Origin of the sequence: Aeromicrobium phoceense (genome assembly GCF_013868155.1) — a bacterium.
In the GTDB taxonomy this organism is placed as follows: domain Bacteria; phylum Actinomycetota; class Actinomycetes; order Propionibacteriales; family Nocardioidaceae; genus Aeromicrobium; species Aeromicrobium phoceense.
Genome location: NZ_JACEOG010000001.1, coordinates 1243690 through 1357204, shown reverse-complemented (window position 1 = coordinate 1357204; position 113515 = coordinate 1243690). Strand labels below are relative to the sequence as shown.

Genomic DNA, 113515 nt, shown 5'->3' with positions numbered 1-113515 from the left:
GTGGAACACCAGCGACCGCGGCGCCGCCGCGACGAGGGATCCCGAGGCCAGGACGCGCAGGCCGATGTCGATGTCCTCGTGGGTGGCGTACCCGACGCGCGAGCCGAGCGTGGGATCGAACCGCAGCTCGCGCAGGACCTCCGTGCGGAACGTCATCCGGTAGCCGCCGATGGTGGGCACGAGCGGGTGGTCCAGACCGTCCTGCTCCGCACCGGACCGCAGTGCCTTCGTGCGCTCGGCGCCGAAGAGCACGAACGGGGCGGGCACGAGCAGCCGCTCGACGCGGTTCCTGATCGCCATCACGACGGGGACGTTCGTCAGTCGCCGGGTGGGCGGGATCGGCACGTCGACGCCGGGCGGGGCCGCGGCCACCGGCGTGGCGGAGATCGCGCCGTAGCGGCGGTTGCGGTCGGCCTCGTAGACGTCCATGAGGTGCTCGGCCGTGTCGGGGAACCACAGCGAGTCGTCGTCGGGGTACATCGTGACCGGCTCGGTCACGAGATCGAGGCCCTGGTTGCGCTGGGCGGGGAGGTTGGCCTGGTCGCCGTACCGCACGATGAGCGGGATCTCGGTCTCTCGGGCCACGGACTCGCAGTAGGCGCGCACGGACTCGTGGTCGTCGCTGCGATCGACCACCACGATGCGGGCGGCAGGCCGGGTCTGCGCCACGAACAGCGGCAGCGAGACGCGCAGCATGTCGAGCCGGTTCCGGGTGGCCACCACGATGGCGTAGTCGAGCATCGCGCCGAGCCTACCCGCGGCCGGCCGTGCGCCGGACGCATTCGGCCGGACCCGGGGTCCCGCCGAAGCGGGCCTCGGTCCAGGCGAACAGGTCGGGGAACAGGGGCGAGTCCTCCAGCACGAGGCCGAGGTGGTCACGACCCTCGACCGTGACGTACTCCAGGACCTGGCCGCGCGCGCACGCCCGCGTCGCGAACTCGGCCTGCCGCTCGGGCAGCACCACGGTGTCGGTCGCGCCCTGGGCCATCAGCAGCGGCGCCTCGACCGGCAGCTCCGGCTCGTTCTCGGCCAGCCGCTTGCCCATCGCGCCGCTGGCGAAGTACTGGTCGAAGAGCGCGCCGTCCTGGAACGACATGACCTCCGTCGCCAGCTCGGAGTAGGCCTGCGGGTCGGGGAGGCACTCGGCGGCGACCTCCCGCCCGAAGGACTCGCCCTCCTCGGTCGCGTAGTCGCTCCAGCGCACGTCGTCGTAGGCCGCGTCGTACGAGGCCATCGTGTAGGCGGCGAAGATCCGGTCCTGCGCCGGCAGCCGGTCGAACGTCTCCTTCAGGAAGGTGGCCGGCGCGAGGGCGGCGACCCCGGCCAGCTCGGCGTCGGGGGCGTACGCCGGCTGGAGCCCGCCGGCCCACAGCGCCGCGTGACCGCCCTGGGAGAAGCCCCACACCACCGTCTCGGGCGCCGTGTCGAGGTCGTCGAGGTCGCGCGCCGCCTGCGCCGCGTCGAGCAGGGCCCGGCCGGCGCCCTCGCCGATCAGGTACGGCTGGTCGCCGTCGTCACCCACGCCGGGGAAGTCGGGCGAGACCAGCACCCAGCCCCGGTCGATCACCTCGTCGGCCACGTACATCGAGCCGGCGGCCATGGGGTCGGGCTGGAGGCTGGGCGAGCACGCCCGCGCGAAGCCGGACGTGCCGTGACCCCAGGCGACGACCGGCAGGTCGGTGAGGGACGTGTCCGCGGGCGCGTACACGCCGGCCGTCGCCTCGATCGTGGTGCCCTCGCGGTCGCTGGTCGTGTAGAGGATGCGCCAGGCGCGGCTGCCCTCGGGCGCTCCCTCGGCGACGGGCGTCGCCTCCAGGAGCTCGCCGGGCTCCTGCGGCAGCGGCGCGGTCGACCGTTGACCGTCGCCGGGGTCGCCCCGGGTGGCCAGGACGGCCACCGCCACGACCGCGACGAGCACGACCGTGAGCGCGATGGCCACGAGGACCACCGGACGCGACAGCCGCGACCGCAGGGAGCTCATCGTCCTACCCGAAGTAGCGGTAGCGGTGCCAGCGCTGCCACCGGGACTTGAGGGCGGCCGTCCGGGCCGCCGCCCGGGCGTGCGCCGGCAGGCCCTCGGCGGGGCGGCCGTCGCGCAGGGCCTCGAGATCCGACCACTGGGCCCGGCCGACGACCTCGGGGTCGATCCGGCGGGCGGTGTCGAAGGCCTCGTCCAACGCCTCGTCCGTCAGCGGGGACTCCGCGCCGAGGAGCAGTGCGGTCAGCAGGACCTCGTCGGCCAGCCGCCGGCGTACGTGCGGGTGCAGGCGCTCGGCACTGGCGCGATCCGGCCAGGAGGAGAGGAAGCGGTCGTAGGCGCGCCAGCGCTCCCAGGCGTCGCGCGCGAGGCCGACCTGCATCGACATGCTGCTCGGGTGGCGCCGGTAGTAGGCCTGGTCGACGCCGTTCACGTGGCCGACGTCGGCGACCGCGGCGATCTTGAGCCACATCAGCGCGTCGTGCGTGAACGGCAGGTCCTCGTCGTACGGACCGACCTCGTGCTGGACCGAGGTGCGCACGACGGCCTCGGGCGAGGCGATGTTGCTCCACGACCGGCGCAGCTGCATGCGGATCCAGTCGTCGCCGTCCCACGTGGTCCAGGTGACCGCCGGCCGCGTGGGCCGCGGCACCGGGTCGGTGAGGAACTTCTGCGTCTTGCCGTAGACCAGCCCGATGCTGGGGTGCGTCTCCATCAGCGCCGTGGCCCGGCCCAGCGCACCGGGCGCCAGCTGGTCGTCCGACGAGATCAGGACGACGTAGTCGGAGTCGGCCTGCGAGACGCCCTTGTTGAAGGTGGGGACGGCGCCCAGGTTCTGCTCGTTGCGGATGAGCCGCACGTTCGGGTGCTGCTCGGTCAGCCGCTCCGCGACCTCGGCGGAGTCGTCGGTGGACTTGTCGTCGAGGATCGTGACGGTGGTGGTGACCCCCGGCTGGCGCACGATCGCCTCGACGGCGCCGGGCAGGTAGTGGCCGTAGTTGTAGCAGGGCACGACGACCTCGACGTGGGGCAGTCGCCCGACCGTGGGCCGGCTCGGCCAGCGCACCTTCATGCGGCGCCCTCCCCCACGATGCGGGCGAGGGCGTCGACGACGCGGTCCTGGTCGGTGGCGCTCAGGTGCGGGTGCATGGGCAGCGACAGTATCCGGCCCGCGGCCTCCTCGGCGACCGGGAAGCTGCCCGGCCCGTAGCCGAGGTGCGCGTACGCATCGGTGAGGTGCACGGGCGTCGGGTAGTGGATGGCCGCCCCGATGCCCTCCTCGTGCAGGCGCGCGAGCACGCGGTCGCGGTCGTCGACCTGCACGACGTAGAGGTGCCATACGTCCTCGTTCCCCGGCCGCGTGCGCGGGGTGCGGACGCCGGGGACGTCGGCGAGAAGCTCGGTGTACCGCTGGGCGCTGGCGCGGCGGGCGTCGTTCCAGCGCTCCAGGCGGCGCAGCTTCGCGCTCAGGACGATCGCGTGCACGGCGTCGAGGCGCGAGTTGATGCCGACTCGGTCGTGCACGTACTTGACCGTGCTGCCGTGGTTGGCGGTGCTGCGCACCACCTCGGCCAGCACCGGATCGCGGGTGAGGACCGCGCCGGCGTCGCCGGCCGCGCCCAGGTTCTTGCCCGGGTAGAAGCTCGTGGAGGAGGCGTGGCCGAGTGCGCCGGCGGTGCCGGCCGCCGAGCGGGCGCCCTGGGCCTGCGCGGTGTCCTCCACGATGAAGATGCCCCGGTCCTGCACCATGGTCCGCAGCAGCTCGACGGGCGCGGTCTGGCCGAACAGGTGGACGGGGACGACGGCCCGCGTGCGGTCGGTGATCACGGGGTCCACGGCGGCCGGGTCGATGAGCAGGTGGTCGGGGTCCACGTCGACGAGGACGGGCACGGCCCCGATCCGGGCGACCGCGCCGGCGGTGGCCACGAACGTGTTCGCCGGGAGCACGACCTCGTCCTGGGCCACGACGCCCACGGCGCGCAGCGCCAGCTCGATCGCGTCGGTGCCGTTGGCGACGGCGATGCAGTGCTCGACGCCCACGTAGGCGGCGTACTCGCGCTCGAACGCCTCGACGTGGGGTCCGCCGACGAAGTCCGCGGACGCGAAGACCTCCTGCCACAGCGGCAGCACCTCGTCGGCGATCTCGGCCTGCTGGGCGGCGAGATCGAGGAAGGGGACGGTCATGCGGGCTCCGGCTTCTCGAGGACACGGTTGGTGCCCACCACGATGGCGCCTGCCGCGACGTCGCGCGAGACCACGGCGCCGGAGCCGATCACGGCGTCGTCGCCGATCGTGACGCCCGGCAGGATCGTGGCGTTGGAGCCGATCGAGACGCGGTCGCCCACGACCGGCGGCTCGCAGGTCCAGTCGGCCGCACCGGCCTGCGGGTAGCGGGAGTTGGCGGTCATCACCCCGTGGCCGATGAACACGTCGTCACCGATCCGCATCCCCTCGCAGACCAGCGTGTGGGACTGGATGCGCACGTTCGTGCCGCAGACGACGTCGTTCTGGACCTCGACGAACGGGCCCACGAAGCACCGGTCGCCGAAGGTGGCCTCGTAGACGTTGACGCACTCGGCCACGACGCAGTCGTCACCGAACGTGGAGTCGCGGATGCCGATCGACAGCCGCCGTGGCTCACTCACCGCATCTCTCGCAAGATGGCGTCGGAGGCCTCGAAGACGGCGTCGATCTTGCCGCAGAGCACCGAGAAGAGCCGGTCGTGGTGACGGACCTCGGTGACGCGGGAGTCGCCCATGTCGGTGGCGAGCTTGGTCTTCGCGGTGACCCACAGCTCCTTCTGGTCGTGCTCCACGTGCAGGTACTCCCCCACGTCCTGCGCGATCTTCGCCGCGACGTGCTCGCGCTCGGCGATCTCGTGGCGGTGGGGGTAGTCGGCCATCAGCTCGGCGTGGGTGTCGTAGCGCCGCATCGGCGTGTAGGCCACAGAGGAGAGCGTGTGCAGGCCGTCATACGCCGGGTAGACCGAGACGTAGTCGCCGTCCATGATCGTGACCGCCATGCTCGAGTGCAGCGAGGTCTTGGCCAGCACGAGCGCCGCCAGCTCCCACTTGATCCGGAAGTGCTTGTCGTCCGGCAGGCCCATGTTCGGGTCGGTGTAGCTGGCGTTGATGACGTAGTCGAACGGACCGAACTCGCGCGTGCCGCTGCGGATCGTGCCGGCCGCGGCGTCCACCTCGTCGACGGGCGTGTCCACGTGCAGGACGCCGTCGAACCTGCGGACGAGGCGCTCACGCAGGGCCTTCACGTCGATCGACTTCTCCAGGACCTTGATGAGCAGCCCGTAGTCGTCGGGGCGGCGCAGCAGCTCTCCGGTGATCGGCAGCACCTCGTACTTGAGGTGGAACGAGCTCATCACGGCGAGGTACTCCTCGACCGAGACCAGACCGTCGTGGTGCACGGCGTAGAGGTTCTCGTCGACGTCGCTGAGGAATTCGGAGTACTCGGCGGTGAAGCGGTCGAAGCCCATGATCGACTGGTAGATCGTGTAGCCCGACCGGGGGTAGTGGAACCCCATGTGCAGCCGGCACTGGTTGGTCGTGCCGGCGCCGATCAGCGGCGTGGGCTCACGCTCGAAGATCTCGACCCGGACGTCGCCGAAGCGCCGTTCGATCTGCTGGGCGATGTGGAAGCCGAAGAAGCCGCCCCCGATGATTCCGACGCGCATGGATCAGCTCGCACTCCGGCCGACGACGACCCGCTCGAACCGCGCCACGGGCGCGCCCGTAACGGCTCCGCCTGCGTTGAGTCCGATGCGCACGTTCGTCAGCGTACGGGTGACGCGACCGACTTCGCTCCAGTTTGAGCCACCGTCGGCCGAGAAGGCCGCGGTGATCACTTGGGTGGCCGGATCACGGGTGAACCGCAGTCTCAGGGACGTGGCGGTGGTGGGCACGCGCTGCACGATCGGACTGGCCGCGCGCTCGTCGATCAGGGCCACGCTGTGCCCGCCGGCACTGGAGTTGTACGCGCGGGTCAGCTCGATGTAGTTGTCGTCGTCGACGTAGAGCACGATGCCGCCGTGCTGGTAGTTCGCCGTCGGCGCGTAGGCCATCGTCGCGGTGACGCTGGTCCAGGTGCTGGGCAGGTCGCGGAACACCGTGTTCGCGGTGTTGTTCATCGCCTGCCACAGGTCGCCCGGGCCGGTCGCCAGGCCGAGCCCGTTGGCCGCGTACGTCGGGGCGAGCGTCGCGCTCTCGGTGCTGCGCGCCGCGCCGGCCGCCGTACGGGCGGCGAAGTCCCAGCCCGCTGCCAGCAGTGCCGTGCGCGAGGTCTGGTCGAGCACGTGCGTGTCCGTCGTCTCGGTCGGGACCGTGGGGGTCGGCGTGGTCGGGGTCGGCGTCGGGCTCGGCGTCGGCGTCGGCGTGGTGGGCGTCGGCGACGGGGTGGTCGGCGTCGGCGACGGGGTGGTGGGCGTCGGCGACGGGGTGGTCGGCGACGGCGCGGGCTCGGTCGGAGCCACCGTCGTGGGCACCTGCACCGTGGCCTCGCGGAACGTCGCAGTGACCTGCGCACCCGTGGCGCCGCCGGAGTTCAGCGCCAGTCGCGGCGCGGTGAACCCGCGGGTCGCCGTGCTGACCGTGCGCCACGTGGCGCCCGCGTCGGTGGAGAACGACGACACGACCTGGTTCGTCGCCGCGTTGCGCTCGAAGCGCAGCACCAGGTCGGTCGCCGTCACGCCCGCGACGGCCTGGGCCACCGGGGTGCCCGCGGTCTCGTTGATCGCCATGACGATCTGCCCGCCCGCGGTGGAGTGGTACGACCGCGCGAGCTCGAGGTAGTTGTCGTCGTTGTCGTACAGCACGATGCCGGCGTGCTGGTAGTTCGCACTCGGGGCGTGGGTGAGCCGGACGCGTACCGAGCTCCAGTTGCTCGGCAGGTCGCGCAGGACCGTGTTGTCGGAGTTGTTCGACGTCGACCACAGATCGCCTGAGGTGGTCGGCAGGCCCAGGCCCTGGGCCGAGTACGTCGCCGTACTGCCCGACGTGCGCTCGGTGTCGCGGGCCAGGCCGGCGCCGGTGCGGCCCCGGAAGTCCCAGCCGTCGGCCACGAGGGCGGCGCGGTTCGGGTAGCCCAGCGAGAACGTGCCCGCACTCGGCGCCGGAGGCGTCGGCGTGGGCGTCGTGGGCGTGGGCTCGGTCGTCGGCACCGTCGTGGGCGTCGTCGTCGGCTCGGTCGTCGGCACCGTGGTCGGCGTCGTGGTCGGCTGCGTCGTGGGCGTCGTCGTCGGCTCGGTCGACTCGCCCGCCGAGGCGACGACGACCTCGTCGTAGACGGCCGTCGGCTGCGACGTGGACTGCGCGTCCGCCCCGGTCAGCAGGACGAGGCGCGAGAACGCCCGCGTCGACGTGACCGACCCGGCGGGGGTCCACGTGGTTCCGCCGTTCGTCGACATCGCCGCCGTGATGGTGTTGCCCGAGCGGGTCAGGCGCAGCCGCAGGCTCGTCGCGGTCGAGGTCTGGGCCAGGACGATCTGGGCGTTGCCCGCGACCTCGTTGACCAGCGAGACCCGCTGGCCGACGTTGAAGCTGCGGGTCAGGAGCACGTAGTTGTCGTCGTCGTCATAGACGCCGATGCCGGCGGACTGGTAGTTCCGCGTCGGGGCGAACGACGGGACGTTCAGCTCGACGCGGTTCCACCCGGTCGGCAGGTCGCGCAGCAGCGAGTTGCGCGAGTTGTTCATGGACGACCAGATGTCGCCGGTGTCCACGGGCATCCGCAGCCCGGCGGCCGAGTAGGCCACGACGGAGCCGCTCGTGCGCTCGGTGTCGCGCACCGCGCCCGCGGCGGTCCTCGCCCGGAAGTCCCAGCCGTCGGCCAGCAGCGCCTGGCGGTCGGGATAGGTCAGCACGTACCTCGCCTCGCCGCGCGGCGTGACCTTGAGCGTCACGGGGATCGTGACGGGACTGCCGGCGGCACCCGCGGCGTGGACCTTGATCGAGCCCGTGTGCGATCCGGCGGCGAGCGTGCCGGGCGTGGCCCGCACGGTGAACGAGCCGTTGCCCGTGCCGGATGCCGGGGACACCGAGAGCCAGGACTCGCCCGAGAGGACCTCGGCGGTCCACTGCAGGGTGCCCTCGCCGGCGTTGCGGACGCCGAGCGCCTTCTCGACGGCGGCGCCGCCCTCGGCGGCCGTGAGGGTCAGCGGCGCGTCGTCGGCGTCGAGGATCGCGGGAACCGTCTCGGACTTGAGCACCTTCACCGACTGCTTGTCGGTGGTGACCGCCGAGGAGAAGTACAGCGTCGACGTGCCCCCGTCGGTGCGGATGCGGAACGGCACCGCGGCACCGGCGACACGAACGCCCGAGACGTGCGGCACGCCCGTGACGTCGACCGTGAAGGTCAGCTTGTCGCGGGACTTCACGAACGCCTCGGCATCGCGCTGCGGCACCTCGGGCAGGCCCAGGCGCCGGATCGTGAAGTCGAGCGCGTCCTCGCCCTCGACGACGTCGTCGATCACCGTGCGGTTGCGCTGGTGGATGTACTTCACGACGGTGCCGATGGGCGCGCTCCACACGTCCTTCGTCGCCGCGTAGGTGATCGCGCCGTCGTCATTCGTCGCCGCGTGCAGTACGAGATTGGCCCACTTGCCCTCACTCTGCGCTCGGTCGACGATCGCCTTCAGGTCGGCCGGTGGCACTGGCGTGTGCTCGTGGGAGTTGAAGCTCTTCATGTCCATGAAGTCGGTCGGTGTGGTGTCCTCCATTGCGTTCCAGTTGTAGCCGCGTGCCGAGAGGAAGTAGTCGGCGGCGATGACGCCGTACTCGGTGTTCCGGAGGCCACACGGCCACACGAGGCTAGAGACCTCGTCGGCCGAGCCGGTCGCCTGGGCGACGGCGCTGATGCTGCCGGTCATGTGCGAGATCAGGCTCGTGCGGCTGACCAGCGTGCACAGGTGGTAGAGCAGGTGCGAGCCGAGCTCCATCCCGTCGGCGTACATCTGGGGGTAGTCCGCGGGCGGCGTGCTGCCGTTCATCACGAACGTGCCCGTGATGCCGGCCGCCTTGAGCTCGGGGTAGCCCGAGGAGAAGCTGTCGTCGGTCGACGCGCTGAACGCGCCGCGGTGGCCGTCCTTCCACGTCGAGATGCCGACGGGGCCTGACGGGTTGACCACGACGCGCACGTCGACGCTCTGGCTCTGGTCGACCCCGGCCACGTCGTCACGGACCGTGACCCGGGCGGAGTGCACGCCCACCGGCAGGTCGTCGCAGTCGGCCGTGACCGTGAACTGGGCCGGGCTGGCTCCGGACGTGGCCGACAGGGTGATCCACGGCGCGTCGGCCGAGGCGACCCACGGCAGGTTGTCACCGCTCCACGTGACGACGGAGACGGTCTGGGCACCGTCGCACTGCACGGCGTGGCGGGTGCCGAAGGCGAGCTGGGACGGCGACGTGTCGAGCACGGAGCGGCTGTAGTCCGGGACGGCCGACGCGGAGGCGGACGGGGTCGGCGCGCTCGTGGGCGCCGCCGTCGGCGCCGGCGTCGGGGCGGGGGTCGGGGCCGTGGTGGGAGCCGCCGAGGTCGGCGTGCTGGTGGGCGCGGAGGTCGGTGCCGAGGTGGACGCCGTGCCCTCCGTCTCCGCCGCGGCGGGGCCCTGGAGCGCCGCCGTCAGGACGACCAGCGCGGCTGCGATGGCAGCCGTGCGTCGCCCGGGAGGGTTGAGATGGAGCATCGTGCCGTCCTTCACCGATGGCCTCTGCAACTCCCGCCCTGTGCGACGCATGAGACCCGAATCTTCACCGTTGCCACGCGGCGCGCCGTGAACGTGACCGACCGCGAGCACCCCCGTGACTGGGAGCCTAACGACTGGAACGACTGCGTTTTGGCCGCTTGGACAATGTTGTGACCAGTGCGACGGATGTGGTTCGAAACCTTGTTCCCGGCGAACCGACCTTGCTGCCCATGAGCGCTCCGGGGCCGGCGGTGATACGCCTTCGAAACGCTGCTTTACCACGAGTAACAATGCGTATCTGGCATATCAGTGGTCACGCGAGTCACATGTGCCCCATACTTCAGGGGTGAACACCAAGACGTGGGCGCTGGGATCGCTCGTGGCGACGATCGCGACCGCCGTGCTCGTGGCCGGTGCGATCACGTCCGCCAAGGCCAGCTCCCCGGCCCCGCGAACCGTCAGCGCCGCGACGAAGATGCCGAAGGGCAAGGTCAAGATCACCAACCCCACCCAGCGCGTGGTGGGCTGGTCGGGGTCGGTCCGCGTCACCCCGCTGGTGAAGAAGGGCTCCGGCGTCAAGGTCGTCTCCAAGCGAATCACCGTCTACCGCTCCGGCAAGCTGCGCCAGGCGAACCGCCGGGCCGTGAGCCTGCGCCCCGGCACCTACCGCCTCGTCGTCAAGGTCAAGTCGAAGACCAGGGGCCGCACCAGCACCACCCGCCGCTCCCTGCGGCTCGTCGTGCGCCAGAACGCCTGCGCGACGTCACCCGACGTGCGCGCCCTCAAGGTCGACGCGGCGTACTCCCCCTCCGTGAGGGGCACCACCCTGGCGCAGGCCCAGCGGCTCATGCGCTCGCCGGGCGTCCTCGAGCGGGTCGACGTGTCGCAGGTGCTCCAGCACTCGGCGCGCCTCTCCCAGCTGTACGCCGGCGACCCGAACGTGATGGCCCAAGCGAACGCCGAGCTGGCGCCGCTGCGCCGTCTCGCGACGAAGGGCGTGCGCTCGATCCAGGAGCGCGAGTTCGCGGCCTGCGGTGTCGCGACGCGCTACGTCGGCGTCTTCGCCGAGGGCGAGCTCGTCCAGCTCAAGCGCCTCTGACGCATCGCGCTCAGGAGTTGAAGGCGCTCTGCGTCTTCTCCAGGCCCACCGAGATCAGGCTCTCGACCGCGTCGGCGGCCTCCTGCGTGACGATGTCGGCCTCGGTGCGCTCGGTCTTGGCGAACGGCTTCAGCACGAAGTCGTGCACCGGCTGCTGTCCCGGCGGGCGGCCGATCCCGAACCGGACGCGCAGGAAGTCGCCCGTGCCGATCGACTGGCGGATCGACTTGAGGCCGTTGTGCCCGTTGTCGCCGCCGCCGGACTTGCAGCGCAGCGAGCCGAGTGGGAGGTCCAGCTCGTCGTGGATGACGATGAGGCGCTCGGGCGTGACGTCGTAGTACTTCATCAGTGACGAGACGGCGCCGCCGCTCTCGTTCATGTAGGCACGCGACCGGCCCAGGACCGTGCGCTCGCCGGCGAGCAGTCCGGAGACGATGTCGGCGCGGGCCGCCTTCAGAGACGAGAACCGGCCGCCCATGCGGGCGGCCAGCTCATCGGTCACGTGGTACCCGACGTTGTGCCGGGTGGCGGCATAGGACGGGCCGGGGTTGCCCAGCCCGATGACCAGCCAGGTCATCAGCCCTCGGAGGACTCCGGCTCGGGCGCGCCCTCGGTGGGCGTCTCGGGCTGGTCGTGCTCGATGCCGGCATCGGCCTCGGCGCTCTCGAGCTCGGCGTCGACCTCGGCCGCGGTGGGCGCGTGGGTCAGGTTGAGGATCAGCAGGTCCTCCTCGACCGCGAGGGACGCGCCCTCGGGCAGGGCGAGGTCGGAGGCGAGCACCTGGGCGCCGACCTCGAGGCCGGCGACGGGCACCTCGATGTCGGTGGGGATGTGCGTGGCCTCGACCTCGAGGGAGACGGTGGTGTTCTCGGTGACGAGCAGCACGCCCGGCTCGGGCTCGCCGACGACGGTGATCGCGACGTCGACGGTGACCTTCTCGCCCTTCTTGACGATCAGCAGGTCGACGTGCTCGATGAAGCCCTTGAGCGGGTCGCGCTGGACCTGCTTCGGGATGGCCAGGTGGTTGTCCGAGCCCAGGTCGATCGCGAGCAGCGCGTTAGCGGTCTTGAGCGCCAGCATCGTGTCGTGGCCGGGCAGCGTGACGTGGATGGGGTCGGAGCCGTGTCCGTAGAGGACGGCGGGAACCTTGTTCTCGCGACGGATGCGGCGGGCGGCACCCTTGCCGAACTCGGTGCGCTGCTCGGCGGAAAGCTTGATCTCGGCCACGGGGATTCTCTCCTTGGGAGGGGGTTCAGTCTGAAGTCTTTGGTCTCGGCGCTCGACACAGCACTCCTGTGGAGCGCCCTGTCGATCACGGTCAGGTGGACCCTCGCCGAGGCAACCCCACGAGTCTAACGCACCCTCGCGCGGGAGCCGAAATCGGCTGCGGACCCGGGATCAGGCCCAGCGGCGGGTCAGCACGAGATGCGTGGCCAGCGCCATCAGGGCGGAGACGGCCAGCGCGAGGACGCCGAGCGACTGCACGGTGAGCGCTCCGCTGAGCAGCACGACCGCGGAGGCGATCATGATCGCGCCGGCGACGGGATCGCGGACGCGTCCCTGCAGCCAGCCGGCGGCCAGCCGGGCGAGCACCACGATGAAGGCGGCGGCGACGAACAGCGCGACGGCCAGCACCACCAGCGGCAGCAGCAGGGACCCGCCGAGACCGCCGCCCACGAGCGCCAGCAGCAGCGTGGCGAGGACGCCGATCGCGGCGTAGAGCAGGCCCAGCTGCACGGCGGCGCGCAGCACCTGCCCCGTGGTCACGGCGTCCTCACTCCGAGAACAGGCTGGTGACAGAACCGTCCTCGAACACGGCCGAGACGGCCTGCGCGAGCAGCGGCGCGATCGACAGGACGGTGAGCTTGTCGAAGCGGTGCTCGTCGGCGAGCGGCAGCGTGTTGGTGACGATGACCTCGGTGGCGACGGAGTTCTTGAGCTTGTCGATCGCCTCGCCCGAGAACACGGCGTGCGTGGCCGCGATGACGACCTCGGCCGCCCCGTCGTTCATGAGCGCCTCGGCGGCCTGGCAGATCGTGCCGCCGGTGTCGATGAGGTCGTCGACCAGGATGCACGTGCGGCCGGCGACCTCGCCCACGACGCGGTTGGCCTTGGTGACGTTCGCCTTGGAGACGTCGCGGGTCTTGTGGATGAAGGCCAGCGGCGCGTTGTCGAACTGGCGCGCCCACTGCTCGGCCACCTTGATGCGACCGGCGTCCGGCGACACGACGGCGAGCGGCTTCTTGCCGTAGCGCTTGCGGACCTGACGGGTCAGGATCGGCATGGCCAGCAGGTGGTCGACCGGGCCGTCGAAGAAGCCCTGGATCTGCGCCGTGTGCAGGTCGACCGTCATGAGGCGGTCGGCGCCGGCGGCCAGGAAGAGGTCGGCCATGAGGCGCGCGCTGATCGGCTCGCGGCCCAGGTGCTTCTTGTCCTGGCGGGCGTAGCCGTAGAACGGCAGCACCACGGTGATGCGCTTGGCCGACGCGCGCTTGAGCGCGTCGATCATGATGAGCTGCTCCATGATCGACTCGTTGATCGGCGCCGCGTGGCTCTGGATCACGAAGGCGTCGCAGCCGCGGACCGACTCCTCGAAGCGGACGTAGATCTCGCCGTTCGCGAAGTCGTAGGCCGTGGTCGGAACGCAGTCGACCTCGAGCAGCTCGGCGACCTCCTTCGCCAGCGTGGGGTGCGCGCGGCCCGAGAACAACATGAGGTTGCTCGTGGGCGTGCGCTTACTGAGGCTCTTGTGAGTGGCCACCGCTGGTCTCCTGCGTGGTCTGGTCCGCGGCAAGCGCGGAAGGCGTACCCGGTCGCCGGCTCGCGACCCACCCCTCGATTGTCCTCTGTCCAGCGGCGGGGACGGCCAGCGCCCCCGGCGCCACGTCCTCGCGCACGACCGTTCCCGCGCCGGTGTGCGCTCCGTCACCGAGCTCGACGGGCGCCACGAACACGTTGTGGCAGCCGGTCTTCACGTGGGCACCGATGGTGGTCCGGTGCTTGTTCACCCCGTCGTAGTTCGCCGTGATCGCCCCGGCACCGAGGTTGCTGCCCTCCCCCACCTCGGCGTCGCCGACGTAGGACAGGTGCGGCACCTTCGCGCCGGCGCCGATGTGGCTGTTCTTGACCTCGACGAACGTGCCCACCTTGCCGCCCTCGTCGATGACCGTGCCCGGGCGCAGGTAGGCGAACGGACCGACGCTGGCGCGGGGCCCGACGACGGAGTCCGAGCCGTGCGTGCGCACCACCGAGGCGTCGTCGCCGATCTCGACGTTGCGCACCGTGGTGTCCGGTCCGATCGTGACGCCCTCGCCGATCGTGGTGGCGCCCAGCAGCTGCGTGCCGGGCAGGATCGTGGTGTCGCGGCCGATCGTCACACCGGTGTCGATCCACGTGGTCCCGGGGTCGAGGATCGTGACGCCCTCGGCGAGCCAGTGGTTCACGATCCGCGTGTTCAGCTCGCGGCCGAGGCGGACGAGCTGGCGACGGTCGTTGACGCCCTCGGTCTGCCAGACGTCCTCCAGGACGTGCGCGCCGACGGGCAGCCCCTCGGTGACGGCCTGACCGACGATGTCCGTGAGGTACAGCTCGGCCTGCGCGTTGTCGGTGCTGAGCGCGCGCACGGCGCGGTCGAGGAACGGTCCGTCGACGACGAGGATGCCGCTGTTGACCTCGCGGGTCGCGCGCTCGTCGTCGGTGGCGTCCTTGTGCTCGCGGATCGCCACGACGGCGCCGGTCCCGTCGCGCAGGATGCGGCCGTAGCCGGTGGGGTCCTCGGGCTCGGACGTCAGGATCGTGACCGCGCGGCCGTTCTCGCGGTGCTCGTCCACGAGCGCGCGCAGGGTCTCGGCCGAGAGCAGCGGCACGTCGGCGTAGGTGACGAGGTAGGTGGCGGCGTCGGCGCCCGCGGCGTCGAGCGCCACCCGGACGGCGTCGCCGGTGCCGCGCTGCTCGACCTGGACGGCGATCGTGGCGGAGGGGTCGAGCGCGGCCACGGCGGCCTCGACCTGCTCACGGTCGTGGCCCACGACGGTGATGACCCGGTCGACCCCGGCGGCCCGCACGGCGTCGAGCGCGTGGCCCAGCATGGGGCGCCCGGCGATCTCGTGCAGCACCTTTGCCCGGCGTGACTTCATGCGCGTCCCGGCCCCTGCGGCCAGGACGATCGCGGTGACCTGCTCGCTCACGGCACTCCTTCGTTGACGACCTTCCGAGTGTAGGTGCCTCCCGCGAGCACAGCGGGTCAGTCGTCGTCGAGGCGCCCCAGGAGGTCGACCGCGGCGCGGGCGTAGTCGCTGATCCAGCGGTCGTGGATGCGCTTGATGGGCAGCGGGGCGAGGGACAGGTGGCGCTCGCGACCGATCTTCCGACCCGTGACCAGTTCGGCACGCTCCAGCACTCGCAGGTGCTGCAGGACCGTGGTGCGGTCGAGGTCGTCGAATGCCGCGCAGAGCGCACCCGTCGTCAGGGGCTCCTCGCGGAGCGCGTCGAGCATCCGCCGGCGGACGGGATTGGCGAGGGCCTTGAAGACCAGGTCGTCGTCACTCCTGTTCGTGGCGGCATTCATGTTGTAAATTTACAACACATGAGCCCTTCCACACGTCTCGACACCCTGTCCTTCACCATTTCCGGCCGCATCGCCCGACCCTGCGTCGAGGTGTACGAGGCCATCGTCGACCCCGACCAGCTCTCCCGGTACTTCACGACGGGCGGGGCGCGCGGCCGCCTCGAGCCCGGCGCCGAGGTGACCTGGGACTTCCACGACTACCCCGGCCGCTTCCCGGTGACCGTCGTCGAGGCCGACCCGCCCCGCCGCCTCGTGATCGAGTGGGAGGGCAACGCGACGACGAGCGAGACCGGCACGACGCGGACGACGTTCGAGCTCGAGCCCGTCGAGGGCGACGAGGGCCGCACCCTGGTCACCATCTCCGAGCAGTCGTGGACGGTGACGCCCGAGGGCGCCACGAACGCGTTCGGCAACTGCGAGGGCTGGACGGGGATGCTCGCCGCCCTCAAGGTGTGGGTCGAGCACGGGATCAACCTGCGTGAGGGCTTCTACCGCTGAGACGGCTCCCCGGGTAGGAGTCGAACCTACGTCGCTAGTCCTGATTCAAAGTCAGGCGGGCCCTGCCGGCAGACCAACCGGGGATCGGTGGCCTCAGGCTACCGGAGCCGCACGATGCGCCGGCGCCCCGTGAAGCCCTCCGGGGAACTATCTCTACGTCAAGATTCTTGATGGTCTACCGTGGCGACATGGACGAGGTCGACGAGATCGTCGCGGCGTGGCGCCGCGAGCGCCCGGACGTCGAGGTCTCCCCGCTGGAGGTCTTCAGCCGGCTCATGCGCCTGGCCAAGCACCTCGAACGACTCCGCAAGCAGGCCTTCACCACGCACGAGCTCGACGTGTGGGAGTGGGACGTGCTCTCGGCCCTGCGCCGCTCGGGTGAGCCGTACGAGCTCTCCCCCGGCCACCTCGTCGCCGCCACGATGGTCACGAGCGGCACCATGACCAACCGCGTCGACCGGCTCGTACAGCGCGGCCTGGTGCAGCGACGCCCCGCACCCTCCGACCGGCGCGGCGTGCTGGTGCGGCTGACGCCGGAGGGCCGCCGTCGCGTCGACGGCGCGCTCGACACGCTGCTGGCCCTGGAGACCACGATCCTGGCGGACCTCCCGGAGTCCGAGCGCGACCACGTCGCCGACGCGCTGCGCACCCTGACGGCTCACTTCAACGGCTGACCCGCGGGTCAGGACTCGAGCTCGGCCGAGGCCTCGAGCCACGCCTCCTCGGTGGCCTCGAGCTCCTCGGCCAGCGGGCGGCGCTCGGCATCGAGCTCCATGAGCCGCGAGGGCTGGGTCGAGGCGTCGACCATCGCGCGGTCGAGGTCCGCGATCCGCTCGGTGAGCCGCTCGATCTGGCGCTCCATCCGGGCGACGTCCTTCTTCAGCTGGCGCTCGTTCTGGCCACCGCGCTGCGACGAGGACGCGGGCGCCGCCGGCTTCGCGGGGGCGCCGGAAGCGGCGACGGGCTGGGCTGCCCGGAGCCGGAGGTACTCGTCCACCCCGCCCGGCAGGTGGCGCAGGTGCGAGTCGAGGACGGCGAACTGGTGATCGGTGACGCGCTCGAGCAGGTAGCGGTCGTGCGACACCACCAGCAAGGTGCCGGGCCACGTGTCGAGGAGGTCCTCGATGGCCGCGAGCATGTCGGTGTCCATGTCGTTCGTCGGCTCGTCGAGGATCAGCACGTTCGGCTCGTCGAGCAGGATCAGCATGAGCTGCAGGCGTCGCTTCTGGCCGCCCGACAGGTCGCGCACCGGCGTGGAGAGCTGGGCGGAGGTGAAGCCGAGGCGCTCCAGCAGCTGGCCCGGGGTCATCTCCTTGCCCTCGGTCTCGTAGGACGTGCGCCTGCGGCCGACGACCTCGCTGACCCGGTCGTCCGCCACGGCGTCGAGATCGGCGAGGTGCTGCGTGAGGGCCGCGATCTTCACGGTCTTGCCACGCTTGACCCGGCCGGATGTGGCCGTCACCTCGCCCGTCACGAGGCCGAGCAGGGTGCTCTTGCCCGCGCCGTTCGGGCCCAGGATGCCGACGCGGTCGCCCGGACCGATCCGCCACTCCACGTCGCGCAAGACGGGCCGGTCGTCGTAGGAGACCGAGACGTCGAGGATGTCGACGACGTCCTTGCCCAGCCGCGCCGTGGCGAGCTTGGCCAGGGACACCGAGTCGCGCACGGGCGGCTCGCGCTCGATCAGCTCGTTCGCCGCGTCGATGCGGAACTTGGGCTTCGAAGTCCGGGCGGGCGCGCCGCGTCGCAGCCAGGCCAGCTCCTTGCGCATGAGGTTCTGGCGCCGCTCCTCGCTGGCGGCGGCCTGCCGGTCGCGCTCGACGCGCTGCAGCACGTAGGCCGCGTAGCCGCCCTCGTATGCGTCCACGCGCGCGTCGTGGACCTCCCACGTCAGCGTGCAGACCTCGTCGAGGAACCAACGGTCGTGGGTGACCACGAGCAGAGCCTCGGTCCGTCGCCGCACGTGGTCGGCGAGCCACGTGACGCCCTCGAGGTCGAGGTGGTTGGTGGGCTCGTCGAGGACCAGCAGGTCCCAGCGCCGCACCAGCGTGCGCGCCAGCGCGACGCGGCGCCGCTGCCCGCCGCTGAGGGTGCCGACCTCGGCGTGGTGGTCCACGTCGCCCATCAGCCCCGCGAGCACGTCGCGGACCGCTGGGTCGGACGCCCACTCGTGCTCGGGCCGGTCGCCGACGACGGAGCCGATGGCGGTGAGGCTCGGGTCGAGGACGTCGTCCTGCTCGACGACGCCGACGCGCAGGTCGCGGCGCCACGTGACGCGGCCGGAGTCGGGCTCGAGCCGCTTGGCCAGGATGCGCAGGAGGGTGGACTTGCCGTCGCCGTTGCGGCCGACGACGCCGATCCGGTCGCCGTCGCCGACGCCGATCGTGACGTCGGACAGGACGGTGCCGGACGGGAAGGACTGCGCGATGCGCTCGCCGACGACGAGGGGCGGCATCAGACGAGCCGCGCCCCGGACACGGGTCCACGGGACTGGATGACGTCGGCGGCCGACCCCGTGCTGGCGAGCGCCATCGCGAGGTCGAGCGCGTGCTCCTCGGAGGCGGCCAGGAAGGCCGTGGTGGGACCGGAGCCCGAGATCACGGCACCGAGTGCGCCGGCCTCGAGACCGACCTCGAGCGTGTCTGCCAGCTCGGGGCGCAGCGACAGCGAGGCATCGGTGAGGTCGTTGGACAGGGCCCGCCCCAGCGCGTGGGCATCGCCGGCGCGCAGCGCGTTGATCAGCTCGTCGGGCACCTCGGGCACCTCGGGCGCGCCCGGGTTGAGCCGGTCGAACTCGGCGTAGACCGCAGCGGTCGAGAGTCCTTCGGACGACGTGGCGAACACCCAGTGGTAACCGCCGCGGGCCAGGACGGGGCTGACGGTCTCGCCGCGGCCGCCACCGATCGCATTGCCGCCGTGCAGCAGGAACGGGACGTCGCTGCCCAGCTCGGCGGCCAGCGGCTCGAGGTCGGCGCGGCCCAGCCCACCGCCCCAGAGCTCGTTGCAGCCCACGAGGGCCGCGGCCGCGTCGGCGGACCCGCCGGCCATGCCACCGGCCACCGGGATCACCTTGCGGATCGCGATGTCCGCGCCGAGGTCCGGGTCGCCGAGCCGCTCGCGCAGCAGCTGCGCCGCGCGGACGGCGATGTTGTCGGGGCCCTCCGGCACGCTCATGCCCTCGGGCAGGTCGAACTCGGTGTGCACGGCGACGCTCAGCTCGCCGTCCTCGCGCGCGGTGATGCGCAGCTCGTCGTGGAGGTCCACGGCCTGGTAGACGGTGGCCAGCGGGTGGAACCCGTCAGGGCGCACGCGTCCGACGCCCAAGCACAGATTGATCTTGGCCGGCACGCGCACGGTCACCCTCGTCACCACGGGCACCAACCTAACGGGCGTCCCCATCGGCGCACCGCGCGCCGTGACCGGTGGCGAAACTCCGCCGGCTCAGCGCGGGGGCAGCGCGTCGGCGACGGCCGCGAACTGCTCGACGGTGAGCTGCTCACCGCGGGTGCGCGGGTCGATGCCCGCCGCCAGGAGGGCGCGCTCGGCGACGTCGCCGCCACCGGCGTAGCCCGACAGCGCGGCGCGGAGTGTCTTGCGGCGCTGCGCGAAGGCCGCGTCGACGACGCCGAACACCGTCTTGCGGTCGCCCGCCGGGGGCTCGCGGCGGGTGAGGGCGACGAGCGCGGAGTCCACGTTGGGCGCCGGCCAGAACACGTTGCGGCCGATGTTGCCGGCCAGGCGTACGTCGGCGTACCAGGCGGCCTTCACGCTGGGGATGCCGTACGTCCTGGAGCCGGGCCCGGCGGCCAGCCGGTGCGCGACCTCGGCCTGCACCATCACGAGTACGGTGCGCAGCGACGGGAACGTCTCGAGGAAGTGCAGCAGCACCGGCACCGACACGTTGTACGGCAGGTTCGCCACGAGAGCCGTGGGCGGCGGGCCCGGCAGCTCGCGGACGTGCATCGCGTCGGCGACCACGAGGTCGAAGCGGTCGGCCGTACCGGGCGCGAACTCCTCCACCGTGGCCGGCAGCAGACCCGCCAGCACGTCGTCGATCTCGACGGCCGTGACGTGGCTGGAGCGATCGAGCAGGGCCAGCGTCAGCGAGCCGAGACCGGGCCCGATCTCGACCACGACGTCGTCGGGGCCGACACCGGAGACGTCGACGATGCGGCGCACCGTGTTGCCGTCGATGACGAAGTTCTGCCCCTTCTGCTTCGTGGGGCGCACGCCGGCCTCGGCCGCCAGCCGACGGATGTCGGCGGCGCCGAGGAGGCGGACGGAGCGGTCGGCTCCGGACTCGCTCAGTTGACGCCGACCTTCGCCGCGCAGGACCACTGGCCCCACCCGGAGCGCGCCTGCAGGATCTTGGCGTACTTGATCTGTGTGGCCTTGCTGTGCTGGTGCGGGAGCCCGGGGCCGCCGACGCTGTGCCACGTGGCGGCCGAGAACTGCAGCCCGCCGTAGTAGCCGTTGCCGGTGTTGATGCTCCAGTTGCCACCCGACTCGCACTTCGCGATGCGGTCCCAGACGCCGCCGTCGACGGTGTCGGGGTTCTTCGTGCCGCGCTTCTGCACCTCGGCGATCGGCGGGCGGACCGTGCTGCGCGAGATGACGCGGCGCTTGCGGACCTCGCCGTCGGCCAGGATCAGCTCGACCTTCGCGCGGACGAGACCGTCGCGGCCCTCCTTGAGGACCTCGGTGTCGCCCTCGTACAGCGAGGAGTCGTCGGTGAACTCGACCTCGTGGTCGACCTCGATCTTCTCGGTGCGGGTGACCTTCTCGATCCGCACGACGCGCAGCGACTGGCGCGGCTTGAGGTACGACCCGAGTCCGGGCTTGACCTCGTCCATCTCGCCGACCTTCACGCCGCGCTGCTGGAGCAGCGACTGGACCGTGGGGGCGGCGGTGACGAGCTTCTGCTTCTTGCCGTCCACCTTGAGGATGACGGGCTTGGGGTTGCTCACGACGACGCTGTTGCCCTCGAGGCCGAGCCGCTCGTCGGGAGCCATCGAGAACGAGGCGCCCTCCTTCGGCTGGACGTTGAGGGTCTCCAGCGCGCCGGCGACGTCCACGTCGTTCACGGTGCGCTGACTGATCTTGCCGTCGACCACGAGGGTGACTGCCTTCGCGCGGCGGACCTTCACGACGTCGCCGTCGTCGAGGTCTGTGGCCGGCGCGGGGCTGACCTGGTCGGCGGGGTCGAGCGTGACGTTCTTCTCCGCGAGGAGCTCGCTGACGGTCTCGCTCTCGGTGCGGACCTCGGTGACGACGCCGTCGACGTCGAAACGGACGAGGTCGTCGTAGGTCGAGGCGTGGACGACGCCGCCGACGGCTACGGCCAGACCGACGGCCGCCAGGGCCATGGTGACGGTGTTCCGGGGGGTGACTTCAGGCAACAAACGGGGCACAAACTACCTCAGGGGTTGGAGATACAACCTTTCCACCATGCGTGTTGGTGGCGGCAATTTCAAATCCTGTGACTCATGTGACTGTAGCGACTCGCTCCGGCCAGTGTCCGCCGAACGCCCGATCGGTGTTCTCGTCGATGGCGTCGCACAGCTCGGCCACGTCGGTCTGGAGCACCTCGGCCATGAAGCGCACGGTGTGCGGGATGAGGAAGGAGGCGTTCGGCTCGCCCCGGTGCGGCATGGGCGTGAGGAAGGGCGCGTCGGTCTCCACGAGGATGCGATCGCGGGGCGTGACACGCAGTGCCTCACGCAGGTACTCGGCGTTCTTGAACGTGACGGTGCCGGCGAACGAGAGGTACGCGCCCCGGTCGACGCACCGCTGCGCGAACTCGGCGTCGCCGCTGAAGCAGTGCATGATCACGCGCTCCGGGACGCCCTCGTCGTCGAGGATCGCGAGCACGTCGTCGTGGGCGTCGCGGTCGTGGATCACCAGCGAGCGGTCGTGGCGCTTCGCGATGCGGATGTGCTGGCGGAAGCTGTGGTGCTGGAGCGGACGCAGCTCGGGGCCGGTGCGGAAGTAGTCCAGACCCGTCTCCCCCACGGCGCGCACCACGGGGTCGGCGGCGAGCCGGTCGATCTCGGCGAGGTCGGCCTCGAGGGTGTCGCTGCGGGCCGCGTCGTTGGGGTGCATCGCGACCGCGGCCACGATGCTCGGCTGCGTGCGGGCGACCTCGACCGCCCAGCGCGAGCCGGCCAGGTCGCAGCCGACCTGCACGGTGCGGGTGACCCCGACCGCGGCGGCACGGTCGAGCGCCTCGTCGACGGGGATGAGCGCGCCCCCGCGGATGCGGGTGTCGAGGTGGCAGTGGTTGTCCACGACCGGGCGCGGCAGCGCCTCGGGCGCGGCCGGCCAGCCCTCGGTGAGCGTCACCGGCTCAGGCCTCGGCGAGGTCGATGCGCGGGAACAGCGACGGCACCTTCGTGATGGTGGCCCCGGGCCGGAGGCGGCCCCACTGCGCGGCCTCGTCGATGCGCTGGTCGGCCAGCGCGCCCAGGCCGGGCTCGGCACCGAGCGACTCCCACAGCGAGGCGGTCGCCTTCGGCATCACCGGGTGCAGCGTGACGGCCAGGACCCGCAGGCCCTCGGCGGCGGTGTTGAGGATCGTGCCGAGGCGCTCGCGCTGGGACTCGTCCTTCGCGACGGCCCACGGCTCGGACTCGGTGATGTAGAGGTTCAGCGCGTCGACGATGCGCCAGATCGCGGCGAGCGCGTCCTGCGGCGCGATGCGCTCCATCGCCTCGTCGGCCTCGGTCACCGCGGCCGCGACCGTGTCGACGATGTGCTGCTCGGCGTCGCTCAGCGGGCCCGCCGGCGGCAGCTCGCCGTCGAAGTACTTGCCGATCATCGCGGCCACGCGCGAGGCGAGGTTGCCGAAGCCGTTGGCGAGCTCGGCGTGGTAGCGCGCGCCGATGTCCTCCCACGAGATCGAGCCGTCGCTGCCGAACGTGAGGGCGCGCGCGAAGTAGTAGCGGTAGGCGTCCGAGCCGAACGTGCCGACGATCTCGGTGGGGTGGATGCCGTTGGCCTTGCTCTTGCTCATCTTCTGGCCGCCGACCAGCAGCCAGCCGTGCGCGAAGACGCGGTGCGGCACGGGCAGCCCGGCGGCCATCAGCAGCGCGGGCCAGATCACCGCGTGGAAGCGGACGATGTCCTTGCCGACGAAGTGCACGTTGGCCGGCCACAGGTCCTCGAAGCGCTCGTCGTCGACGCCGTACCCGGCGGCCGTGACGTAGTTGAGCAGCGCCTCGATCCACACGTACATGACGTGCGAGTCGTCCCACGGCAGCGGGATGCCCCAGTCGAACGTGGAGCGCGAGATCGACAGGTCCTTGAGGCCGCCGCGCACGAACGCGATGACCTCGTTGCGGGCGGACTCGGGCTGGACGAAGTCGGGGCGCTCCTCGTAGAGCGCGAGCAGCCGCTCGGCGTACTTGCTCAGCGGGAAGAAGTAGTTCTCCTCGGTGACGTGCTCGACCCGGCTGCCGTCGAGGGTGGAGACCTTGAAGCCCTCGTCCTCCCCCTCGCCGTCGGCGACGTACTCGTCGGCCACGAACTCCTCGGAGCCGACGCTGTACCAGCCGGAGAACTCGCCCCGGTAGACCTCGCCGCGGTCGTTGAGGTCCTGCCAGAACGCCTGGGCGCCCTTCTCATGGCGCGGCTCGGTGGTGCGGATGAAGTCGTCGTTGGCCGCGTCGATCGTGCGCAGCATCGGCAGCCACTCGTTCTCCACGAGGCGGTCCACCCACTCCTGCGGCGAGACGCCGTTGGCGTCGGCCTTGCGCAGCACCTTCTGGCCGTGCTCGTCGACGCCGGTCAGGTAGTGGACCCGCTCGCCGCGCTGGCGGTGCCACCGCGTGATGACGTCGCCGATCGTGGTCGTGTAGCCGTGACCGATGTGCGGCGCGTCGTTGACGTAGTAGATCGGCGTCGTGGCGTAGAAGGTGGGTTCGGGCACGAGTCCGAGTCTAGTGATCGCGCCGACGGGGTCCGGACCGCCCGGCGCGGGTAACGGGAATCACCCGCCTCGCCTCTGGGGCAACCGCGGGTGACGCTGGAGACTGGAAGGTCGGGCCACCTCCCCGGCCCCGGGAGCGAGAATCATGAGAATCGAAGCGATCGCCACGTCGGTGGACGGCCCGCACTCCGCGGTGCTGGAGCCGACCTCGGCCACCATCGAGTCCGGAGGGGTGACCGTCGTCGACGGCCCGCCCGGCACCGGCCACACCGCGTTCAGCCTGCTGCTCGGCGGGCGGCTGGTCCCGTCCTCGGGACGGGTGCTCATCGACGGTGAGGCCGACGGGCAGCGCTTGCGCGACGAGGTGGCGCTCGTGGACGTTCCCGACGTCTCCGAGCCGGACGACGTCGTCTCGCTGGCCACCACGATGGGCGAGGAGCTGGCGATGGCACGCCGGCCCGCGGGTCGACGCGACGTCCGCGACTGGCTCGAGGAGCGCGGCGCGCAGGAGTGGCGGCGCACCCGCGTGGAGGACGTCCCACCCGACGTGCGGCTCGCGCTGCTGGCCGACGTCGCCGCCCGGCGGCCCGGTGTCACGGCTCTCGTCCTGTGCTGCCCCGACCGGTACGGCGCCGATCCCCACGCGGCGCTCGGCGTGGCGCACGAGCTGGCCGACCGCGGCCTCGCGGTGTGCCTGCAGCTGACCACCAACTCGCTGCGGAACGTCAGGACCTCGCACGCGACCCTCGGAGGTGCCCGGTGACCGCGCTGAGGCTCGCCCTGAGCGAGCTGCGCCGCCTCACCGCCGGACGGATGCCGCGGCTGGCCGTGCTGGCGATCGTGCTCATCCCGACGATGTACGCCTCCCTCTACCTGTGGGCCAACCACGACCCCTACGGAAAGCTCGCCTCCGTCCAGGCGGCGCTCGTCGTCGAGGACGTACCCGCCGACAGCGCCCAGAGCGGCACCGTGCACGCCGGGCGGGACGTGGCCCGCGACCTCGTCGAGGACGGCTCGTTCGACTGGCAGCAGGTCGGGTCCGACGAGGCCGCGGCCGGGGTCGAGGACGGCACCTACCTGTTCGCCCTCACGATCCCCCGCGGCTTCTCCACCGCCCTCGCGTCGACGGCGGACTTCGACCCGGCGCAGGGCACGCTGATCCTCACGACCAACGAGGCGAACAACTACCTCTCCTCGACCATCGCCGAGCAGGTGCTGACGAAGGTCAGCTCCTCCATCGCCGAGAACGTCAGCGAGCGGGCCGCCTCCTCCTTCCTGCTCGGCTTCTCGACGCTGCACGACCAGCTGAAGGAGGCCGGTGAGGGCGCCGAGACGCTCGCCGACGGCCTCGTCGACGCGCTCGACGGCGCCCAGCGGCTCAGCGCGGGCGCCACCGAGCTGTCCGCGGGCGAGGCCAGGTTGGTGGAGGGCCAGCGCGCCCTCGGCGCCGGCCTGGACGACGCCGCGACCGGAGCCGGCACGCTGTCCTCCGGCGCCGACACGCTGTCCGACGGCGCCGGCGAGCTCGCCTCGGGCGCCCGGCAGGTCGCGGACGGCAACGCCGAGCTGGCCGCCGTCGCCGACCGCATCGCCGAGGCGTCCGCGCAGGCCAACGGCGATCTCGACACGGCACGCGCCGACATCGCCGAGCGGCTGGCCGCCTCCGGCCTGGACCCGGCCGAGCAGGAGGCGATCCTCGCCTCGCTCGATGACCTGCGCCAGCCCCTGGACGACCTGGACGAGCGGGTGCAGACCACCACCGGTCAGATCGACGAGCTGGCCGACGGGGCGGACCGCGTGGCCTCGGGTGCGGACGAGCTTCGCGCGGGAGCCACCCGGCTCTCCGGCGGCGCCGGGACGCTCCGTGACGGCCTGCAGACCGCGCGCGACGGCAACGCCGAACTGCTCGCGGGACAGACCGATGCCCAGGACGGCGCCAACCAGCTGGCCGACGGCGCGGGCTCCCTCGCCAACGGGCTCGAGAGCGCCCGCGACGGCTCCCGAGAGCTGGCGGACGGGCTCGCCGACGGCGTGCGGTCGATCCCCGACCTCTCCGAGCAGCGCCGCGACGAGACGGCGCGCACGATCGCCTCGCCCATCCGGACCGAGGACGTCGCCCAGGCCTCCGCCGACAGCTACGGTGCCGGGCTGGCGCCGTTCTTCCTCGCGATCGGCGCATGGGTGGGCGGCTACGTCATGTTCCTGCTGGTGCGCCCCCTGTCGAACCGCGCGATCGCGGCGCGGCAGTCGCCGTGGCGCACGGCGCTGGGTGGCTGGCTCACGCCTGCCGCACTCGCCGCGGCACAGGTGCTGATCATGCTCGCGGTGGTGATGTCGGTCGTCGGCATCGACGTCCTGCGCGCGACGCAGGTGGCGTTCTTCCTGCTGCTCGTGGGAGCGGCCTTCGTGGCGATCGTGCACGCCCTGAACGCCTGGCTCGGTCCCGTGGGACAGCTGCTCGGGCTCGTTCTGCTGGTGCTCCAGCTGGCCAGTGCGGGCGGCACGTTCCCGTGGCAGACCCTGCCGCCCACGCTGCAGTCGATCCACCACGTCCTGCCGATGACCTACGCGATCGACGGGATCCGGCACCTGATGTACGGCGCGAACCTCGACTCGCTGCCGCGCGACATCGCGGTGCTGGCCGCCTACGTCGTCGGAGGCGTCGCCATCTCCGCGGGCGCCGCCTACCGCCGCCGGATCTGGCGCGTCTCGCAGATCAAGCCCGAGATCGCGCTCTGACCCGGCTCAGCGGTCGCGCAGGCGCGGGGCGAGGTCGCGCTCGAACAGCTCGAGGAAGCGCTCCTGGTCGTGGCCGGGGGCGTGGAACACGAGGTGGTTGAAGCCCCAGTCGACGTACTGGCCGATCATCGCGGCGACCTCGTCGGGGTCCGAGCCCACGATCCAGCGCTTCGCGATCTGCTCGATGGGCAGCGCGTCGGCGGCCTTCTCCATCTCGACCGGGTCGGTGATCGAGTGCTTCTGCTCGGGCGTGAGCGACAGCGGCGACCAGAACCGCGTGTTCTCCAGCGCCAGCTCGGGATCGGTGTCGTACGAGAGCTTGATCTCGATCATCCGGTCGGCGGCGTCGGGGTCGCGGTCGGCCTTCTCGGCGCCCTCGCGGAACGCCGGCAGCAGCTTCTCGGTGTAGAGCTCAGCGCCCTTGCCGGACGTGCAGATCGAGCCGTCACCGACGCGGCCGGCGTAGCGGGCCACCATGGGTCCGCCCGCCGCGATGTACACGGGGATGGGCTCGTCGGGCCGGTCGTAGATCGAGGCGTCGTGGGTCGAGTAGTACTCGCCCTCGAACGACACGCGCTCGTTCGACCAGAGCTCGCGCATGAGCCGCACCGACTCGCGCAGGCGGGCGAAGCGCTCCTTGAACTCGGGCCAGTCCTGCTCGCCCGCGCCGCGGAATCCGGTGGCGATCTCGTTGAGGGCCTCGCCGGTGCCGACGCCCAGGACGATCCGACCCGGGTACAGGCAGCCCATCGTCGCGAACGCCTGCGCGATCACGGCGGGGTTGTAGCGGAAGGTCGGCGTCATCACCGAGGTGCCGATGACGACCGACTCGGTCCGCTCCCCCACCGCGGTCATCCACGCGAGCGAGAACGGGGCGTGCCCGCCGACGTGGCGCCATGGCTGGAAGTGGTCGCTCGTCCAGACCGACTCCATCCCGTGCGCCTCGGCGGAGACGGCGAACTCCACCAGGTCGCGCGGACCGAACTGCTCGGCCGAGGCCTTGTATCCCAGCTTCAGCTCGTTCATGACGCCACCGCCTTCGAAACAGCACAGTCTGGCAGTGCCGTCATTCGTGACTTCATGCTCACTCGCTGGCGCTCGTTCATGACGACTCCTTCGGGGCGTGGGCGGCGGCATAGACCACCTTGCGGGAGATTCCGGTGCGCCGCGCGACGTCGGCGATCGCGTCCTTCGTGCTGAGACCCTCGGCGCGGACCTCGGCCACCATCGCGGCGAGGTCGGTCTCGGCGAGGTCGGCCGGCGCCTGCGGCTCCGCGCCGGAGACCACGATCGTGATCTCGCCCCGCACGCGCTCGCCGTCGGCGGCCCAGGCGGCCAGCTCCGACAGCGGGCCGCGCCTGACCTCCTCGTGGGTCTTGGTCAGCTCGCGGCACACGGCGGCACGGCGGTCGGGGCCGAAGGCCTCGGCCATCGCCTCGAGCGTGGGGGCCGTGCGGTGCGGGGACTCGAAGAACACCATCGTGCGCTCGTCGGCGGCGAGGGCGCCCAGGACGCGGGCCCGCTCGCCCGGCTTGCGCGGCGGGAATCCCTCGAAGCAGAACCGGTCGACCGGCAGTCCCGACACCGCCAGGGCCGTGAGGACGGCCGACGGACCGGGGATCGCCGTGACCGGCAGGTCCTCGGCCACCGCGGCGGCCACGATCCGGTAGCCGGGGTCGGAGACGCTGGGCATCCCGGCGTCGGTGACCAGCACCACCGTGGCACCGTCGCGCAGGTGCTCGAGCAGCTCGACGGTGCGCTGCTGCTCGTTCCCCTCGAAGTACGAGACCACCTTCCCGGGCACCTCGACCCCCAGGTCGGAGGCGAGCCGGCGGAAGCGCCGCGTGTCCTCGGCGGCCACCACGTCGGCCTCGGACAGCGCGACGGCGAGTCGCCCGGACGCGTCCGCCACGGTTCCGATGGGCGTCGCGGCGAGGATCAGCACCCCTCGATCCTGCCACGGCGGCCCTGCGCCGCAGGTCCGGCGGCGGGAGAGGAATGTAACTCGGAGTTCGCCAGCCTCTCCCACGGAGCGCCGCGTCTGGCTAGGGTGTGCGAGTGACTCTGCTGGACAGGATCAGCCTGCGCGCGTGGGAATGGATCGGACCGATCGCCATCGCCCTCGTGGCGTTCGCGCTGCGGATCTGGAAGGTCGGCAGCCCCAACGCGCTCACCTTCGACGAGACCTACTACGCCAAGGACGCCTGGGGGCTGATCCACGGCGGCTACGCACGGGACGCCACGGACGACGCCAACGGCCGCATCATCAACGGCGAGACCGACGTCTTCACGCAGGACCCGACGTGGATCGTCCACCCCGACGGCGGCAAGTGGCTGATCGCGATCGGCGAGAAGATCTACGGCCTGACGCCCCTGGGCTGGCGGTTCGCGGCGGTCGTCGTCGGCTCGCTCATGGTGCTCGTGCTGGCCCGGCTCGTGCTGCGCCTCACGGGGTCGCTCGCGCTGGGGTGCATCGCCGGGCTGCTGCTGGCGCTCGACGGGCTGCACTTCACGATGTCGAGGATCGCCCTGCTCGACATCTTCCTGGCGTTCTGGATCCTGTGTGCCGTCGCCTGCCTCGCGGTCGACCGCGACTGGCTCGGCGAGCGGCTGGCCGTCGACCGGCGCTACTACGCGTGGCGGCCGTGGCAGCTGGCCGCCGGCGCCTGCTTCGGCATGGCCGTGGCCACCAAGTGGAGCGGCCTCTACGTCCTCGCGGCGTTCGGTGTCACCGTCGTGATCTGGGAGGTCTGGGCCCGCGGCCGGGTCACCACCTGGCAGGAGGCCGCCACGCGCGTCCTGCGCGTCGGGCTGCCGGCGTTCGGCTGGCTCGTCGGCGTCGCGCTCGTCGTCTACCTGCTCACCTGGACCGGCTGGCTGCTGCACCACGACGTCTTCGAGGCCCGGTTCGGCCACGGCTACGGTGAGGAGCCCGTGTGGGGCAGCGTCTCCGATCCCACGCGTGGCCCGCTGGGCGGCGTGATCGACGCGTTCCGCTCGCTGTGGGCGTTCCACGTGATGACCCTGGACTTCCACACCGGCGACTACCTCGCCACCAAGACCCACCCCTACCAGTCCAACGCGTTCGGCTGGCTCATCCAGTGGCGGCCCACGAACGTCTCGTCGAACTTCGACATCGCCGCCGACGTCTGTGGGGCGGCGGCCGACTCCAAGTGCGTCCGCCAGGTGCTGACGCTCGGCAACCCCGCGCTCTGGTGGGTCGGCACGCTCGGCCTCGTCACCGCGCTGGTGGCCTGGATCCGCAACCCCACGTGGCGCTGGAGCCTGCCCCTCGTGGGCGTGCTCGCCACGTGGGCACCGTGGTGGATCACGTCGGGCCGCCCGATCTTCACCTTCTACGCCGTCGCGATCCTGCCGTTCATGATCATCGCGCTGTGCCTCGTGCTCAACGCCATCCGGCGCCGCGTCCCCGACCGGCTGTGGTGGCCGGCCGTGGGTGCCTACCTCGGCGTCGTCGTCATCGCGTTCTGGTACTTCTACCCGATCCTGGCCAACCGGATCATCACGTACGACCAGTGGCGCGAACGCATGTGGTGGGACCGCTGGATCTGAGACGATCACCGCATCCGCGACATGTGAGGTCGTGGAGGCAAGGATCGAGACGATGGCCGGACCGGCCGAGCCCGCGTCGAGCGACGCGCCGGTGAGCGACGCCGCGCTGCTGGCTCGCGCCCAGCGCGGCGACACGTGGGCGTTCGGCGCCCTCTTCGACCGGCACGTCGGTGCCGTCTACTGGCAGGCGCACCGCGTGGTCGGCGACGCCGACGAGGCCGAGGACGTCTGCCAGGACACCTTCGTCACGGCGTGGCGGCGGATCGACGACATCACGATCGTCGACCGCTCGATCCTGCCGTGGCTCATGGTCACCGCCCGCTACACGGCGCTCAACGCCGGCCGGAAGCGGGCGCGGCTGCGGGCCGTGGCGCTGGAGCACGAGCCGGCCGACTCGGCCGCCGACCCGGCCGGCCACGTGGAGGAGGCCGCCGTCGCGGCGGCCATCGAGGCGGCCGTGTCCCGCCTCTCGGCCGTCGACCGCCGGCTCTTCGAGCTGTGCGTCGACGGCGACCTGACCTACGAGCAGGCGGCCGCCGAGCTGGGCGTGACCCACGGCGCCGTCCGCAACCGCGTGTCGCGGCTGCGGACCCGCCTGCGCGGCGACCTGCGTGAGGAGCGTGCGTGATGACCGGGACGGAACTGCCGGTGCTGGAGCCGGAGCGGATCGAGCGGATGAGGGCGGGCGTCATGGACGCCGTCACCGAGCACGCGGCGCAGGCGCGACGCCGTCGCCGGCGGGTGCGCGGCGCTCTGGCCGGCGCGGCTGCCGCGGCCGTGGTCGTCGTGGGCGGCGTGGGCATCGGGCTGAGCGGTGGTCTCGTGGGAACCACGGGCGGCTCGGACTCGGGCACCAGTGAGGTGAGCGACCTCGAGGCACCGGCCGCCCGTGAGGACGCCGGAGCCGCCGAGGCCGAGGCCGACGACGCGGAGGCGCCGTTCGTCACCACGGTCGTCACCCGCGGATCGATGTCGGTCGAGGTCGACGCGGTCGACGACGCGGTCGCCTCGATCCGCGACTTCGTCGGCGGCACGGGCGGGCGGATCGACTCCGAGAGCCTCGAGCGCTCGAGCGCGAGCCTCGTGGTTCGGGTCCCGGCCGGCGACGTGGAGCCGTTGCGCCGCGAGCTCGACGAGCTCGGAGACATCTCCGGGGTCTTCCTCGAGCGCTCCGACCAGGCCACCGTGATCGCCGACGTCGACGCGCGGATCGAGTCGCTGGAGACCTCCATCCGGCGTCTGCGGGCGATCATCGCGGACTCCTCCTCCACCCGTGACCTCCTGGACGCGGAGGCGCAGCTGACCCAGCGCCAGGGCGAGCTGGAGTCGCTCCAGGCGCAGCGCCGGGCCCTGCGCGACGAGACCTCGCTGGCCACGATCGACGTGTCGGTCGTGGCGCGGGACTCCGCGCGGTCGGTCGATCCCGGCGACGGCTTCGTCGGCGGGCCCCCCCGCGGCTGGAACGCGCTGGTCGACACCGTCGACGCGCTCGTCACCGCCGTCGGCGTGGCCGTGCCGTGGCTGCTGCCGGTGGGGCTCGTGGCCGCCGTCGCGCTGGCGTTCCGGCGGTGGCGGGCACGGCGCGACGAAGGCTGATGCATTCCGCCCCGCTCCCGTACCCGAACGCATCATCGTTCGTCTGACCGGGCCCCGGGACGGGACGCCCCTCGATGTGGCAGCGTGAGCCTCGACGCGGGCGAGGGCCGCCCGGACCACGGAGGTGCACATGAAGCTCGGACTCAGCCTCGGCTACTGGGGCAAGGGACAGCCGCCGGGCCAGGCCGAACAGCTGGCCCTGGCCGAGGAGCTCGGCTACGACTCGGTGTGGACCGCGGAGGCCTACGGCTCGGACGCGCTGACCCCGCTCGCGTGGCTCGGTGCCTCCACCTCGCGCATCAAGCTGGGCACCGGCATCGTCCAGATGTCGGCCCGCACTCCCACCGCCACGGCCATGGCCGCGATGACCCTCGACCACCTCTCGGGCGGCCGCGTGCTGCTGGGCCTGGGCGTCTCCGGCCCGCAGGTCGTCGAGGGCTGGTACGGCCAGCCGTACCCGCGCCCGCTCGCCCGCACCCGTGAGTACTTCGAGGTGCTGCGCCAGACCATCGCCCGCGAGCGGGTCGAGCACGACGGCGCGCAGATCCAGATCCCCTACGTCGACAAGTACGGGATGAAGTCGACGGGCCTGGGCAAGGCGCTGCGCTCGACCCTGCACCCGGTCCGCGACCAGATCCCGCTGCTGCTCGCCGCTGAGGGCCCGAAGAACATCGCCCTGTCGGCCGAGATCGCCGACGGCTGGCTCCCGTTCTTCTACTCGCCCTGGGACGCCGACTTCGCGCACACCGCGCTGGAGGAGGGCTTCGCCCGGCGCGCGCCCGAGCGCCTCCCCCGCGACCAGTTCGAGATCGCCTGCCCCGTGCAGGTGATCGTCTCGGACGACCTCGAGGCCGCGGCCGACTGGATCCGCCCGTTCATCGCCCTCTACGTGGGCGGCATGGGCGCGAAGGGCGCGAACTTCCACTTCGACGCCGTCGCGCGCCTGGGCTACGAGGAGGTCTGCGCGAAGATCCAGGACCTCTACCTCGAGGGCCGCAAGGACGAGGCCACCGCGGCGGTCCCGCTCGACCTCGTCGAGAAGATCGCCCTGATCGGCCCGAAGGAGAAGATCCGCGACGACCTCGCCGCCTGGAGCGAGTCCGTCGTCACGACCCTCATGGTCGGCGGCGACGCCGACACCCTGCGGATGATGGCCGAGCTGGTCCTCTGAGGCTGTCGACTGTCACCCGGCCCAGAGCCCCAGCGCGGCCGCGGCGAGGCTGAGGGCGAGCATCGCGGCGGCGTGGAGCGCGGCGGCGGTGAGCGCGCGGGTCCCGCCGGCGCGGGCCAGCAGCACGGACTCGACGCTGGCGGCCGAGAAGGTGGTGTAGCCGCCGAGCAGGCCCGTGCCGACGACGGCGCGCACGTCGGAGCCGGCCGTCGTCGATGCCACCACGAGACCGAGCACGAAGGACCCGGTGACGTTTACGGCGAACGTGCCCAGCGGGACCGATCCGCGGACCCACCGCGCGACCACGCCGTCGACGACGAAGCGCAGCGCGGCGCCGAGCCCTCCGGCGAGGGCGACCAGCGCGATCATCGGCCGGCCTCCCCGGACCGCTGCGCCGGGACGCCGCCGCCCGCAAGCACTCCGAGCGCCGCGGCGAGGACTCCCCCGACGACGCTCACCCCGGCGTACGCGAGCCCCAGCCCCGCCGAGCCGCCGCCCAGCAGCCGGTCCACCTCGACCGCGAACGTGCTGTAGGTCGTGAAGCCGCCGAGCACCCCGGCGCCCAACGCGGGCCGAATGAAACGCCACGAGCCCGAACGACCACCACGCACCGCGAGCAGCGCGACGAGCAGCCCGAGCAGGAACGAGCCGGCCACGTTCACCCCGAAGGTCGCCCACGGCCAGTCCCCGTGGGCCACGGGGAGGGCGTCGGTGAGCAGGGCACGCGCGGCCGTGCCGATCGCGCCGCCGGCCAGGACGAGGGCGAGCACGGCGGGCTGCAGGAACAGCGGCCGCGCGGTGGCGTCGTCAGCGCGCACGGGAGTCCTCTCGGTGGTGACGGCACGGGTGCGCGCCGAGCCTACGCTCCCGGGAACGACAGCGCGGTGGACCGTGGCCGGAGCCACGATCCACCGCGCGTGAGTCGAAGGGACTACCGCTTCATCCTGAAGACGTAGACCTTCGTGACGGTGCGGGGCTTGCCGCCCGTCGGCGTGTACGTGGCCTTGACACGGATCTTCGTCGAGGCGGCGCCCTTCTTCTTCAGCTCCTTCTTGAGCCTGTTGATCGTCGCGCGCGACGGCTTGACCCACACCGCGGCCTTGCCGGAGGTGCCGACCCGCTTCGAGACGGTCTTCAGCGCGCCCTTCCGGGACGGGCCGACGGTCAACCGGCCGGCGCCGGGCAGCTGGATCTTCAGCTTCACCGCGGCGGCACGGGAGTAGGCCGAGGCCTTGGGCAGCGTGAACGCGTTGCTCGGCGCGGCCGGGACGGGGACGGGGACGGGGTCGGGGTCAGGCTCGGGACGACCACCGGGGCCTTGATGCCCGTGCGCACCGCGGTGTCCAGGACGGTGCGCCAGCCGCCGTCCTGGCCCTCGGCCTGCGCGGGGCTCGCGTAGAACCAGTCCCAGGCCAGCGACACCGTGGTGCCCTTGCCCTCACGTGTCGAATACACGCCGGCATTGTCGTTGTCGGCGTCGGCGTACTGGCTCACGGCGCCCGCAGGCAGCGTGGAGATCTGGTAGGACATCGAGCCGTTGTTGCTCGGCAGCGTCGCCGGGCCACCGTGGAACGGGCTCCCGGTGGGTGCCACGTTGAGCCACTGGTCGTCACTGGTGGCCTCGACCTCGTACCCGAACAGTCCGTTGAGGGTTCCGAGGCTGTCCAGGGCGACGACGATGGTGCCACCGGCGTTGACCCACGAGACGATGGCGGACTTCGCGGCCGGCTCCAAGGCGGGCACCCACTCGCCGCGCTCGAGTTCGGGCACCACGAGCGTGTCCTGGCCCTCGAGTGCCGTGGTGACGGCCTCGGCGGTCGTGCCGGTGAACGGCGTCACCGTGTGGCCGTCGGCGCGCAGGCCCACGATCATGTTGGCGGCCTCGTGGCCCGGGTCCGTGCTCACGTTCTCGAGGTCGGTCGTGTCGACGAAGCTCGGGTCGTTGAGCAGGGCGATCTTGGCGCCGGGCGTCTCCGGCTCGGGGGCTGCCGTCGCGGCGGGCGCGGCGAACGCGAGAGCACCGGCCGCGAGGGCGCCGGTGAGGAGTCCGGACAGGACTCGGGACTGGTTCTTCGGGGGGATCATGCGCGTGAGCCTAGGGGCGCATGTGACTGCTGGGAGGACTTTCGTCCCAAGGTGGTGCCAAAGAACCACTCGATGTAGCAACGGCCACGGCTCGCACCCCCCGGACAGACGACGACGCCCCCGGAACTGGTCCGGGGGCGTCGATCAGACGTGGAGCATAGGAGATTCGAACTCCTGACCTCTTCGATGCGAACGAAGCGCGCTACCAACTGCGCCAATGCCCCAAGGTCGTGATTCAGGATAGCAAGACCGTCGAAGCAGTCGCTCCCGAGGGTCGGTGAGTCGGGTCAGTGCCCGACGGCGTGCTGGTCGGTGCCGGCATCGCCCTCGTCCACGCCGGGCAGCTCGGTCTGCTCACCCTCGACGTGACCGGAAGTCCACGCGCCCGGCTGGCCGAACTCGATGGTGCGGACCGTGCGACCCGCGCGCGGCTTGCTGACGTAGGTGGGCACCGTGATCGGCAGCGGGTCCCACAGCGGCTCGCCGCTGTTGGCCGAGACGCTGGGCACGGCGATCTGCAGCTGCTCGTCGAGGGCGTCGGCACCCAGGGGCGCGTCCATCTCCATGACGTTGCGACGGTCGGGATCGAGGTCCTCGACCTGGTCGGAGACGACGACGGTCATCTCCTCGTCGGCCGCGGAGCCACCCACGGAGGTGGAGCCGCGGTCGCCCACCCGGCCGGCGGCCCAGCCGAGGACCCGGCCCGTGGCGGCGGGCACGGCGCGCAGCCCGCGCAGCACACGGCCCTGCGAGGAGCGGCGGGCGATGCCACGTTCCTGGCGCACCATGACCCGGCACAGGACCAGCCAGCCGACGATCAGGCCGACGCCGATGGCCGGGGTCCAGACCGGCACGACCCGGCCGACGGCCAGGCCGGAGAGCGCCGCCAGCACGGCCACGAGCGTCAGCAACACGTTGCGACGGCGTCGGGCCGCGATCCGGGCGGCGTCGCGCGTGACGCGCGGACGCTGCGTGTCGACCGCCGGAGAAGTCCGGTCGACACGAGGGGAAGTCGAAGGGGTGGGGGCGGCCTCGGCGCGCTGCGGGGCCGCGGGGCTCTTCACCACCGGGCTCTTCTGCACGGGAAGGGCGTCCACGGGGCGCTCCTCGGCGGCGACGGAGACCCGGCGGGGCTCGACGACGCGGCGGGTCGGACCGTCCTGGTCCAACGAGGAGTTCTTGCTCGCCTCGTCGTAGCGACGCAGGACGAGCGGCACGAAGTACGCCGCCCACAGTGCGACGACGAACGCGACGATCAATCCGCTGGAACCCACGCTTGAAACCGTAGGTCGTGCGGCGCTCGATCCGTGGGAGCGAGCCGGGTGTGTCGCACCAGAGTTCACGCCGGCCCCGTCCGGCTCAGGCCGGGGGACGCTCCTGGCGCAGCCGCTCGAGCACCCCGTGGGGCACGTCCTCCTTGAGCAGCTGGAAGACGCGATGGTCGCGCCAGTCCCCCGCGATGTGCAGGTAGCGCGGCGCCAGACCGAACTCGGTGAAGCCCAGTTTCTCCACGACCCGCAGGCTCGCCGCGTTCTCCGGACGGATGGAGATCTCGATCCGGTGCAGGCCCGCCTTGGTGAACAGGTGGTCGCACACGAGCGCCACGGCGGTGGGCGTGACGCCCTTGCCGGCATGGCTGCGGGCCACCCAGTAGCCGATGCTCGCCCACAGGGCCGAGCCGCGTGTGATTCCCGTGACGGTGACCTGCCCGACCATGTCGCCGGCCCACGTGGCGGCGAACGGCATCGCAAGGCCCTCGCGGGCCTTGCGTCGCAGCGCCGCGATCGTGGCGCCGTAGGAGTCGGGGGCGGTTCCCTCGCCGCGCGGCAGCGTGGCCTCCCAGGGAGACAGCCACTCGAGGTTCTCCGCACGCAGCCGGGCCCACGTGGAGGCGTCGCGACGTGTGAGGGGTCGCACGCCGATCAAGCCGTCCGAGAGGGTCGCCGGCCAGCCGCGCGCCATCAGAAGTTGCGGTCCAGCACGAGGGTGCGGACGGTGTCGCCGAGGTGCAGCGCGCTCTCGTCCTCACCGACCACGATCAGGGCATTGGCCTTGGCGAGCGCGCCCACGAGGTGGGGCCCGGTGTGCGGCAACGGCGTGACCTTCGCCCCGCGGTGCGTGACCTCGAAGAACGCGGGGCGGTACTCGCGGACGCCGGTGTCGGAGGTGAGGTCCTCCGCGAGCACCGCGTGCACCTGCGGACGCCGGTAGGGCGTGCGGCCGAGCATGCGGCGGATCGCCGGCACGACGAAGACCTCGAAGCCGACGTAGGCCGAGACGGGATCCCCCGGCAGCGTGATGACCGGGGTCTGCTCGTCGAAGACGCGACCGAAGCCGTGGGTGCGCCCCGGGCTGATCGCGATGTCGGAGAAGGTGACCTCGCCGATCTCGGAGAGCGTGCGCTTCACCAGCGCGCGCTCGTCGCCGGTGATGCCGCCGGTGGTGATCACCAGGTCGGCGCGCACCAGCTGGTCGGACAGGACGCGCTTGAAGTGCGCCGGGTCGTCGTCGACGACGCCCACGCGGTAGGCGATCGCGCCGAGGTCACGCACGGCGGCCGCGAGCATCGAGGAGTTGGCGTCGTGCACCGAGTCGGCGTCGAGGTGGGCCCCGGGCTCGCGCAGCTCGCGGCCCGTGGACATGACCACCACGCGCGGGCGGGGCCGGGCGCGCACGCGGTCGCGTCCGATCGCCGCCAGCAGGCCGATCTCGCGAGGACCGAGGACCGCGCCCTCGGGCAGCGCGATGCCGCCGCGGGACAGGTCACCGGCTGCGTGCCGCACGCCCGAGCCGGCCAGGACGGCGCGGCTGATGGCGACGCGGGTGCGGCCGCCGTCGGTGGAGTCGGCCGCCACCACGGCGTCGGCGCCGCGCGGGAGCGGCGCGCCGGCCATGATCCGCACGCACGAGCCGCCGCTGATGGCGAAGGGCTTGCCCAGGCCGGGGACGATCTCGGCGACGACGGGAAGCTCGACGGGGTCACCGGGTCGGGCCCCGACCACGTCGGTGGCGTTGACGGCGTAGCCGTCGACCGCGGCGGAGGAGAAGCGCGGCAGGTCCTCGTTGCTGATGACGTCCTCGTGCAGGGTCAGACCGAGGGACTCCACGACGGGCTGGTCGTAGGCCGCGAGCGGTCCGACGCCCCGCAGGATCGTCTCGAGATGGTCCTCGACCGTCAGGCGCCCGGGGGCGACGCTGACGGGACGCGTCCGCGGAGGCAGCTGACCTGACGACATGCGTGCCAGCCTAACGGCCGTTCCGCCTCAGATCCCGGACAGCACCGTTCCGGAGGCCACGTGGCGCGGTCGGCCCTCGTCCTCGAGGACCACGTCGCCGCGCACGACCACGCCCTCGCCGAAGCTCCAGTCACCGCGCACGGTGAGGGACGAGGCGTACAGCAGGCCCACCGAGAACGGCACCCGCTTGTCGAACTCGCTGATCGCGCCGAAGTAGCGCTTGTCGAGGGAGACCGAGGGAACCTCGTCCACGCGCGCCCGCATCTGGTAGTCGGGGCCCACGTCGTAGACGTCGGACCGCAGCAGCATCAGGTCGTCGGTGGTCTTCACCGGCAGGAACCGGGCCCGGTCGACCTCGATCGCCGTGGCGCCCTCGAACACCGAGATGGCCGCACCCATCGCGGACTCGATCTGGATGACCTGCGGGCTGTCGGGGTCGGTGGGGTCGACGTTCTTCTGGTTCCGGATCAGCGGCAGGTCGAGCACACCGTTCGCCCGGTCGAGCTCGGCGCGCAGGGCCGGCAGGTCGAACCACAGGTTGTTCGTGTGGAAGTACCGGTGGACCGACAGGTCGGCCGCGGCGTCGCGGTCGTCCTGGGCGATCTGGGCGGTCTCGCGCAGGATGAGCCGGCCGTCCGAGCGGCGCACGACGAGGTGGCCACCCTTCACGTCGGCAGGGGTGCGGCGGCACACCTCGGCGGCGTACGGCGCCCCGGTCTGGGCGAACCAGGCCATCATCGCGGGGTCGGGCACGGCGCCGAGGTTGTCGGCGTTGGAGATCGAGGCGTAGCGGTAGCCGGCCTCGATCAGCTGGTCCAGGACGCCCGAGGCGTCGAGCGCCGTGTAGAGGTCGGCGTGTCCGGGCGGGCACCACTCGAGCGACGGGTCGTCGGGCCAGTCGACGGGCTCGAGCGTCTCGGCGTCGAGGCGCGGCTCGCGGTTCTGCAGGAAGTCGAGCGGCAGGTCGCCGACCCGGAGCTCCGGGTAGCGCGCCAGCGTCGCGAGGGTGTCGTCACGGGTGCGAAAGCTGTTCATGAACAGCAGCGGCAGGTCGACGCCCAGGGTGGAGCGCACGTGCCAGACCTGGTCGACGATGAGGTCCAGGAAGCTGAGGCGGTGCTTGATCGGCAGCAGGGACTTCGCCTGCGTCATCCCCATCGTGGTGCCGAGCCCGCCGTTGAGCTTGATGACCACGGTCTCGGCGGCGGCGCGACGCAGGGTCTCGGCGGCGAAGTCGAGCGACTCGATGCTCGCGACGTCCTTCAGCGGCTCGACCTCGGACTCCGGGATCAGGCCGGACGCGCCCTCGTGGAGCTGGTGGTAGAACGCCGTGAAGACGTCGATGGCCTGCTCGGGCAGTCCGTCCGAGCGCATCTTCTCCTGTGCGGCTGCCAGTGCATTCATCGGCCCTAGGCTAGCGCCATGTCGACTTCCGTGACGGGTGAGAAGTCCAACCTGCGCGAAGCGGTCGCCTCACGTCGACGGGCCAGGTCGGCCGGGGATCGGGTCCTCGCGGCCGAGGCGATCGCGCTGCATGCCGCCGCGCTCCCCGCGCTGGTGCGGGCGCGTCGCGTCGCGGCCTACCTGTCGCTGCCGAGCGAGCCCGGCACCGCCCCGTTGCTCGAGATGCTGGTGGGACGGGGCGTCGAGGTGCTGGTGCCCGTGAGCCGGCCCGACCGCACGCTGGACTGGGCGGCGTACGAGCCGGGGGCGGTGGTCGCCGGCGCGCTGGGCGTGCCCGCGCCCACGGGCCCCACGCTGGGCCCCGAGGCCCTCGCCACGTGCGACGTGGCCCTGGTGCCGGGACTGGCCGCGGACCACGCCGGGAACCGGCTCGGCCGGGGCGCGGGGTACTACGACCGCGCGCTGGCGGACTTCACCGGCGTCACCTGCGCCGTCGTGTTCGAGGACGAGCTGCTGCCGCACGTGCCCCGCGAGCCGCACGACCAGCCCGTGGACCTCGTCCTCACGCCCTCGGGCACGTTCCGTCCCGAACGGGAGCAAAAGCCGTAGCGGTCGGCGCGCCTCAGGACACCTGGACGATCGGCAGTCGGTAGGCGGCCGGCGCGGACTCGGGGACGACCGGGTTCTTCGGCATCACCGGCTCGAGGCGGCGGTAGGCGCGGCCGAGCGGGGGCCGCTCGTCGCGCTCGCCGCGGTTGGGCCACAGCGCCACCGCCCGCTCGGCCTGCGCGGTGATCGTGAGCGACGGGTTCACGCCCAGGTTCGCGCTGATCGCCGAGCCGTCGATGACGTGGAGTCCCTCGTGGCCGTAGAGGCGCTGGTACGGGTCGATCACGCCGGTCTCGGGCGAGTCTCCGATCGCGCAGCCGCCCAGGAAGTGCGCCGTCATCGGGATGCCGATGGGCTCGGTGACGATGCCGCCGGCGACGCCGTCCATGTAGTCGGCCATCTCCGACACCGCGCGGTGCGCCTCCGGGATGTAGGTGGGGTTCGGCTCCCCCGACCCCTGCTTCGTGGTCATCTTGCGACCACCGAACAGCCGGCGCTTCGTGTAGGTGGTGATCGAGTTGTCGCGGGCCTGCATCACCAGGGCGATCACGGTGCGCTCGGACCAGTGGAACGCGTCGTAGAGCTTGGGCAGCCGCGGCGCGATCTTGACGATGTTCTTGAGCACCGTGAACACGCTCGGCTTGCCGTTCCCGCTGCCGTCGGTGGACAGCACCATCTGCACGAACATCATCACGTTGGAGCCCTTGCCGTAGCGGACGGGCTCGATGTGGGTCGTGTCGTTCGGGTGGATGGAGGACGTGATCGCGACGCCACGGGTGTAGTCGACGTCGCGGTGCATCGCCACCGACCCCATGAGGGCCTCGGAATTGGTGCGGGTGAGCAGCCCGAGCCGGTCGGAGATGTTCGGCAGGCTGCCCGAGTCGCGCAGCTGGTGCAGCAGCCGCTGGGTGCCCAGCGAGGCGGCGGCGAAGATGACCTGCTCGGCGCGGATGACCGGCTGCTTGCCGCGCCACTTCCTCGTCGAGCGCGTGTGCACCTCGTAGCCGCCACCCGCCGGGCGGACGTCGACCACGGTGGTGAGGTCGCGGACCTCGGCTCCGGCCTGCTCGGCGAGGTACAGGTAGTTCTTCACGAGGGTGTTCTTCGCGTTGTGGCGGCAGCCCGACATGCACTCACCGCAGTTGATGCAGGTGCGGCGGGCCGGACCGACGCCGCCGAAGTAGGGGTCGCCCACGTCGCGTCCCTCGTCGTCACCGAACAGCACGCCGACGGGCGCGAAGTGGAAGCTGTCTCCGTAGCCCAGGCGCTCCGCGGTGTTCTTCACGACCGTGTCGGCCGGGCTCATCTGCGTGACCGGGTTGACGCCGAGCATGCGCTTCGCCTGGTCGTAGTAGGGCGCGAGCTCGCTCTTCCAGTCGGTGATGTGGCTCCAGGCCGGATCCTTGTAGAACGGGTCGAGCGGCTCGTAGAGGGTGTTGGCGTAGACCAGCGACCCGCCGCCGACGCCCGCGCCGGCCAGCACGAGGGAGTTGCGCAGCAGGTTGATCCGCTGGATGCCGTAGCACCCCAGCTTCGGCGCCCACAGGTACTCGCGCAGGTGCCAGGAGTTCTTGGCGAACTCGTGGTCGGCGAAGCGTCGGCCCGCCTCCACGACGAGGACCTTGTAGCCCTTCTCGGTCAGCCGCAGCGCCGAGACGCTGCCGCCGAACCCCGATCCCACGATGACGACGTCGTAGTCGAACTCACTCATGCTCGTCTTCCTCTCAGGCCCGGCGGGTGAAGCGACGCAGGCCGATGAGGCCCATGGTCAGGAGGGCACCGAAGGTGCGCTTGGACAGGAACGACGGGCCCCCCACGGGGATCCCCCGCTGGACGCCGATCGACTGGGTCTCGGTGAAGCGCAGCAGGCCCTCGGCGCCCTGGCGGCGGCCGGTGCCCGACTCCTTCATCCCGCCCATGGGCGCCCCGATGCTGCCGAAGGTGGCGGCGAAGCCCTCGTTGACGTTGACCGTGCCGGCCTTGATCCGGGTGGCGACCTTGCGGGCCCGGCGCGCCGGACCCCAGACGCTGGCGTTCAGTCCGTAGGGGGTGTCGTTCGCCGCCTGCACGGCCTCGCCGATGCTGCGGTACCGGTGGAGCGAGACGAGCGGGCCGAAGGTCTCCTCGGCGAAGCACAGCGCCGACTCGGGCACGTCCTCCAGCACGGTGGGCTCGTGGAACCACGGCGCGATGTCAGGGCGGGCGTGACCGCCCGAGACGAGGATCGCCCCGTGGTCGAGCGCGTCGGCGACGTGCTTCTGCGTGGTGGCCAGCTGCGACGGCGAGACGAGGGTGCCCATCTCGACCTCCCAGTCGGCGTTCGCGCCGGAGGCCAGGTGGGAGAGGCGCTCGGCCAGCCCGTCGCGGTAGCGGTCGTAGATCGAGTCGTGCACGTAGACGCGCTCGATGGAGACGCACAGCTGACCCGCCGAGCTGAACGCCGCGGTCACCGTGCCCTCGACGGCCTTCTCGACGTCGGCGCCGGGCAGGACGATCATCGGGTTCTTTCCGCCCAGCTCGAGCGAGCAGCCGATGAGGCGCTGCGAGCACTGCGCGGCGATCCGCTTGCCGGTGGCCGTGGAGCCCGTGAAGCAGATGTAGTCGGCGTGGTCGATGATCACCGAGCCGATGACCGAGCCGGCCCCGCTGACGACCTGCCAGAGGTCCTTGGGGAAGCCGGCGCGGTGCATGAGCTCGATGATCGCCAGGGCCGTGAGGGGCGACTGGCTGTCGGGCTTGTGCACCACCGCGTTGCCCGCGGCGACCGCGGCGAGGCCGTCGACGAGCGCCATCGAGAGCGGGTAGTTCCACGGCGTGATCAGCCCGACGACGCCCTTCGGCTGATGGTGCTCGCGGACACCCGTGATGACCGGGTAGACCCCGTTGCGCCGGTGCGGGCCGAGGATCCGCGACAGCCTGCGCCCGTAGTAGCGGCCGGTCAGGGCCGTGTGCAGCACCTCGTCGAACGCGTGGGAGCGGGCCTTGCCCGACTCCAGCTGGATCAGGTCGAGCAGCTCGCCCTGGTGCTTCAGCACGAGGTCGTGGAGGCGCAGCAGCGCCTTCTTGCGGCGGCGCAGCGGCGTGCGCGCCCAGTCGAGCTGGGCCACGCGGGCCGCGGCGAAGGCGTCGAGCACGTCCTGGTCGGTGGAGACCGGGACGGTGGCGACGTCGGCGCCGTCCAGCGGCGAGACGGTCGTGCGGGTCTCCGTGCCCGTGGCCCGGATCAGGGCGGTGAGCTCGGCGATGCGCGCGGGCGCGACTGTGATCTGGGCGACATCAGGCATGAAGAGGACGATACCCCGGAACGGCCTGATGTGACACCGCGTCTGTCACATCATGTCAACGACGGTTACACCACGCCGGTGCCGCCGAGGCGCTTGGCGAAGCACACCGACTCCGGCACCTGGTCGTACGGCGGGTAGACCTCGATGGGCTCGTAGCCCGACCGCGCGTAGAGGGCGATCGCGGCGCGCTGTCGCTCCCCCGTGTGCAGCACGACACGGTCGGTGATCTCGGCGGCGCGCGCCTCGATCGCGGCCAGCAGGCGCGCCGCGATGCCCGTGCCGCGGGTGGACGGCAGGAGGTACATCCGCTTGATCTCGACGAGGTCGCGCAGCCGGCGCAGGCTCACGGTGCCCACGGGCTCGTCGCCGTCGAGGACGAGCAGGCAGGCCAGCACCGAGTCGGGGTCGATCCCCTCGGCGCCCGTGCCGTGGCGGGTTTCGCCGTAGAGCTCGGCCATCTCCGTCGCCATGCGGCTGCGCAGCGCAGCGGCCCGCGGGTCGAGGAAGTCGACCTCGACGATCTCCGCAGTCACCGCCGGACCACCGGACCGGGGTCGCGGACGTCGGCCAGCATCGTGTGGGTGGCGCGGGTCGCCTTCAGCAGCGGCCGGTCGAGTGTGGCCACGGCGAGCCCCTCGACCTCACTGACCTCGGCGAGGACGCGTCCCTCGGGGTCGTACACGGCGCTGCCGCCGTCGAACTCCGCACCGGCCACCGAGCCGCTGAGTCCGCTGACCACCACGAACATCCCGTTCTCGACCGCACGGGCCCGGTAGTAGACCTCGCGGCGATGGGCACTGCCGGCGAAGTAGGCCACCGAGGCTGCGTAGACCTCGGCGCCGGCGAGCGCCACGGCGCGGGCGTGCTCGGGGAAGCAGCCGTCGTAGCAGATCGAGAGGCCCACGGCCCAGCCCTTCACGTCGACGACGACGCTGTGGGCGCCGGCCACGACGTGGTCGCCCTCGTCACCGCAGGGGTTCTGCTTGTCGTAGATCCGCCGGCCCGCCGGGTCGTCGCCCAGGCCGAACGCCAGCGTGGAGATCGTGAAGCCGTCGGGGCCGTCGAGGCAGGCGCCGACGAGCGCCACCGTGCCGGCCGCCGCGGCCGCGTCGGCGATCGGCTGGAGCCGCGGGTCGTTCTCCCCCACCACGATCGGGGGCATCCGGTAGCCGCCCAGGAAGAGCTCGGGCATCACCAGCAGGTCGGCGCGCGCCGTTTCGATCGCCCGGACCACCGTGGCGATGTCGGCCTCGACGTCGCCGGCCGAGGTGTACTGGCCGGCTGCGACGCGCAGCGTCACCCGAGGACGACCTCGATGCGCTGGAACTCCTTGAGGTCGGTGTAGCCGGTGGTGGCCATCGCGCGGCGCAGCGCCCCGACGAGGTTCATCGTGCCGTCGGGCACGTGCGACGGGCCGAACAGCACCTGCTCGAGCGAGCCGACCGTGCCGATCTCCACGCGCTCGCCGCGCGGCAGGTCGTCGTGCCAGGCCTCGGCACCCCAGTGGAAGCCCTGGCCCGGCGCATCGGTGGCGCGCGCGAACGGCGAGCCGATCATGACGGCGTCGGCACCGCAGGCGAACGCCTTGGCGAGGTCACCGCTGCGGCCGATCGAGCCGTCGGCGATGACGTGCACGTAGCGACCGCCGGACTCGTCGAGGTAGTCGCGGCGTGCCGCGGCGACGTCGGAGACGGCGGAGGCCATCGGCACCGCGACGCCCAGCACGCTGCGCGTGGTGTGGGTGGCGCCGCCGCCGAAGCCGACCAGCACGCCCGCGGCGCCCGTGCGCATCAGGTGCAGCGCGGCCTGGTGCGTGGCGCAGCCGCCCACGATCACCGGCACGTCGAGCTCGTAGATGAACTCCTTGAGGTTCAGCGGCTCGGCGTTGCCCGAGACGTGCTCGGCCGAGACCGTCGTGCCGCGGATGACGAACAGGTCGACGCCGGCCTTCACGACCGCGTCGGCGAACTGCTTGGTGTGGCCCGGCGACAGGGAGCCGGCGACCGTGACGCCGGCGTCGCGGATCTCCTGCAGGCGGGCGGTGATCAGCTCGGCCTTGATCGGCTCGCTGTAGATCTGCTGCAGGCGCCGGGTGACCTGCGCGGGCTCGATCCGGGCGATCTCCTCCAGCTGCGGCCGGGGATCCTCGTACCGGGTCCACAGGCCCTCGAGGTTGAGCACGCCGAGGCCGCCGAACTTGCCGAGCGCGATCGCGGTCTCGGGGCTCATCACCGAGTCCATCGGCGCGGCGATCACCGGCAGGTCGAAGCGGTAGGCGTCGATCTGCCAGTGCGTCGACACCTCCTGCGGGTCGCGCGTGCGACGGCTGGGCACGATGGCGATGTCGTCGAAGTGGTAACCCTGCCGGCCTCGCTTGGCCAGTCCGATGTCGATGCTCACCCGCCCAGCCTATCGGGCGCCGATCGCGTCAGAGGATCGTGTAGTTCGGCGCCTCGACGGTCATCTGGATGTCGTGCGGGTGGCTCTCCTTGAGCCCCGCCGACGTGATGCGCACGAAGCGTCCGCGCTCACGCAGCTCGGGGATCGACCGCGAGCCCACGTAGAACATCGACTGGTGCAGGCCGCCGACCAGCTGGTGCGCGACCGAGGAGAGCGGACCCCGGTAGGCGACCCTGCCCTCGATGCCCTCGGGGACGATCTTCTCGTCGTTCGTGACGTCGGCCTGGAAGTAGCGGTCCTTGGAGTAGGACTTCTTGCCGCGGGAGGCCATCGCGCCCACCGAGCCCATGCCGCGGTAGGTCTTGTACTGCTTGCCCGCGACGAAGATCAGCTCGCCGGGGCTCTCCTCGCAGCCGGCCAGCAGCGAGCCCACCATGACGCTCTCGGCGCCGGCGACGAGCGCCTTGGCGATGTCGCCGGAGTACTGCAGGCCACCGTCGGCGATCACGGGGATGCCCGCGGGCTCGGCCGCCAGCGATGCCTCGTAGACCGCGGAGATCTGGGGCACGCCGACACCCGCGACGACGCGCGTGGTGCAGATGGAGCCCGGCCCGACGCCGACCTTCACCGCGTCGACGCCCGCGTCGACCAGCGCCTGGGCGCCCTCACGCGTGGCCACGTTGCCACCGATGATCTGCACGCCGTCGAACGCGGAGTCGGCCTTGAGCTTGCGCACCATGTCGAGCAGGGCGCGGGCGTGACCGTGGGCCGTGTCGACCACGAGGACGTCGACACCGGCCTCCATGAGTCGGGTGGCGCGCTCGTAGGAGTCGCCAAAGAAGCCGACGGCCGCACCGACGAGCAGGCGGCCCTCGGCGTCCTTGCTGGCCATCGGGAACTGCTCGGACTTCACGAAGTCCTTGACGGTGATGAGGCCGGCGAGCTTGCCCTGGTCGTCGACGATCGGCAGGCGCTCGCGCTTGTGCTGGCGCAGCAGGGCGGAGGCGTCCTCGCGGCTGATGCCGACCGGGCCGGTGATGAGCGGCATGTGGGTCATGACGTCGTGGACGAGCGTGGTGGCCCACTCGGCGACGGGCGTGAAGCGCAGGTCGCGGTTGGTGACGATGCCCAGCAGCGTGTTGTCCTCGTCGACGACCGGGAGGCCGGAGACGCGGTACTCGCCGCAGCGCTCGTCGAGTTCCTCGAGCGTGGCCTTCGGGCCGATCGTGACGGGGTTGGGGATCATGCCCGTCTGCGTGCGCTTCACGAGGTCGACCTGGTAGGCCTGGTCGTCGATCGAGAGGTTGCGGTGCAGGATGCCGATGCCACCCTCGCGCGCCATCGCGATGGCCATGCGCGACTCGGTGACGGTGTCCATCGCGCTGGACAGCAGCGGGATCCGCAGCGAGATCTCGCGCGTCAGCCGGGTCGTGGTGTCGACCTCACTGGGGATGACGTCGGTCTCGCCGGGAAGCAGCAGGACGTCGTCGTACGTGAGGCCGAGGGAGGAGAACTTGTCGGGGATGCCCACCATGGGCCGAGTCTACCCGCGCGCGACCGCGCTCCCACACGCGCGGGATGTGATCTGAGCCGTCAGTGCAGGCTCGTGGCGGGACTGACCCGGAGCATCTCGTCGACCGACTCGAACTTCACGCGCGGGCGACCCTCCCGGTGTCCCCGCGTCTCCTCGGCCTTCTCGATCGCGAGCATCCGGCGGCGGCCGACGACGCGGTCGACCCGGGTGCGCACGAACGGCCCGAACGTGAGCCTGCGCTTCGGTGCCGGCGCGATGAGTCCGGCGTTCGCGTCGGCAACCATCGTGGCGATCGTCTCGTGGGCGCACGTGCGGTTGGTGCCGATGCCTCCGGTGGCGCCGCGCTTGATCCAGCCGACGACGTAGGTGCCGGGGACCGCCTCGCCCGTGGCCGGGTCGACCACGCGACCGTGCTCGTTGGGCACGGTGGCGGTGGCCTCGTCGAAGGGCAGGCCGGCGACGGGAGTGCCGCGGTGACCCGTGGCACGGATCAGGGTGCCGCACGGGACCTTCTCGGCCTGCTCGGGCACTCCGGACGGGGCCACCTGCACGGCCTCGACCCGCTCGTCGCCCTCCACCGAGACGACCTGACGGCCGAAGGAGAACACCAGCCGGCGGCGGTCGCCGGGCGGTGCGGTGAGGTCGACGTCGACCAGCGGCAGTGCCGCCAGCACGGCGGCGTTCGACTCGGGCTCGGGCTCGGCCAGCTCGGCCTCGGTGAACTCGTCACGTGCCACGACCACGTCGATGCCCGGGGGCATCATCAGCAGCTCGGGACGGGTGAACGCCGCGGCCGAGGGACCCCGGCGACCGAGCAGGACGACCTCGCGTACGTCGAGACCGCGGAAGGCGGCGACGGCGTGATCGGGCATGTCGGTGCGGGCCAGCACCTCGGGGTCGTGCAGCAGCAGGCGGGCGAGGTCGAGGGCCACGTTGCCGTTGCCCACCACGACCACGCGGTCGCCGGACAGCACGACGCCGTCGGGAGCCACGTCGAGCGCGCCGTTGTACCAGCCGACCACCTCGGGCGCCGGGTACACGCCGGGCAGGTCCTCCCCCGGCACCCCCAGCTCGCGGTCGCGGCGGGCGCCGACGCCGTAGATCACGACGTCGTGGTGCTGCAGCACCTCCGCGTGGGAGATGTCTCGGCCCACCTCGACGTTCATCACCATCTTCGTGCGGGGGTGGCGGTAGGCCCAGTGGAAGAGGTCGGCGAACTTCTTCGTGTCCGTGTGGTCGGGCGCCACCCCGCCGCGCACCAGGCCGCCCGGCACGGGCAGCTTGTCGATCATCGTGATCTTCGCATCGGTGGACAGGAGCAGCTGTCGCGCCGTGTACGCGGCCGCCGGGCCGGTGCCCACGATCGCGATCGACAGCGAGCGCTCGAGGTCGCCGCCCATCTCGTCCCACGTGTGGGTCTTGGGCTTCTCCCGCGGCGGGCGCCGCTCGAAGAACTCGGCGTTGAGGTCGGCGAACACCGCCTCGGCACCGCGCAGCAGGTCGATCGCCTTGGGCGCCGCCACGGGGCACGCGTCGGCGCAGGCCCCGCAGTCGATGCAGGCCTTCGGGTCGACGTAGAGGATGTCGGTGGTGCCGAAGTCGGGCTCGTCGGGAGTGGGGTGGATGCAGTCCACGGGGCAGACCGAGACGCACGAGGCGTCCTTGCAGCAGGACTGGGTGATCGCGTAGGCCACGGCGGGTGCTTTCGGGTTCGAGGGTCGGCCGGGCCGGGTCAGAGCATGTGGACGGTGCGGTACATCCGCATCGCGGCCGGGGTGAGCAGGCCGACCTCGGACAGGAAGTCCATGAGGTGCACGCAGCTCATCCGCATGAGGTTCTGGTGGTGGGTGTTGGCCTTCACGGCCGCCTTGGCCACCTCGGGGTCCAGACCCACGTTGGCATAGACGTCGTCGTTGACCAGGGAGTCCACGATGATCGCCGCGACGACCGAGATGACGAAGGCCGCGAGGTGACGCCGAGGCTTGGAGACCCCCTCGAGGTACTCCTTGACCTCCATGCGCGCGAACTTCATGTGGCGCGCCTCCTCGACCACGTGGATCTTGCTCGTGGTGCGCACCTCCTCGAGCACGTTCTCGCCGCGCATCCAGTCGCGCTGCATGACGTCGAGGACCTCTTCGGCGACGAGGATCGACGCGTAGGACTGCTCGCCGTTGGCGGTACTGCGGAAGACGCGGGCGAGCTCGTGGAAGAGCCGGCGCGGGCGGTAGTGCGGGACGCCCATCTTGCTGCACGTCTTGCTGAACATGAGCGAGTGCCGGCACTCGTCGGCGATCTCGGTGAGGGCGAAGCGGAACTCCGGGTCGCCGTAGTCGGCGGAGTACTGCGAGCGCAGCACCATCGACTGCAGCATCGTCTCGAACCAGATGCCCGTGCTCATGATGGAGCCGACCTCGTGGCGCGTGAGGTCGATCCGCTGCTGCTCGGTCATGGAGTCCCACAGCGGCGTGCCGTAGAGCGTGGACCACTCGGGGTTGAGGCCGTACTTGGTGGGGTCGAGGGGCTTGGCCCAGTCGATCTCCTGGTCGGGGTCGTACGACAGGACGGCGGCGGACTCCAGCAGTCGCTCCAGCTCGGTGTCCATGTCGATGGACTGGCGGAACTCGACGGCGGCGCGATCGTCGGTGACGGTCATGCGATCTCCTCGGTCAGCGGTATGTGACATTGTGAATGTAACATAGGTTGTGAGTCGCGTCACGATGTTTTTCGGCCGCGGTTCGCGAGTGCGCCAAAACCGCCCACGGTGGCTCGCGCGCGCCTGGCGGCACCACCGTATTGGGCTGCACCGCCTGCCCATTGGGCCCATGCTGTTGTGCATGCCCAAACGCACACCGACGGCCCACACCGCCGAGGTCGCCAGCGCCTTCGCCTCCTGGTTGCGCCAACGGCGCGAGGGCGCGGGCATGACGCAGGAGGACCTCGCGCACCGCGCGGGCCTGAGCCGCAACCAGGTGCAGAACCTGGAGAACAACCGCAACAACAACGCCACCGGACGGTCGTCGGCCAACCCGAGCCTGGACACCCTGCTGGCCCTCGAGGCGGCCTTTGGGCTGTCGCTGGGCGACCTGCTGGTCGAGGTCCGCGAGTTCATGGACTCCGCCGGGCGCTGACCCTCCTGCGGTCGCCGGCCAGCCCGGCGGCCCGTTCGACGTCGGCGACGATCCGGTCGAACACGTCGGCCGCGTGGTGCAGGGCCGCCGCGAAGGCCCGGCCCTCGCCCGCGGACGCGGCGTAGGCCTCGGCGCCGTAGGCCAGCTCGATCCGGTCGCCGGGCAGGGTCCCGTGCAGGATCGCCACCCAGGCTCCCCCGGGCACCGGGAACACGCGTGCGTGCTGTTCGTCCTCAGCCGTCTCGCCGGAGCGGTGGTCGGTGCACCACCACGGGCAGGTGGTCGATGGCGTCGTCATGGGGCAGTCCTATCAACGGGTGCGGACACCGGGTCGACCCCTAGGTTATTGGGCCCGGCGCGCCTTGTCGTCCCCGTGTCTCACCCGCGCGTCGCGGCGTCGCCGGACACGACGAAGGCCCCGGGCGGGTGCCCGGGGCCTTCGTGCGTGACGAGATCGTCAGCAGGGACCGATCAGTGGTTGTGACCAGCGTGATCGTCGGCCTCGTCGGCCGGCTTGTCCACCACGAGGGTCTCGGTGGTGAGCAGCATGGCCGCGATCGAGGCGGCGTTGGCGAGCGCCGAACGCGTGACCTTGACCGGGTCGAGGATGCCCTGCGCGAGCAGGTCGCCGTACTCGTTCGAGGCCGCGTTGTAGCCCTCACCGGACTCGCGGACCTTGGCCACCACGACCTCGCCGGAGACGCCGCCGTTGCGGGCGATCCACTCCAGCGGGGCGTCGGCGCCCTTGCGGACGATGCGCACGCCGAGGGCCTCGTCGCCGGACAGGTTCAGGTCCTGGTCCAGCACGCCGACCGCGTGGACCAGCGCCGAGCCACCGCCGGGGACGATGCCCTCCTCGATGGCCGCGCGGGTCGCCGAGACGGCGTCCTCGATGCGGTGCTTCTTCTCCTTGAGCTCGACCTCGGTGGCCGCGCCGACGCGGATGACGCAGACGCCACCGGCCAGCTTGGCCAGCCGCTCCTGCAGCTTCTCGCGGTCCCACTCGGAGTCGGTCTGCTCGAACTCGGCCTTGATCTGGGCCACGCGGCCCTCGACCTCGGCCTGGTCGCCGCCACCGTCGATGATCGTCGTGTCGTCCTTCGTGATGACGACGCGACGCGCGGTGCCGAGCACCTCGAGGCCGACCTGGTCCAGCTTGAGGCCGACGTCGGGGGTGACGACCGTCGCGCCCGTGAGGGTCGCGATGTCCTGCAGCATCGCCTTGCGGCGATCGCCGAAGGCCGGCGCCTTGACCGCGACGGACGTGAACGTGCCGCGGATCTTGTTCACCACGATCGTGGACAGGGCCTCGCCCTCGATGTCCTCGGCGATGATGAACAGGCTCTTGCCCGACTGGACGACCTTCTCCAGCAGCGGCAGGAGGTCGGACACGGCCGAGATCTTGCCCTGGTTGACGAGGATGTAGGGATCGTCGAGGACGGCCTCCATGCGCTCGGTGTCGGTGACCATGTACGGCGACAGGTAGCCCTTGTCGAACTGCATGCCCTCGGTGAACTCGAGGTCGGTGCCCATGGTGTTGGACTCCTCGACCGTGATGACACCGTCCTTGCCGACCTTGTCGAACGCCTCGGCGATGAGCTCGCCGATGACCGAGTCACGGCTGGAGACCGTGGCGACGGCCGACATGTCCTTGACCGAGTCGACGGCGCGGGCGCGCGAGTGCAGCTCGTTCGTGACCGCCTCGACGGCAGCCTCGATGCCCTTCTTCAGGCCGACCGGGTTGGCGCCGGCCGCGACCGCGCGCAGGCCCTCGTGGACCATGGCCTGGGCCAGCACCGTGGCGGTCGTCGTGCCGTCACCGGCGACGTCGTTCGTCTTGGTGGCGACTTCCTTGGCCAGCTGGGCGCCGAGGTTCTCGAACGGGTCGTCCAGCTCGATCTCACGCGCGACGGACACGCCGTCGTTCGTGATGGTGGGGGCGCCCCACTTCTTGTCCAGGACGACGTAACGGCCCTTGGGGCCGAGGGTGACCTTGACGGTGTCGGCGAGCTTGTCGACACCGCGTTCGAGGGCGCGGCGTGCGTCCTCGTCGAATTCCAGAATCTTGGGCACGAGTGCTCCCTAACGGTTGGCTGGGTGGACTCAGGCGATGACGGCGAGGACGTCGCGGGCGTTGAGGATGAGGAACTCCTCGCCGCCGTGCTTGACCTCGGTGCCGCCGTACTTGCTGAAGAGCACCTTGTCGCCGACGGCCACGTCGACGGGGATGCGCTCGCCGCTGTCGCTGACGCGACCGGGGCCGACGGCCACGACCTCGCCCTCCTGCGGCTTCTCCTTGGCGGTGTCGGGGATGACGAGACCCGACGCGGTGGTCTGCTCGGCCTCTCCGGCCTTGATGACGATGCGATCTTCGAGCGGCTTGATGGTGACCGACACTGGTCGACCTCCCCTTTCGGATGAGTAACGTTCGGTTGGCACTCACTCGGTGGGAGTGCCAGAAGTCAGCCTAGCACCGGCTGGCACTCGACCAAACGGAGTGCCAGAGCGGAGGGCGGGACGGCGCCCGGTGGCAGACTCTGGCGCGTGGATGCGCACACCTTCGCCGAGCTCACGGCCCCCGCGGGGCAGGCTCTGCTGGCCGAGGTGGCCCGCGGCGCGGGGAGCGAGTCCGACCTCGCACTGGGCACGCGACTGCGACGCGACCACCCCGCCGAGCTCGTCGCGGCGGCGGTCACCCAGCACCACCTGCGGCGGCGCGCGGTCACGAAGTTCGGGGCCGACGCCGAGCTCCTCTACTTCACCCCCGACGCCCTCGAGCAGTCCACGCGGGCCCCGGTCGCGGCGCACCGAGCGAGCCGGCTGGCAGCGCTCGGCGCCACGCGCCTGGTCGACCTCGGCTGCGGCATCGGCGGCGACCTGATCGCCGCCGCCCGGGCGGGCCTCGAGGTGCGCGGCGTCGAGCTCGACCCCGTGCGCGCCGCGATCGCGCGAGCCAACCTCGCCGCCCTCGGCCTCGCCGGGACGGTCGAGGTCGGTGACGCCACGACGACTCCGATCGGCGCCGACGAGGTCGCCTTCGTCGACCCTGCGCGCCGCGACGGCGCCGGCCGCACCTTCCGTCTCGACGCGCTCGTGCCCTCGTGGGACTTCGCCATAGGCCTGCTCGAGGGCCGCGCCGTGGCCAAGGTGATGCCGGGCATCGCCCACGACGCCGTCCCGCCGGGCGTGCAGGCCGAGTGGGTCTCGCACGGCGGCGACCTCGTCGAGGCGAGCCTCTGGGGGGCCGGTTTCGGCCAGGACCCGGCCCGTCGCGCCACCGTGCTGCCGCGCGGCGCCACGCTCGTGGGTCGCGGCGCCCGGGCCCACGTCGGGGACGCCCTGTCGCACCTCGTCGAGCCGGACGACGCCGTGATCCGGGCGGGCCTCGTGGCCGAGCTCGCCGAGGACCTCGGCGGCCACCTCCTCGACCCCCGCATCGCCTGGATCACCACGGACTCCCCCGCGGCCACGCCGCTCGGCCGGGCGTTCCGGGTGGTCGAGGAGCTGCCCTTCCGGGAGAAGCAGCTCCGCGCCGCCCTGCGCGAGCGCGACATCGGGACCCTCACGATCAAGAAGCGCGGCGTCGACGTCGTACCCGAACGGCTCGTCGCTCGCCTCAAGCTCACCGGGACCCGCACCGCGACGGTCGTGCTGACCCGCGTGGCCGACGAGGCGCGCGCCTTCCTGGTGGAACGGGAGCGCTGAGCGTGACGTTCGCGGGGTCGACACGCCGGTGCGGACCCCCGGAACGTCACCGCCAGCGATGACCTGGCGCGCGGTAGCGTCGGTCCATGGCCGGCCGCGTGGACCTCAACGTCGATCTCGGCGAGTCGCCCGAGCGGTGGGCGTCCGGCGAGGACGAGCGCCTGCTCCCCCTCGTGACCAGTGCGAACGTCTGCTGCGGCGCGTACGCCGGCGACGACGACCTGATCCGCGCGACGTGCGAGGCCGCGGTCGAGCACGGCGTCGCGATCGGGGCGCAGGTGGGCTACCGCGACCGCGAGGGATTCGGCCGCCGGTTCGTGGACCTGCCGCCCCGTGACCTCGTGGACGAGGTCCGGCGCCAGCTCGACCACCTGCGCGAGCTCGCGGACCGCGTCGGCGGCCTGGTCACCTACCTCAAGCCGCACGGTGCGCTCTACCACCGCATCGGCCACGATCCCCACCAGGCGGAGGCCGTCGTCGAGGCGCTGCTGGCCGACGGGACGCCGCTGCCCCTCGTGGGCATGCCCGGGTCGGTCGCGCTCGAGATGGCGCAGGACTCCGGGATCCGTGTCGTGCTCGAGGGCTTCGCCGACCGCGCGTACACCTCCGAGGGTGGCCTCGTGCCCCGCGACCAGCCGGGTGCCGTGCTGACCGATCCGGCCGAGGCCGCCGCCCAGGCCCTCGAGCTGGTGGGATCGGTGGACTCGCTGTGCGTGCACGGCGACAGCCCGGGCGCCGAGCGCCTGCTGCGCCACGTGCGCGGCGTCCTCGTGGAGCACCGCGTCGAGATCGAGCCCTTCCACTGAGATGAGGATCCTGCCCTGCGGCGATCGCGCCGTGCTGCTCGACTGCGCGGACGCCGACGAGGCCCGTCGCTGGCATGCCGCGCTGCGCGATCGCGGAGCGACGCTCGGTGCGACCACCGTGCTGCTGCGCGGGCGGCCCGAGGAGCTGCGCTCGCTGGTGGGCGCGACCACCCCTGCAGACCTGGCCGCAACCGCCGGGGCCGAGGTGGAGATCCCGGTCGTGTACGACGGACCTGACCTCGAGGCCGTGGCGCGACACTGCGGACTCGACCCGGACGAGGTCGTGCGCCTCCACGGGGCGACGCCGTGGACGGTGGCGTTCGCCGGCTTCGCGCCCGGCTTCGCCTACCTGTCCGGGGGCGATCCCCGCCTCGAGGTCCCGCGGCTCGACCGTCCGCGGCCACGCGTGGAGCCGGGCTCGGTCGGACTCGCCGGCCGGTTCAGCGGCGTCTACCCCCGCGCCTCCCCCGGCGGCTGGCGGCTCATCGGCCGTACCGACGCGCCGCTCTGGGACCTCGATCGCGACGACCCTGCACTACTGCACCCGGGTGACACCGTCCGGTTCGTCGAGGTGACGCGATGACCCTGCGCGTGCTGGAGGCAGGCGCCCTGAGCCTGGTGCAGGACCTCGGGCGTCCCGGGCTGGGCGATCTTGGCGTAGGGCCGTCGGGCGCGTTCGACCGCCGCGCCCTGCGCACCGCGAACCACCTCGTCGGCAATCCGGGCGACGCGGCCGTCGTGGAGGCGCTCGGCGGCGGTCTCGCGCTGGTGGCGACCCTGCCGCACGTCGTGGCCGTCACGGGGGCGGCGGGGCCGCTGACCGTCGACGGCCGGCCGGTCGACTCCGGCCGCCCGCTCGCGCTGCGGCGTGGCGACGTGCTGCGACTCGGGGCGCCGGTCGCCGGGCTGCGCTGGACGGTCGCCGTCGCGGGCGGGATCGCGGTGCCCCCGGTCCTGGGCAGCCGCTCCCGCGACACGCTCGCCTCCCTCGGCCCCGATGCCCTGGCGGCCGGCGACGAGCTCGCGGTGGGTCCTCCCGTCGGACCGGTCTCGCTCGAAGGACTGCCGCCCCTGCTGCCCACGGGCGAGGTGGCGGTCCGGGTCGTGCTGGGCCCGCGCGACGACTGGTTCACCCCGGCGGCCGTCGCGACGCTGCTCTCGACCGGCTGGGGCGTCGACCCCGTCTCGGACCGCATCGGCGTCAGGCTGGAGGGGCCCGCGCTCGACCGGGCACGCGAGGGTGAGCTGGAGAGCGAGCCCGTGGTGCGCGGCAGCATCCAGGTGACGACCTCGGGTCGTCCGGTGGTGCTGGGTCCGGACCATCCCGTCACCGGCGGCTACCCCGTGATCGCCGTGGTCCTCGACGCCGACACCGACGTGCTCGCCCAGCTGCGGCCCGGCGACACGCTGCGGTTCCGCCGCCACCGCGCCTGACGCGGGATCGCCCGCTCCGACCCACCTCCGACCCACCAACGCCGAGTGGCGCAAACCGGGGTCGCGAGTGTCGGGGGCGGGGCTGGGTCAGGCGGCGACGATGCGCGTGACGGGCAGGCTGGAGTCGACGGCGAGGTCGAGCGACGACGGAGCGATGCCGCGGCGGACGACCTCGGCGCCGAGCGCCGCGACCATCGCGCCGTTGTCGGTGCACAGCGAGATCTGCGGGATGCGGACCTCGACGCCGGCCTTCTCGGCGCGCTCGAGGACGAAGTGGCGCAGGCGGCCGTTCGCGGCCACGCCCCCGCCCAGGATCAGCCGGGGGACGTCGTGCTCGAGGCACGCCTTGATCGCCTTGCGGCTCAGCACGTCGCAGACCGCGTCCTGGAACGAGGCCGCGACGTCGGCCACGGCGACCGGGCGCTGCATCCGCTGCTCGTGCTGCACGTGGCGGGCCACCGCGCTCTTGAGCCCGGAGAAGGAGAAGTCCCAGCGGTACCGCTCGAGGTCGCGCCCCGTGGTCAGTCCGCGCGGGAAGGCGATCGCGGTGGGGTCGCCGTCGCGCGCCACCTTGTCGATCTCCGGGCCGCCGGGGTACGGCAGGCCCAGCAGCCGGGCGACCTTGTCGAACGCCTCGCCGGCGGCATCGTCGATGGTGCCGCCGAGCAGCGTGATGTCGGTGGCGATGTCGTTGACGAGCAGCAGCTCGGTGTGACCGCCGCTGACCAGCAGCGCGATCGAGGGCTCGGTGTACCGGCCGTGCTCCAGCTGGTCGACCGCGACGTGCGCCGCCAGGTGGTTGACCCCGTAGAGCGGCTTGTCGTGGGCCAGGGCGAGGGCCTTCGCCGCGGCGACCCCGACGAGCAGGGCGCCGGTGAGGCCCGGACCGCTCGTCACCGCGATCGCGTCGACGTCACGCACGTCGACGCCGGCCTGCTCGTAGGCCTGCTCGAGCGTGGGAACCATCGCCTCCAGGTGCGCCCGGCTGGCGACCTCGGGCACGACGCCGCCGAAGCGCACGTGCTCCTCGACGCTGGACGCGACCGCGTGCGCCAGCAGGGTGGTGCCTCGCACGATGCCGACACCGGTCTCGTCGCAGGAGGACTCGATCCCCAGCACCAGCGGTTCGCTCACCGGTCCATTGTGCCGTGGGGCAGGAAGCACCGTGCCGTCGGTGCGCAGGCTCAGCCCCGCTCGGCGCGCCTGGCGTCGCGGGCCGCCTTCTCCTCGAGGTCGAGGCGGCGGGCCTCCTCGGGCGTGGGAGCGGTGCCGCCGTAGCGGGCCGGGGCCCACCACTGGCCCTCGGGCGAGACGGGGTACTCGTGGATCGCCTTGTCGAGCAGGGCCGTCAGCGAGTCGTGCAGCAGCGCCGTCTCGGCGACCGGGTCCTCCCCCGTCACCGGGATCGGCTCACCGACGTGGAGCGCGATCGTCTTGCCGCGGCCCCACAGGTCGGCCTCGTGGTCCTTCGTCTTGAGCAGCTGCGTGCCCCAGACGACCATCGGGACGAGCGGCACACCGCCCTCGGCGGCGGCGCGCACGGCACCGGTCTTGATCTCCTTGACCTCCATCGACCGGCTGATCGTGGCCTCGGGGAAGATCCCGACGATCTCGCCGCGGCGGGCGTAGTCGGCGGCCTCGTGCAGCGACGCCTCGCCCTGGGCCCGGTCGACCGGGATGTGGTGCATCGAGCGCATGATCGGTCCGGAGACCTTGTGCTCGAACGCCTCCTTCTTCGCCATGAAGCGCACGAGCCGGCCGGCGGGCTGGGCGGCGAGTCCGTTGAAGATGAAGTCGACGTAGCTGACGTGGTTGGAGGCCAGGATGGCCCCACCCTCACGCGGGATGTGCTCGGTGCCGGACGTCTGGAAGCTGATGCCCAGCACCCGGAACAGCGTCTTGGCCGTGCCGATGATGGGCGGGTACGTCACGTCGCGCATGCGTGAACCCTAGTGCACGCGCGTTCACCGATGAGGCTTCTCGTCACTCGTCCTCGACGACGTGGACCGCGGCCTCCTCGGCACTCGCACCGGCACCGTCGATGCCGACATCGTCGCCGACGAGCTCGGACACGTGGTCGACGCCGTTGCCGCCTTCGGGATCGACGAGGCGGCCCGAGCGACGACCACCGACCTCACCGTCGTCGAGGTCCTCCTCGCTCCACTCGGAGTCGGGGTCGACGTCAGGCTCCTCCTGCGAGAGGCGCTGCTCGAACGACTCGCCCTGGATCTGCTCGTCGACCGTCGTGCCGAATCCCTCGCCGGCCGACCAGCGCTCGGGAGCGGTCAGCCCCTCGTCGAGCGGGTCATGGGTCTCGCGACCGAGCAGCGTGTCCTGGTCCTGGTCCTGGCTCAGGTACTGGGAAGGGGCCGGGGGCTGGTTGCGCGGATCAGTCATGCCTCCACCTTGCCACGCACCCGGAGCAGGCGCCGGTCGTGCGGATCAGTCCGGGCCGGGCTCGCGCGCGGGGTCGGCCTGGCTGGCCGAGCGCTTCAGCAGGACCGCCACGACGACCACGACCATCAGCACGAAGAGCCAGGCGAGACGCTCGGATCCGCCCGTGAAGACGGCCAGGAACGCACTCATCCCGATGGTCGACCAGATGGTCGCCCAGATCACCGCGCCCGGCACGAGACCGGTCAGGTAGCGCGGGAACGACATGCGCGCGAGGCCCGCGCCCAGGTTCACCGCGGTCTGCGCACCGACCGTGAAGAAGCTCACGGTGACGGCCGGAGGACCCCACCGGTCGACCTGTCGCATGGCGGCCCGGACGCGCGGACCGGGCTCGCGCTCACGCAGCAGGCCGGCGGCGATCGCGCGCCCGATCCCGTAGGTGGCGCCGGCCCGCAGCAGCACGATGACGAAGAACGTCAGCCACGCCCAGAACCACGGCCACGCGCGGATGGAGTCGAGCAGCTCGGTCATGCCAAGCCCAGCTCCATGAGCACGGCGTCCGAGCCCGAGCGGTAGTAGCCGCGGCGGCGGCCGGTCTCGCGGTACCCGGCACGGCGGTAGAGCGCGAGCGCAGCCTCGTTGTCGTCGGCGACCTCGAGCAGGAGCCGCTCGGCGCCGCGAGCGCGGGCCGCGTCCTGCACGGCCTCGAGCAGCTCCGAGCCCACACCCTGGCGCCGCGACCCCAGACCCACGGCGATGCGCATCAGCTCGGCGTCGGGGGCGAACATCCGCAGCGAGGCGTAGCCGCGGACGCCGAACTCGTCGACGAGCGCCAGGACGATCCGGTCGCCCACGAGCTCGTCGCGGACCTGGCCGGACGACCACGCGTCGCGGCCGAAGCTCGCGTTCTCGATCGACTCCAGCGTGTCGAGGTCACGCAGGCCCGCGGACCGGATCATGCCAGCTTGGGCGCGACCTGGGGCATCGCGTCGGGTCGGCGCAGGTACAGCGGCTCGAGCGGGAGCTCGGCGGCCCTCCCGGCGGCGACGAGGCCGGCCAGGGCGGCGGCGGACGGGTCGAGCGGCGCGCCCGCGACCGCCGTGAGCCGGTCGGCGTACAGCACTCCCCCGCGGCCCACCACCGGCAGTCCGAGCGCGGCGACGGTGTCGGGGTAGTCAACGTCGGGGCCGGTGACGCGCGACCCGTCGGCGCGGAAGCGGCCCCAGTAGACCTCCTTGCGACGCGCGTCCGTGGCCACGACGAAGTCGGTGTCGAGCAGGCCCGCGGCCTCGGCGGCGAGGATGTCCAGCGAGCACACGCCGTGCATGGCCAGGCCGAGGGTCTGGCCCAGCGTGAGTGCCGTGACGACACCGACACGCAGCCCGGTGAACGGGCCCGGACCGACGCCGACCGCGACGTCGGTGAGGTCGGAGGGAGTGACTCCCGCCCGCGCGAGCGCCGTGCGGATCGCGGGCGCCAGCAGCTCGCCGTGAGCCATGGCGCCCTCCCCCGTCGCCTCGGCGACGACGGACGAGCCGTCGTGGAGGGCGACGGAGATCGCCGGGGTGGCGGTGTCGAACGCGAGCAGCAGCACGGGCCCAGCCTAGTTGCGGGGCATCGCAGGGTCCGAACGCGCTCGGCGTGCCGGGCTCAGCCGAGCAGGGCGGTGCGCAGCGGGACCTCGAGCCAGCGCCGGCCGTGGGGCCGGATCGAGACCACGCGCATCTCGTCCGACGGGATGCCGCAGGCCGTGCCGAGCGGATCGCCCGGACTGGCCGCGCGGGTCTCGATCGAAATCGACAGCCAGCTGTCGGACAGCTGCTCGGCCATCCCCTCGCCCCATTCCACGACCGTCACGGACTCGTCCGTCGTGGCGTCGAGGTCGATGTCGTCGATCTCGGCCGCGTCGCCGAGGCGGTAGGCGTCCACGTGCACGAGCGGCGGGCCGCCCACCTCGCTGGGGTGGGTGCGCGCGATCACGAAGGTCGGGGACGTCACGGGCCCGCGGACGCCGAGCGCCTCGCCGAGGCCCTGCGTGAACGTGGTCTTGCCGGCACCGAGACCACCCGTCAGCACGAGCAGGTCACCGGGGCGCAGCAGCCCGGCGACGCGTGCGGCGAGGTCGCGCATCGTGTCGGCGTCAGGCACCTCGCGCGCCAGCCACAGGGTCTTGCCCATCTCGATCGTGGGACCGTCCTGGCGCACCGGCAGGTACAGCCGGTGGTTCCAGAACCGGTAGTTGGCCGGAAGCTCCTCGCGCACGGTCAGCCAGATGCCGTCCATGCCCTGCTCCTCGGCCACGTCCTCGGCGACGCCGACCATGACGGACGCGACGCCGCGGTCGCGGCCGAGCGGGTCGACGCTGACGCGCTTCAAACCCAGCATCCCCGGACGGGAGCGGTCGAACAGGATCGCGCCCATCGGGTGGCCGCGTCGGGTGGCCAGCAGGCCGCCGTCGCGCTCGAGCGAGGCGGCCACCGTCTCGACGGTCTCGTCGCCGGCCGTGGCGGGCGGGTCGAGGGGCGGGCGCGCGGCGAAGGCACGGTGGATGACTCCGACGACCTCGGCCGCGCGGTCCGGCCCGACCAGCGTGACGTCGAGCTCACTGCTCATGCCGCCACCTCCGTGGGAGAAGCACAGTACGTCGGCACCGGCATGAGGGGACTCTCGATCACTCGCTGGCGCTCGCTCATGCGATGTCCTTCAGGACCCGCTCGATCGCCTCCGTCACCTGCTCGTGCTCCTCCAGCATCACCATGTGGCCGGCGTCGTTGACCGGCACGAGCTCGGCTCCGGCGATGTGGCGCGCGAGCCAGCGGCTGTGGCTGAACGGCGTCATCACGTCCTTCGTCCCGCACACCACCGAGGTGCGGCAGCGCGAGATGGCGCCCAGTCCCGCCCCGAGGTCGAGCTCGACGAAGTTGTCGTAGAAGTTCAGCACCACCGCGGTGGGGGCGCGCAGGATCATCTCGTCGGCCATGTCGACGATCGCAGGCTGCGCGTGCGCCCCGAACGCCCAGCGACGGATGATCGAGTAGCTGTTGAACTCGCGGCCCCAGTCGAGCAGCGGGCTGGCGGCCTTCACCAGCGGCACGACGAAGCGCAGGCCGGGGCTGCGTCGCATCAGCTGGCCGGCGCTCGTGCTGATGAGCACGACGCCCTTCACGCGGTCGTCGAACAGCTCGGGATCGAGCTGGGCCACCTGCATGACGGCCATGCCGCCCATCGAGTGCCCGACGATGACCACGGGCCCCTCGGCGGCGTGCGCGTCCAGCACGCGGCGCAGGTCGTCGGCCATGTCGTGGAGCGAGGAGTTGCGCGGACCGCTGCGTCCGGAGCGTCCGTGCGATCGCTGCTCCATGAACACGAGACGGGCCTGGTCGCGCAGCGCGAGGCGCTGGAAGTGCCACGTGTCGAGGTCGCACATCCAGCCGTGCACGAAGACGACGGTCGGCGCCGGGCCCTCGTCGACCTCGACGTGGATCGGGACGTCGTCGGCGGCGGAGACGTAGTACGAGTCGCCACGAACCGTGCCGAACGCGATCTCCTCGCCACGCTGGAGGCGGCGCTGCTCGGTCTTGCGCTTGTTGAGGATCGTCGCGGCGGCACCGGCCACCCCCGCCGCCGCGAAGGCGCCTGCGGTGGCTGCGACACGTCCTGCGACCGATGTCATCGCTCTCCTCGGTAGGTCCGGGACCACCGTCCGGCGAGGCGCGTGACGATCTCGTAGGCGATCGTGCCGGCGGCGTCCGCCCAGTCCTGGGCGGTGGGCTCGCCGTCGTCGCCGGGCCCGAACACCGTGACCGGATCGCCGATCCGGGCGGGCCGGTCGCCCAGGTCGACGACCAGCTGGTCCATGCAGATCGTCCCACGGACGGGCGCGCGGCCACCCGCGAACCCCACCTGCGCCCGGTTCGAGGCGGTGCGGTGGATGCCTTCGCCGTAGCCCACCGGGACGAGGCCGAGGGTGGTCTCACGGTCGGCGCTCCAGCGCCAGCCGTAGGACACGGAGCTGCCCGCCGGGACCCGTTTGACGTTCGCCAGCACGGTGCGCGCGGTCAGGATCGGACGCACGTCGGGTACGGGGACCGCCGGGTCGGGGGCGATGCCGTAGGTGGCGATGCCGAGGCGGACCAGGTCGAAGTGCGAGGACGGGCGTGTGACCGCCGCGGCGGAGTTCGCGAGGTGGCGCAGCGCCGGGTGGACGCCCGCGGCGGCCAGCTGGTCGACCGCGGCCCGGAACACGGCCTCCTGGTGGTCGTTCGCCGGGTGCTCGGGCTCGTCGGCGCTGGCGAAGTGCGACCAGACGCCCGTGACCTCGATCCGGCCGGCGGCCTGCATGCGAGCGGCGGCCGCCACGAGATCGTCCCAGTGCGGCCCGAAGGCACCGTTGCGCGACAGCCCCGTGTCGACCTTGAGCTGGACGCGCGGGCGGTCGCCGGCGGCGGCGATGGCCTCGAGCTGGTCGACGCCGGAGGCGGTCATCTCGACGTCCGCGCCGATCAGCTCGGTGAAGGGAGCGCCGGGCACCGCGAGCCAGCACAGGAGCGGCCCGTGGTCGCCGGCGGCGCGCAACTCCAGCGCCTCGGCCGGCGTGGCGACCCCGAGCCAGTCCACCGAGGCCTGCCGGGCGGCGCGCGCGACGGGGACCATCCCGTGCCCGTACGCGTTCGCCTTCACCACGGCCATCTGCAGGGCTCCGGGCGCGTGGGCCCGCAGCGCCGCGAGGTTGGCGCGGTACTGGTCGAGGTCGATGACGAGCTCCGCGTTGGCGCTCACGGACGGCCACCCCGGGGAACGTCGTCACAGAAGTCGTGGAGGACGGGGCGCAGCTCGCGCGCGACGCCGGAGGCGACGAGGGGGCCGCCGAGGCGCTCGGCGGCGAGCCCGTGCAGCAGGGCGCCCACCGAGCCGGCGTCGAAGGAGTCGAGACCGCCGGCCAGCAACGAGCCGATGAAGCCCGCCAGCACGTCACCCGAGCCGGCCGTACCGAGCCACGGGGTACCGGTGAGGTTCACCCGCAGGCGGCCGTCGGGAGCGGCGATGACGGTGCGCGGCCCCTTGAGCAGCACCGTGGCGCCCCACCGCGCGGCGGCCTCGCGGGCGTGGCGCAGCGGGTCGGCCTCGACGGCTTCGCGGTCGGTGTCCAGCACCGCGGCGAGCTCGCCGGCGTGCGGCGTCAGGAGGGCGTCGACCTCGAAGGTGTCGGGCAGGTGGTGCAGCGCCGTCGCGTCCACGACCACCGGCACGCCGTCGCGGAGCGCGGCGGCGAGCGGCGCGGGCGTGTCCTCGCCGCCCGACCCGACGACCCACGCCTGGACCCGGCCGCGGCGGGCGACGATCTCGGGCGCGCGGTCGACCACCCGGCGCGCCAGCTCCTGGGCGCCGACGAAGCGGATCATGCCCGCCGGACCGGCTTGGGCCCCCGCGACGCAGAGGTGCGCGGCACCGGCGTACTGCGGGGAGCCGGCTCGGACTCCCAGTACGCCGCGCGTGTACTTGTGGGCGTCACGTCCCGGCACGATGGCGTCGCGGAACCGCGGCCCGTCGCCCGGCCCGAGCGCCTCCAGGGCGGACTCGGCGGCGAGGTCAAGTCCGATGTCGACGACGTCCACCTCGCCGGCCAGCTCGGCCGCCGGACCGGCCAGCAGGCCGTACTTGGCGGTGGCGAAGGTGACGGTCAGGTCGGCGCGGACCGCGGGCCCGTCGAGCCGGCCGTCGTCGACGCCGATGCCCGACGGCACGTCGACGGCCACCACGAAGGGCCGCTCGCGCTCGATCCACCGCGCCCACGCGGCCGCCGTGCCCTCGAGCCCGGGGCGCGCCCCGATGCCGAAGATCGCGTCCACGACGAAGCGGTGGCCCTCGGGTCCCCCGACCACGCGGGCACCGGCCTCGCGCGCGGCCTCCAGCCCGGCGGGGTGTACCGCCGCCGGGTCGAGCAGGCACAGGTTGACCCGACGGCCCTCGCGGCACCAGTGCGCGGCGGCGAACAGCGCGTCGCCGCCGTTGTTGCCCGGACCGACCAGGACGACGAGCGCCTCGTGGGCGGGCACGACCCGCGAGACCCGGTGCGCCAGCGCCGTGGCGGCGCTCTGCATGAGGGCGTCCCAGCCCCGCTCGGCGGCGGCGACCTCCTCCGCCGCGCGCACCTGCGCGACGGTGTGGGCGGTCAGCATCGGATCACTCGACCGTGACGGACTTGGCCAGGTTGCGCGGCTGGTCGACGTCGTGACCCAGCAGCTCGGCCAGCTCGCCCGCGAAGATCTGCAGCGGCACGGTGGCCACGAGGGGCTGCAGGAGGGTGGGCGTCCTCGGCAGCCGGATCACGACGTCGGCGAAGGGTACGACCGAGTCGTCGCCGTCCTCGACCAGGACGATCGTGTAGGCACCGCGGGCCCGCACCTCCTGGATGTTGCTGACGATCTTCTCCTGCAGCTGGTCGCGCGCCCGGGGCGGCACGACGACGAACATCGGCAGGCCCTTCTCGACCAGCGCGATCGGCCCGTGCTTGAGCTCACCGGCGGCGAACCCCTCGGCGTGGACGTAGGCCAGCTCCTTGAGCTTCAGCGCGCCCTCGAGCGCGACGGGGAAGCCGACGTGGCGGCCCAGGAAGAGGAACGAGCGACGGTCGACGAGGTCGGCCGCGAGCTTGCGCACCTGGTCGCCCTCGTCGAGCATCCGCTGGACCTTCGCGGGAATGGCGTGCAGCTCGTCGATGACGTGGCTGATCTCGTCGCCGTACTTCGCGCCCTTGACCTGGGCCAGGTAGAGACCGAGCAGGTAGCAGGCGACCATCTGCGAGAGGAAGCCCTTGGTGGACGCGACCGCGATCTCGGGACCCGCGTGCGTGTAGATCACCGCGTCGGACTCGCGCGGGATCGTGGAGCCGTTGGTGTTGCAGATCGACAGCACCCGGGCGCGCTGCTGGCGCGCGTAGCGGATGGCCATGAGGGTGTCCATGGTCTCGCCCGACTGGCTGATCGCCACGACCAGCGTGGAGCGGTCGATGATCGGGTCGCGGTAGCGGAACTCCGACGCGAGCTCGACCTCGCAGGGGATGCGGGTCCAGTGCTCGATCGCGTACTTGGCCACGAGGCCGGCGTAGGAGGCGGTGCCGCACGCGATGACGATGATCTTGTCGATCTCGCGCAGCTCGTCGTCGGACAGGCGCATCTCGTCGAGCTGGAGACGGCCGTCGGCCCCGACGCGGCCGAGCAGGGTGTCGGCGACGGCCTTGGGCTGCTCGTCGATCTCCTTGGCCATGAACCACTCGTAGCCGCCCTTCTCGGCGGCGGTGACGTCCCAGTCGACCGTGTAGGCGGTGGTGGGCGCCTCGCGGCCGTCGAAGTCGGTGACCTCGATCGAGTCGGCGGTGATCGTGACGACCTGGTCCTGGCCCAGCTCGATGGCCTCGGCCGTGTAGTCGATGAACGCCGCCACGTCGGAGCCGAGGAAGTTCTCGCCGTCGCCCCGTCCCACCACGAGCGGGGAGTTGCGCCGGGCGCCCACGACGACGCCGGGGTTCAGGGCGTCGGCGAACACGAGGGTGAACGCGCCCTGGAGCTGTCGGCACACCGCGCGCACGGCGTCGGGGAGGTCGGCGGTCTGCTGCAGTTCGCGGTGCAGGAGGTGGGCGACGACCTCGGTGTCGGTCTCGGACGCGAACTCGTAGCCCGCGGCCTCGAGGTCGTCGCGCAGGACCATGAAGTTCTCGATGATGCCGTTGTGCACGACGGCGACCCGCTCACCCGGGTCGAGGTGGGGGTGGGCGTTCGCGTCGGTGGGGCCGCCATGGGTGGCCCAGCGCGTGTGGCCGATGCCGGTGGTGGACGCCGGGAGCGGGTGCTCGGACAGCTCGGCGTCGAGGTTCGCGAGCTTGCCGGCCTTCTTCGCCCAGGCGATCCGGTCGCCGTCGACGACGCCGACTCCGGTGGAGTCGTAGCCGCGGTATTCCAGCCGTCGCAGACCGCCCATCACGACGTCCAGCGCCTGGCGATGGCCCACGTATCCGACGATTCCACACATGGGTTCAGGGTACCGACTGAGCGGTGGGCGAGGTCGCTGGCAACAATGGTCGGTATGTCACGGGACCCGTCCCCCTACGTGGAGCTCGAACGCTCCGCGTGGGCCGAGCTCGCACGCGATGCCGTCCAACCGATGTCCGGCGAGGAGATCGAGCGCGTCCGGGGCCTCGGGGAGGAGCTCGATCTCGAGGAGGTGCAGCAGGTCTACGTGCCCCTCACGCAGCTCATCAGCCTGCGCGTCCGGCTCGCCGAGGCGCTCTACCGGGCCACCGAGCGGTTCCTCGGCGATCCCCAGCCCGACCGTGTGCCGTTCATCATCGGCCTGGCCGGATCGGTCGCGGTCGGCAAGTCCACCACGGCGCGCCTGCTGCGCGACCTGCTGGCCCAGCACGACGACCACGCGCACGTCGCCCTCGTGACCACCGACGGCTTCCTGCTGCCGAACGCCGAGCTCGAGCGGCGCGGCATCATGCACCGCAAGGGGTTCCCCGAGTCGTACGACCGCAAGGCGCTGCTGCGCTTCGTCATGCAGGCCAAGAGCGGCGCCGAGCACATCGAGGCGCCGGTCTACGACCACCTCACCTACGACCGCACCGACGAGACCGTCTCGCTGAAGCGTCCCGACATCCTCATCGTCGAGGGCCTCAACGTCCTCGCTCCCCCGCGCACCCGTGGCGACGGCTCGCCGGGCCTGGCGATCAGCGACTTCTTCGACTTCTCGGTCTACGTCGACGCGAACAGCCGCGACATCCGCCGCTGGTACATCAGCCGGTTCCTGCGGCTGCGCGAGACCGCCTTCGCCGATCCCGCGTCGTACTTCCACCGCTACAGCACCCTGACCGACGCCGAGGCCGTCATGCGCGCCGAGGAGCTCTGGGACACGATCAACTGGCCGAACCTGCGCGAGAACGTGGCCACCACCCGCGGCCGCGCCGACCTCGTGCTGCGCAAGTCGGCCGACCACACGGTCGAGTGGGTCCGGCTGCGCAAGCTCTGACCGCTGGCACCGTCAGGCGAGGTGCTTGACCCACTGGTCGGCCCACGCGCTGGCGCGGTAGCCGAGGTCCTCGTTGACGGCGATCATGTGGTCGTTCTGGGCGTCGTTCCACGTGACGACGCGGCGACGGCCGGGCATCAGGTCGCTGGACTCGCGCATGGCCTGCTGCTTGAGCGAGAAGCCGAGCCCGTGGCCGCGGTGCTCGGGCAGCACGAGGGTGTCCCACTGGTAGACCTCGGGCGTCCCGTGCGGGAACAGCAGCTGCGTGTGGCCGGCGAGCGCGCCGTCGGGCGCGACCGCCACCACGGTCTGGGCTACCCGGCGCTGGCGCTTCCACTGGTCGACCTCGTGCAGCAGCCGGTCGGGGTCCCAGTACTCGTTCTCCAGCTGCGTCTCCCCGGACGGCGCCTCCTGGTTGAGCAGCGCGCGCAGGTGCGCGTACTGCTCGAGCCACTGCTGCGGCGGGGCGCCCCGCCACGCGGCCAGGGTGTACCCGTCCCGGGGCTCGGCGGGCGGCACGTCGGCTGGCAGGGCGAGCTCGCGTTGGACCAACTGCGTGTCGAAGCGGTAGCCGCTGGCCAGCATGAACTCACGCCCGGACCCGGTCTCGTCCTCGATCGGGCGCAGCGTCTCGGTGAGGACCTGGTCGCGGCCGTCCTCGGCCACGCGCAGCTCCAGGCGCTCGAGCAGGGCGGTGCCGTGGCCGCGCCGTCGCAGCTCGGGCGGCACCCACACCTCCGCGAACGCGGTGGTGGCGTTGTCTCGCTCGGGCAGCTCGGCCAGCGCCACCGCGACGACGGTCTCGCCGTCGCGCAGCAGCAGGGAGTCGCAGCGGGTGTAGGCGTCGCCGATGAGCAGCACGCGCAGCTCGTCGGCGGACCACGGCTGGTCGATGTAGCGCTCGTTGGACCGCAGGTAGACGTCGTGGAACTCCACGAAACTGCCGTGGTCGGTGGGATCGAGCACGTCGATGGTCAAGCTCACCCGGGCATTCTCGCACCGAAGCACGGGCGCCGACAGGGTCAGATCGCGCGGGTGAGGAAGACGCTGTGGGGGTCGGGCACGTAGTCGGCGAACGGCTCGCACGGCTCGAACCCGTGACGGACGTAGAGGCGCCGGGCGGGAGCGAAGTACGGCTCGGTGCCGGTCTCGAGGCTCAGCCGGGTGAAACCGCGTTCGCGCGCGTTCCGGACGAGGTGGTCGAGCAGCGTGGTGGCCACACCGCGGCCGCGGGCGAGCGCCGTCGTGCGCATCGACTTGATCTCACCGTGCCCCGATCCGAGGTCCTTGAGCGCTCCGCAGCCCAGCAGCCGGCCGTCCTCGCGAGCCGTCCAGAAGCTGATCGCCTCGTGCCGCAGGGCGTCGAGGTCGAGCGCGTGCACGCTCTCGGCGGGGCTGGTGGCGAACATCTCGGTGAGGTGCTCGGACAGCAGCGCGCGGACGTCGTCACGTTCGAGCCCTCCGGGCTCCACGGTGACCACGGTCAGAGCGCGAGGGTCGTGCGGACGACGCCGGCGAGGTGGTCGGCGATCTCCTGCGCCTGGTCGGCGGTGGGCGCCTCGACCATCACGCGCACGACCGGCTCGGTGCCCGAGGGACGCAGCAGCACGCGACCGGAGTCGCCGAGCTTCTCCTCGGCGGCAGCGACCTCGGCCAGCAGCACCTCGTGGCTGGCGGCACCGGCGCGGTCGACGCCGCCGACGTTGACGAGCACCTGCGGCAGCCGCTGCATCACCGAGGCCAGCTCGGACATCGTGCGGCCCGTGGTGGCCATCTCGGCGGCCAGCTGGAGCGCCGTGAGGGTGCCGTCGCCGGTGGTGGCGTGGCGGCCCATGATGACGTGGCCGGACTGCTCGCCGCCCAGCGTGTAACCCCCGGCGCGCATCTCCTCGAGCACGTAGCGGTCGCCGACCGCCGTGCGCAGGACGGTGATGCCCGCGGCGTCCATCGCGCGGGAGAAGCCGACGTTGCTCATCACCGTGGCGACGACCGTGTCCTCGACCAGCAGGCCCTCGCGCTTGTCGCGCAGGGCAAGGATGGCCAGGATCTGGTCGCCGTCGACGACCTCGCCGAACTGGTCGACCGCCAGGCAGCGGTCGGCGTCGCCGTCGAACGCGAAGCCGACGTCGGCCCGACGCTCGACGACCACGCGGCGCAGGTCGTCCAGGTGCGTGGAGCCGCAGCGCTCGTTGATGTTGAGGCCGTCGGGCTCGGCGTGGATCGCGATGACCTCGGCGCCCGCCCGGGCGAAGGCGTCGGGGGCCGCCTCGTGGGTGGCGCCGTTCGCGCAGTCGAGGACGACACGCATCCCGTCGAGGCGGGTGGGCAGGGTGTCGAGCAGGTGGCGCACGTAGGCGCCGAGTCCGGCGTGGCTGTCACCGACGCGACCCACGTCGGCGCCGGTGGGCCGGTCCCATGGCTCCTCGAGGCGCTGCTCGATGGCAGCCTCGATCGCGTCGTCGAGCTTGACCCCGCCGCGCGCCAGGAACTTGATGCCGTTGTCGGGCATCGGATTGTGGCTGGCGGAGATCATGACGCCCATGTCGGCCTCGAGGAACGCCGTCAGGTAGGCCGCACCGGGGGTGGGCACCACGCCGAGGCGGTGCACGTCGACCCCCGCAGACGCCAAACCCGCGACCACCGCGGCCTCCAGGAATTCTCCGGAGGCGCGGGTGTCGCGGGCGACGACTGCCGTGGGGCGCTGGTCGGCGAAGGCACCGGCCTCGCCGAGGACGTGGGCCGCGGCGACCGAGAGGTCGACCGCGAGCTCGGCGGTCAGGTCCCGATTGGCCAGACCCCGAACACCATCGGTACCGAAGATCCGGCCCATGCGCGCCGGCAGATCAGCGCTTGCTGTACTGCGGCGCCTTGCGGGCCTTCTTGAGTCCAGCCTTCTTGCGCTCCTTGATCCGCGAGTCGCGGGTCAGGAGGCCGGCCTTCTTCAAGGTGGGTCGGTTGACCTCGACGTCGATCGCGTTGAGCGAACGGGCCACACCGAGACGCAGCGCGCCGGCCTGGCCGGTCATGCCGCCGCCGCTGACGCGAGCGATCACGTCGAAGGAGTCCACCAGGCCGGTGACGGCCAGCGCCTCCTTGGCGATCTGCTGGTGCAGCTTGTTCGGCAGGTGCTCCTCGAGCGGCTTGCCGTTGACGGTCCAGACGCCGGTGCCGGGAACGATGCGAACCCGGGCCACGGCCTCCTTGCGACGGCCGGTCGCCGAGCCGGGAGCGATGATCGACTTGATCTCGCCGGTCGCGGCAGCGCCGGAGGACTCCGACGTGTAGGCGACACCCTCGGAGTTGGTGGTGTACTCGGTCTCTTCGGTGGTGGTCTCAGCCACGATGAACCTGCTTCTCGCTTACTGGGAGATCTGCGTGATCTCGAACGGCTGGGGCTTCTGGGCGGCATGCGGGTGATCCGGGCCGGCGTAGACCTTCAGCTTCGTGATGAGCTGACGGCCGAGACGGTTCTTGGGGAGCATGCCGCGCACCGACTTCTCGATCGCCTTGCGGGCGTCCTTGTCGAGCAGGTCGCCGTAGGCGATCTGCTTCAGGCCGCCCGGGTAACCGCTGTGGCGGTAGACGTTCTTGTCGGAGCGCTTGTTGCCCGACAGTGCGACCTTGTCGGCGTTGATGATGATGACGAAGTCACCACCGTCGACATGGGGCGCATAGGTGGGCTTGTGCTTGCCTCGCAGGAGGGTCGCCGCAGCAACCGAGAGACGGCCCAGGACAATGTCCTGGGCATCGATGACGTGCCACTGACGGGTGATGTCAGCAGGCTTCGGGCTGTACGTACGCACGGCGTGACCTTCTCGCTGCAAATCGAAATCTGTGAAGTCGGGACTTTCGCGTCGGTCGGGCACGATCCACATGACATGCCGCAACACAACGACTGCCCAGATTACCTGCCCGCACCCACGCGGGTCAAAACGGGTCACCACAACGTGACCCTGCTCTCGCGCGAGAGTGCGGGGGACACTAGGTTGGAGTGGGTCGCTCACCCCCGCGGCCGTTACTTCTCTGACGTCACAGGAGACCCGAATCGTGACCGACAAGCAGACGCTGACCATTCGTGACAACCGCTCCGGCGAGGAGTACGAGGTCGAGATCACCGACGGCAGCATCCGCGCCGCGGACCTGGGCAAGATCGGCAAGTCCGACGACGACCCGGGCCTGGCCGTCTACGACCCGGGCTTCACCAACACCGCCTCCACGCGCAGCGCCGTCACCTACATCGACGGCGACAAGGGCATCCTCGAGTACCGGGGCTACCCCATCGAGCAGCTCGCCGAGTCCTCCACCTACCTGGAGGTCGCCTACCTGCTCATCCACGGCGAGCTGCCCACGAAGGAGCAGCACGACCAGTGGGTGCACGAGATCACCTTCCACACCTTCGTGCACGAGAACCTCAAGAGCCAGCTGCAGGGCTTCCGCTACGACGCGCACCCCATGGGCATGCTGCTGTCGAGCGTCGGCGCCCTGTCGACGTTCTACCCCGAGGCCCGCAACATCAAGGACCCGCAGATCCGCCACGAGCAGATCGTGCGCATGATCGCGAAGATGCCGACCCTCGGCGCCTGGTCCTTCCGCCACGCGCAGGGCAAGCCGTACGTCTACCCCGACAACGACCTGTCGTACACCGAGAACTTCCTCTCGATGCTGTTCCGCATGAGCGAGCCGAAGTACGACCCGGACCCGCGCCTGGCCAAGGCCCTCGAGGTGCTGTTCATCCTGCACGCCGATCACGAGCAGAACGCCTCCACCAACGCGGTGCGCTCGGTCGGCTCCAGCCAGGTCGACCCGTACTCGGCGGTCACCGCCGGCATCGCGGCCCTCTACGGCCCGCTGCACGGTGGCGCCAACGAGGCCGTCCTCAAGATGCTGAAGCGCATCAAGACCAAGGAGAACGTCCCGGCCTTCATCGAGGGCGTCAAGAACGGCGACGAGCGCCTCATGGGCTTCGGTCACCGCGTCTACAAGAACTACGACCCGCGCGCCACGATCATCAAGAAGGCCTGCGACGACGTCTTCGAGGTCACCGGGGTCAACCCGCTGCTCGAGGTCGCCCAGGAGCTGGAGAAGATCGCGCTCGAGGACGAGTACTTCGTCAAGCGCAAGCTCTACCCGAACGTCGACTTCTACTCGGGCCTGATCTACGAGGCCCTGCAGTTCCCGCCGGAGATGTTCACGGTCCTGTTCGCCATCCCCCGCACGTCGGGCTGGCTGGCGCAGTGGCTCGAGCTGGTGGACGACCCGGAGCAGAAGATCGCCCGCCCCAAGCAGATCTACACCGGCGGACGCCAGCTGGACTTCGTGCCGGCCAGCGAGCGCTGGAAGTGAGCTGACGCAGCAACGGCGAAGCACGGTCGAGACGTGAGACGCCCCGGACCGTCCTCGACGACGGTCCGGGGCGCTCCCTCGGGTCACTCCTTCAACGTCACGCCCGTGAGCTTCGGCTTGCCGAGCAGGTTGTTCTCGAAGCCCTCGACCTTCTCCCCCAGCCCCGTCAGGGAGTGCTGGAACACGATGGGGATGATCGGCATGTCGTCGACCACGGCCCGCGACGCATCGTCGAGCGCCGCCTTGCGCTCCTCCGGCTCGGTCAGGCCGGCGTCCTTGGCGAGCGCCTCCTCGATGCCGGGAGTCGACTCCTTCGAGGTGTTGAAGTACGCCTCCTTCGTGAACATCAGCCGGTAGGTCAGCGCCGGGTCCGGACGGCCGGTCCACGCCGCGAAGAACGCCGGCGTCTTGATGTCGTTGAAGTAGTCGCCGTTGGCCTGGTTGACCTCACGGGGCATCAGGTTGACGGTCACCCCGATCTCGGACCACTGCTCCTTGAGGATCTCCCCGACGCGCGTCGACGTGGCGTCCGCGTAGAGCAGCATGTCGAAGGTCAGGCCCTCCGCGCCGGCGTCGGCGATCAGCTTCCTGGCCTCGTCGAGGTCGAAGTCCAGCTGGACGTCGTCCGCGGGCTCGGCCCAGTAGCCGTCGGGCAGGAAGCCGCGCGGCTTCGCACCGAGGCCGAAGTACGCGCTCTTGAGGAGCAGGTCGCGATCCATGGCCAGGCTCAGCGCCCGGCGGACCCGCGGGTCGCCGAGCTCCTTGGAGGCCCGGTTCGTGTAGATCATCCAGGTCCACATGCGGGGCTGCTCGTCGAGCGTGAGGCTGTCGTCCTTCTGGATCGACTCGGCGTCGGACGGCACGATGTCCCACGCGATGTCCTGCTGACCCGAGCGCAGCGACGTGGCTCGCGTCTTCGGCTCCGGCATGACGCTGATGACGACCTTGTCCATCCGCTCGACGTCCTTGTCCCAGTAGTCGTCGAACTTCTCGTACGTCATGGAGGCGCCGCGCTTCCACTCGACGAACTTCCAGCCACCGGCGCCCACCGGCTTCGTGCTCAGGTCGCCACCCGCGGCCTCGGCCGCCTTCGGCGACACCATCATCCCGGCGCGGTCGGCCAGGGTCATGACGAGCGCGGAGTTCGGCTGGGCGAGGTTCAGCTGCACGGTGAGGTCGTCGACGACCTCGACGGACTCGATCGACTCGACGTCGGCGACGATGTTGGAGCCCTCGGCCGCGGCGCGCTCGAGGTTGTACTTGACCGCCTCGGCGTCGAACGGCGCGCCGTCGTGGAACGTGACGCCCTCGCGCAGCTTCAGCACGAGCTCGGTCGGCGACTTGTACTCCCACGACTCGGCCAGACCGGGCTGGGGCTTCAGGTCCTTGTCGAACGACACGAGGGTGTCGTAGAGCGGGTAGAGCATCTGGTGGTCGCCACCGGAGTTGCCCCGGATGGGATCCATCGAGGAGATGTCGGCCTGGGTGGCCACGCGGAGCGTGCCGCTGCCCGATCCCTCGTCCGACCCTCCTCCTCCACAGGCACTGACCGCGACGAGCACGGCGGCCGCGACGGCGACGCCGATTCGGGACCTGATCATGAGCTGGTTCCTTTCGCAGGTGGTCACGCTCGAGGGGTCTAAGCGACTGCTTAGGTCCTCGTGCCGACGACGATAGAGACGGAAATCACATCAGGCAAGGGGAAATCTTCAACGACACCGCACGGACCTCAACTCGCCACGCCCCAGTGGTGAACGATCGTTCAGCGGGAATTCCCCGACCGGCCCGCGCGAATGTGGCGTTGACCAGACGTGATGAAGGTCATAGTGTTCAAACTGAAACTTGTTTCAACTTCAAGTCAGATCGTCGGCCGAGAGGTGCGTTTCCTGTGAGGATGTCGGAGCAGTTCCACCGCGAGATCGATTCCTACCTGGCGAACCTGGCGGACCTCCGCCGGCGCGCCTGGCCCAAGGCGGTCGGGCGCACCGTCGACTACCCGTTCGGGGAGTCCACGGTCACGCACTACCTCCGGTCGTGGGCCTCGGAGCGCCCCGACCACGCCGCGATCGTCTACCACGGGCGGACGGTCACGTACGCCGAGCTGGACCGCGCGAGCGACCGGGTCGCCGCGTACCTCGTGCACCGCGGCTTCGCCCCCGGCGACCGGGCCGCCGTGATGATGCCGAACTGCCCGCAGTTCATCATCGCGTTCTTCGGCATCCTGAAGGCCGGTGGCGTGCACGTCCCGGTGAACCCGATGTTCCGCCGCGAGGAGATCAACTACGAGCTGCTCGACTCGGCCGCCACCTTCGCCTTCATCCTCGACGAGGTCGCCACGGAGTTCCGTGCGGGCGGCGAGGGCACCGACGTCGCCGAGGTCATCGCCTCGGCCAACACCGACTTCCTGCCGGACGGCGCCGACCTCCCGCGCGGCATGGTGGCCGACGCGCCGGTCACCCCCGACACGACGCGCTTCCTCTCGGTCGTCGACCGCGACGACCTGCCCGTGCCGGCCGACCCCGACGACCCCCACGCCCTCGCGGCGCTGAACTACACGGGCGGCACGACCGGCATGCCCAAGGGCTGCGAGCACACGCAGGCCGACATGCTCTACACCGCCGTGAGCGGCGGGCAGTTCGGCTTCGGCGGCGGCCCGGACACGGTGAGCCTCGTGTTCGTCCCGGTGTTCTGGATCGCCGGCGAGGACGCGTTCCTCGTGTCCGTCATGACCGGCGGCACCTGCGTGCTGCACTACCGCTGGGACGCCGAGGAGGTCCTGCGGTCCATCGACACGTACGGCGTGACCGCCATGGCCGGAACGGTCGACAGCTACCTCGAGCTCCTGGACACGGCGAAGGACTCGGGCCTGTCGCTGGCCTCCATGAAGTCCCCCGTGACGATGTCCTTCGTCACCAAGCTCACGGTCGAGATCCGCGAGCGGTGGGCGCGCGAGACCGGCGCCCCGGGCATCATCCGCGAGAGCTCCTACGGCATGACCGAGGACCACACCCTGGACACGTTCACCCTCGGGCTGCAGCAGGACGACGCCGACCTGAAGGGCCGGCCCGGCTTCACCGGCATCCCGATCCCCGGCACCGAGGTGGCGATCGTCGACTTCCAGTCAGGCGAGCTGCTCCCGGTGGGTGAAGAGGGCCAGATCATCGTGCGCTCCCCCAGCATGATGCGCGGCTACCACAACCGGCCGGACGCGACGGCCGAGACGCTGCGCGACGGGTGGCTCCACACCGGTGACATCGGCATGGTCGACGAGACAGGCGCGCTGCACTACCTCGGCCGCACCAAGGAGATGCTCAAGGTCAACGGCATGAGCGTGTTCCCCTCCGAGCTGGAGCACCTCTTCAGCCGGCACCCCCGCATCGCCGCCTGCGGCGTGATCGGCATCGCGGACCCGAAGAAGGGCCAGGTGCCCGTCGCCTACGTGCAGCTCGAGCCCGGGGCGGCGTCCGAGGTCACGGCCGACGACCTGCTGGCGTGGTGCCGCGACCACATGGCCACGTACAAGATCCCGCGCGTCGAGATCATCGACGAGATGCCGCTGGCGCCGACCGGCAAGGTGTCGAAGGTCGGCCTGGAGAAGCTGGCCTCGTCGATCGCGCCGCAGTGACGTCGGACGGAGCGCCCATGGCGACCACGCCTGCCCTCGACGGGATCCGGGTCCTGGAGCTGACCCACGCGATCGCGGGGCCGCACACCGGACAGATCCTGGCCGACCACGGGGCCGACGTCATCAAGGTCGAGCCGCCCGGGGGCGAGCTCGCTCGTCAGGCGATGCCCCTGGCCGACGACGACAGCATCTACTTCTCGGCGCAGAACCGTGGCAAGCGCAGCGTGGTGCTGAACCTCAAGGAGCCGGACGACCTGGCGGCGCTGCTGCGCCTCGTGGAGGACTCGGACGTCGTGGTGACGAACTACAGCGTCGAGGTGCCCGAGCGGCTCGGCTGGGGGTTCGAGGCCCTGAAGGCGGTGAACCCGTCGATCATCATGGTCCACATCACCGGCTTCGGCGCGACCAGTCCCGACCGGGCGATGCTCGCCTTCGACGGCATCATCCAGGGCATGAGCGGCATCCCGCAGATGACCGGGACGCCCGAGGGCGACCCCATGTTCATCGGCACCTTCGTCGCCGACCACATCACCGCCTACCGCGCCACGATGTCGGTGCTGATGGCGCTGCGCGTCCGCGACGTCTCGCCCGAGGCCCAGTTCGTCGACGTCAACATGCTGAGCTCCTACATGGGCCTGCTCGCCCACGACATCCACGAGTCGCTCGACGGGCGCCCCTACATGCGGGAGGGCAACCGGGTGCCCGTGTCGATTGCGAACACGTACGCCGCCCGCGACGGCTTCGTGCACCTGGCCCCCGTCGGCCCCGTCAAGTGGGAGCGGTTCTGCCGCGCCGTCGGCCGCGACGACTGGGCCGAGCAGCTGCCGTACGACGAGGCCGTGCTGACCGGCCGTGACGAGGTCGACGAGTACCTGGCGCAGTGGTGCCGCGACCGCGCGTGCGACGACATCCTCGCCCTCATGCGCGAGCTGGCGGTCCCGTCCGGCCCCGTCCGCGAGCTGGACGAGGCCGTGCGGCACCTCGACGCGCGAGGGGACGAGAGCGTGGTCCGCGTGACGTCCCCCGCCGGGCGCACCGTCGCCGCGCCGGGGCCGATGACCTCGGTCGGGCTGGCCGACGGGCCGCGCCGGCTCCGGGTCCCGGCGATCGGGGAGCACGACGAGGAGGTGCTCGGACCGATCCGTGCCGCCCTGCGGGACCGGCGTCCCCCGGCCTGAGCCGGCCCGGCTCCGGGCGGCCGCGCCTGCCTTGTCACCCGCGCGAGCGGCCACCTAGCATTCCCACCACGCGTCCTCGACCCCCGTGACGCGGGCGAGACGGAGAGACGAGTGAGCACCCGAGCCAGCGCAGACCCCGCCCACGACGCGCTGCGGGTGGCCACCTTCTGGCAGCCGCGGGCCGAGGGCGCCGCCCGCAAGATCCTCGTCGGCGCCACCCTGGTGTTCAACGAGGTCGGCTACCACGGCGCCTCGACCCGGATGATCGCCCAGCGCGCGCAGATGAGCCCGGGAGCGATCTACATCCACTTCTCCTCCAAGGAGGAGCTGTTCTTCCGCATCGTCATGCACGGTCACTCGGCCTCGTGCGAGGCCCTGGTCCAGGCGTTGCGCTTCAGCACCGACCCCGCGGAGCGCCTGCGGCACTTCGTCGCCACGTACGCCGCCTGGCACGCGGAGTGGAGCCTCATCGCCCGGCCCGTCCACAACGACATGCAGGTGCTCACCGACGAGCACTTCGCCGAGGTCGTCGAGGTCCGGCGGGCGACGATGGCGCTGCTCGACGAGATCCTGGCCGCCGGGGTCGCGAGCGGGCAGTTCTCCGTGCCCGACCTCCCCGGCACGCGCCGCCTGCTGATGTCGGTCTGCATCGACGTCAGCCGCTGGTACGTCGAGGGCGGCCCGCGCTCCCCCTCGGCGATCGGCCTGCAGTACGCAGATCTGGCGCTGAAGTTCGTCACCACCTGAGCCGCGGGCGCGGGATCACCGCGTGAGCGTGAACCCGTCGAAGGTCTGGCCCACCTTCGTCGCGGGTCGTGCGTCCTTGCCGCGGTGCCCCACGACCGCGCGCACCTTCAGGCTCGTGGGCGTCACGGTGATCACCTGGTAGGTCGACGTGCGATACGCGGCCTTCACCCGCGTGGCCCCGCCCGCCCTCCAGTCCCGGCTCGAGGAGTCGTAGTACTTCGGCCCGCTGACCGACGTCAGGTAGGTGACGCCCGCCTTGCGGCCGCGGGCGTACGAGTGGTCGTGACCCGACAGCACGAGGTCGGCGTCGTACCTCTCCAGCGTCGGCAGGAACCACTTCCTCATCTCGGTGTTCCTCCGGTCGCCCACCGAGGCGAACGGCCCGCTGTGCATCAGCACGATCGACCACGGCCGCCGGTTCGTCCGCAGGGCGTGGGCGAGGAACGACCGCTGCGGCCGCAGGTCGGAGGCGAACGTGTCGAGCACGATGACCCGGGCCGGTCCTTGGTCGACGAAGAACCACGTCCGGCGCTGGTCGGGGAACCCGTTGGAGGGGAACTGGAAGTAGGAGCGGAATCCCCGCCCCGCGCCCGAGCGGCACGGTGACTTGAGCCGGCACTGCTCGTGGTTGCCGATGGACGAGATCCAGTTGCGCCACTGCCCGGCCGGCGAGAGCGCCTCGTGGAGCTGGGACCACTCGCGACCCACCCACGGCTTGTTCACGACGTCGCCCGCCTGCAGGAGCAGCCTCGCGTCGGGGAACCGCTCGGTCGCCCTCGTGATGATGCGGTCCGGGATGCCGTCGTTGTCGTTCTGGGTGTCCCCGAACTGCAGCAGCCGGAAGGAGCGGTTCGCCGGTCCCGCGGTGGTGAAGGCGCGCCACCGCGTGGTCACCCCGCGACCCACGATCCGGTAGCGGTACCGGGTCGACGGCGCGAGACCGGCGAGGCTGGCGACGTAGCGGTACTGCCGGCTCCCGGCCGTGCCCGGTGTCGTGCCCAGCTTGCGGCGCGCGGGGGTGGTGACGGTGAGACCGTTCGACGCCACGGCCACGACGCGCTGGCCGGAGGAGGCGGAGGCACGGCTCCAGGACACGTACTGCGAGCGGTCGGGCGTCGCGGTGGGCGTGAGCAGGATCCGGTGGATGCCCGACGGGGTCGCCGCAGCAGGAGGGACCGCCGGCAGCACTGAGGTGGCCAGTGCCGCGACCAGCACGGGCACGGTGCGCACCCTTCCACGGTAGGTCGCTCCGTCGGATCCGTCATCCGGGCGGGAGTCGCCGGCGCGTACCGTGGACCCGTGCGCATGCGGATCGACCTGGCCTACGACGGGACCGAGTTCAGGGGCTGGGCCACCCAACCGGGGCTGCGGACCGTGCAGGGCGAGATCGAGGCCGCGCTCGGCACCGTGCTGCGCCTGCCCGAGCCGCCGCGCCTCACGGTCGCGGGACGCACCGACGCGGGCGTCCACGCGCGCGGCCAGGTCGCCCACGTCGACGTCGACAGCCACCCCGGTGTGCTCGAGCGGCGGCTGCGCCGGATCGTCCCGGAGGACATCCGGATCCTGCGCGTCACCCAGGCCCCCGAGCACTTCGACGCCCGCTTCGCCGCGATCGAGCGCCGCTACGTCTACCGCATGACCGACCACCCGGCGGGCCCCGACCCGATGCAGCGACGCATGGTCGCGGCGGCCCCGCGCCCGCTCGACGTCGGCCTCATGAACGAGGCGGCCCAGCACCTGCTCGGCGAGCACGACTTCGCGTCGTTCTGCAAGCAGCGCGAGGGCGCCACGACGATCCGCAACCTGCTCACGCTCCGCACGGTGCGCGGCGGCGAGACGATCGCCACCACGGTCCGCGCGGACGCCTTCTGCCACTCGATGGTGCGATCGCTGATGGGCTGTCTCGTCGCCGTGGGCGAGCGGCGGTATGAGCCGCGGTTCGCGGCCGAGATCCTCGCCGCCGAGACCCGCGATCCCCGCGTGAAGGTGATGCCGGCCCACGGCCTCGTGCTCGAGGAGGTCGTCTATCCCGCCGACGACCAGCTCGCCGCACGCGTCGAGGAGTCGCGCCGGCGCCGGGACGAGTGATGGCGCGCCTGCTCAGCGCCGGGATCCTCCTGCACCGCGTGCGCGACGGACGGCGCGAGGTGCTGCTCGGACACCTCGGCGGACCGTTCTGGGCGAAGCGCCACGAGCGGGCCTGGTCGATCCCCAAGGGCGTGGTCGAGGAGGGCGAGCAGCCCGCCGACGCGGCCCGGCGCGAGTTCCTCGAGGAGCTCGGCGTCCCCGTTCCCGACGGCCCCTGGGTGGACCTCGGCTCGGTGCGCCAGTCGCGCAAGGACGTCGTGGTCTGGGCCGTCGAGGCCGACCTGGATCCCACGGTGGTCGTGCCCGGCACCTTCGACCTCGAGTGGCCGCCCGGCTCCGGCACGATGCAGGCGTTCCCCGAGATCGACCGGGTCGCCTGGTTCGGCCTCGAGGACGCCGCCGAGGCCGTCGTCGCGGCCCAGGCGGTGTTCCTGGAACGTCTGCCCGCCGCTCGGTGATCGAGTGGCGGCGAGCGCAGCGAGACGCTGTATCGAGATCAGCCGCGCCATGGTCTCGATACACTCGCTCGTTCCTCGCGAGCACTCGACCGGCGAGCCCGCGTGCGGGCGTACCGTTGCTCCATGACGTGGAGCGAGATCGAGGCCTTCCTGCTCGGCTTCCCCGACACCGAGACCAGCACGTCGTGGGGCATGCCGGGCGTGAAGACCGGCGGCCGGTTGGTGGCGTGGTGGCGCGACCAGCACGACTCCCCCGGCTGCGTGGCCTTCAAGGTCGACCGTGCCGAGCTCGACGGGCTGGTCGAGGACTCCTCCACCCCGTACTTCACGATCGAGCACTTCCGGAAGTTCGACTCGAACGCGGTGCTCGTGCGTCCTGAGGACGTCGACCCCGACGAGCTGCGCGAGATGCTCACCGATGCCTGGCTCGTCACGGCGAAGCCGACGGTCCGCAAGGCGTGGCTCGCCGAGCACGGTGAGGACGCGTGAGCCACTACTTCGATCGCGCGCCCAGCACCCAGGACGAGCGCCGCACGATCTCGGTGGAGGTCTGGGGCGAACGGCGCGACTTCGTCACCTCCACCGGCGTCTTCTCCGGCGACCGGCTCGACAAGGCCACCGCGATCCTGCTGGCCGAGAGCAGCCCTCCCCCGGCCGGCTCCACCGTCCTCGACCTCGGCTGCGGCTGGGGGCCGATCGCCTGCTCGCTCGCCGCGCACGGCAGCACGGTGTGGGCGGTCGACGTCAACGAGCGCGCGCTTGAGCTCACGGCGGAGAACGCGCGCGGGCTCGACGTGCACACCGCGCTGCCGGAGCAGGTCCCCGCCGACCTGCGGTTCGACGCGATCTGGTCCAACCCGCCGATCAGGATCGGCAAGGACGCCCTGCACGAGCTGCTGCTCACGTGGCTGCCCCGGCTGCGGCCGGGCGGCGAGGCGCGCCTCGTCGTCGGCAGGAACCTCGGGGCCGACTCGCTCCAGCAGTGGCTCACCGACCACGGTCACCCCGCCGAGCGCGTGGCCAGCAGCAAGGGCTTCCGGGTCCTCTCGGTCCGCTAGCGCACCGGTGCCGCGGTCATCCGTCCGACGATCCCGGTGTCGTGCGTAGCGTCGACGAACTCCGGCTCGGTGAGCACCCGCGCGAGGAATACCAGGTTCGAGCCCGGTCCCACGATCTCCGTCTCCGCCAGCGCCTCACGAGCCCGCTCGACGGCCTCGGCGCGGGACGGGGCCCACACGATCAGCTTCGCCAGCAAGGGGTCGAAGAACGGCGTGACGATCGTGCCGTCGGCGTAGCCCGCGTCGACGCGGACTCCCTCACCCTCGGGCATCCGCCACGTCTCGATCGCGCCCGGTCGCGGGAGGAACCGCTCGGAGTCCTCCGCGTACAGGCGCAGCTCGATGGCGTGGCCCTGCGGCTCGACGCTGTACTCCGGAACGGTCGGGTCGCCGGTGGCGATGCTCAGCTGCCAGGCCACGAGGTCGACGCCGTGCACCGCTTCGGTGACGGGGTGCTCCACCTGCAGGCGCGTGTTCATCTCGAGGAAGAAGGACTCGCCGGAGTCGAGGTCGTGGATGAACTCGATGGTGCCCGCGCCGACGTAGCCCACGGACTCCGTGAGCGCGGCCGCTCGGCGCAGCAGGCTCGCCCGCGCCTCCTGGTCGAGCGCCGGGGACGGGCTCTCCTCGACGACCTTCTGGTGACGGCGCTGGACCGAGCAGTCGCGCTCGGACAGGGCGACCGCCCGGCCGCCCGGCAGGCCCATCACCTGCACCTCGATGTGCCGCGAGCGCTCGATGTACCGCTCGACGATCACGCGGCTGTCACCGAAGACCGACGCGGCCCGGCTCGTGACCGACTCGAAGGCCCGGTCCAACGACGCGGGATCCGGGACGACGGCCATGCCGATCCCACCGCCGCCGGCGACGGCCTTGAGCATCACCGGATAGCCGGCGTCCAGGGCGGCCTGACGGGCCTCGTCGACGGTCTCGACGGCACCGTCGGACCCCGGCGCCACGGCCAGTCCGGCGCGGACCGCGGCGGTGCGTGCCCCGGCCTTGTCCCCCATCAGCTCGATCACGTCGGGCGACGGGCCGACGAACACCATCCCGGCCGCCTCGACGGCCCGGGCGAAGGCGGCATTCTCCGACAGGAAGCCGTACCCGGGATGCACGAGGTCCGCACCGGCCGAGCGCGCCGCGGCGACCATTGCCTCGACGTCGCCGAAGTCGCGCGGGCCCGACAGCTCGACCGAGAGGTCGGCCTCCATGACGTACGGCAGATCGGCGTCGACGGCCGGGAACGCGACGGCTCCCCGGTGCCCGAGCTCGCGGACCGTGCGCAGGATGCGGACAGCGATCTCGCCGCGGTTGGCGATGAAGACGACGCTCATTCGAGTCACTTCCGCTTCGGGTCGAGGAGGCGCTGGATCTCGTCACCGATGATGTTGAACGCGAACACGGTGGCCGCGATCGCGATGCCGGGGATGAAGATCTGCATCGGCGCCTGGTCCAGGAACGTGTAGGCCCGCGAGAGGACGGCACCCCACGAGGCGGTCGGCGGCTGCACGCCCAGCTGCAGGAAGCTCAAGCTCGCCTCGGCGATGAGGGCGAAGCCCATGAGCACCGCGACCTGCACGAGGACGGGCTGGATGATGTTCGGCAGCACGTGCGGCAGGACCATGCGCCGCAGCCCGCGCGCGCCGAACGACTTCGCCGCCTCGATGTACGTCTCGGACCGGATGGCCATCGTCTGCGCTCGGGCCAGCCTCAGGATCGCCGGTGACATCACGATGCCGACCGAGATCATCGCCGTCGTGATGTCGGGCCCCATCGTGGCGGTGATGCCGATCGCCAGCACGATCGCCGGGAACGACATGACCGCGTCGACGACGCGCATGACGATGAGGTCGGTCGAGCCGGCGAGCCAGCCGGCGGCGATGCCCAGCGGCAGGCCGATCACGACCGAGATGCCCACGGCGAGCAACGCGGCCAGGACGGACACGCGGGTGCCGTAGAGCATGCGGCTGAACACGTCGCGACCGAGGTCGTCGGTGCCGAGCCAGTGGTCGCCGCTCATCGGCAGCAGGATCGCGTTGAGGTCCTGCTTGTTCGGGTCGTAAGGCGCCAGGAAGCCGGCGAAGAGGACGACGATCAGCACGATCAGCAGGATCGCGTAGCTCACGCCTACCGAGAGCCGGCCGGCCTTGCGGGCCCGGCGGGTCGGTGCGTCGGTCGTGGTGGCCAGGTTGGCGGTGTCGACAGCGGTCATCAGGAGATCCTCGGATCGAGCAGTCGGTACGAGACGTCGACGATGAGGTTCGTCAACAGGACGATCACGGCGGCGACGAACACCACCGCCTGGATCACGCCGTAGTCACGCTGGTTGGTCGCCTCGACCGCCAGCGATCCGATGCCGGAGAGGCCGAACACGGCCTCGACGACGACGGCGCCGCCGATGAGGCGCGACACCTGCAGGCCGATGATCGTGGCGAACGGCAGGCTGGAGTTCTTCAGCGCGTGCTTCCACACGATGCTGCGGTTCGACAGTCCCTTGGCCCGGTGCGTGCGGACGTAGTCGGTCGAGAGGCTCTCGACCATCGCACTGCGCACCTGACGGCAGATCTCGGCGCCTCCCACGAGCCCGAGAGCGAGCGCCGGCAGCACCAGGCCCTTCAGCGCCTGGGCCGGGTCGTCCTGGAGACTGACGCCTCCCGGGCCGGGGAACCACCCCAGGTTCAGCGCGAAGACGATGATCAGCATCATGCCGAGCCAGAAGTTCGGGATCGCGATGCCGAAGGTGGCACCCGTCGTGAGGAACCGGTCGAACTTCGTGTCGACCTTCTGCGCGGCGATGACACCGGTCGGCAGGCCGACCGCGATGGCCACGAAGAGGGCCATCGTGGTGAGGATCAGGGTCAGCGGCAGCCGCTGCATCACCAGGGCGGAGATCGACTCCCCGGTCTGGAAGGACGTCCCGAGGTCACCGGTGAAGGCGTTCCCGATCCACGTGAGGTACTGCGACCACAGCGGCTCGTTCAGGCCCAGGTCCTCGCGGATCCGCGCCAGGTTCTCGGGGGTGGCGTACTCGCCGGCGATCGCGACCGCCGGATCACCGGGGATCAGCCGCTGCAGCATGAAGACGATGAACGTCGCCAGGATGAGGGTGGGGATGGCCGAGACCAGGCAGGTTCCCACCACGCGCAGGATCCTCATGACGCCACCGTCCTTCCGATGCGCTCGCCGTAGAGCTCGTCGACACGCAGGCACGCCGAGGAGTGGTTGGGGAGGATCTCCAGCAGCGGGGGCTTCTCCTGGCGGCACTTGTCCTGCGCGAACTGGCACCGCGTGTTGAACCGGCAGCCCGGCGGGGGCGAGACCGGGCTGGGGATGTCGCCCTTCAGCACGATCCGGCGCTCGGCCGAGGAGTCGTGCACGAGCGGCTGGGCCGACAGCAGGGCCTCGCTGTAGGGGTGCAGGCTCTGCTTCACGAGGGACTCGGTCGTGGCGTTCTCCACGATGTTGCCCAGGTACATGACGCTGATGCGGTCGGCCAGGTAGCTGACCACCGACAGGTCGTGGCTGATGAACAGGATCGTCAGCTCGTAGGCCTTCTTGAGGTCCTGGAGCAGGTTGAGGATCTCCGCCTGCAGGGCCACGTCGAGGGCCGCGACCGACTCGTCGCAGACCAGCACCTTGGGGTCGGTGACCAGCGCGCGGGCGATGTTGGCGCGCTGCTTCTGGCCGCCGCTGAGCTGGTGCGGGTAGCGCTTCAGCATCTGCAGCGGCAGGCCCACGTCCTCGAGCGCCTTGGCCGCCACGGCCTCGCGGTCCTTCTTGTCGCCGCGACCCATGACGTCGAGCGGCTCGCGCACGCTCTGCAGGATCGTGCGGCGCGGGTCGAGGGCGCTGTGCGGGTCCTGGAACACCATCTGGACGGACTCGGAGAACGACCGGCGCTGCTTCGCACCGAAGCCGGCGACGTCCTCGCCGCGCCAGCGGACGGTGCCGTCGGCGATCGGGACCAGGCCCATCGCGGCGCGCGCCACCGTGGACTTGCCCGATCCGCTCTCGCCGATCAGGCCGAGGGTCTCGCCCTCACGCAGCTCGAGGGTGACGCCGTCGACCGCCGTCACGTGACGCCGGCGACCGATCGGGAACCGCACGGACACGTTGTCCAGGGAGAGCAAGGGGGCGGTCATGGGGCAACTCCTTCGAAGTCGAGCTCGTTCGAGCGGATGCACCGCACCTCGCGCGTGGGCGTCAGGGGCAGCAGGGCCTGCGGCACCGAGCACTCCGGCTGGGAGTACGGGCACCGCGACTCGAACACGCAGCCGGGGATCGTCAGGCCGGGCGGCGGCACACGTCCGGGGATCGTGGCCAGCCGTCCGCCGCGCGACTCCGGCGAGGGCAGCGCGGCCAGCAGGCCCGCGGTGTACGGATGGCCCGGGGACGCCAGCACCTCGGCGACCGGGCCGCGCTCGACGATGCGACCGGCGTACATCGTGATCATCCGGTCGCACGTCTCGGACACGACGCCGAGGTCGTGCGTCACGAACAGCACGGCCATGCCGCGCTCCTTCGCGAGGTTCTTGATGAGGTCGAGCAGCTGCGCCTGGATCGTGACGTCGACCGCCGTGGTCGGCTCGTCGGCGATGAGCAGCTTCGGGTCGCAGGCCAGCGCGATCGCGATCATGACGCGCTGGCGCATGCCGCCCGAGAGCTCGTGCGGGTACGCCTTCATGCGCGCCTTGGGGTCGGAGATGCCGACCGCGTCGAGCAGCGAGAGCGACTCGGTCCTGGCCTCCGACTTGCCCATGCCGCGCCGGATCCGGAGCGTCTCGACGAGCTGGTACCCGACCGTGAAGACCGGGTCCAGCGCCGTCATGGGCTCCTGGAAGATCATCGCCATCGGCAGGTCGCGGCGCGGGGTCCGCTTCTCGCCCTTCCCCTGCCACAGCGGCTTGCCGTCGAGGACGGCCCGGCCCTCGATCCGCGAGCTGCGCGGATCGAGGAGCCCCATCAGAGCCAGGGAGGTGACGGTCTTGCCACTTCCGCTCTCGCCGACGAGTCCCACGATCTCCCCCGGCTCGATCGTCAGATCGACGTCGTACAGGGCTTGAACCTGGTTCCCCTCGTGACCGAAGTGGACCTGAAGTCCTTCGACCGTGAGCAATGACATGACCGTCACCTCCTCTTGGACCTCGGCTCAGCCGAGGGTGACTCCGATGAACTTCGGCTTGCCGAGGAGGTTGCCCTCGAAGCCATCGACGTCCTCGGAGAGGCCGACGATCGAGTTGCCGAACACGAGCGGGAAGAACGACGTGTCGGCGAAGACCGCCTCGGCGGCCTCGTCGAAGCCCGGCTTGCGCTCGTCGGGCTCGGTCGAGACGTCGGACTTCTCCAGCGCCTCCTCCAGGCCGGGCGTCCACTGGTCCGACGTGTTGAAGTAGCCCTCGTCCGAGAACAGCAGGCGGTACGTCATCGCCGGGTCCGGACGACCGGTCCACTGCGACAGGTACGCCGGCGACTTGCGGTCGTTGAAGTAGTCGCTCGTGCCCTGCACGATCTCGAGCGGCTTGATGTTGACCGTGACGCCGACGTCGGACCACTGCTGCTTGAGGATCTCGGCCACGCGGACGGTGGCGGAGTCGGCGTTGACGATCATGTCGAACGTCAGGTCGGTCTCACCCGCCGCGGCGAGCAGCTTCTTGGCCTCGTCGGGGTTGAACTCCGACTTGACCGACTCCGGCGGCGCCGCCCAGTAGTCGCTCGGCAGAGCGCCGTTCGCGACCGAGCCGCGACCGAAGTAGGCGCTCTTGAGCAGCGCCTCGCGGTCGATGGCCAGGCTCAGGGCCTTGCGGACCTGCGGGTCTCCGAGCTCCTCGGAGTCGCGGTTCAGGTACACCTGGTTGACGTTCACGCGCGGCGTGTCGCTGACCGCGACGCCCGAGGCCTTCTCGAGGCCGTCGGCGTCCGACGGCGACACGTCCATCACCACGTCCTGCTGGCCCGAGCGCAACGAGGTCACGCGGGTCTTCGGGTCGGGGATGATGTTGAAGTTGATCGCCGAGACGCGCTCGGCGTCCTTGTCCCAGTAGTCGGCGTAGCGCTTGACCTTGATGACCGAGCCGCGCTTCCACTCGACGAACTCCCAGCCGCCGGCGCCCACGGGCTTGGTGCTGAGGTCGCCACCGGCCGCCTCGGCCGCCTTGGGCGAGACCATCATGCCGGCGCGGTCGGCGAGCACGAGCAGCAGCGAGGCGTCGGGAGCGCTGAGCTTGTAGGTCACCGTGTACTCGTCGTCGGCCGTGACCGAGTCCACCGACGCGAGGTCGGCCTGGATGTTCGAGCCCTCGCCCTTGGCGCGCTCGAAGTTGTAGACGACGGCCTCGGCGTTGAACGGCTCGCCGTCGTGGAACTTCACGCCCTCACGCAGCTTCAGCGTCAGCTCGGTCGGCGACTTCTGCTCCCACGACTCGGCGAGTCCGGGCTGGGCCTCGAGGCCCTTGTCGTACGAGATCAGCGTGTCGTACAGCGGGTAGATCAGCACGTGGTCCGTGCCCGCGTTGCCGCGGATCGGATCGAGCGAGGACGCGTCGGAGACGGCCGCCACGCGCAGGGCGCGGTCGGAGTCGCCTGAGTCGCCCCCGCCACCGCCACAGGCGGCCACGACGGAGAGGAGGAGCGCCGCGGCGATCGCACCCCCACGGAATCGAATCTTCATGATGCCTGCCCTTCGGTCCACTGCTGACGCAGCTTGTACTTCTCGATCTTGTTGGTCGGGGTCCGGGGGATCTGCCCCACCGGGATCACGTCACGGGGCCGCATGAACTTCGGCATCGTGTCGAGACAGTGCTGCTCGATCGCGGCGCGATCGAACGTGTGGCCGTCGGCCACCTCCACGAAGGCGATGACGTCGTCCTCGTCGCCCTCGGCACTGGGCACCGCGATCACCGCGGCCAGCGCGAGGGACGGATGCTTGACGAGCATCTCCTCGATGTGGAAGCCCGAGATGTTCTCGCCCCGGACGCGGATCCGGTCGCCCATCCGGTCGATGTAGGCGAAGATCCCGTTCTCGTCGCGCACGGCGGCGTCGCCGGTGTGGAACCAGAGGTTCCGCCAGGCCTTCACCGTGGCCTCGGGCTTGGCGAGGTACTCCTCGTGGATCAGGGCGGGGACGCGCGGACGCATCGCCAGCTGGCCGACGACTCCGTCGGGGCAGACCCGGTCGCGCTCGTCGAGGATCGCCACCTCCAGGAAGGGCGTGGGCTGGCCCATGATGCCCTTCGGCATCGGGTCCTTGCCGCGCAGGACGAGCAGCCCGTTTCCCTCGAAGATCTCGCGCATCCGGTCGTGCGGGAGCCCGCGGTACAGGTCGTCCGGCGTGCCCTCCCCCGGCTCGGTCTGCTCGGTCAGGGTCACGAGCGGGTTGCCGGACTCGGACTGGCCGAACCCCGACGTCACGAAGTCGATGCCGAAGCGCACGGCGAACTCGTGGTGGTTCGCCGGCAGGGGCTGCAGGTGCACCTTGTTCAGCGGGTTGCGGCGGTCCTCGTCACGCGGCTCGGCGTTGAGCAGCCACGGCGTCATGACGTCCAGCAGGACGGCGGTGGTGCAGCCGGTCTCGGTGATGCGGCGCCAGAAGTCGTTGGGGCTGAAGCGGTCCCACAGGCTGACCGAGGCTCCGGTCCAGAGGGCCCGCACGACGTTGAAGTGCGCTCCGCCGACGTGGTACATCGGCAGGTCGTTGTAGACGACGTCCTCCGGGGTCATCATCGTGCGCGCGACCCACGTGTAGCCGTTGATCCAACGGTGCGACTGGACGACGCCCTTCGACGGGCCCGTCGTGCCGGAGGTGTAGATGACGTTCGCCGGATCGTCGAACTCGACGCGCACGTCGGGGCGCTCGGCCGGCTGCACGAGCTTGCCGAACTCGCCCTCGTGCAGGCCGTCGATGACGACCACGCGCGGCGAGCACTCGAGCCGGTCCTCGATGTCGAGGATCCGCTGGTGCATGGCCCGGTCCACCAGCAGCGCGGTGGGGCGGGTGTCGTTGAGCTGGTACGCCAGCAGGTCGCCCGCGTACTGGAAGTTCACCGGGGCGTAGACGGCGCCGGCCTTCCACAGCCCGTACATGACGAGGGTCGAGACGAGCGGGTGCGTGGTCAGGATGCTGACCCGCGAGCCGGGCCCGACGCCGAGGGCGGCCAGGTTCCCGGCGACGTGGTCGGTGGTGCGGCCCAGCTCGGCGTAGGTCAGCGTCTCACCGGTCTCGCCGTAGACGATCGCCTGGCGGTCGCCCGTGGCGGCCACGTGGTGGTCGAGCGCGTCGACCGCGGTGGCGAAGTCACACTCGAGCAGCGCTTCGAGCTCTGCACCGGTCACGGTGTCGCCCATGTCAGGGCCTCGTTCCGAACGACGGGGGGCCCACCTGCTCGGGGACCACGCGGTAGGCGTCGCGCACCCAGCGCGTCAGCAGCTCACGGCTGCGGCGCGGGTCGATGAGGTCCTGCACGCCGTAGCGCTCTGCGGTGCGGAACGGCGAGCGGGCGACCTCGAGCCGATCGTGGATCTCCTGCATCATCGCCGCGGGGTCGTCCGACGCCTCGAGGTCGGCACGGTACGCCGCCTCGACGCCGCCCTCCACGGGCAGCGAGCCCCAGTCGCCGGAGGGCCAGGCCCACTGGCGGTTGAAGCGGTGGCGGTTGATCTGACCGGCTCCACCGACGCCGAAGACCCGGCGCACGATGATCTCGGCCATCGGCACGCGCGCCTGGTAGGCGGCGACCACGGCGCGGGCGCCGCGACGGATCGAGGCCGACTTCTCGGCCGCGAGGCCGATCTGCATCCCCGACTGGTCGGTCAGGCTGACGATCGGCAGGTGGAAGGTCTCGCACAGGTCGATGAGGCGCGTCAGTGCGTCGGCACCGTTGGGCGTCATCGTGGCGCCCTTGTACGGATCGGTGGCCACGACGCCGACCGGGTGTCCGTCGAGGCGGGCCAGGCCCGTGTAGACCGAGGCGCCGTACCCGGCGTACTCGAAGTTCGAGCCGCCGTCGAAGATCGCGTCGAGGATCGTCCGCAGCCGGTAGGGCTGACGACGGTTGCGGGGCACGACGTCGGCCAGGCCCTCGGACGAGGTGGTCGGCTCGATGCCGGCGATGACCGGCGGCACGTCGTGGACGCTCGACGGCAGGTACGAGAGGAAGTCACGGACGGCCTGGAGGGCGGCCTTCTCGTCAGGGACGATCCGGTCGATGGCGCCGCTGCGGCGGTGCACCTCGGAGCCGCCGAGCTGCTCCTTGTCCAGGGTCTCCCCCGTGGCGTGCTTCACGACGGGCGGTCCGGCGACGAACATCTGCGAGATGCCCTCGATGAGGACGCTGAAGTGGCTCATCGCCACGCGGCCCGCGCCGAGTCCGGCCACGGGGCCCATGCAGGCGGCGACGACGGGGACGAGCGAGAGGTTGTCCACCAGGGCGTCCCAGCCCGGGTTGGCGGGCACGTAGGTGTAGCCGGCGTCCTCGATCATCCGAACGCTGCCGCCACCACCGGTGCCCTCGACCAGCCGCACCAGGGGTGCGCGCAGGGCGCCGGCCATCCGCTCGGAGTCGACCTGCTTGGCCATGATCGACGCGTCGGCCGCACCGCCGCGGATCGTGAAGTCGTCGGCGCCGAGGGCGACGCGGCGGCCGTCGATCTCGCCGAGGCCGAACACGAAGTTGGCCGGCATGACGCTGACGGTGCTGCCGTCATCGGCGCGCGTGGCGAAGCCCGCGAGAGCGCCGACCTCCTCGAAGCTGCCGTCGTCCAGCAGGTCGACGATGCGCTCGCGGACGGTGCTGCGCCCGTTCTCGTGCTGGCGGCGGATCTTGTCCTCGCCGCCGAGCAACTCGGCGAAATGCTGTCGGCGGGAGATCTCGTCGATCTCGTCGGACCACACGTGGCTCACTGCTGCCCCTTTGATCGGAGAGGCGGGCGAACCCACCTGGTTTTCACTCGACCTAAGCATTCGCTTAGGTCTGCGAAGTTCCACGTTAGGTGATCCGAATCACAGAATCAAGACTGAAGTTGAAGTTATTTTCATGTCGCTGAAATGCCAGTGGCCGAGCCCGGAAATCAGGCTCGGCCACGAGGAACGTCGGTCGAATCAGTCGCTGAAGCGCGCCACCACGGCGCCCTCCTCCACGACATCTCCCTCGGACGGCAGGATTTCCTGCACCACGCCGGCACGGGGAGCCACGACCGGGATCTCCATCTTCATCGACTCGAGGATGAGGAGGGGCTGCCCCTCCTCCACCTGGTCGCCGACGGCAACCTCGATCTTGAACACGGAGGCTGTCAGCTCGGATCGCACGTCGGACATGTCGTGACCTTTCATTGCTTCGTCATGGCGGAGGAAACCTAAGCATACGCTTATGATGAGATGATAGGGAGCCTGCAGCGCCACCCAGCGGCGCGCAGAGGCCGAAATGGAGTGACGACGATGGCCGAGACCAGCCCGGAGGCGACGATCCCGCCGCGCGTCCTGATCGACCGCGAGCACGCCGAGCGGCGGATCGAGCAGTTCTGGGACGAGCGCGCGTCGGGCGCCTCGCGCAAGATCCTGCGCGGCGCCACGCTGGCCTTCGCCGACCTCGGCTACCACGGCGCGTCCACGCGCGAGATCGCCACGCGCTCGGGCATGAGCTCGGCGGCGGTCTACATCCACTTCGAGTCCAAGCAGCAGCTGTTCCACCGCATCGCGTTCGAGGGGCACCGCGCCTCCACGGGCGCCTTCAGCCAGCCCGCGCGGCAGGCGGGCGACCCGGTGGGCCAGCTCAGGCTGGGAGTCGCGTCGTTCGCCACGTGGAACGCCGAGATGAACCTCCTGTCGCGCTCGATCGAGTACGAGATCCGGCTCCAGCGCGGACCGGAGTTCGCCGACGTGTGGGCGATGCGGCGCTCGGTCGACGACCACGTGCTGGAGATTCTCGAGGCCGGCGTGGCCGAGGGCACCTTCCGGCTCGCCGACCCCGAATGGGCCAAGATCACCATCCTGTCGACCTGCATCGACGTGGCGCGCTGGTACCGGCACGGATCCCCCCGCACGCCCACCGCGATCGGCTTCCAGTACGCCGACCTGGCGATGACCCTCGCCGGCGCCCGCCAGCTCCCGCACTGAGGGCTCGCGCGGGCGCGTCCGCACCCGCCTGTTGACACGACCGTCAAAGTCGGCTTCACTCGTTGACGCTGACGTCAATGAGACCGCCGTCACGTCCCGTGCCCGGTCTCCCCCGACCCCCCGGAGGCAGCCGTCCCATGACGACCCCGCAGACCCTCGACGCGTACCTGACCGAAGTCCGCCGGCTCCAGGACGCGCGGCGTCCCGCCGGGATCCCGGCCGAGGTCACCTACCCGGCCGGCGAGATCACGATCCCGGCTCACGTGTCGCACTGGGCGGGCGAGCGTCCCGACCATCTCGCGCTGGCCCTCGGCGACACCCGGCTCACCTATGCCGAGCTCGACGACGTGCACCGCCGGGTGGCGACGTGGATGTCCGAGCACGGCGTGAGCCGCGGCGATCGCGTCGCGGTCTACCTCGGCAACTCCACCGAGTTCGTCATCGCCTTCCTGGCCCTGCTGCGCCTCGGCGCCGTCCACGTCCCGGTGAACCCGATGTTCCAGCCGGCCGAGCTCGCGTACGAGCTGCTCGACAGCGAGCCGGTGCTCGTCGTGACCAACACGGCGCTGTCGTCGACGCTCGAGGCGTGCGCCGACCGGGTCCCAGCGATCCCCGTCCTGCTGACCGACGGCACCGGCGAGCTCGACTGGGAGTCGGCCGTGGCCGCGGCGCCGTACGCGGGCGACGACGGCGACCTCGACTCGCTCGCCGCGCTCAACTACACCGGTGGCACGACCGGCATGCCGAAGGGCTGCCAGCACTCGCAGCGCCACATGCTCTACACCGTGGCCAGCGCCGCCGCGGCCACCGCGATGCCGTCCGACGGCAGCTACGTCTCGCTCTGCTACCTGCCGATCTTCTGGATCGCGGGCGAGGACCTCGGCATCCTGATCCCCCTCGTGCTCGGCGGCACCAGCATCCTGATGGCGCGCTGGAACGCCGCCGAGGTGGTCGACACCGTCGAGCGCGAGCGCGTCACCCTCATGACCGGCACGGTCGAGAACTACCTCGAGCTGATGGACACCCAGGACCTGGCATCGCGCGACCTGAGCTCGCTGCTCGACCCGCAGGCCGTCTCGTTCGTCCGCAAGATGACCCCGGAGGTCCGGCACCGCTGGGCCGACCTCGTGCCCGACTCGGTGCTGCGCGAGTCGGCCTACGGCATGACCGAGACCCACACGATCGACGCGGTGCCCTACGGCTTCGCCGAGAACGACCAGGACCTGCTGGCCGAGCCCGTCTTCTGCGGGATCCCGGTGCCCGGCACCGACATCGCCGTCGTCGAGCTGGGCACCCAGATCCCCGTCCCGCTGGGCGAGGTCGGCGAGATCATCGTGCGCAGCCCCTCGGTCACCGACGGCTACTGGCGCAACGAGGAGGCCACCCGCGAGCAGCTGGTCGACGGGTGGATCCACACCGGCGACAACGGCCGCATCGACGAGCAGGGCTTCCTGCACTACCTCGGTCGCCGCAAGGAGATGATCAAGGTCCGCGGCATGAGCGTGTTCCCCGCCGACGTCGAGATGCTGCTGGCCCAGCATCCCGCCGTGGACTCGGTCGCGGTCGTCCCCACCGACGACCCCGACACCGGCCAGCGCCCCGTGGCGTTCGTCGTCCCCAAGCCCGGCTCGGACGTCACCGCCGAGGAGCTCGTGACGTGGTCGCGGGCCAACATGGCGACCTACAAGGTGCCGCTCGTCTCGGTGCTCGGCTCCCTGCCGATGACTGCCACCGGCAAGGTGCGCAAGAACGAGCTCGCCGACGACGCGGCCGCGCTCAACGCCGGGGCCTCCTCGTGACCACCCTGCCCACGCTCGAGGAGCTCGAGTCGCTCGGCGCACTGTTCACGCGGACGGTGCCCGAGCGGTACCAGGACCTCAACGGTCACGTGAACGTGCGCGGGCACTACGACCTGCACATGGACGCCGCCGAGGAGTCGTGGGAGCACCAGGTGGGCCTCGACCAGGCCTTCCTCGACCGCACGGGCCAGAGCTCGTTCAGCCTCACGCACCACGTGCAGTTCCACCGGGAGATCCTCGTGGGCCACGAGGTCTCGGCGCACCTGCGGATCCTGGCGCGCGGGCCCAAGACCGTCCACGCCGTCACGATCGTGGCCAACCGCACCACCGGCGAGATCGCCAGCACGCTGGAGTTCGTCGAGGCCTACGTGGACCTGACCACCCGCCGCACGGCGCCGTTCGCGCCCGAGGTCGCCGAGCGCATCGACGCGCTCCTCGAGCAGCACGCCGCGCTGCCGTGGTCGCTGCCTCCGAGCCATCGCCTCGGCACCACGCGTCCGAGCTGAACAGCGGGTCGCGCAGTCCGAGACGGACTCAGGCGGGCGAGGGCGGCGAGGGTCGAACCGCGCCACCGGGCGCGGCGCCGGCCGGCGGAGGCTTCAGGGCCGAGACGTCCTTGGAGGAGGACTCGTAGCCCCCACGCTTCGGTCGGCTCCTGCCGACTCGAGGCGCCTGGAATTCGGAGTTCTTTCTGGTCACCGGTCACTCCCCTCAGGCATCGATGAACTCAAGGTACTCGACCTCCTGGAACCGCACGAGCAGCCCACGACCGAGGATCGGTCGACCTGAGCCGCTCAGCTCGAACTCCCCGGTGGCCGGGTCGACCTCAGCGACAGCAGCCAGAAAGAGGTCCTCGGGCTCGGGGTACCCGGAGGCGTAGGACTTCAGCTCCCCACTGCTGGCGTAGGCGCCGCCCAGCCACGTACCGGACTTCAGCCTGAGTCGGATCCAGCCGTTCCGCGGTCCTTGGAAGAGATGGTCCCAGGCTCGAGGCGCAGGGTCCGGCCCGGTGATCGCGAGTGCCCATCGCTGGCGCGATCGCGTCCCCCACCCGACGGCGGTTCCTGCCACCAGTGGGACGGCGACGTAGAGGAGTGCGGTGGGCCAGGCCCACCAGGACGGCGGGTCGGCTCGAGCCAGCGGAAGGTGAGTCGACCACAGCCACCACGTGGCGGGAGCGAAGAGTGCATGGAGGACCGCCGAGCCGCCGACGAACCGGAACAGTCGGTCACTGGCTCCCGAGCCCCACCTGCCCACGATCCGCTCGAACGCCCACGAGTAGAGGGCTCCGGGCAGGAGCGCCAGAAGGACGACACCGAGAGCGTGCATGGTGGAGGGCATCCGCACATGGTGGCGATTCGGCCGGCGCCCTCACCAGAGGGTGGTGGCCGTCTGTGGAAATCAGTGGCCGAGGCAGGCCATCCAGATGCGGTGCATCTCCTCGACGGCCTCGTCCACGGTGGTCGCGCCGGCCACCACGAGCGGCGCGTAGCGGTCGTTCATCCCGGCGCCCATCGTCCCGAGGGCCTCGGGATCGGCCACCGGCTGGACCCGGCCCGCGCGGGCCTGCTGGCTGACGTACGTGGCGGTGCGGTGCACGGCCTCGCCCTGGATCTCGCTCCAGAGGCGGCGCATCTCGTCGTCGGCGACCGCCTGGTGGTTGAGCACCGTCATCAGCGCGAGGTTCTCGACCGTCGCCTCGAGCGTGGTCGCGATCGTGCGCCGCAGCACCTCGTCGACAGCGTCGCGATCGATCCCCGACAGGTCCTGGGCCCGCAGGAAGCGGTCGCGCACCTGCTCGGCGAGGACGGCGAAGACCTGCTCCTTGGAGGCGAAGTAGACGTAGAACGTGGCGCGGCTGACGCCGGCCCGGCGCGTGATCTCCGCGATCGTGGTGGCGCCGTAGCCGAGCTCCTCGAACGCCGCGCGCGCCGCGGTCAGCAGCTCGCCGTGCCGTTGCGCGTCCGCCCGGTCGTGGTCCTCGCGGATCGCCCAGCCCTGAGTCATGGCCTCACCCTAGCCTGCCCATTGACACAGGTGTCAACAGTCGCGAGGATGGAAGTTGACACCCACGTCAACACCAGGAGTCGACGATGAAGGTCCTGATCGCCAACCGCGGCGAGATCGCCCACCGGATCGAGCGCGCGGTCCGTGCTCTCGACTGGACGCCCCAGCACGTGCACACCGCCGAGGAGGCGGGCAGCGCGGACCCCGAGAGCTACCTGCTCCCGAAGGCCGGCGTGGCCGGGTACCTCGACGTCGAGGCCATCGTGGCCGCCGCGGTCCTGACCGGCTCGGACCTGGTGCACCCCGGTTACGGCTTCCTCAGCGAGAGCGCGGAGCTCGCACGGGCCTGCGAGGCCTCGGGGCTCACGTTCGTCGGCCCGGACCCGACCACGCTCGAGCTGTTCGGCGACAAGGGCAGCGCCCGCGAGCACGCGCTGGCCCACGGCGTCCCGGTCCTGGACGCGACGGGACGCGACGCCTCCCTCGCCGAGGTCGCGGCCCTGCTGGAGCGCCACCCCGCGGGCATCATGATCAAGGCCGTCTCCGGCGGTGGCGGCCGCGGCATGCGCCCCGTCACCGACGCCGCCGACCTCGCCGAGGCGTACGACCGCTGCCGCTCCGAGGCCGAGCGCGCCTTCGGCAACTCCTCCGTCTACGCCGAGCGGCTGCTCGCCAGCGCCAAGCACATCGAGGTGCAGGTGCTGGGCGACGGCGCGCGCGTCGTCACGCTCGGCGAGCGCGAGTGCTCCGTGCAGCGCCGCCACCAGAAGGTCATCGAGGTCGCGCCGAGCCCGTCGCTGACCGACGCCCACCGCGAGCGCCTGACCACGTGGGCGAAGGACCTCACCGCTCCCCTGGGCTACCGCGGCCTGGCCACGGTCGAGTTCCTCGTCAACGCCGACCTGCTGCGCCGCGGCGGTCCCCTCGACGCCGTGTTCATCGAGGTCAACCCCCGGCTCCAGGTGGAGCACACGGTCACCGAGGAGGTCACCGGCACCGACCTCGTGCGGGCCCAGCTGCTCGTCGCGGCCCGCCACCGCCTCGACGAGGTCGGCGTGCCGACCGACGTGCAGCCCCGCCCGGGCGTCGTCGCGATCCAGTCGCGCGTCAACGCGGAGGAGGTCGTCGGCGGCACGGTCGTCTCCACCACCGGCACCGTCACCGGGTTCTCCGCTCCCGACGGCGTCCGCGTCGACACCGGCATCGCCGCTGGCACCGTCGTCGACGGCACGTTCGACTCCCTCCTCGCGAAGGTCGTCACCGTCACCGAGGGCGACCACGCCACGGCCTGCGCCGACGCCGACGCGGCCGTCGCCGCCCTGCGGATCGAGGGCGTGCGGACCAACGTCCCGCTGCTGCGCGAGCTGCTGGCCCACGACGCCGTGCGCAGTGGTGAGGTCACCACCGCGTGGCTCGACCGCCTGCTCGCCGATCGCGCCGATTCCGAGCGCGCCACCGACGAGTCCGGCACCGTCTCCTCGGTCATGAACGGCACCGTGCTGGCCGTGTCGGTGAAGCCCGGCGACACCGTCGGGCCGAAGACGCCGCTGGCGACCCTCGAGTCGATGAAGATGGAGCACCCCGTCACGGCCGGGTTCGCCGGCACCGTCACCGAGGTCCTCGTCGCGACCGGGGAGCAGGTGGCGGCCGGCCAGCCGATCGCCGTCGTCGCGCCCGACGACACCGTCGACCACCAGCACGCCGAGGACGCGGACGTCGACCTCGACCACATCCGCCCCGACCTCGCGGAGCTCCAGGACCGGATCGCCCGCACCCGCGACTCGGCCCGGACCGAGGCCGTCGCGAAGCGGCACGCCCGCGGCCACCTCACCGCGCGCGAGTGGGTCGACCTGCTCGTCGACGAGGGCACCTTCACCGAGTACGGCGCCCTGACGGTCGCGGCCCAGAGGCAGCGCCGCACGCTCGACGACCTGATGGACAACACCCCCGCCGACGGCATCATCACCGGTCTCGGCACGATCAACGGCGACGACTCCGAGACGTCGCGCCGCTGCGCCGTCCTGGCCTACGACTACACGGTGCTCGCCGGCACCCAGGGCTACTTCAACCACAAGAAGACCGACCGCCTGCTCGAGCTGGCGCGCGACCGGAAGCTGCCCGTCGTCCTCTTCGCCGAGGGCGGCGGCGGCCGTCCCGGCGACACCGACACGGCTGACCTGCTCGCCGCAGGGCTGAACGTGCGCACCTTCGCCACGATGGGATCGCTGAGCGGCGTCGTGCCGACGGTCGGCATCCTCACGGGCCGCTGCTTCGCCGGCAACGCGGCCCTCCTGGGCTGCTGCGACGTCATCATCGGCACGGAGGACGCCAACCTCGGCATGGCCGGCCCGGCGATGATCGAGGGCGGTGGACTCGGCGTCTTCACGCCCGAGCAGATCGGCCCGATGTCGGTGCAGGGCCCCAACGGGGTGGTCGACATCGTCGTCGGCGACGACGCCGAGGCGATCAGCGTGGCCCAGCGGTACCTCTCCTACTTCCAGGGCGGTCGCACCGCGTGGGACGCCGCCGACCAGCGACGCCTGCGCCACGTCATCGGCGAGAACCGCAAGCAGGTCTACGACATCCGCACGGTCATCGACGCGCTGGTCGACACCGACAGCGTGCTGGAGTTGCGCCGCGAGTTCGGCACCGGCGCGATCACCGCCCTGGTGCGGATCGAGGGCCGGGCGTACGGACTCGTCGCGAACAACCCCGCCCACCTCGGCGGCGCGATCGACGCCGACGCGGCCGACAAGATGGCTCGCTTCCTCCAGCTGTGCGACGCGCACGGCCTGCCCGTCGTGTCGCTGTGCGACACCCCCGGCTTCATGGTCGGGCCGGAGAGCGAGCAGACCGCCACCGTGCGCCACTTCAGCCGGCTGTTCGTGATCGCCGCGCACCTCAAGGTGCCGATGACCACGATCGTCCTGCGCAAGGCCTACGGGCTCGGCGCGCAGGCGATGGCCGCCGGCGGCTTCGCCCAGACCACCGCGACGGTCTCGTGGCCCACCGGCGAGATCGGCGGCATGGGACTCGAGGGCGCGGTGCGCCTGGGCTTCTCCAAGGAGCTGGCCGCCATCGAGGACGAGCAGGCCCGGGCCGACCGCTACGAGGAGCTCGTCGCGCAGCACTACGAGGCCGGCAAGGCGATCAACGGCGCGATGAAGCTCGAGCTCGACGAGGTCATCGACCCCGCCGACACCCGCCGCTGGATCGTCGCCACCCTCGGCGACTGGGACGGCGAGGGCTCGCACCGGTTCGTCGACACCTGGTGAGCCGGCGGCGCGTCTGAGCAGTGGTTTCGATACGCCGCTCGTTCCTCGCGAGCTACTCAACCACCGGACGCCGAGCAGGCGTATCGAGATCACGCACCCGGTGATCGAGTAGCACTGCGAGGAACGAGCAGGCGTATCGAGATCACGCTGGTAGCGACCGCTCGATCGTCGTCACGACACTCGTGACCGACGGCCTCGTCGGCGTGCTCGAGAACCCGAAGCGGCAGGGCGGGTCCACCGGCCGGAGGTCCCCGAGGTCGGTCCCCCGCCACGTTCCCGCCATCGCGTCCACCGAGACGATCCCCGTCGCGCCGTACCACTCGCGGCGGTCGTTACCGGCCGTCCCGCGCGTCCTTACGCCTCGCATCACGACGCGCGCAATCGGGTCGATCGCGCCGCACCAGGCGGGCGCTGTCGCGAGGCGTGCGGGCACCAGGCGGAGCAGCGCACCCAGCGGCGTCCGCCCACCCACCACCAACCGCAGCGACAGCGACGGCGTCGCGACCTGCCACCCGTCGGCCGTGTCCGTCACGGACACGGGCTCGACGACGTGCTCGTCGAACGTGTAGGTTGCCGCGACGAAGTCCCGCACCCGCTCGGACGGGGCCAGCAGCACGCGGTGACCGGACGCGTCCTCGATCATCACGTCCGCGAACGCGCCCCACGGCGAGGCATCCCAGCGCCCGACGACCACGCGGATCCCGCTCGTGCTGCCGACGCCCGCGATGCGGCCGACGAAGCGCTCCCTGATCCGACCCGGCTTCACGAGCCCATCCTGCCCGCTCGGGGCCAGCGGCTGTCGGTGGCGAGCGGCAGGATGGGGGCATGTTGCTCGCCGAGCTCGTCGCCACCTCCACCGAGGTCGCCGCGACGCGCTCCCGGAAGGCGAAGGTGGCGCTGCTCGCCGAGCTGCTCGGCCGGGTCGAACCCGACGAGCTCGAGGTCGTGGTGTCCTACCTCGGTGGCGCCCTTCGCCAGCGGCGCACAGGCCTGGGCTGGCGGGGCGTGAGCGCCCCCACCCCGCCTGCCGACCAGCCGTCGCTGGACGTGCTCGAAGTCGATGCGGCGTTCGAGGCGATGTCGCGGCTGTCGGGGTCCGGCTCCCAGCGCGACCGCCGGGAGGCCGTCGCCGACCTCTTCGCGCGGGCCACCGCCGCCGAGCAGGCGTGGCTCCGGGCGATCGTCACCGGCAACCTGCGCCAGGGCGCGCTCGACGCCGTCACGCAGGAGGCCGTGGCGCAGGTCGCGGGGGTGCCGGTGGCCGCGGTGCGCCGGGCGGCGATGCTCGCCGGCAGCACGGTCGCCGCGGCGAGCGCCGCCTTCGAGGGCGAGGAGGCACTGGCCGCGATCGGCCTCGAGGTCGGCCGACCGGTCATGCCGATGCTGGCCTCGAGTGCACCCGACGTGGCCACCGCCATGGCCGGTCTCTCCCCCGACGGCCGCACCGACGTCGCCATCGACGCCAAGCTCGACGGCATCCGCATCCAGGTCCACCGCGACGGCGACGCGGTGCTCGTGGTCACCCGCAGCCTCGACGACATCACCGACCGGCTGCCCGAGGTGGTCGCGGTCGCCCGCTCGCTGCCCGCCACGCGGTTCGTGCTCGACGGCGAGGCGCTGGCTCTGTCCGACGACGGCCGTCCGATGGCCTTCCAGGACACGGCCAGCCGCACGGCCCAGGCCGCCGGCGTCGCGATCACGCCCCACTTCTTCGACGTGCTCCACGTCGACGGCCGTGACCTGCTCGACTCCCCCGGACACGAGCGCACGGCCGCGCTCGACGCGCTGGTGCCCGAGGCCCACCGGGTCCGCCGCCTCGTCACCTCCGACGCGGCGGCCGCCGACGCCTTCGCCGCGGAGACCGTCGCCGCCGGGCACGAGGGCGTCGTCCTCAAGGACCTCTCCGCTCCCTACGCCGCGGGGCGCCGCGGCGCGGCCTGGGTGAAGGTCAAGCCGGTCCACACGCTCGACCTGGTCGTCCTCGCCGTGGAGTGGGGCTCCGGCCGCCGACAGGGCTGGCTCTCGAACATCCACCTCGGCGCGCGCGACGAGTCGTCCCCGACCGGGTTCGTGATGCTTGGCAAGACCTTCAAGGGGATGACCGACGCGATGCTCACCTGGCAGACCGAGCGGTTCCTCGCCCTGGAGACGCACCGCGAGGGTCACGTCGTCCACGTCCGGCCCGAGCAGGTCGTCGAGATCGCCTTCGACGGGCTCCAGCGCTCCACCCGCTACCCCGGCGGCCTGGCCCTGCGCTTCGCCCGCGTCGTGCGCTACCGCGACGACAAGGCGCCGCACGAGGCCGACACCATCGATGCGGTGCGCGCGCTCGCCGGCGCTTGAGCAGAACCCTCGCCTGATCTCGATACGGCGTCTCGCTGCGCTCGCCACCTACTCGATCACCGGACCGGCCCGGACAGACAGCAGCCCCGCCGGGGAGGAATCCGGCGGGGCTGCTGGCTTGTGGGCGTCAGTCCGCGTTGCGGATGCTGCGCAGGTTCACGACGCGGTAGCCGGCGTCGAAGGTGAGCCCCTTGGTGAAGTAGTTCACGACGGGGATCATCAGCGGGACGAAGTCCACCCGCTCCAGCAGCGCGGCCTCGGCCTCGCCCCAGAGCTTGCAGCGCTCGTCGCCCTCGACCTTCGAGAGCTGGTCCTTGACCATCGCGTCGAACTCGTCGTTGTCGACGCGGCCCCAGTTCAGCGCGCCGCCCTCACCGTAGACCGAGCTCATCTTCGTGGCCATGGGGAACGGCGTGCGGATCGCGGTCTGGTACGGGTAGACGATGATGTCCCAGTCCTCGTCGTCGCCGTAGATCGTGCCGGCCGCCTGGGCCTGGGTGCCGCTCGTGATGTTGACCTTGATGCCCAGCTGGCGCACCGCGTCGGCCAGGTACTCCGGTCCGGAGTTCTGGACGTCGTAGCCCAGCATCTCGACCGTCAGCTCCTTGCCGCCCGGGCCGTAGCCGGCCGCCTCGAGCTCCTTCTTCGCGGTGTCCAGGTCGAACTCCGGGGTGAACTGCTCGTTCTCCGGGGTGTAGCAGTTCATGTCCGGCGTGATGAAGGTCCGGGTGGGCTCGCCCAGGCCGAACGAGGCGGCCTTCGTGAAGCCCTCCGGGTCGATGGCGTGGGCGACGGCGCGGCGCAGGCGCTCGTCGGCGAACGGACGGCCCTCGCGCTCGTTGAACGAGATGGCGTCGGCGCCGTAGGCCTTGCCCTGGATCGGGTCGTTGTCCTGCACCAAGCGCTCGTTGTCGCGGCCGAGGATCGCGGCGATGTCCGTGGCCCCGGTCTCGAAGAGGTTGGCGCGGGTGGAGTCCGACGTCACGACGCGCATCGTGATCTTCGCCGGGACCTCCTCGTCCTCGCCGAGGGCCGGCGAGTCCCACGACTCGAGCACGTACTCGTCGCCGCGCTTCATCGAGGCGATCTTGTAGGGGCCGGAGCCCTGCGGCTCGGTGCCGAGGCTCTCGACGTCCTCAAGGCCCTTCGGGCAGACGACGAATGCGTTCGTCATCGACTCCAGCATGTCCGCGTGGGGCTGGTTGACCTCGATGGTCAGGGTGTCGGCCTCGTCATCACCGACGATCGCCTTCGCGCCACCGGGACCGAAGAGTCGACCGGTGAACGGCGAGCCCGACTTCGGGTCGGCGAGGCGCTTCATGTTGTTCGCGACGTCCGACGGCAGCAGGTCGGAGCCGTCGCTGCACTTGAGGTCGGGGCGCAGGGTGAACACGACCTTCGTGGGCGTGACCTCCCACTTCGTGGCCATGGCCGGGGCGACGCCGCCCGTCTTGCGGTCCTGGCGGACCGGAGTGTCGTAGAGCGCCTCGAACAACTGCATCGACCCTTGGTCCGACGACGAGATCGCCGGGTCGAAGGTGTCGATGTCGTTGCGCAGGTCCATCACGAGGCTCTCGGGAACCTCTCCCGCCGGGCCTTGCGCTCCCCCGGACTCCCCTCCGCACGCGGCGAGCGTGAGCGCCGCGATCGTCACCAGTGCAGATGCCTGAACTCGTCTCGACATGACCAGCCTTTCCCTCCGATGGACATGTGATCGGTCTCACATGTTCAGCCCATCCTGATGGCGCCGACCCGCAAAGTCAATGTTGAACTCAGGTTTATATGAAGTTGGTTTCAACTCAAGCGAAAGGGCCGCGCGGATCACCGCGCGGCCCCTCCGTGAAGCTGTCTCAGCGAGCGTGCGTGACGCCGCCGTCGACCGTGATGGTGGAGCCGACGACGTAGTCGCCCGACCGTGCCGCGAGGTAGATCGCAGCGGCGGCCATGTCCTCGGACGTGCCGATGCGGCCCGACGGGATCGAGGACTTGATCTCCTCGGCGTGGTCGCGAGCGTCCTTGTTCATGTTCGAGGCGAACGCGCCCGGCGCGATGCCGCTGACGGCGATGTCGTCCTCGATCAGGCGGATCGCCATGCGGCGCGTCAGCTGGATGACCCCGGCCTTGCTGGCGTGGTAGGAGTACGTCTCCTGCGGGTTCAGGCTGATGCCGTCGATCGAGGCGATGTTGATGACCTTGGCGAGGTGGTCGCCGGTCGCGGCCACGAGGTCCGACTTCAGCGCCTGCGTCAGGAAGAACAGCGACTTGACGTTGAGGTCCATGACCTTGTCCCAGCCGGACTCGGGGAACTCGTCGAACGGCGCGCCCCAGGCGGCACCGGCGTTGTTGACCAGGATGTCCAGGCTCGACTCGTGCTCGCGGTAGCGCGCGACGAGGTCGTTGATGCCGTCCAGCGTCGAGACGTCGGCCGGCAGCGACACGCAGGTGCCGAACTCCGAGAGCTCGGCGGCGGTGGCGTCGCACGCCTCGGCCTTGCGGGCCGAGATGTAGACCCGCGCGCCCTGCTTGAGGAAGCCCTCGGCGATCATGCGGCCGATCCCGCGGGACCCTCCGGTGACGAGAGCGGTGCGGCCTTCGAGTGAGAACAGTGACGTGGTGTCCATACGTGGATCCTCCAGGTGGTGGGTGAGGTGGGTCGGGGGGGGGGGTCAGGACTGCGGCAGGTCGACGAGGTCGGCCAGGTCGGAACGGTGCGCCGCGGGCGTGCCGAGCGCGAGCTGGTCGGACTTGGCCCGCTTCAGGTACAGGTGGATCGCATGCTCCCACGTCATGCCGATGCCGCCGTGGAGCTGCAGCGCCTCCTCGGCCGCGTGCAGCGCGACGTCGGAGCAGTACGACTGCGCCACGGCCTGCGCGACGGGGGCGTCCGGATCGCTCGTGGCGAGCGTGTCGGCCGCGTACCGCGCGGCCGCCTGCGCCTGGGTGACCTCGAGGTAGAGGTCGGCGAGCCGGTGCTTGATCGCCTGGAACGAGCCGATCGGCCGGGCGAACTGGATGCGCGTCTTCGCGTACTCCACGGTGGTCTCCAGGCACCACTGGGCCAGGCCCAGCTGCTCGGAGGCCAGCAGCGCGGCGCCCGCGGCCAGGGCTGCGTCGACGGCGGCGATCGCGGCGTCGCCCTCGGCGAGCACCTGCCCCTCGCCCGTCGGGGTGACCGACGCCAGCGGCCGGCTCATGTCGAGCGACGTGAGCGGCGTGACGTCGGCGGTCTCGTGCAGCACGAGCCGCACGGTCCCGCCCTCGGACGTGGGCACCAGGAAGAGGTCGGCGCCGATGGCGCCCGCGACCGGAGCCGTGGCACCCTCGCCCGCCGACCAGGCGCCGGCACGAGCCGACCACGGCAGGACGAGCACGGCACGGCGCTCGCCCGAGGCGACCCGGGGCAGGACGTCCTGAGCCTCGACCGACAGCAGGACGGTGGTCGCGATGACCGCGCTCTCCAGGAACGGGACGGGCGCGACGGTGCGACCGAGCTCCTCGAGCACCACGGAGGCCTCGCGCGCACCTGCACCCGCGCCTCCCCACTGCTCGGGAACCAGCAGGCCGGCCAGTCCGAGGTCACCCGCGAGGGCGGACCAGGCGGCGGAGACGTCGGTCTCCGGGGCGTCGTAGAGCGCCGCGACGGTCGAGGGATCGACGGTGCGCTTCAGCGCGCCGCGCACGCTGGAGCGCAGCGACTCCTCGACATCCGAATACAGCAGTTCACTCATCGGGGCACCTCGTTGAAGGGGACGCCCTTGTCGGGGCGGTGGTCGGCGGGCAGGCCCAGCACGCGCTCGGACACGACGTTGCGCATGATCTCGGACGTGCCGCCCTCGATCGAGTTGCCCTTGGCGCGCAGGTAGCGGAAGCCAGGGCCGCGGCCCAGGAAGCTCGCGGACGCGGTGCGCACCATGGTCCAGTCGTCGTACTGCAGCCCTGCGTCGGGATCGAGCTCGAGCGCGAAGCCGGACACCTGCTGTGCCTGCTTCGCGAACGCGAGCTTCATCGCCGAGCTCTCGGGGCCGGGCTGACCGACGGCCAGCTGCTGGCGCAGGCGCTCGCCCGCGAGGCGGGTGACCTCGGTCTCGACCCACCACTGCATGAGCCGGTCGTGCTCGGCGGCGGAGCGGACCGACGGGTCGGTGCGCCACCGCTCGGTGACGATGCCGATCTGGCCGGCCTCGCGGTCGGCCCCGCTGCTGATCGCCACGCGCTCGTTGTTGAGCGTCGTGGTGGCCACGCGCCAACCTTGGCCGACATCACCGACCCGGTCGGCGTCCGGCACGCGCACGTCGTTCAGGAAGACCTCGTTGAACTCGGCCTCGCCGGTGATCTGGCGCAGCGGACGCACGTCGACGCCCGGATCGGCCATGTCGACGACGAAGTACGACAGGCCGGCGTGCTTGACCACGGTCGGATCGGTGCGGGCGACGAGGATCGCGCGCTGGGCGTTCTGCGCCCCCGAGGTCCAGACCTTCTGGCCGTTCACGATCCAGGTGTCGCCGTCGAGGACGGCCTTCGTCGCCACGCCCGCGAGGTCGGAGCCGGCACCGGGCTCGCTGAAGAGCTGGCACCAGACCTCCTCGCACGTGAAGAGGGGGCGCAGATACCGCTCCTGCTGCTCGGGGGTGCCGAACGCGATGAGCGTCGGCGCCGCCATGCCCAGGCCGATGCTGTTCAGGCCGAGGTCGGGCGCCGGGGCACCCGCCTCGGCGAGCAGCTGCTCGACCACCTGCTGCTCGTCACGCGGGCGGTCCAGGCCGCCGCGGCCCACCGGGAAGTGGACCCACGCGAGCCCGGCGTCGAACCGGGCCCCGAGGAACTCCACCGGGTCGACCGTGGCGAGGTCGAAGCGCTCGAGCAGTGCCGCCACCTCGGCGCGAACGTCAGTCACGCGTCCCCGCCTTGCGCAGCTCGTGACGCGCGAGGGCGTTCTTGTGCACCTCGTCCGGCCCGTCGGCGAAGCGCAGCGTGCGCACCTGGGCGAACCACTCGGCGATCGGGAAATCCTGGCTGAGTCCGCCACCGCCGTGGACCTGGATCGCCTTGTCGACGATCCACTCCACCGTGCGGGGGGCGGCGATCTTGATGGCCTGGATCTCGGTGTGGGCACCCTTGTTGCCGACGGTGTCCATGAGCCACGCGGCCTTGAGGGTCAGCAGGCGGATCTGCTCGATCTTGACGCGCGACTCGGCGATCCAGTCGCGGACGACGCCCTGCTCGCTCAGCGGCTTGCCGAAAGCCACGCGGTCGTTGGCTCGCGCGACCATCAGCTCGAGGCTGCGCTCGGCGATGCCGATGAGACGCATGCAGTGGTGGATGCGGCCGGGCCCGAGGCGAGCCTGGGCGATCGCGAAGCCCTCGCCCTCGCCGGCGATGAGGTTCGTGACGGGCACGCGCACGTCGGTGAAGATCACCTCGGCGTGGCCGCCGTGGTCGCGGTCGTCGTAGCCGAAGACGCGCATGCCGCGCTTGATCTCGATGCCGGGGGTGTCCCGCGGCACGAGGATCTGCGACTGCTGGCGGTGACGCGACGCGTTGGGGTCGGTCTTGCCCATGACGATCATGATCTTGGCGTTCGGGTTCATCGCACCCGAGATGAACCACTTGCGGCCGTTGATGACGTACTCGTCGCCGTCGCGCACGATCGAGGTCTCGATGTTGGTCGCGTCGGAGCTGGCCACGGCCGGCTCCGTCATCGCGAAGGCGGAGCGGATCTCGCCCTCGAGCAGGGGCTCGAGCCACTGCTTCTTCTGCTCGTCGGTGCCGAACATGCTCAGCACCTCCATGTTGCCCGTGTCGGGCGCCGCGCAGTTCGTGGCGGTCGGGGCCAGGTGCAGGCTGCGGCCCATGATCTCGCACAGCGGCGCGTACTGGAGGTTCGTCAGGCCGGCGCCCTCGGCGCCCGGGTGGAAGAGGTTCCACAGGCCGCGCTTCTTCGCCTCGACCTTCAGGCCCTCGATCACCGGCGGGGGCGACCACACGTCGGGAGCTGCTTCGAGCTGCTCCCAGAACGTCGCCTCGGCGGGGTAGATGAACTCGTCCATGAACGAGGTCAGGCGCTCGATCAGGTCGTTGGTGGTGGCGTCGTAAGCAAATTCCACGGGGTACTCCCAAAGGTGAATTCAGATTCAACTCAGGCTAGCGCCTCGCCCCGCGGATGGCAATGGCCGGTCCGGCTCAGGCCGAGGCGCGCGACGGGAGCGTCATGCCCAGCGCGTTGAACCACAGCTTCGTCGACGTCTCGACCATCGCGTCGAGGTCGTACTCCTCCCCCAGCGCGAAGGAGTAGTAGGCCAGTCGGCTCACCATGCTGGACAGCGCGCGCGACGTCATGACCGGATCGAGCCCGGGGTCGGCCAGTCCGGACTCCTGGGCCGACTCCACCCACCGCGCCACCCGGTCGGTGAACAGCGTGGAGCGCTGCACGCGCAGCGCGCGGAAGTCGGGGTTGATCGTGGCGACCTGCTCCAGCAGCACCATGAGCTTGGCGTTGCGCCGGTACGCCTCGAAGTAGGCACGGTTGCTGGCCTCGAGGACCGCCGCGATGTTCTGGGGGTCCTCCTCGACGCGCGGCAGGCCGGGGTGCAGCATGTCGTCCTGCGCGACCTGCAGGACGGCCGTGAAGATCTCGTCCTTGCTGTCGAAGTAGGTGTAGAAGGTGCCGATCGACGTGTTCGCCTCGCGCGCGATGTCGGTCAGGCGGGAGTTGATGAACCCGTCGCGCTCGAACACGCCTCGCGCCGCCCTCACGAGCGCCTCACGGGTCCGCTGACCCCGGGCCGTCACGGGCAACGAGCGCAGGGTGCTCTCGTCGACCAACGACCCGGGGGCGTGACCGTCGGGACTACTTGATCTGCTCACCGACAGGCCTGAGCACCGAGATGACGGGCGGGCCCGCGACGAGATCCTTCAGCACCTCGCCGAACGTGGCGAACTCGGCCGACGAGCCGTGGCGACGCAGCGCGTCACCGTCGGCGTACTCCTCGATCAGCACGTAGTCGACCTCGCTGCCGCTCACGCGCTGCAGGTCCCACCGGGTGCAGCCCTCGTCGACCAGCATGCCGGGACGGGCGGCCGCGACGGCCTGCTCGAACTCGGCCGTGCGGTCCTCGCGGACGGTGACGGCGGCGGTCACGTTGATCATCGGTCTCCTCCAGCGGTCGCGGCACGACGGCCGAACACGGGCGTGCGCTTCTCCACGAAGGCACGCACGGCGCCGATGTGGTCCTCGGTGAGCCCGGTCGCCTTGTGCAGGGGCACCTCGGCGTCCATGCTCTCCTCGAGGCTCACGCGGGGGGCGCGGTCGAGGTTGTCCAGCATGTACTCGTAGGCCTGGGCGGGACCGTTGGCGAGCTGCTCGGCGAGGGCTCGCACCCGCGCGTCGAACTCGTCCTCGGGCACGACCTCGTTGAGCAGGCCCAGGCTGCGGGCCTCCTCGGCGCGGACGCGCGGGTTCAGGAGCATGAGCTCCCGCGCCTTGACCGGGCCGACGATGTCGTTGAGCAGCCACGCCACGCCGAAGTCGCCCGAGAGGCCGACCGCGCCGAACGCCGTCGCGAAGACGGCGCGCTCGCTGCCGATCCGGAAGTCGGCGGCCAGGGCCAGGCCCAGACCGGCGCCGGCGGCCGCGCCGGGGATCGCGGCGATCACGGGCTTGCGGCTGCGGTAGATCTTGCCCACCGTCGCGCGCTGCGCCTGACGCTGCGCCTCGACGGCCTCGACGTCGACCTCCGAGCTGCCGCCGCCCTCACCGCCCTTGGCGTCGAAGTCCTGGACGTCGCCACCGGAGCAGAACGCCTTGCCGGCGCCCGTGATGACGATGACACCGACGTCCTCGGAGTCCTGCATCGCGTCGAGCAGGGTCTCCAGGCCGGCGACCATCGCATCGGACAGCGCGTTGCGGCGGTCGGGACGGTTCAGCGTGATGGTGCCGATGCCGTCCGCGACCTCGCCGTAGACGTCGTCGTCCGTGCTCGTGCCGTTGATGAGCTGCGACATCACGCGACCTCGAAGAGGCCCGCGGCACCCATGCCGCCGCCGATGCACATGGAGATCACGACGTAGCGCGCGCCGCGACGCTTGCCCTCGATGAGCGAGTGGCCCACGAGGCGGGCGCCGGTCATGCCGTACGGGTGGCCGACCGAGATCGCGCCGCCGTTGACGTTGTAGCGCTCGGGGTCGATCTCGAGGGCCTCGCGGCAGTACAGCGCCTGCGACGCGAAGGCCTCGTTGAGCTCCCACAGGCCGATGTCGTCGACCGTCAGACCGTGGTGCTTGAGCAGCTTCGGGATCGCGAAGACCGGGCCGATGCCCATCTCGTCCGGATCGCAGCCGGCGACGGCCATGCCGCGGTAGACGCCGAGGACGTTCGCGCCACGCTGCTCGGCGACCTTGCGCTCCATGAGCACCGAGGCGGAAGCGCCGTCGGAGAGCTGCGAGGCGTTGCCGGCGGTCACGCTGGACACCTTCGTCACCTGACCGTCGGGCAGCACGGCCGACAGGCCCGAGAGCGACTCACGCGTGGTCGAGGGGCGGTTGCCCTCGTCCTTCGCCAGGGTCACGCGCTGCTCGCTGATCTGCTTCGTCTCACGGTCCTGGACCAGCTGGACCGACTCGAACGGCACGATCTCGTCGTCGAAGCGGCCGGCCTCCTGCGCGGCGGCGGTGCGCTGCTGCGAGAGCAGGGCGAACTCGTCCTGGGCGTCGCGGCTGACGTTGTAGCGCTCGGCCACGATCTCGGCCGTCTGAAGCATCGGCATGTAGAGGTCGGGGCGGTGCTGCTCGAGCCACGGGTCGTTGGCGCGGTGGCCGTTCATGTGCTCGTTCTGCACCAGCGAGATGGACTCCACGCCGCCGCCGATGGTGATGTCCATGCCGTCCGCGACGATCTGCTTCGCGGCCGTGGCGATGGCCATCAGGCCCGAGGCGCACTGGCGGTCCACCGACATGCCGGCGACCGAGGTGGGCAGGCCCGCGCGCAGCGCCGCCTGGCGTGCGACGTTGAACCCGCTGCTGCCCTGCTGCATGGCGGCGCCGAAGACGACGTCCTCGACCTCCGAGCCATCGATGCCGGCACGCTTCACGGCCTCGGCGATGGCGTGACCCGCCAGCTCCTGGGCCTGCGTGTTGTTGAAGGCACCGCGATAGGCCTTGCCGATGGGGGTGCGGGCGGTCGAGACGACAACTGCCTCTCTCATGAGCGTTCCTTCTGATCCGAAAGTCGATGGTCGAGAGTCCTCGCGCCGGCGGCGCGGAACAGGTAATATGAATCTTACTTCAGTTTCAACTTTGGCTCGTTGTCCCCCCGATGTCAACAACGCGCCCCGCAGGGAAGTGGGATGGACACCGATGGCACGGAACACCGCGCGTCGATCAGGCGCGGCGCTGGTCATCGTCCTGTCCCTGCTCTCCACCGTGACCGCACTGCTGCAGACGATGGCGGTGCCGGTCCTGGGCAAGATGAGCCGCGACCTCGAGGTCTCCACCGCTGCGATCGGCTGGGTCGTCACCATCAACCTGTTGGCCGCTGCCGTGCTGACCCCGGTCCTGAGCAAGTCCGGCGACCTGCACGGCCGGCGCCGCCTCGTGCTCGTCGTCGTGGGCGCTGTCGCGATCGGATCGCTGCTCGCTGCGGTCACGTCGTCGTACTGGATCCTGCTCGTGGCCCGCGCCATGCAGGGAGCGTCCTTCTGCCTGTTCCCGCTGGCGGTCGGCCTGCTGCGTGAGCACCTCCCGATGCGCCGCCTGCCCCTCGGGCTCTCGTTCCTGACCGGCGCGATCAGCGTCGGCGCCGGCGCGGGCCTCGTGCTGACGGGCGTCCTCACCCACGGCGACCGCGACTACCGCAACATCTTCTGGTTCACGATGACGGTCGCGCTGGTTCTGTTCGTGATGTCGGTGGTCGTCATCCCCCAGGACCGGCCGCACGCCGCCGGACGCGTGGACTGGCTCGGCGGATTCCTGCTCGGTGTCGCGCTCGTGCTGGTGCTGCTGGCCATGACGCAGGGCAACGACTGGGGCTGGACCAGCGTCACCACCACCGCGACGCTCGCTGGCTCGGTGGTGACCTTCGCCGTATGGCTCGCGGTGGAGAACCGCGTGGCCGAGCCCCTCGTCCCCGTGGCGATGCTGCGCGACCGCACGCTCGCGTCGGCCAACGCGATCGGCTTCTTCATCGGCTTCGGGATGTTCCTGATCTTCCTGAGCCTCACCGCGCTCGTGCAGGTGCCGGAGAGACACGGCCACGGGTTCTCGGCCTCGGTCCTCGAGACGAGCCTGGTCTACCTGCTGCCTGCTGCCAGCATCGGCATCGTGGCCTCTCCCCTGGGCGGCGTGTGGGTCACCCGCTTCGGCGGCCGCGCCACCCTCCTGGTCGCCTCGATCATCGGCCTGATCGGCTACGTGCAGCTGTTCGCGTTCCACGACGAGGTGTGGCAGGTCATCCTCGGCGGCGTCATCACGAACTTCGCCTTCAGCATGGGCTTCGCCGCCGTCCCGGCCGTCGTCACCTCGGTCGTGCGCCCCGAGGAGACCGCCCTGGCCAACGCGATGGCCTCGATCATGCGCTCGGGCGGCAGCGCGCTGGGCAGTGCGCTCGTCG

At 71.3% G+C, this 113515-nt stretch carries 109 protein-coding genes and 2 tRNA genes (2 of these 111 running past the window's edge); 30 read left to right on the top strand and 81 right to left on the bottom strand.

All coding sequences use genetic code 11. The features are described from left to right. The 7 genes in view from H1W00_RS06530 to H1W00_RS06500 are tightly spaced (at most 10 nt apart) and all read right to left on the bottom strand, a layout consistent with a single transcriptional unit that may run on beyond the window. Positions 1 to 741, bottom strand: partial view of a glycosyltransferase family 2 protein gene (locus H1W00_RS06530; protein ID WP_181754741.1) — the 5' portion only. The gene continues 324 nt to the left of window position 1, outside the view; the window shows 741 of its 1065 coding nt (coding positions 1–741); it begins with the start codon at positions 739 to 741; the stop codon falls past the left edge of the window. A 10-nt stretch (positions 742 to 751) separates the two neighbouring features. Then, positions 752 to 1981 (bottom strand): lipase family protein, encoded by a 1230-nt coding sequence (locus tag H1W00_RS06525; RefSeq protein WP_181754739.1) that lies wholly within the window; start codon positions 1979 to 1981, stop codon positions 752 to 754. Positions 1982 to 1985: 4 nt separating this feature from the next. Continuing rightward, complete coding sequence (locus H1W00_RS06520) at positions 1986 to 3050, bottom strand: glycosyltransferase family 2 protein (protein ID WP_181754737.1); 1065 nt, start codon at positions 3048 to 3050, stop codon at positions 1986 to 1988. Then, positions 3047 to 4162, bottom strand: a complete 1116-nt coding sequence (locus tag H1W00_RS06515; protein WP_181754735.1) for a DegT/DnrJ/EryC1/StrS family aminotransferase — start codon at positions 4160 to 4162, stop codon at positions 3047 to 3049. Before H1W00_RS06515 ends, H1W00_RS06520 begins: the two co-directional genes overlap by 4 nt. Continuing rightward, on the bottom strand, positions 4159 to 4623 hold the full coding sequence (locus tag H1W00_RS16795; protein ID WP_181754733.1) for a DapH/DapD/GlmU-related protein: 465 nt from the start codon (positions 4621 to 4623) through the stop codon (positions 4159 to 4161). The genes H1W00_RS06515 and H1W00_RS16795 overlap by 4 nt, the downstream gene beginning before the upstream one ends. Next, positions 4620 to 5666, bottom strand: a complete 1047-nt coding sequence (locus tag H1W00_RS06505) for a hypothetical protein (protein WP_181754731.1) — start codon at positions 5664 to 5666, stop codon at positions 4620 to 4622. The genes H1W00_RS16795 and H1W00_RS06505 overlap by 4 nt, the downstream gene beginning before the upstream one ends. Before the next feature lie 3 nt (positions 5667 to 5669). Continuing rightward, positions 5670 to 9671, bottom strand: a complete 4002-nt coding sequence (locus H1W00_RS06500) for a beta-xylosidase family glycoside hydrolase (protein WP_181754729.1) — start codon at positions 9669 to 9671, stop codon at positions 5670 to 5672. A 346-nt stretch (positions 9672 to 10017) separates the two neighbouring features. On the opposite strand from H1W00_RS06500, the gene H1W00_RS06495 reads away from it, so the two are divergent. After that, entirely contained in the window at positions 10018 to 10770 is a 753-nt protein-coding gene (locus H1W00_RS06495) for a hypothetical protein (protein WP_181754727.1), read from the top strand. A 10-nt stretch (positions 10771 to 10780) separates the two neighbouring features. On the opposite strand, the gene pth is transcribed toward H1W00_RS06495, so the two are convergent. From pth to H1W00_RS06465, 6 genes are all read right to left on the bottom strand, one after another. Continuing rightward, on the bottom strand, positions 10781 to 11347 hold the full coding sequence (pth, locus tag H1W00_RS06490) for an aminoacyl-tRNA hydrolase (protein ID WP_181754725.1): 567 nt from the start codon (positions 11345 to 11347) through the stop codon (positions 10781 to 10783). Then, positions 11347 to 11997, bottom strand: coding sequence for a 50S ribosomal protein L25/general stress protein Ctc (locus H1W00_RS06485; RefSeq protein WP_181754723.1), 651 nt, complete (start codon positions 11995 to 11997; stop codon positions 11347 to 11349). Before H1W00_RS06485 ends, pth begins: the two co-directional genes overlap by 1 nt. Positions 11998 to 12168: 171 nt before the next feature. Beyond that, positions 12169 to 12537 (bottom strand): hypothetical protein, encoded by a 369-nt coding sequence (locus tag H1W00_RS06480; protein WP_181754721.1) that lies wholly within the window; start codon positions 12535 to 12537, stop codon positions 12169 to 12171. A 7-nt stretch (positions 12538 to 12544) separates the two neighbouring features. Further along, the gene (locus H1W00_RS06475) at positions 12545 to 13483 is read right to left on the bottom strand and encodes a ribose-phosphate diphosphokinase (protein ID WP_181756193.1); all 939 of its coding nucleotides are present in this window, start codon (positions 13481 to 13483) and stop codon (positions 12545 to 12547) included. A 22-nt stretch (positions 13484 to 13505) separates the two neighbouring features. After that, positions 13506 to 14957, bottom strand: a complete 1452-nt coding sequence (glmU, locus tag H1W00_RS06470) for a bifunctional UDP-N-acetylglucosamine diphosphorylase/glucosamine-1-phosphate N-acetyltransferase GlmU (protein WP_181754719.1) — start codon at positions 14955 to 14957, stop codon at positions 13506 to 13508. Positions 14958 to 15013: 56 nt separating this feature from the next. Then, positions 15014 to 15337, bottom strand: a complete 324-nt coding sequence (locus H1W00_RS06465) for an ArsR/SmtB family transcription factor (protein WP_181754716.1) — start codon at positions 15335 to 15337, stop codon at positions 15014 to 15016. Between the two features lie 18 nt (positions 15338 to 15355). Between H1W00_RS06465 and H1W00_RS06460 the strand changes: the two genes are divergently transcribed. Next, a complete protein-coding gene (locus H1W00_RS06460) occupies positions 15356 to 15835 on the top strand; it encodes an SRPBCC domain-containing protein (RefSeq protein WP_181754714.1) in 480 nt (159 codons plus the stop codon). 5 nt (positions 15836 to 15840) lie between these two features. Here H1W00_RS06460 and H1W00_RS06455 read toward each other — a convergent pair. Continuing rightward, a tRNA-Gln gene (locus H1W00_RS06455) sits at positions 15841 to 15919 on the bottom strand. Positions 15920 to 16023: 104 nt separating this feature from the next. Here H1W00_RS06455 and H1W00_RS06450 point away from each other — a divergent pair. Further along, entirely contained in the window at positions 16024 to 16509 is a 486-nt protein-coding gene (locus H1W00_RS06450) for a MarR family winged helix-turn-helix transcriptional regulator (protein ID WP_181754703.1), read from the top strand. Between the two features lie 8 nt (positions 16510 to 16517). Here H1W00_RS06450 and H1W00_RS06445 read toward each other — a convergent pair whose 3' ends face one another. From H1W00_RS06445 to metG, 6 genes are all read right to left on the bottom strand, one after another. Continuing rightward, complete coding sequence (locus H1W00_RS06445; RefSeq protein ID WP_181754701.1) at positions 16518 to 18290, bottom strand: ABC-F family ATP-binding cassette domain-containing protein; 1773 nt, start codon at positions 18288 to 18290, stop codon at positions 16518 to 16520. Further along, positions 18290 to 19234: a 4-(cytidine 5'-diphospho)-2-C-methyl-D-erythritol kinase gene (locus tag H1W00_RS06440; protein WP_181754699.1), complete on the bottom strand. Its 945-nt coding sequence runs from the start codon at positions 19232 to 19234 to the stop codon at positions 18290 to 18292. Before H1W00_RS06440 ends, H1W00_RS06445 begins: the two co-directional genes overlap by 1 nt. Positions 19235 to 19276: 42 nt before the next feature. After that, on the bottom strand, positions 19277 to 20167 hold the full coding sequence (rsmA, locus tag H1W00_RS06435) for a 16S rRNA (adenine(1518)-N(6)/adenine(1519)-N(6))-dimethyltransferase RsmA (protein WP_241733046.1): 891 nt from the start codon (positions 20165 to 20167) through the stop codon (positions 19277 to 19279). After that, entirely contained in the window at positions 20140 to 21201 is a 1062-nt protein-coding gene (locus H1W00_RS06430; protein ID WP_181754697.1) for a resuscitation-promoting factor, read from the bottom strand. Before H1W00_RS06430 ends, rsmA begins: the two co-directional genes overlap by 28 nt. Positions 21202 to 21319: 118 nt before the next feature. Then, complete coding sequence (locus H1W00_RS06425; RefSeq protein ID WP_181754695.1) at positions 21320 to 22177, bottom strand: TatD family hydrolase; 858 nt, start codon at positions 22175 to 22177, stop codon at positions 21320 to 21322. A gap of 4 nt (positions 22178 to 22181) precedes the next feature. Continuing rightward, positions 22182 to 23762, bottom strand: a complete 1581-nt coding sequence (gene metG, locus H1W00_RS06420; protein ID WP_181754693.1) for a methionine--tRNA ligase — start codon at positions 23760 to 23762, stop codon at positions 22182 to 22184. A 145-nt stretch (positions 23763 to 23907) separates the two neighbouring features. On the opposite strand from metG, the gene H1W00_RS06415 reads away from it, so the two are divergent. After that, positions 23908 to 24525, top strand: a complete 618-nt coding sequence (locus H1W00_RS06415; RefSeq protein ID WP_181754691.1) for a hypothetical protein — start codon at positions 23908 to 23910, stop codon at positions 24523 to 24525. After that, entirely contained in the window at positions 24522 to 26501 is a 1980-nt protein-coding gene (locus H1W00_RS06410; protein ID WP_181754689.1) for a YhgE/Pip family protein, read from the top strand. The genes H1W00_RS06415 and H1W00_RS06410 overlap by 4 nt, the downstream gene beginning before the upstream one ends. 6 nt (positions 26502 to 26507) lie before the next feature. Here H1W00_RS06410 and fgd read toward each other — a convergent pair whose 3' ends face one another. After that, entirely contained in the window at positions 26508 to 27527 is a 1020-nt protein-coding gene (fgd, locus tag H1W00_RS06405) for a glucose-6-phosphate dehydrogenase (coenzyme-F420) (RefSeq protein ID WP_181754688.1), read from the bottom strand. A 76-nt stretch (positions 27528 to 27603) separates the two neighbouring features. Further along, positions 27604 to 28446, bottom strand: a complete 843-nt coding sequence (gene rsmI, locus H1W00_RS06400; RefSeq protein WP_181754686.1) for a 16S rRNA (cytidine(1402)-2'-O)-methyltransferase — start codon at positions 28444 to 28446, stop codon at positions 27604 to 27606. A 113-nt stretch (positions 28447 to 28559) separates the two neighbouring features. On the opposite strand from rsmI, the gene H1W00_RS06395 reads away from it, so the two are divergent. From H1W00_RS06395 to H1W00_RS06380, 4 genes are all read left to right on the top strand, one after another. Further along, positions 28560 to 30074 (top strand): phospholipid carrier-dependent glycosyltransferase, encoded by a 1515-nt coding sequence (locus tag H1W00_RS06395; RefSeq protein ID WP_181754684.1) that lies wholly within the window; start codon positions 28560 to 28562, stop codon positions 30072 to 30074. Between the two features lie 52 nt (positions 30075 to 30126). Beyond that, on the top strand, positions 30127 to 30702 hold the full coding sequence (locus H1W00_RS06390) for an RNA polymerase sigma factor (protein WP_181754674.1): 576 nt from the start codon (positions 30127 to 30129) through the stop codon (positions 30700 to 30702). Further along, positions 30702 to 31670: a DUF4349 domain-containing protein gene (locus tag H1W00_RS06385; protein ID WP_181754672.1), complete on the top strand. Its 969-nt coding sequence runs from the start codon at positions 30702 to 30704 to the stop codon at positions 31668 to 31670. The genes H1W00_RS06390 and H1W00_RS06385 overlap by 1 nt, the downstream gene beginning before the upstream one ends. 130 nt (positions 31671 to 31800) lie before the next feature. Then, the gene (locus H1W00_RS06380; RefSeq protein ID WP_181754670.1) at positions 31801 to 32841 is read left to right on the top strand and encodes an LLM class F420-dependent oxidoreductase; all 1041 of its coding nucleotides are present in this window, start codon (positions 31801 to 31803) and stop codon (positions 32839 to 32841) included. A gap of 12 nt (positions 32842 to 32853) precedes the next feature. Here the strand turns inward: H1W00_RS06380 and H1W00_RS06375 are convergent, their stop codons facing one another. From H1W00_RS06375 to H1W00_RS06335, 9 genes are all read right to left on the bottom strand, one after another. Beyond that, a complete protein-coding gene (locus tag H1W00_RS06375; RefSeq protein ID WP_181754669.1) occupies positions 32854 to 33210 on the bottom strand; it encodes a fluoride efflux transporter FluC in 357 nt (118 codons plus the stop codon). After that, positions 33207 to 33659: a fluoride efflux transporter FluC gene (locus H1W00_RS06370; protein ID WP_338072843.1), complete on the bottom strand. Its 453-nt coding sequence runs from the start codon at positions 33657 to 33659 to the stop codon at positions 33207 to 33209. Before H1W00_RS06370 ends, H1W00_RS06375 begins: the two co-directional genes overlap by 4 nt. A gap of 113 nt (positions 33660 to 33772) precedes the next feature. Beyond that, the gene (locus H1W00_RS06365; protein WP_181754667.1) at positions 33773 to 34045 is read right to left on the bottom strand and encodes a hypothetical protein; all 273 of its coding nucleotides are present in this window, start codon (positions 34043 to 34045) and stop codon (positions 33773 to 33775) included. Further along, positions 34042 to 34926 carry a hypothetical protein gene (locus tag H1W00_RS06360; RefSeq protein WP_181754665.1) on the bottom strand — a complete coding sequence of 295 codons (885 nt, stop codon included), beginning with the start codon at positions 34924 to 34926 and terminating at the stop codon, positions 34042 to 34044. Before H1W00_RS06360 ends, H1W00_RS06365 begins: the two co-directional genes overlap by 4 nt. 151 nt (positions 34927 to 35077) lie before the next feature. After that, positions 35078 to 35150: transfer RNA gene (locus H1W00_RS06355), tRNA-Ala, on the bottom strand. Between the two features lie 63 nt (positions 35151 to 35213). Continuing rightward, positions 35214 to 36200 carry a divisome protein SepX/GlpR gene (gene sepX, locus H1W00_RS06350; protein WP_181754663.1) on the bottom strand — a complete coding sequence of 329 codons (987 nt, stop codon included), beginning with the start codon at positions 36198 to 36200 and terminating at the stop codon, positions 35214 to 35216. An 85-nt stretch (positions 36201 to 36285) separates the two neighbouring features. Beyond that, entirely contained in the window at positions 36286 to 36888 is a 603-nt protein-coding gene (locus H1W00_RS06345; protein ID WP_181754661.1) for a GNAT family N-acetyltransferase, read from the bottom strand. Continuing rightward, on the bottom strand, positions 36888 to 38162 hold the full coding sequence (gene glp / locus H1W00_RS06340; protein WP_181754659.1) for a molybdotransferase-like divisome protein Glp: 1275 nt from the start codon (positions 38160 to 38162) through the stop codon (positions 36888 to 36890). The genes H1W00_RS06345 and glp overlap by 1 nt, the downstream gene beginning before the upstream one ends. 27 nt (positions 38163 to 38189) lie before the next feature. Next, complete coding sequence (locus H1W00_RS06335) at positions 38190 to 39566, bottom strand: UTP--glucose-1-phosphate uridylyltransferase (protein WP_181754657.1); 1377 nt, start codon at positions 39564 to 39566, stop codon at positions 38190 to 38192. 18 nt (positions 39567 to 39584) lie between these two features. Here H1W00_RS06335 and H1W00_RS06330 point away from each other — a divergent pair, with 18 nt between their 5' ends. Then, entirely contained in the window at positions 39585 to 40175 is a 591-nt protein-coding gene (locus tag H1W00_RS06330; RefSeq protein ID WP_181754655.1) for a 5-formyltetrahydrofolate cyclo-ligase, read from the top strand. A 13-nt stretch (positions 40176 to 40188) separates the two neighbouring features. On the opposite strand, the gene H1W00_RS06325 is transcribed toward H1W00_RS06330, so the two are convergent. From H1W00_RS06325 to H1W00_RS06290, 8 genes are all read right to left on the bottom strand, one after another. Then, on the bottom strand, positions 40189 to 41886 hold the full coding sequence (locus tag H1W00_RS06325; protein WP_181754653.1) for a GMC family oxidoreductase: 1698 nt from the start codon (positions 41884 to 41886) through the stop codon (positions 40189 to 40191). Positions 41887 to 41899: 13 nt separating this feature from the next. Further along, a complete protein-coding gene (locus H1W00_RS06320) occupies positions 41900 to 43459 on the bottom strand; it encodes a succinic semialdehyde dehydrogenase (RefSeq protein ID WP_181754651.1) in 1560 nt (519 codons plus the stop codon). 65 nt (positions 43460 to 43524) lie between these two features. Continuing rightward, complete coding sequence (locus H1W00_RS06315; protein WP_181754649.1) at positions 43525 to 43992, bottom strand: GNAT family N-acetyltransferase; 468 nt, start codon at positions 43990 to 43992, stop codon at positions 43525 to 43527. Continuing rightward, on the bottom strand, positions 43989 to 44759 hold the full coding sequence (locus tag H1W00_RS06310; RefSeq protein WP_181754647.1) for a nitrilase-related carbon-nitrogen hydrolase: 771 nt from the start codon (positions 44757 to 44759) through the stop codon (positions 43989 to 43991). The genes H1W00_RS06315 and H1W00_RS06310 overlap by 4 nt, the downstream gene beginning before the upstream one ends. Next, positions 44756 to 45853: a GuaB3 family IMP dehydrogenase-related protein gene (locus H1W00_RS06305; protein ID WP_286929763.1), complete on the bottom strand. Its 1098-nt coding sequence runs from the start codon at positions 45851 to 45853 to the stop codon at positions 44756 to 44758. The genes H1W00_RS06310 and H1W00_RS06305 overlap by 4 nt, the downstream gene beginning before the upstream one ends. Positions 45854 to 45887: 34 nt before the next feature. Then, a complete protein-coding gene (gene guaB, locus H1W00_RS06300; RefSeq protein WP_181754643.1) occupies positions 45888 to 47393 on the bottom strand; it encodes an IMP dehydrogenase in 1506 nt (501 codons plus the stop codon). A 59-nt stretch (positions 47394 to 47452) separates the two neighbouring features. Further along, the gene (locus H1W00_RS06295; RefSeq protein ID WP_181754641.1) at positions 47453 to 49087 is read right to left on the bottom strand and encodes a 4Fe-4S binding protein; all 1635 of its coding nucleotides are present in this window, start codon (positions 49085 to 49087) and stop codon (positions 47453 to 47455) included. A 38-nt stretch (positions 49088 to 49125) separates the two neighbouring features. After that, positions 49126 to 50046, bottom strand: coding sequence for an AurF N-oxygenase family protein (locus tag H1W00_RS06290; protein WP_181754640.1), 921 nt, complete (start codon positions 50044 to 50046; stop codon positions 49126 to 49128). A gap of 181 nt (positions 50047 to 50227) precedes the next feature. Here H1W00_RS06290 and H1W00_RS06285 point away from each other — a divergent pair, with 181 nt between their 5' ends. After that, complete coding sequence (locus H1W00_RS06285; RefSeq protein WP_206679976.1) at positions 50228 to 50521, top strand: helix-turn-helix transcriptional regulator; 294 nt, start codon at positions 50228 to 50230, stop codon at positions 50519 to 50521. Here the strand turns inward: H1W00_RS06285 and H1W00_RS06280 are convergent. The 3 genes from H1W00_RS06280 to groES all read right to left on the bottom strand — a co-directional run bounded on the left by H1W00_RS06280 (position 50499) and on the right by groES (position 52918). Further along, positions 50499 to 50819 (bottom strand): hypothetical protein, encoded by a 321-nt coding sequence (locus H1W00_RS06280; protein WP_181754638.1) that lies wholly within the window; start codon positions 50817 to 50819, stop codon positions 50499 to 50501. The genes H1W00_RS06285 and H1W00_RS06280 overlap by 23 nt on opposite strands. A 173-nt stretch (positions 50820 to 50992) precedes the next feature. Beyond that, positions 50993 to 52594 carry a chaperonin GroEL gene (gene groL / locus H1W00_RS06275; protein ID WP_181754637.1) on the bottom strand — a complete coding sequence of 534 codons (1602 nt, stop codon included), beginning with the start codon at positions 52592 to 52594 and terminating at the stop codon, positions 50993 to 50995. Positions 52595 to 52624: 30 nt separating this feature from the next. Then, complete coding sequence (gene groES / locus H1W00_RS06270; RefSeq protein WP_078698994.1) at positions 52625 to 52918, bottom strand: co-chaperone GroES; 294 nt, start codon at positions 52916 to 52918, stop codon at positions 52625 to 52627. Between the two features lie 147 nt (positions 52919 to 53065). Here groES and H1W00_RS17015 point away from each other — a divergent pair, with 147 nt between their 5' ends. The 4 genes from H1W00_RS17015 (at position 53066) to H1W00_RS06250 (ending at position 56466) form a co-directional block, all read left to right on the top strand. Beyond that, entirely contained in the window at positions 53066 to 54226 is a 1161-nt protein-coding gene (locus H1W00_RS17015; RefSeq protein WP_181754636.1) for a THUMP-like domain-containing protein, read from the top strand. Positions 54227 to 54312: 86 nt separating this feature from the next. After that, positions 54313 to 55032: a LamB/YcsF family protein gene (locus H1W00_RS06260; RefSeq protein WP_181754635.1), complete on the top strand. Its 720-nt coding sequence runs from the start codon at positions 54313 to 54315 to the stop codon at positions 55030 to 55032. Between the two features lies 1 nt (position 55033). After that, positions 55034 to 55615 carry a 5-oxoprolinase subunit B family protein gene (locus H1W00_RS06255; protein ID WP_181754634.1) on the top strand — a complete coding sequence of 194 codons (582 nt, stop codon included), beginning with the start codon at positions 55034 to 55036 and terminating at the stop codon, positions 55613 to 55615. Then, positions 55612 to 56466, top strand: coding sequence for a 5-oxoprolinase subunit C family protein (locus H1W00_RS06250; RefSeq protein ID WP_181754632.1), 855 nt, complete (start codon positions 55612 to 55614; stop codon positions 56464 to 56466). The genes H1W00_RS06255 and H1W00_RS06250 overlap by 4 nt, the downstream gene beginning before the upstream one ends. A gap of 87 nt (positions 56467 to 56553) precedes the next feature. On the opposite strand, the gene tsaD is transcribed toward H1W00_RS06250, so the two are convergent. The 11 genes from tsaD to glmS form a co-directional block, all read right to left on the bottom strand. Further along, the gene (gene tsaD, locus H1W00_RS06245; protein WP_338072842.1) at positions 56554 to 57600 is read right to left on the bottom strand and encodes a tRNA (adenosine(37)-N6)-threonylcarbamoyltransferase complex transferase subunit TsaD; all 1047 of its coding nucleotides are present in this window, start codon (positions 57598 to 57600) and stop codon (positions 56554 to 56556) included. 50 nt (positions 57601 to 57650) lie between these two features. Further along, complete coding sequence (locus H1W00_RS06240; RefSeq protein WP_181754631.1) at positions 57651 to 58406, bottom strand: lysophospholipid acyltransferase family protein; 756 nt, start codon at positions 58404 to 58406, stop codon at positions 57651 to 57653. A gap of 43 nt (positions 58407 to 58449) precedes the next feature. Next, positions 58450 to 58863: a DUF5709 domain-containing protein gene (locus H1W00_RS06235; RefSeq protein ID WP_181754629.1), complete on the bottom strand. Its 414-nt coding sequence runs from the start codon at positions 58861 to 58863 to the stop codon at positions 58450 to 58452. A gap of 45 nt (positions 58864 to 58908) precedes the next feature. Continuing rightward, positions 58909 to 59391: a DedA family protein gene (locus H1W00_RS06230; RefSeq protein WP_181754627.1), complete on the bottom strand. Its 483-nt coding sequence runs from the start codon at positions 59389 to 59391 to the stop codon at positions 58909 to 58911. Further along, complete coding sequence (gene rimI, locus H1W00_RS06225) at positions 59388 to 59819, bottom strand: ribosomal protein S18-alanine N-acetyltransferase (protein WP_181754625.1); 432 nt, start codon at positions 59817 to 59819, stop codon at positions 59388 to 59390. The genes H1W00_RS06230 and rimI overlap by 4 nt, the downstream gene beginning before the upstream one ends. After that, positions 59816 to 60454: a tRNA (adenosine(37)-N6)-threonylcarbamoyltransferase complex dimerization subunit type 1 TsaB gene (gene tsaB / locus H1W00_RS06220; RefSeq protein ID WP_181754623.1), complete on the bottom strand. Its 639-nt coding sequence runs from the start codon at positions 60452 to 60454 to the stop codon at positions 59816 to 59818. Before tsaB ends, rimI begins: the two co-directional genes overlap by 4 nt. Before the next feature lie 56 nt (positions 60455 to 60510). Beyond that, on the bottom strand, positions 60511 to 61473 hold the full coding sequence (tsaE, locus tag H1W00_RS06215; protein WP_181754622.1) for a tRNA (adenosine(37)-N6)-threonylcarbamoyltransferase complex ATPase subunit type 1 TsaE: 963 nt from the start codon (positions 61471 to 61473) through the stop codon (positions 60511 to 60513). 76 nt (positions 61474 to 61549) lie between these two features. After that, on the bottom strand, positions 61550 to 62533 hold the full coding sequence (locus tag H1W00_RS06210) for an alpha/beta fold hydrolase (protein WP_181754613.1): 984 nt from the start codon (positions 62531 to 62533) through the stop codon (positions 61550 to 61552). Beyond that, positions 62530 to 63639 (bottom strand): alanine racemase, encoded by a 1110-nt coding sequence (gene alr / locus H1W00_RS06205; protein WP_181754611.1) that lies wholly within the window; start codon positions 63637 to 63639, stop codon positions 62530 to 62532. Before alr ends, H1W00_RS06210 begins: the two co-directional genes overlap by 4 nt. Continuing rightward, complete coding sequence (locus tag H1W00_RS06200) at positions 63636 to 65039, bottom strand: NAD(P)H-hydrate epimerase (RefSeq protein ID WP_181754610.1); 1404 nt, start codon at positions 65037 to 65039, stop codon at positions 63636 to 63638. The genes alr and H1W00_RS06200 overlap by 4 nt, the downstream gene beginning before the upstream one ends. A gap of 4 nt (positions 65040 to 65043) precedes the next feature. Continuing rightward, positions 65044 to 66888: a glutamine--fructose-6-phosphate transaminase (isomerizing) gene (gene glmS / locus H1W00_RS06195; protein ID WP_181754608.1), complete on the bottom strand. Its 1845-nt coding sequence runs from the start codon at positions 66886 to 66888 to the stop codon at positions 65044 to 65046. Between the two features lie 45 nt (positions 66889 to 66933). Between glmS and coaA the strand changes: the two genes are divergently transcribed. Next, positions 66934 to 67884, top strand: coding sequence for a type I pantothenate kinase (coaA, locus tag H1W00_RS06190; protein ID WP_181754606.1), 951 nt, complete (start codon positions 66934 to 66936; stop codon positions 67882 to 67884). A gap of 12 nt (positions 67885 to 67896) precedes the next feature. Here the strand turns inward: coaA and H1W00_RS06185 are convergent, their stop codons facing one another. The 5 genes from H1W00_RS06185 to rplM are packed head-to-tail and all read right to left on the bottom strand — an operon-like array spanning position 67897 to position 71687. Continuing rightward, positions 67897 to 68868, bottom strand: coding sequence for a GNAT family N-acetyltransferase (locus tag H1W00_RS06185; protein ID WP_181754604.1), 972 nt, complete (start codon positions 68866 to 68868; stop codon positions 67897 to 67899). Positions 68869 to 68906: 38 nt separating this feature from the next. Continuing rightward, positions 68907 to 69365, bottom strand: a complete 459-nt coding sequence (locus tag H1W00_RS06180; RefSeq protein ID WP_338072841.1) for a GNAT family N-acetyltransferase — start codon at positions 69363 to 69365, stop codon at positions 68907 to 68909. 2 nt (positions 69366 to 69367) lie between these two features. Beyond that, on the bottom strand, positions 69368 to 70714 hold the full coding sequence (glmM, locus tag H1W00_RS06175; protein ID WP_181754602.1) for a phosphoglucosamine mutase: 1347 nt from the start codon (positions 70712 to 70714) through the stop codon (positions 69368 to 69370). 13 nt (positions 70715 to 70727) lie between these two features. After that, a complete protein-coding gene (rpsI, locus tag H1W00_RS06170; protein ID WP_181754600.1) occupies positions 70728 to 71225 on the bottom strand; it encodes a 30S ribosomal protein S9 in 498 nt (165 codons plus the stop codon). Positions 71226 to 71243: 18 nt separating this feature from the next. Next, complete coding sequence (gene rplM, locus H1W00_RS06165; protein ID WP_181754598.1) at positions 71244 to 71687, bottom strand: 50S ribosomal protein L13; 444 nt, start codon at positions 71685 to 71687, stop codon at positions 71244 to 71246. A gap of 244 nt (positions 71688 to 71931) precedes the next feature. On the opposite strand from rplM, the gene H1W00_RS06160 reads away from it, so the two are divergent. Next, the gene (locus H1W00_RS06160; RefSeq protein ID WP_181754596.1) at positions 71932 to 73227 is read left to right on the top strand and encodes a citrate synthase; all 1296 of its coding nucleotides are present in this window, start codon (positions 71932 to 71934) and stop codon (positions 73225 to 73227) included. A gap of 83 nt (positions 73228 to 73310) precedes the next feature. On the opposite strand, the gene H1W00_RS06155 is transcribed toward H1W00_RS06160, so the two are convergent. Further along, positions 73311 to 74828: an ABC transporter substrate-binding protein gene (locus H1W00_RS06155; RefSeq protein WP_181754587.1), complete on the bottom strand. Its 1518-nt coding sequence runs from the start codon at positions 74826 to 74828 to the stop codon at positions 73311 to 73313. A gap of 293 nt (positions 74829 to 75121) precedes the next feature. Here H1W00_RS06155 and H1W00_RS06150 point away from each other — a divergent pair, with 293 nt between their 5' ends. The 3 genes from H1W00_RS06150 to H1W00_RS06140 all read left to right on the top strand — a co-directional run bounded on the left by H1W00_RS06150 (position 75122) and on the right by H1W00_RS06140 (position 78777). Continuing rightward, positions 75122 to 76852, top strand: a complete 1731-nt coding sequence (locus tag H1W00_RS06150) for an AMP-binding protein (RefSeq protein ID WP_181754585.1) — start codon at positions 75122 to 75124, stop codon at positions 76850 to 76852. Between the two features lie 17 nt (positions 76853 to 76869). Beyond that, complete coding sequence (locus tag H1W00_RS06145) at positions 76870 to 78030, top strand: CaiB/BaiF CoA transferase family protein (protein WP_181754583.1); 1161 nt, start codon at positions 76870 to 76872, stop codon at positions 78028 to 78030. A gap of 111 nt (positions 78031 to 78141) precedes the next feature. Beyond that, positions 78142 to 78777 (top strand): TetR/AcrR family transcriptional regulator, encoded by a 636-nt coding sequence (locus tag H1W00_RS06140; protein WP_181754581.1) that lies wholly within the window; start codon positions 78142 to 78144, stop codon positions 78775 to 78777. Between the two features lie 15 nt (positions 78778 to 78792). Here H1W00_RS06140 and H1W00_RS06135 read toward each other — a convergent pair whose 3' ends face one another. Beyond that, the gene (locus H1W00_RS06135) at positions 78793 to 80007 is read right to left on the bottom strand and encodes a metallophosphoesterase (protein ID WP_181754579.1); all 1215 of its coding nucleotides are present in this window, start codon (positions 80005 to 80007) and stop codon (positions 78793 to 78795) included. Between the two features lie 75 nt (positions 80008 to 80082). Here H1W00_RS06135 and truA point away from each other — a divergent pair, with 75 nt between their 5' ends. The 4 genes from truA to H1W00_RS06115 all read left to right on the top strand — a co-directional run bounded on the left by truA (position 80083) and on the right by H1W00_RS06115 (position 82381). After that, on the top strand, positions 80083 to 80865 hold the full coding sequence (gene truA / locus H1W00_RS06130; protein ID WP_181756188.1) for a tRNA pseudouridine(38-40) synthase TruA: 783 nt from the start codon (positions 80083 to 80085) through the stop codon (positions 80863 to 80865). Further along, positions 80865 to 81323: an NUDIX hydrolase gene (locus H1W00_RS06125; RefSeq protein ID WP_181754577.1), complete on the top strand. Its 459-nt coding sequence runs from the start codon at positions 80865 to 80867 to the stop codon at positions 81321 to 81323. Before truA ends, H1W00_RS06125 begins: the two co-directional genes overlap by 1 nt. A gap of 123 nt (positions 81324 to 81446) precedes the next feature. After that, on the top strand, positions 81447 to 81812 hold the full coding sequence (locus H1W00_RS06120) for an MmcQ/YjbR family DNA-binding protein (protein WP_181754576.1): 366 nt from the start codon (positions 81447 to 81449) through the stop codon (positions 81810 to 81812). Further along, the gene (locus H1W00_RS06115) at positions 81809 to 82381 is read left to right on the top strand and encodes a methyltransferase (protein WP_181754573.1); all 573 of its coding nucleotides are present in this window, start codon (positions 81809 to 81811) and stop codon (positions 82379 to 82381) included. Before H1W00_RS06120 ends, H1W00_RS06115 begins: the two co-directional genes overlap by 4 nt. Here the strand turns inward: H1W00_RS06115 and H1W00_RS06110 are convergent. From H1W00_RS06110 to H1W00_RS06070, 9 genes are all read right to left on the bottom strand, one after another. Continuing rightward, positions 82378 to 83715, bottom strand: a complete 1338-nt coding sequence (locus tag H1W00_RS06110; RefSeq protein WP_181754571.1) for an acetyl-CoA carboxylase biotin carboxylase subunit — start codon at positions 83713 to 83715, stop codon at positions 82378 to 82380. The two genes, H1W00_RS06115 and H1W00_RS06110, sit on opposite strands and share 4 nt — an antisense overlap. 5 nt (positions 83716 to 83720) lie before the next feature. Beyond that, complete coding sequence (locus H1W00_RS06105) at positions 83721 to 84593, bottom strand: ABC transporter permease (protein WP_181754570.1); 873 nt, start codon at positions 84591 to 84593, stop codon at positions 83721 to 83723. Beyond that, the gene (locus H1W00_RS06100) at positions 84593 to 85537 is read right to left on the bottom strand and encodes an ABC transporter permease (protein ID WP_181754568.1); all 945 of its coding nucleotides are present in this window, start codon (positions 85535 to 85537) and stop codon (positions 84593 to 84595) included. Before H1W00_RS06100 ends, H1W00_RS06105 begins: the two co-directional genes overlap by 1 nt. After that, entirely contained in the window at positions 85534 to 86523 is a 990-nt protein-coding gene (locus tag H1W00_RS06095; RefSeq protein ID WP_181754566.1) for an ABC transporter ATP-binding protein, read from the bottom strand. Before H1W00_RS06095 ends, H1W00_RS06100 begins: the two co-directional genes overlap by 4 nt. Then, positions 86520 to 87503, bottom strand: a complete 984-nt coding sequence (locus H1W00_RS06090) for an ABC transporter ATP-binding protein (RefSeq protein ID WP_194956244.1) — start codon at positions 87501 to 87503, stop codon at positions 86520 to 86522. Before H1W00_RS06090 ends, H1W00_RS06095 begins: the two co-directional genes overlap by 4 nt. Positions 87504 to 87530: 27 nt before the next feature. Beyond that, positions 87531 to 89048, bottom strand: coding sequence for an ABC transporter substrate-binding protein (locus H1W00_RS06085; RefSeq protein ID WP_181754563.1), 1518 nt, complete (start codon positions 89046 to 89048; stop codon positions 87531 to 87533). Further along, on the bottom strand, positions 89045 to 90721 hold the full coding sequence (locus tag H1W00_RS06080) for a class I adenylate-forming enzyme family protein (RefSeq protein ID WP_181754561.1): 1677 nt from the start codon (positions 90719 to 90721) through the stop codon (positions 89045 to 89047). The genes H1W00_RS06085 and H1W00_RS06080 overlap by 4 nt, the downstream gene beginning before the upstream one ends. A 1-nt stretch (position 90722) precedes the next feature. After that, positions 90723 to 92276, bottom strand: a complete 1554-nt coding sequence (locus H1W00_RS06075; protein ID WP_338072840.1) for an acyl-CoA carboxylase subunit beta — start codon at positions 92274 to 92276, stop codon at positions 90723 to 90725. Between the two features lie 198 nt (positions 92277 to 92474). Continuing rightward, positions 92475 to 92690 (bottom strand): biotin/lipoyl-binding carrier protein, encoded by a 216-nt coding sequence (locus tag H1W00_RS06070; RefSeq protein ID WP_181754557.1) that lies wholly within the window; start codon positions 92688 to 92690, stop codon positions 92475 to 92477. A 120-nt stretch (positions 92691 to 92810) separates the two neighbouring features. Here H1W00_RS06070 and H1W00_RS06065 point away from each other — a divergent pair, with 120 nt between their 5' ends. The 3 genes from H1W00_RS06065 (at position 92811) to H1W00_RS06055 (ending at position 95793) form a co-directional block, all read left to right on the top strand. After that, positions 92811 to 93488: a TetR/AcrR family transcriptional regulator gene (locus tag H1W00_RS06065; RefSeq protein ID WP_181754556.1), complete on the top strand. Its 678-nt coding sequence runs from the start codon at positions 92811 to 92813 to the stop codon at positions 93486 to 93488. A gap of 137 nt (positions 93489 to 93625) precedes the next feature. Further along, complete coding sequence (locus H1W00_RS06060; RefSeq protein WP_181754553.1) at positions 93626 to 95287, top strand: AMP-binding protein; 1662 nt, start codon at positions 93626 to 93628, stop codon at positions 95285 to 95287. Next, complete coding sequence (locus tag H1W00_RS06055; RefSeq protein ID WP_181754551.1) at positions 95284 to 95793, top strand: thioesterase family protein; 510 nt, start codon at positions 95284 to 95286, stop codon at positions 95791 to 95793. The genes H1W00_RS06060 and H1W00_RS06055 overlap by 4 nt, the downstream gene beginning before the upstream one ends. A 205-nt stretch (positions 95794 to 95998) precedes the next feature. Here the strand turns inward: H1W00_RS06055 and H1W00_RS06050 are convergent, their stop codons facing one another. Next, positions 95999 to 96628 carry a DUF6338 family protein gene (locus tag H1W00_RS06050; RefSeq protein ID WP_181754549.1) on the bottom strand — a complete coding sequence of 210 codons (630 nt, stop codon included), beginning with the start codon at positions 96626 to 96628 and terminating at the stop codon, positions 95999 to 96001. Between the two features lie 60 nt (positions 96629 to 96688). Beyond that, positions 96689 to 97294 carry a TetR/AcrR family transcriptional regulator gene (locus tag H1W00_RS06045; RefSeq protein ID WP_181754547.1) on the bottom strand — a complete coding sequence of 202 codons (606 nt, stop codon included), beginning with the start codon at positions 97292 to 97294 and terminating at the stop codon, positions 96689 to 96691. An 86-nt stretch (positions 97295 to 97380) separates the two neighbouring features. Here H1W00_RS06045 and H1W00_RS06040 point away from each other — a divergent pair, with 86 nt between their 5' ends. Continuing rightward, a complete protein-coding gene (locus H1W00_RS06040; protein ID WP_181754545.1) occupies positions 97381 to 100569 on the top strand; it encodes an acetyl-CoA carboxylase family protein in 3189 nt (1062 codons plus the stop codon). A 142-nt stretch (positions 100570 to 100711) separates the two neighbouring features. On the opposite strand, the gene H1W00_RS06035 is transcribed toward H1W00_RS06040, so the two are convergent. Beyond that, positions 100712 to 101335, bottom strand: a complete 624-nt coding sequence (locus H1W00_RS06035) for a hypothetical protein (protein ID WP_206679975.1) — start codon at positions 101333 to 101335, stop codon at positions 100712 to 100714. A 59-nt stretch (positions 101336 to 101394) separates the two neighbouring features. On the opposite strand from H1W00_RS06035, the gene H1W00_RS06030 reads away from it, so the two are divergent. After that, entirely contained in the window at positions 101395 to 102912 is a 1518-nt protein-coding gene (locus tag H1W00_RS06030) for an ATP-dependent DNA ligase (protein WP_181754543.1), read from the top strand. A gap of 127 nt (positions 102913 to 103039) precedes the next feature. Here the strand turns inward: H1W00_RS06030 and H1W00_RS06025 are convergent, their stop codons facing one another. From H1W00_RS06025 to H1W00_RS05985, 9 genes are all read right to left on the bottom strand, one after another. Continuing rightward, positions 103040 to 104596: an ABC transporter substrate-binding protein gene (locus H1W00_RS06025; protein WP_181754541.1), complete on the bottom strand. Its 1557-nt coding sequence runs from the start codon at positions 104594 to 104596 to the stop codon at positions 103040 to 103042. 166 nt (positions 104597 to 104762) lie between these two features. Further along, positions 104763 to 105533 carry an SDR family oxidoreductase gene (locus tag H1W00_RS06020; RefSeq protein WP_181754539.1) on the bottom strand — a complete coding sequence of 257 codons (771 nt, stop codon included), beginning with the start codon at positions 105531 to 105533 and terminating at the stop codon, positions 104763 to 104765. A gap of 45 nt (positions 105534 to 105578) precedes the next feature. Continuing rightward, positions 105579 to 106640, bottom strand: a complete 1062-nt coding sequence (locus H1W00_RS06015) for an acyl-CoA dehydrogenase family protein (RefSeq protein WP_181754537.1) — start codon at positions 106638 to 106640, stop codon at positions 105579 to 105581. Then, on the bottom strand, positions 106637 to 107806 hold the full coding sequence (locus tag H1W00_RS17010; RefSeq protein ID WP_181754535.1) for an acyl-CoA dehydrogenase family protein: 1170 nt from the start codon (positions 107804 to 107806) through the stop codon (positions 106637 to 106639). Before H1W00_RS17010 ends, H1W00_RS06015 begins: the two co-directional genes overlap by 4 nt. Then, on the bottom strand, positions 107799 to 109016 hold the full coding sequence (locus H1W00_RS06005; protein ID WP_181754533.1) for an acyl-CoA dehydrogenase family protein: 1218 nt from the start codon (positions 109014 to 109016) through the stop codon (positions 107799 to 107801). Before H1W00_RS06005 ends, H1W00_RS17010 begins: the two co-directional genes overlap by 8 nt. A gap of 76 nt (positions 109017 to 109092) precedes the next feature. Beyond that, positions 109093 to 109701 carry a TetR/AcrR family transcriptional regulator gene (locus H1W00_RS06000; protein WP_338072839.1) on the bottom strand — a complete coding sequence of 203 codons (609 nt, stop codon included), beginning with the start codon at positions 109699 to 109701 and terminating at the stop codon, positions 109093 to 109095. Positions 109702 to 109759: 58 nt separating this feature from the next. Beyond that, complete coding sequence (locus H1W00_RS05995; protein WP_181754529.1) at positions 109760 to 110059, bottom strand: putative quinol monooxygenase; 300 nt, start codon at positions 110057 to 110059, stop codon at positions 109760 to 109762. Continuing rightward, positions 110056 to 110913 carry an enoyl-CoA hydratase-related protein gene (locus H1W00_RS05990; protein ID WP_181754528.1) on the bottom strand — a complete coding sequence of 286 codons (858 nt, stop codon included), beginning with the start codon at positions 110911 to 110913 and terminating at the stop codon, positions 110056 to 110058. The genes H1W00_RS05995 and H1W00_RS05990 overlap by 4 nt, the downstream gene beginning before the upstream one ends. Continuing rightward, positions 110913 to 112112, bottom strand: coding sequence for an acetyl-CoA C-acyltransferase (locus tag H1W00_RS05985; RefSeq protein ID WP_181754526.1), 1200 nt, complete (start codon positions 112110 to 112112; stop codon positions 110913 to 110915). The genes H1W00_RS05990 and H1W00_RS05985 overlap by 1 nt, the downstream gene beginning before the upstream one ends. A 151-nt stretch (positions 112113 to 112263) precedes the next feature. Here H1W00_RS05985 and H1W00_RS05980 point away from each other — a divergent pair, with 151 nt between their 5' ends. Next, positions 112264 to 113515: the 5' portion of an MFS transporter gene (locus H1W00_RS05980; protein WP_181754524.1), read on the top strand. 203 nt of this gene lie beyond the right edge of the window; only the first 1252 of its 1455 coding nucleotides appear in the window; its start codon is at positions 112264 to 112266; its stop codon lies beyond the right edge, outside the window.

Coding starts and splice junctions, on each gene's coding strand:
- H1W00_RS06525 (WP_181754739.1), bottom strand. CDS start 1,981: ATGAGCTCCCTGCGGTCGCGGCTGTCGCGTCCGGTGGTCCTCGTGGCC.
- H1W00_RS06520 (WP_181754737.1), bottom strand. CDS start 3,050: ATGAAGGTGCGCTGGCCGAGCCGGCCCACGGTCGGGCGACTGCCCCAC.
- H1W00_RS06515 (WP_181754735.1), bottom strand. CDS start 4,162: ATGACCGTCCCCTTCCTCGATCTCGCCGCCCAGCAGGCCGAGATCGCC.
- H1W00_RS06505 (WP_181754731.1), bottom strand. CDS start 5,666: ATGCGCGTCGGAATCATCGGGGGCGGCTTCTTCGGCTTCCACATCGCC.
- H1W00_RS06500 (WP_181754729.1), bottom strand. CDS start 9,671: ATGCTCCATCTCAACCCTCCCGGGCGACGCACGGCTGCCATCGCAGCC.
- pth (WP_181754725.1), bottom strand. CDS start 11,347: ATGACCTGGCTGGTCATCGGGCTGGGCAACCCCGGCCCGTCCTATGCC.
- H1W00_RS06475 (WP_181756193.1), bottom strand. CDS start 13,483: ATGTTGTTCTCGGGCCGCGCGCACCCCACGCTGGCGAAGGAGGTCGCC.
- H1W00_RS06465 (WP_181754716.1), bottom strand. CDS start 15,337: ATGAATGCCGCCACGAACAGGAGTGACGACGACCTGGTCTTCAAGGCC.
- H1W00_RS06460 (WP_181754714.1), top strand. CDS start 15,356: ATGAGCCCTTCCACACGTCTCGACACCCTGTCCTTCACCATTTCCGGC.
- H1W00_RS06450 (WP_181754703.1), top strand. CDS start 16,024: ATGGACGAGGTCGACGAGATCGTCGCGGCGTGGCGCCGCGAGCGCCCG.
- H1W00_RS06445 (WP_181754701.1), bottom strand. CDS start 18,290: ATGCCGCCCCTCGTCGTCGGCGAGCGCATCGCGCAGTCCTTCCCGTCC.
- H1W00_RS06440 (WP_181754699.1), bottom strand. CDS start 19,234: ATGGGGACGCCCGTTAGGTTGGTGCCCGTGGTGACGAGGGTGACCGTG.
- H1W00_RS06430 (WP_181754697.1), bottom strand. CDS start 21,201: ATGGCCCTGGCGGCCGTCGGTCTGGCCGTAGCCGTCGGCGGCGTCGTC.
- H1W00_RS06415 (WP_181754691.1), top strand. CDS start 23,908: ATGAGAATCGAAGCGATCGCCACGTCGGTGGACGGCCCGCACTCCGCG.
- fgd (WP_181754688.1), bottom strand. CDS start 27,527: ATGAACGAGCTGAAGCTGGGATACAAGGCCTCGGCCGAGCAGTTCGGT.
- H1W00_RS06390 (WP_181754674.1), top strand. CDS start 30,127: ATGGCCGGACCGGCCGAGCCCGCGTCGAGCGACGCGCCGGTGAGCGAC.
- H1W00_RS06385 (WP_181754672.1), top strand. CDS start 30,702: ATGACCGGGACGGAACTGCCGGTGCTGGAGCCGGAGCGGATCGAGCGG.
- H1W00_RS06380 (WP_181754670.1), top strand. CDS start 31,801: ATGAAGCTCGGACTCAGCCTCGGCTACTGGGGCAAGGGACAGCCGCCG.
- H1W00_RS06375 (WP_181754669.1), bottom strand. CDS start 33,210: ATGATCGCGCTGGTCGCCCTCGCCGGAGGGCTCGGCGCCGCGCTGCGC.
- H1W00_RS06360 (WP_181754665.1), bottom strand. CDS start 34,926: ATGATCCCCCCGAAGAACCAGTCCCGAGTCCTGTCCGGACTCCTCACC.
- H1W00_RS06345 (WP_181754661.1), bottom strand. CDS start 36,888: ATGGCGCGCGGCTGGCCGGCGACCCTCTCGGACGGCTTGATCGGCGTG.
- glp (WP_181754659.1), bottom strand. CDS start 38,162: ATGTCGTCAGGTCAGCTGCCTCCGCGGACGCGTCCCGTCAGCGTCGCC.
- H1W00_RS06335 (WP_181754657.1), bottom strand. CDS start 39,566: ATGAATGCACTGGCAGCCGCACAGGAGAAGATGCGCTCGGACGGACTG.
- H1W00_RS06330 (WP_181754655.1), top strand. CDS start 39,585: ATGTCGACTTCCGTGACGGGTGAGAAGTCCAACCTGCGCGAAGCGGTC.
- H1W00_RS06325 (WP_181754653.1), bottom strand. CDS start 41,886: ATGAGTGAGTTCGACTACGACGTCGTCATCGTGGGATCGGGGTTCGGC.
- H1W00_RS06320 (WP_181754651.1), bottom strand. CDS start 43,459: ATGCCTGATGTCGCCCAGATCACAGTCGCGCCCGCGCGCATCGCCGAG.
- guaB (WP_181754643.1), bottom strand. CDS start 47,393: ATGGTGGGCATCCCCGACAAGTTCTCCTCCCTCGGCCTCACGTACGAC.
- H1W00_RS06290 (WP_181754640.1), bottom strand. CDS start 50,046: ATGACCGTCACCGACGATCGCGCCGCCGTCGAGTTCCGCCAGTCCATC.
- H1W00_RS06285 (WP_206679976.1), top strand. CDS start 50,228: ATGCCCAAACGCACACCGACGGCCCACACCGCCGAGGTCGCCAGCGCC.
- H1W00_RS06280 (WP_181754638.1), bottom strand. CDS start 50,819: ATGACGACGCCATCGACCACCTGCCCGTGGTGGTGCACCGACCACCGC.
- H1W00_RS06260 (WP_181754635.1), top strand. CDS start 54,313: ATGGCCGGCCGCGTGGACCTCAACGTCGATCTCGGCGAGTCGCCCGAG.
- H1W00_RS06255 (WP_181754634.1), top strand. CDS start 55,034: ATGAGGATCCTGCCCTGCGGCGATCGCGCCGTGCTGCTCGACTGCGCG.
- H1W00_RS06250 (WP_181754632.1), top strand. CDS start 55,612: ATGACCCTGCGCGTGCTGGAGGCAGGCGCCCTGAGCCTGGTGCAGGAC.
- H1W00_RS06240 (WP_181754631.1), bottom strand. CDS start 58,406: ATGCGCGACGTGACGTACCCGCCCATCATCGGCACGGCCAAGACGCTG.
- H1W00_RS06235 (WP_181754629.1), bottom strand. CDS start 58,863: ATGACTGATCCGCGCAACCAGCCCCCGGCCCCTTCCCAGTACCTGAGC.
- H1W00_RS06230 (WP_181754627.1), bottom strand. CDS start 59,391: ATGACCGAGCTGCTCGACTCCATCCGCGCGTGGCCGTGGTTCTGGGCG.
- rimI (WP_181754625.1), bottom strand. CDS start 59,819: ATGATCCGGTCCGCGGGCCTGCGTGACCTCGACACGCTGGAGTCGATC.
- tsaE (WP_181754622.1), bottom strand. CDS start 61,473: ATGAGCAGTGAGCTCGACGTCACGCTGGTCGGGCCGGACCGCGCGGCC.
- H1W00_RS06210 (WP_181754613.1), bottom strand. CDS start 62,533: ATGACATCGGTCGCAGGACGTGTCGCAGCCACCGCAGGCGCCTTCGCG.
- H1W00_RS06200 (WP_181754610.1), bottom strand. CDS start 65,039: ATGCTGACCGCCCACACCGTCGCGCAGGTGCGCGCGGCGGAGGAGGTC.
- glmS (WP_181754608.1), bottom strand. CDS start 66,888: ATGTGTGGAATCGTCGGATACGTGGGCCATCGCCAGGCGCTGGACGTC.
- coaA (WP_181754606.1), top strand. CDS start 66,934: ATGGTCGGTATGTCACGGGACCCGTCCCCCTACGTGGAGCTCGAACGC.
- glmM (WP_181754602.1), bottom strand. CDS start 70,714: ATGGGCCGGATCTTCGGTACCGATGGTGTTCGGGGTCTGGCCAATCGG.
- H1W00_RS06155 (WP_181754587.1), bottom strand. CDS start 74,828: ATGATCAGGTCCCGAATCGGCGTCGCCGTCGCGGCCGCCGTGCTCGTC.
- H1W00_RS06150 (WP_181754585.1), top strand. CDS start 75,122: ATGTCGGAGCAGTTCCACCGCGAGATCGATTCCTACCTGGCGAACCTG.
- H1W00_RS06145 (WP_181754583.1), top strand. CDS start 76,870: ATGGCGACCACGCCTGCCCTCGACGGGATCCGGGTCCTGGAGCTGACC.
- truA (WP_181756188.1), top strand. CDS start 80,083: ATGCGGATCGACCTGGCCTACGACGGGACCGAGTTCAGGGGCTGGGCC.
- H1W00_RS06125 (WP_181754577.1), top strand. CDS start 80,865: ATGGCGCGCCTGCTCAGCGCCGGGATCCTCCTGCACCGCGTGCGCGAC.
- H1W00_RS06120 (WP_181754576.1), top strand. CDS start 81,447: ATGACGTGGAGCGAGATCGAGGCCTTCCTGCTCGGCTTCCCCGACACC.
- H1W00_RS06110 (WP_181754571.1), bottom strand. CDS start 83,715: ATGAGCGTCGTCTTCATCGCCAACCGCGGCGAGATCGCTGTCCGCATC.
- H1W00_RS06105 (WP_181754570.1), bottom strand. CDS start 84,593: ATGACCGCTGTCGACACCGCCAACCTGGCCACCACGACCGACGCACCG.
- H1W00_RS06100 (WP_181754568.1), bottom strand. CDS start 85,537: ATGAGGATCCTGCGCGTGGTGGGAACCTGCCTGGTCTCGGCCATCCCC.
- H1W00_RS06095 (WP_181754566.1), bottom strand. CDS start 86,523: ATGACCGCCCCCTTGCTCTCCCTGGACAACGTGTCCGTGCGGTTCCCG.
- H1W00_RS06090 (WP_194956244.1), bottom strand. CDS start 87,503: ATGTCATTGCTCACGGTCGAAGGACTTCAGGTCCACTTCGGTCACGAG.
- H1W00_RS06085 (WP_181754563.1), bottom strand. CDS start 89,048: ATGAAGATTCGATTCCGTGGGGGTGCGATCGCCGCGGCGCTCCTCCTC.
- H1W00_RS06080 (WP_181754561.1), bottom strand. CDS start 90,721: ATGGGCGACACCGTGACCGGTGCAGAGCTCGAAGCGCTGCTCGAGTGT.
- H1W00_RS06070 (WP_181754557.1), bottom strand. CDS start 92,690: ATGTCCGACGTGCGATCCGAGCTGACAGCCTCCGTGTTCAAGATCGAG.
- H1W00_RS06065 (WP_181754556.1), top strand. CDS start 92,811: ATGGCCGAGACCAGCCCGGAGGCGACGATCCCGCCGCGCGTCCTGATC.
- H1W00_RS06060 (WP_181754553.1), top strand. CDS start 93,626: ATGACGACCCCGCAGACCCTCGACGCGTACCTGACCGAAGTCCGCCGG.
- H1W00_RS06050 (WP_181754549.1), bottom strand. CDS start 96,628: ATGCCCTCCACCATGCACGCTCTCGGTGTCGTCCTTCTGGCGCTCCTG.
- H1W00_RS06045 (WP_181754547.1), bottom strand. CDS start 97,294: ATGACTCAGGGCTGGGCGATCCGCGAGGACCACGACCGGGCGGACGCG.
- H1W00_RS06040 (WP_181754545.1), top strand. CDS start 97,381: ATGAAGGTCCTGATCGCCAACCGCGGCGAGATCGCCCACCGGATCGAG.
- H1W00_RS06030 (WP_181754543.1), top strand. CDS start 101,395: ATGTTGCTCGCCGAGCTCGTCGCCACCTCCACCGAGGTCGCCGCGACG.
- H1W00_RS06025 (WP_181754541.1), bottom strand. CDS start 104,596: ATGTCGAGACGAGTTCAGGCATCTGCACTGGTGACGATCGCGGCGCTC.
- H1W00_RS06020 (WP_181754539.1), bottom strand. CDS start 105,533: ATGGACACCACGTCACTGTTCTCACTCGAAGGCCGCACCGCTCTCGTC.
- H1W00_RS06015 (WP_181754537.1), bottom strand. CDS start 106,640: ATGAGTGAACTGCTGTATTCGGATGTCGAGGAGTCGCTGCGCTCCAGC.
- H1W00_RS05995 (WP_181754529.1), bottom strand. CDS start 110,059: ATGATCAACGTGACCGCCGCCGTCACCGTCCGCGAGGACCGCACGGCC.
- H1W00_RS05990 (WP_181754528.1), bottom strand. CDS start 110,913: ATGTCGCAGCTCATCAACGGCACGAGCACGGACGACGACGTCTACGGC.
- H1W00_RS05985 (WP_181754526.1), bottom strand. CDS start 112,112: ATGAGAGAGGCAGTTGTCGTCTCGACCGCCCGCACCCCCATCGGCAAG.